The organism is Providencia sp. CIM-Carb-044, assembly GCF_033901115.1.
Classification (GTDB): Bacteria; Pseudomonadota; Gammaproteobacteria; order Enterobacterales; family Enterobacteriaceae; genus Providencia; species Providencia hangzhouensis.
In genome coordinates, this window is sequence record NZ_JAXADV010000008.1 from 57,672 (window position 1) to 173,014 (window position 115,343).

The window sequence follows — 115,343 nt, forward strand, 5'->3', positions numbered from 1 at the left end:
CAGGAATATATTCTTTATCCTCACTGATATAAATAATCGGTCTATTAACAGTAACCACGCCAGCCATATTCATCAGGGCATGCGCTACACCACATGGAATAACTAATTCCACATTAGGCAAAGGAGTGAATGTTATTTCATCTTCAACGAAAATAGTATCCGAACCTTCCCTCATATCAACTAGCTTTAGTGTAATTTGATGTTCGGCTTTACCCAGAAAAGTTAAATGGTCTTCTTGGCCCAAATGTAATCCATAAGAATCAAAATCGTAATGTTCATAACCATGTTCTACAATATACATCGGTGACATTCTTGTCAGTGGGACAATTCCACTGTATTTCCCTGTTTTGACTGATGGAATTTCTTTAAATTCAACACCAATAATTATTGAATTAGGTAGAACCAAAACCTCATCATCATTAATTTTCTCTCTGATACGTACATTTATTTTGCTTCCATCATCTAAGTTAAGCTCTCGAGTTTCAGAATGTTGAAATTTGTGTTTCATTAAATTTTTATGCTGATATTCAGCAATACGATGATAAACAATATCAGCTGCTTCTTCTGTCATTGGAAAGTAGCCAGATACCTCTAAAGGATGAACATTTTCTGGTATATTTATAACATCATTGTCAGGAAACCAAGTAAGGTCAGGTCGCGATAATGTTTCAATATCAGGAAGAAAAAGTGCATAGGAATTAATTGTGAATATATTTTCCAGATTATGAAATGTATGAGCAATGCCAGGTGGAATTACAAGTGTTTTTGCCGAAGATGGAGTAATATTAAATTCCAATGACACTCTGAATGTGGGGGAATTTGCACGGCAATCGATGAATTTTGCAGTTATGATTTGCTCTGTATTTCCGATGAAAGTCAGCGTATCTTGCTGGCCTAAATGAATCCCATACTGACCGTATTTAAATTCATGCTCACCATGATAGATAATATTTATAGGGTAGGTAGTAACGAAAGGAATAACATATGAGTCTGACTTTCCATTATTAACTCTCCATCGTGAGATCCAATGTAACCCTGTAATAGTTATTTTTTGGTTGAGATCATTAATTTCATCCATATAAAACCTCATTTAAGGTGGCAGCCCTAACCTACAGGCCGCCAAGATAATTAAATATTGACCACTTCTATGTCATAACCTGCACTTTCTGCACTTTTTATTAGTTCGCTTAGGCTACTTGTATTAAGTTGATAATATTTATCATCTGCTGGTGCATTTTAGATTCCAGCCAGATAAGCAAGCTTATCTAAAGCAACAATTGCCACAGATTTTGTCTGTAGGATCATGTCAGTAAAACTATTTCCTTCTGCATTTATTACTTCAACACTTTTTGGAGATTTGTATAGGCGGGCTATATTTTGAATTTCGCTCATATGAGCTCCTTACTTTAGATTAAAAAGTATATAGGTATGTTTATGTCATGAAGGTGAAATGAAATATTAAAAAAACATTTCATTAACACTTATAGCATCGACATTTTTATTCTGTCAATAACCAATTAGTTTTTTAATCCAAAAAACACCAAAATTTCGATATTAATATTCATATATATTTAATATGAAATTATATAATAAACATAGTAACAAATATCCATTCAAGAAATAGAACTTACCATTCACTAGATCTTTTATATTCAAGAAATGTCATTGCAGTCTGCGATTGACGATAATTGGCTTTTACATAATCGATTCTCTCGATGGAATTTTCGCCAAGGAAGCCCATCAAATAAAGAATGAAATGAGTAAAGAAAATAGAGAGGATCGCTGCATATGTCACCCCTTTTCAAAGACCTAAGCCAGCGAAAGCTGGCTTAGGTGTTGGCAACGTGCGAAATCAATAAGATATTAGTATTTCAATGAATTACATAACCGTATGCATTTAAACATTCCTATACTTGTTCAATTAAGATCGCACTCAAACTGAACAAATATTATACAATCCATAAAGTTACATAAAGTAACTGTAATTGAGCTAGAGTTTTGCCTTTACGAGTAATTTATACTCACTCACCACGCGTCACAAATTCGAGAGCTTGCTCAACAACGACTAAGTCAGCCCCTTTTTTATGCGCATTTTCACTTAAATGACGACGCCACTGACGTGCGCCGGGGATACCTTGGAAAATCCCTAACATATGGCGGGTCATATGGCCTAAATAAGCGCCTTTCGATAACTCTTTTTCGATGTAAGGGTACATCGCTCTAACAGCGTCAACACCATTAGTGACAGGAAAGTGCTCACCAAACAATTGGTTATCAACCGCCGTTAAAATAGACGGGTTTTGATAGGCTTCGCGCCCCACCATGACGCCATCTAGGTGTTGAAGATGCTCTTTTGCTTCTTCCAGCGTTTTGACTCCACCATTAATCGCCATGGTCAAATGAGGAAAATCACGTTTTAATTGATAAACTCGCGGGTAATCAAGTGGTGGGATTTCGCGATTTTCTTTTGGGCTAAGGCCGGACAACCATGCTTTACGTGCATGGATAATAAACATTTCACAGCCGCCTTTATCAGAAACAGTTTCAATAAAATCACATAAAAACGCGTAGCTGTCTTGCTCATCAATACCAATACGAGTTTTTACGGTTACAGGAATAGAAACCACGTCTTGCATGGCTTTCACACAATCAGCAACAAGCTGCGCATCTCCCATTAAGCAAGCACCAAAACGCCCATTTTGTACACGATCTGATGGGCAACCTACATTTAGGTTAATTTCATCATAACCACGCTCTTGTGCCAATTTGGCACATTGCGCTAATGCGGCAGGATCGCTACCACCAAGCTGTAATGCAACAGGATGCTCTTCCTCACTAAAAGCAAGATAGTCCCCTTTTCCGTAAATAATCGCCCCTGTTGTGACCATTTCGGTATACAGCAAGGTGTTTTTGCTTAATAAGCGATGAAAATAACGGCAATGGCGATCTGTCCAATCGAGCATCGGCGCAACGGAAAATCGGTTTAGGTTGGTGTAGCCTTGTTTTGAGGTATTTTGATGCATGGTGGTCTTGTGTATTGAAATCAAATGGATAGCCCCAAAAAGTAAGGAGCCAAGCAAAAACAGCAGGCTATTATAACATAGAGCGAATTAAGTGCGATGATGACGAAAATGAGCGGCTGAACTCAGTTAATTTAACGAAATAACCCCCGATATGAGCAATGTCATATCGAGGATTTTTAAACCAATTATGTCATTTTAATACTCAGTCACGCACTATTTTTTCGCAGAAAGCAGTGCATAGCTGGTCATTAAGTTACGGTAATCAGGGATATGGTTTGAAAACAAAGTGCCTAACCCTTCCACATCATTACGCCAATCACGGTGTAATTCACAAGCGGCACCAAACCAGCTCATCAATTGAGCACCTGCTTTTGACATTCTATCCCACGCGGCATCACGTGTAATCGGGTTAAATGTACCTGAGGCATCAGTGATCACAAAAACTTCATAGCCTTCTTCCAGTGCAGATAGTGCAGGAAATGCCACGCATACTTCAGTCACAACACCGGCAATAATCAGCTGTTTTTTACCTGTGGCTTTGACAGCTTTAACGAACTCTTCGTTATCCCACGCGTTGATTTGACCAGGGCGAGCAATGAAAGGGGCATCAGGAAATGTTTCTTTTAATTCAGGAACTAACGGGCCATTAGGACCATCTTCAAAAGATGTAGTCAAAATAGTTGGTAAGTTAAAATACTTTGCCAAATCGGCCAGTGCTAACACGCTGTTCTTAAATTTATCTGGGTCTTGATCACGAACTAGCGATAACAAACCCGTTTGATGGTCAACAAGTAATACAGCTGCATTATCTTTATCTAGGCGGTTATATTTGAAACTCATATCAACGACTCCTCAATGATTAGAAAAGTACTCTATGCGGGTTCAGATAAAACAAAAGTGGTATTTAATCTGCTTATCGCGCCTAAAACACCACTTTTTATCAAAAATATTTCAACAAGATGAATTCACACAATTCGTTATTTAGTTTCTGCGCTCATTGTGACAAAATTCCCCATACGAGCACTGGTAATTGTATAGCTATCTGCGCCCGCTGCTTTAGCTTTAGCTGCAATTTTCGCTTCTGTTGAAGCTAGCGTATCACCTGTTGCGGTGATTGTTGCTGCTGATGCACCAAATGCGACGAAAGATAATACAGAAGCTGCCATCAAAGTTTTTAACATGTTCATAGTCTAATTCCTTCATTTTTTATTCGATGAGACAACCCTTGTTGTCTGCGATGAAGGCATCATATCGACAATGTTATTTAGGTTAAAGCTAATAATATAGCTCAATTTATTCAAATTAACTGAACAATGTACTTTATCTGAAACTCACAATGGAATAAAACCGAAAGATATAATCAAGCAGCCTTGTGGTATGCTTTCCCAAAGTTGGTCTACTTCTCGCGCAACCTTTAATAGGAATTGTATATGCCACTCAATAACCGAACACTCCCTACATTTAGGTACCACCCGAACCCTATTGAAACAGAAGCTTTTCTGACGGATAAAACAGTAACCTGTGATTGTTGTAAACAACCTACTGATATTTATTATGAAAGCCCGTTTTATTCTACTGAGGATATTGATGCTTTGTGTCCTTGGTGTATTGCTGATGGTTCTGCCAGTGCAAAATTTGATGGTGAGTTTCAAGACCCTGCCAGTGTTGAAGGTATTGATTGCGAATATGACGAGGACGGCGAGTTTTCACATACTCTAAACCCCTACCCTACTGAACTGTTTGATGAACTAATTAAACGAACACCAGGCTATCAAGGATGGCAACAAGAAATTTGGCTCGCACACTGCCAAGAGCCTTGTGAATTCATAGGCTATGTTTACTGGGATGACATCAAAGATAGACTCGATGAATTTGTTTCCCTTGAAAATGATATCGCTGATTATGGTTTTTCAATTTCAGAGCTCGCGAATATTCTCCATCAAGATAGCTCTGCTCAAGGTTATTTATTCCGTTGTTTACATTGCAAAAAACTACGTTTGCATTTTGATTTTAGCTAATTTATATCAACTAAATCACGTGAAGAGGCTTATCTTCACGCTCTCATCATCAACTATTCATCAGTTCAATAATTTGCTCCGCTAATTCTGGCGTTGCGGCTGATAGCAAGCTTCCCGCAAACATGGCTTGCTTACGCTGTCCATTTAATGCACAAACTTCCCCGCCCGCCTCTCGGATACACGGAATAAGTGCCGCACTATCCCAAGGTTTCATAATGGTATCAATCGCACCATGAATGCGACCGCTGGCAACCATGGCATGCTGATAAGCGTCATTAGCAAAAATGAAGTCCCTTGCTTGGCCCACAACCGCATCCAAATGATAAATTTGCGACCCTTCTCGGGAATTATAATTACTATTATGAATGCCTGATGCGCTTACCACTGCTTCTGATAATGATTTAGGCGATTGGCTTTCGAGTTTAAGCTGTCTTGGAGCCTGACTAGCTGTTTGCACCCAGCACCCTTCCCCTTGTGAGGCAAAGTAGAGTGTGGATATCGCGGGAAAACTAATCACACTAAGTAATGGTTCCCCATTTTCCACATAAGCAATTAACGTACTAAATAACGGCACTCCATAAATAAATGCACGCGTACCATCAATCGGGTCAATTACCCAACCAGAACTGAATTGCTGCTCACCGACAAAGCCAAACTCCTCACCTAAAACAGCGATATTCGGTGTTTTTTGTGCAAAGAATGCCCTAATTTCTTCTTCAACTCGGGTATCCGTTTCCGTAACTACGGAACGATCGGGTTTATAATCAAACTTTCCCGCCCCTTCAAAAGCGTCTACTGTCATGGTTTTGACTAATTTAGCGGCTTCGAGTGCAATATTTAACATGACCAAGCTCCTCATTGAAAAAGAAAATGAGTATAACGGATAGGTTATGGAATAAAGGCGCTAAAATGCCTTATCGACCAGAGATAAAGCACCAATACAACCTAAATTTGTTTAAGAGAAACTTCACCAAATGTCATAAATACCAAAGTGTGCCCCGCAATTCCACGGTACACCCCTTGCTGATTATTGAGTTCGCAAGCCAATGCCGTTAATTGCCATGCGTCATACTCTTCGATTTGACTAATGCGGGCGGTTAATAATGCGTTGTCTTTCCGCTCGCCATAAGCTTTCACCGCGATTGCATCTTGTGTTAAAGCGCTGTCGATAGAACTGTTTGCCCAGCTCCACATCCAACTGCCTTGGCTTTGGTCATAAGTACCAACAATTTGAACGGACGCTGTTGCCATTATATTGTCAGGCGCATGAAAAATAATGGTTCCTTCGTCTTGGTTCACTGACCAATCGGCTTCATCTAATTTCCATGTATCACAATGAAATTGGTTTTTGGCCTGTAACGCATTCATGCTACGTTCAATTAATGCCTCATAAGGCATTTGTTCTATTTCATTATCCATTTATTACCCAATATTTTTTAATGCGTTGATAATCAACTGCCAAAATTTATGATGGTCTAATTTAACAGCAACTTGAGTATGGCAATTTTCAGGCGCAGGATGGCGGAAGTCAGCCACCGTCATGCCTAACGTGTGCGTCCCAGTCAGTTCAATATTTACAGGCACTTTTTGTGTGGTCATTACGTTAGGGTCAATAACATAAGCAACCGCACAAGGGTCGTGTACTGGCGGAGCATCAAAGCCTTGAGCTTGCTTGTACATTTTTCCAAAAAAATCCAGTAGTTCGACGACAAATTGTGAACAATCACTGCCAATCGCAGCAATTTGTTTCACTACATCAGGAGTTGCTAGCGCTTGATGGGTAAGGTCTAAGCCCACCATGGTTAACGGCCATTTTTCATTGAAAACAATATGAGCCGCTTCTGGGTCAATTTTGATGTTAAATTCAGCTACCGCACTCCAATTCCCAACATGATAGCCCCCTCCCATCAGCACCACTTCTTTAACTCGTTCGACAATGCGAGGCTCAAGACGAGCAGCAAGCGCAATATTCGTTAATGCGCCAGTAGGAACTAAAGTTACCGTTTTAGGCGGGTGAGACATAATGGTTTCGATAATCAGTGAAACTGCATGTCTTTCATCAAGCTTCAATGTTGGTGTCGGTAATACAGGCCCATCAAGCCCTGATTCCCCATGAATATCAGGCGCAACTTCAATTTCCCGAACTAAAGGGCGTACCGAGCCTGCGGCAAATGGAATACCGCTAATCTTCGCCATTTCAGCGATAGCTAGTGCATTATGAGTGACTTTTTCGAGGGTTTGATTACCAGCAACGGTTGTTACCGCCAATAACTCAATGTCAGGGTTACCATAAGCCAGTAATAACGCGATAGCATCGTCATGGCCGGGGTCACAATCGAGGATTATTTTTTTGCTCATACCTTACCTTATTAAAATTGGAGTCAGAAATGGCACTGACCCCAATTTAACCAGCTAGCAAGGTAAAATCTATGCTTAATATCTGAATACTTAGAAATTTATTTTAAAACATGCGCATAGACACGTTTTTTCTCACCTTCATTTTTCGAAATATACACACCTTGTAACTCAGGAGCAAAGCCCGGTAATGCATTAATACCCGTTTCTAGTGCTTTGAAATAACGCAGTACTGGCCCCGACCACACTTCCCCAGGTACGACACACAATACGCCCGGTGGGTACGGTAATGCCCCTTCAACGGCAATACGCCCTTCCAATTCATCTAATGGCAATAATTCACAGTTACCACGAATAAACTCTAAATGTGCCTGTTGAGGTGCCATTTTCACTTCTGGGAAGTGAGCTTTACGGAACATCTCTTTTTGCAGCTGTTTAATATTGTCATTAACGCTGAGTTGGTGCATCTCTTGGCATAAACGGCGTAATGTATAGCCCTGATAATGGTCTTGATAACGCTGATAAACCGAAGGCAATACATCTTCTAATAACGCATCTTCATCCAGTAACTGTTCGAAACGGACTAAATGGGATACTAGCAGTTCCAGTTTTTCACGGGTTTCTGCGGGTGTTAACAAAAATAAAATTGAATTTAAGTCACATTTTTCAGGGATCACGCCGTGTTCACGTAAAAAATGCGCCAAAATCGTCGCAGGCACGCCAAAAGCGTCATATTCTCCACTTTCGACATCAATACCTGGCGTCGTTAGCATCAATTTGCAGGGGTCAACGAAGTATTGGTCCTGTGCATAGCCATCAAACGCATGCCAACGTTCTTGCGGTATGAAGTTAAAGAAGCGTTGCTCAGCAGCGATTTGCTCTGTTGGGTATTCGTGCCATAACTTGCCATCAACGATTTCAGGAACAAAAGGCTTAAAATAACGGCAGTGCTGAAGTATCGATTTTCTTACCTCAATCCCCACTTTCACGCAGTCCATCCACATCATTTTGCCTGCATTACCTTGGTGAATACGTGCATTGACATCTAAAGAGGCAAACAAGGGATAAAATGGGCTCGTCGAGGCGTGCATCATAAAAGCATTGTTGAGTTTTTTGTGTGAAACAAAGCGCTCTTGCCCCTTGATGTGGTTATCTTTTTTATGGATTTGTGACGCTTGTGAGAAACCAGCCAGTTGTTTATGAACTGACTGAGTCACCATAATACCGGGGTCATTTTCATTTAATTCCAATAGTAATGGCGAGCACTGGCGCATCATTGGAATAAATTGTTCATACCCCACCCACGCAGAATCAAATAAAATGTAATCACACAAATGGCCAATTTTATCAACCACTTGCCTTGCGTTATACACAGTACCGTCATAAGTTCCAAGTTGGATCACCGCTAAGCGAAATGGCCGTTGGGCTTGTGCTTTTTCAGGCATCACTTCTTGGATAAGCCCACGTAAATAACTTTCATCAAAGCAGTGCGCATCAATACCGCCAATAAAGCCAAAAGGATTACGTGCCGTTTCTAAATAGACCGGTGTTGCCCCCGCCTGTATCAGCGCCCCATGGTGGTTTGATTTATGATTATTACGATCGAACAAAACTAAATCACCCGGTGTTAATAACGCATTTAGCACGACTTTGTTGGATGATGAGGTGCCATTTAAGACAAAATAAGTTTTGTCCGCATTGAAAACTTTCGCGGCAAATTTTTGTGCCTCTTTCGCTGCGCCCTCGTGGATCAATAAATCGCCCATTGCCACATCGGCATTGCATAAATCGGTACGAAACAGGTTTTCACCATAAAATTGATAAAACTGCTCCCCTGTTGGGTGGCGACGGAAAAATTGGCCGCCTTGGTGCCCCGGACAGGCGAAAGTCACATTATGGCCCGCAGCATAATCCATCATTCGAGCAAAAAATGGCGGTAATAACTGCTCAAGGTACTGATTTGCAGCATCGAGCAATTGACGACTATTTTCTTCACGAGCAGCCGGGGCTGGCGGTAATAGCGCCGTTAAATAAGGTGGTAAATTTTCATCGGTTGGCAGCTGTTTATCACTAATGATAAACAGCGGAATACTCAGCTGACTCTCAACAACTCTTTCCCACAGCCCTTGGTTGGCATCTTGTTCAGATAGCACGACAGCGGCAATATTGTTTAACTGTGCATCGCGAATATCTACCCACTGAAATTCATTAGTGAAATAGATTGCGACCCCCTGGCTACATGCCACATTGATTTTGTTCATAGCAGTCTGGCTCTTAGTTAGCTGAGGAAAAGAGGCGGACAATATACTTGATAGATCAGGGAATTGAAATGACTAGCATGGTAAGAAAAGAGGGCAAGATTTGGAAAGTCGAATATATTTTATAAGCCACTGGTTAATAGCATAAAAATTCTATCTCATCACACCCCACTCCCCCATACTTCAGGCCGTCATAAAGATAATAAAAAGATAAATTAACCAATTAACCCTGTGAACACCACAAATTAATCGGTCAATTTATCCGTAATGGGACGTTAGTTGTTTTTTTCCACATACAAAGTCTGTGATGGGAATGCAAAGTCAGCATCGTGGCGTTTAACTATCTCAATGATCTTCAAATACACCGCTTGCTGTGCGGCTAGCCATTCAGCCCAAACCGTTGTTTTGGTAAAGCAATACACCATAATATTTAACGAAGAGTCGGCAAAAGCATCGAAATAAACTAATAAGGTTTGGCTGGTATCGATATTCACATCTTGTTGTAACATCGTGCGGATATCATCGACAATAGCTCCAATTTTGTCTGAATCTTCGTAACGCAAACCAATTTCAGTTTTGATACGTCGGTTAGTCATGCGCCCCGGGTTTTCCACACTAATAGAAGAAAAAACCGAGTTGGGAATGTATAGCGGACGGTGGTCAAACGTAATAATTTTAGTGATCCGCCAGCCGATTTCAACCACCGTGCCTTCAATGTTTCTATCCGGTGAGCTGACCCAATCGCCAATATTGAAGGGCCGGTCAAAGTAGAGCATTAACCCAGAGAAAAAATTACTCAGGATATCTTTACCGGCCATACCGATAGCAATACCGCCAATCCCGCCAAACGCCATCAAACCAGAAAGGCTCATCCCAAAATGCTCGCCAAACAGCAGTACCATAATGACAAATATCGCTGTTTTAAACACGCGGGCAACAATACGTGCCGAAGTGGGGTCACTGCCTTTTTTAATCTGTGCTTTTTCTAGTCGGTTCGCTAGTTGGAACAGTTTTCGCATTAAAATCAATGCAATCAATGAGATGGTAATAAAATTAACCAGAGAAGTGGAAATAAAGGTTAAATCAAAATCTTTTGCGGCCATGTCTACATATTGAGCAATAACAATAACCACGCCACACAGCACAACAGTTTGAATCACATTGATCAAAATACTTTTACGCTTATGTTTATGCTTACGGCGTTTATGTACAATCTCAAAAGCTAAATAGATTGCGAGAAAAGTCGCAATTAAGGTCATACCAATCGCATATTTTTCAAGTAATGCTTCTATCATTTCTAACCGCCCTAAAATTTACCTGATAGATCTTATTTTTATTTGTTTTACTGTGTATTGTTTTTCGTTATCTTGTTATTAAGATAACAATTATAAAGATAATTTTCCCAATAATTATCAGGTACTTTTTAGATTATCCAATAATGAATAACAACCTATTTTCCCCAAATGATAAAGAAATAAAAAATGTCCATGCGCTTAGACCATACCAACAGTATAACTATTTTGTCGGTAAAATCGCTGACTGGGAACAGGTATGGAGCCTCGGTGATGGGAAAAATCTCGTTACCGCATGGAATGATGAAAAATGTCTTTTTCTCCCCCTATGGCCTGCCAAAGCATTTGTTGAGTTGTGTTTAACGGGTGAATGGGCAAATTTTACGCCAATACTATTTACCCTTAAACACCTGATGACAGAAATTCTGCCTGATATGCATGAAGCAAATATTAAGGTTGCATTGATGATGCAGTCTGATGGGGAAAAAACATTAGTTTATGATGCCGCGGCGCTTCTGCGCGATTTAGAAGAAGAATGTCAGCAATATGAGTAAAAGGCAGCAATGTGCTGCCTTTTTAAAGTAAAAAACTACTTTTCAACACCAGTAGTGACAGTAAATTCACGAGTTTGCCCTGCCTCTAACCAAATCAGTGTTTGGTTATTTTTCGCCGCAAGGAAACCTTCTGGACGACAAGTTGCAGGGAGTACAAATGCGCCAACTTTTTGGTCACCATTATACAAAATCCAACGAGTTGCATAATTTAGCTCATTAGATTTAAAACGCGTTACAAACGTATCTCCTGCGGGTGAAACCATTCTAAACTCAGGCGTTGCGGTATATTGGCTAAGATCATCCATAAAAAACACAATTTCAGGGTCACACATTTGTGGCTGATTAAGCTGATTTAATGTGACTTTGCCAGATTTCAACGCTTCATTAAATGCGAGCCATTTTTCAGTTGGCTGTACATGCCCCGGTATTGATTCACGCAATTTAATCGCATTTTCGGGGATATTTTGTGTCAATGTTGCATTCTCCACGTAAGCATAATTCATATGGCACATATATTGGAGAGGCATAGGCACCGATGCTAAATTGGTGACTGACATATGAATATCAAATAATGCACTATCTGAGTTTAATTGCACTGACGGTGTCGCACGATAATGATGACCAAAACCCATCACATACTCATATTCGCCGACGACTTTTAAACTTTCGCCAGTCAGTTCAAGCCAAGCGCTATCCATTGCTGCACAAGGCATTTCCCCATGTAATGGATGTGAATCTTCTGGAGAAGGGCAACCATTACTGATTAAACCTGAATGGAATGCAAAGCAACCGTAGGTTTCAACTACCGTTGGAACCAGTTTTGGCGCTGAAAACATATTTTCCATTTTCAGATTTTGGCCACAAAATTGTGCATCCCAAATCATTTGTCCTAAAAAAGGTAAAATCGTTAAATACCCTTGCTGATTTTCAATTCGTAGCCCTTCCACGCCAGTTTGGTAACGAAATGCAGTGGCAGTAAATTGGTTATTTTTTAAAATAAGCGTCGGGTTTTCCGTAAATAAGCTTTTGTGAAGAGGTATCAATGTATTCATTTTCATACTCACGGTTTAATAAGATAAATGGAATTGGGTAGCTCACACTACCCAATTTGAGCACTATTTTGCAGCTTGTTTGGCTTTAAAGCGGCGTTCACCAACGAAGTAAATACCGACATACACAAAGCACAGCATGGAAACGAGGAATGAAAGTTGTAATGAGTGCAGCATATCTGCGACATAGCCTTGAACGGCAGGAACAACCGCAGCACCGACAATCGCCATCACAATGACCGCCCCAGCCATTTCGGTATGCTCATTATCAACGGTATCCAAAGTACCTGCATAAATGGTTGCCCAGCAAGGTCCAAACAAAATACTCACCATGACCGCTGCATACACCGCAGTGAAACTCGGAATAAACGCAACATAAATCAGGAACAACGCCCCAATCACCGAGTAGATAATTAGGACTTTTTCTGCATTAAAGCGAGTCATTAGAATATTGGCGATAAACTTCCCAATAAAGAAACAGGCAAAGCTATACACCATAAAGTTTGAGGCATCGCGTTCGTTAATATCCCCCATCTCTAATGCGAGACGAATGGTAAATGACCACACAGCCACTTGCATACCGACATATAAAAATTGGGCAATAATTCCTTTTCTAAAGCGGCTATTTTTCGCTAAATATTTTAAGGTTTCTACCGCGGTTGGGCGTTTATGATCTTGAGTTTCTGCCACTTTACATTTAGGAAACTTGGTAATAAGGAATAAAATCATTACCACAACCAATACCATAATCATATAACGGTAAGGTTCGAGGGTATTTTCCAACATGGCTAAACGGAATTCATGAATTTGTTCCGCATTCATTCCTGCCATTTGGTTTTGTAAGCTATCCCCCTCGGAAAATACCAGATACTTACCTAGCAAGATCCCGCCCGCTGCGCCAATTGGGTAGAAAGTTTGGCTAATATTTAAACGCAATGTCGCGTATTGTTTAGGCCCTATCATTGAGCTATATGTATTTGCTGCGGTTTCAAGGAAGCTTAAACCAATCGCAATGGCGAAAATAGCTGCCAAGAACATGGTGTAAGTCGCCATATGAGACGCAGGGAAGAACATACTGCAACCCGCGATGTATAGGATCAGCCCCACCATAATGGCATATTTATAACTGGTTTTTTTGATCACTAACGACGCTGGAATAGCGATTAAGAAATAACCGCCATAGAATGCACTTTGCACTAAAGCAGAGGCGAAGTTACTGAGTTCAAAGACACTTTTAAACTGTGTGATTAAAATATCATTTAATGCTGCAGCACATCCCCATAATGGGAACAGACACGATAGTAGGATAAATTGGAATAGAGGAGTCTTACTCAGGTAGCCATCCGGTAACTGAGTGATGTTCTTAATGTTCATAGTAACCCTTATATTTTTATAATTTATACCCGATGAGTGGCTATGTGGCTCTGATGACCACTTAATTATTCAAAGGGTATATAGCTACGTTGGACTATTATTATTTAGCTATTCATTAGCTGTGTTGATTTGCACAAATTCATTAAATTGCTCAACACTTGGATAAGAAGATTGAGTCCCTTTCCCTGTCACACTGAAGGCCGAAAACATCACTGCTTTTTTCAGTGCTTCTTCAATATTCCCCGTATGGACATAGTAATGAGAGAAACAGCCGATAAAGGCATCCCCTGCACCACTGGTGTCAATGGCATTCACTTTAATTGCGGGTATATGTAACTCACTGTCGCGAGTCATCCATAGCGCCCCTTTATCGCCTAATGTCACAATGACATTTTTTAACCCTTTATCCAGCAAAGACTGTGCGGCGCGACGAATGTTATCCATCGTGTCTACTGGCATATTGGTTAAAATTTCTAATTCCGTTTCATTAGGTACAAAGAAATCACATCGGCAAGCAAAATCGAGATCGAGCGTTCGTTGCGCTGGAGCGGGGTTAAGCAACACAGGGATCCCATGTTTATTGCCGAATGAAATTGCGTGATAAACCGTCTCAAGCTGGACTTCTAATTGCAGGACGATCAATTTACATTTTTTCAGATCTTCCGCTGCGCGATCGATATCTTCAGGTGATAAAAATTTATTCGCCCCTTTGACGATCAAAATGCTATTTGATGAATTTTGATTAACAAAAATAGGCGCGACACCACTTGAGGTACAAGGTACTTTTTCCACATAACGAGTGTTAATACCGTAAGACTCAAGATTGCGGATCGTATTATCTGCAAAAATATCATCGCCGACTTTGGTTAACATGATCACTTTTGAATTTAACTTAGCAGCAGCAACCGCTTGGTTCGCACCTTTACCACCGCAACCAATTTTGAAAGCTGGCGCTTCTAACGTTTCACCTTCTTTTGGCATTTGATCGATATAAGTGATCAAATCAACCATGTTTGAACCAATAACTGCTATATCCATAATGTCCCTCGTGTTAAATAAATCACATAATGATATGATAGTAACATTATCATGTTGCAAAAATATCATTTGTGATTAGGATCTCGAATAACGAATGATCAAGTGTTATATCTACCACATTTCCTCATTCTTTGTTGTCTATCCCACATTTATATAGGAAAGTTGAAAATGCAAGACTTAGCAAAATATATTGATCACACTTTACTTGCTGCGAATGCGACTGTCAGCGATATTACTAAACTGTGTACGGAAGCTGCTGAACACCATTTTGCCTCTGTATGTGTGAACACAGGTTATGTTCCTTTAGCCAGCGAACTTTTAAAAAACAGCGACGTTAAAGTTTGCTGTGTGGTAGGCTTTCCACTAGGGGCATGCTTAACTGAAGCCAAAGCATTTGAAGCCGCAGAAGCTGTCCGCCGTGGCGCTGATGAGGTCGATATGGTTATCAACATTGGCATGCTAAAAAGTGGCGACTTAGACTTTGTCCGTCGTGATATCGAAGCGGTATTTGCAGCTTGCGGCAAAGCAACATTAAAAGTTATTTTAGAAAACTGCCTATTAACTGATGAAGAAATTACACAAGTTTGTGAAATTTGCCGCACAATTAAAGTCGGTTTTGTGAAAACTTCAACAGGTTTCAGTACAATGGGTGCAACAGAGCACCATGTCGCCCTGATGCGTAAAGTGGTTGGTGATGAAGTCGGTGTAAAAGCCTCCGGTGGTGTGCGTGACCGTGAAACCGCAATTAAAATGATTGAAGCTGGCGCAAACCGTGTAGGTGCCAGCGCGAGTGTAGCAATTGTCACAGGAACGGCGACCAAGCCGAGTGACTACTAAGTGATGGGGCGCGGTCTAACCGCGCCAATTTTGTGCATTTAAAAAGGATTGTAGGGTGATAGAAACTAAACAAAAAGAACGCCTTCGCCGTTTAAGTGAATGTTTAAAACGTTCAGGACGCATTCATTTAAAAGAAGCCGCTAGAATACTCGAAGTTTCAGAGATGACTATCCGACGAGATCTCAGCGCAGACACAGAAGGCCCCATTCCTATGTCACTCCTTGGCGGCTATATTGTTTCTGTTACCCAACCAGCCAACTTAGCTACCCAAGAGCCGCAAGCCGATGTTTTTACCCCTGACCAAACCGAAGAATTATATATCCCTAATCTTGCCGCTAGTATGGTGACAGAAGATGATGTGATTTTCTTTGATAATGGCATTGAAATGGCCACCTTGATTTCACTCATCCCCGAAGAGATTAATTTCACTGGCATTTGTTACTCACATAACGTTTTTCTCGCCCTTAGCCAAAAGAAAAATGCCACCGCACTTTTATGTGGTGGGGAGTATCGCCCTAAAAGTGATTCTTTTTACAACCCTTCACTCCCTTCATTACTTGATTCAATCAACCCTAAAAAAGCCTTTATTTCAGCGGCTGGCGTGCACGGAAATTTTGGCGTAACTTGCTATAATCTCGATGATTTACCAATGAAGAAAAAAGCGATGGAAAAATCTATCCGTAAGATTTTACTCGCCCCTTATAACCTGTTCGATGAAGTCGCGACCGCCAATATGGGGGAATTATCACAATTTGATGTGATAGTCACAAATAGGCAGCTTTCTGATGAATATGAAACATATTGCCGTAATGGCTTTGTGAAAGTAATTTATTAAAATCGCCAATAGATTTAGCGGACAATATCTTGCCCGCTAACATTAAATCTTCACGGTTAAATAGTCTTCTGCGATTTCTGTTGCAGGGAACACCGATTGGCACTCTGCAAGCAATCTTGGTATATCTTCGCTCACGTAGCGACCACTAATATGGGTAGCGATAAAACGCTTAACCCCTGCCGCGCGTGCTAGCTCAGCCGCTTGTACCGTAGTCGAGTGGCCACGCTCATTGGCTTTTTGAGCAAATTCAGCCTCTAAGGTGGTTTCATGGATCATCACATCGGCATTTCTCGCAAGCTCCAGTGCTTGTTCTGTTGGTTGAGTATCACCAAAAATCGCAACGACTTTACCGGGAATAGGCTCACCAAGGTAATCAGCCCCATTCACGACTCGCCCATCATCAAGAACAATGGTTTCACCCGCTTTAAGCGCTTGCATCCAAGGGCCGCGAGGAATATTGTCATTGGCTAATTTGACTGCGTCTAATGCACCACTTTTTGGATGTTCTTCAATACGATAGCCGTAGCACTCAACACGGTGGTCAAGAGCATAAGCCGTCACAATTAACTCCCCATCATCAAATAACTGCCCAGCTTCAATTTCAACGATTTCCAACGGGTATGTCATATAAGACACACTCACGGCTAATACCGTTTCAATATAGTGTTTTAACCCTTTTGGACCATAAACAGTCAGTAGGTCTGTTGCCCCACCCATTGAGCGGCTACATAACAAACTGGGGAGACCAAAAATATGGTCGCCATGTAAATGGGTAATAAATATTTTCTCAATTTTTGGCGTTTTAAATGGGCTATTTAAAATGCGATGTTGTGTCCCTTCTCCACAATCAAATAACCAGTAGCTTTTACGGATACCGACTAAATTTAATATCATACTGGTGACATTGCGCTCTTTTGTCGGCACCCCAGCACTGGTTCCTAAAAATGTTAACTCCATAACTTCCTCATCTAATTTGTTGTTTTTATTATGGTAAGATTTTTTCCAATAAAAAAATCATTTATTTTAATCTGTATAGTATTCCGTATTTTTTGATTATCAACCAAAGCCAGTTATTCCAAATATTTCCAATATACAAATCGTATTTCCATATTCATCCGATCAATTCACAAGCACTGATCATTGTCTGCCCTGAAAATAGCAATATTAATGTTGATATCAGGAATATGTTCGATGAATCCCCCTTCGTCAAAATTGAAACCTAAACTACCGAACAGTTTGCTCCTCTCTACGGCAATTTGGTCTACGGCTATTTTGCCAATGGTGCCAAGTTATGCCCAAATCGTCCATTTAGACGATTTACCTACACTCGGTGGTCAGGCCATTCAATTTGAAGGAACCCAACCTGAAGATAGTACTGAACGTTTTTTAGCGGAATATGGACAAAATGCCGCAAACTTTGCTTCTGAAGAAAAAAACACCAAAAATCTGGCAGATATGGCACAAGATTACGCTCGCCATAAAGCCGCAAATAATATGGCGACGGATGAAATAACACATTGGTTATCCAAAGCCGGTAATGCCAGGCTAAATATTAATCTCGATAAAAAATTGTCAATTAAGACATCTCAATTAGATTGGTTAGTACCTTGGTATGAACAACAAGATTTGTTGTTATTTTCTCAGCACAGTATTCACCGTACTGATGGCCGGCTACAGACCAATAACGGTATTGGTTTACGTCATTTCCAACAAAATAGCATGATAGGGGTAAATGCTTTCTTTGATCATGATTTATCCCATTACCATTCGCGCTTAGGGCTTGGTGTGGAATATGCTCAAGATTACGTTCGAATGAGTGCGAATAGCTATTTGGGACTATCGACTTGGCGCAGTGCATCCGAATTAGCCGATGATTATAACGCACGCCCCGCCAACGGCTGGGATATTCAACTTGAAGGTTGGCTACCCACGTATGCGAATTTAGGTGCGAACCTAAAACTGGAACAATATTACGGAGATGACGTCGCTTTATTTGGCAAAAATGAGCGCCAGAAAGACCCAATGGCGGCTACCGTCGGCGTCAATTGGTCTCCATTTCCTCTGCTCGCAATAAATGCAGAACATAAAATAGGCAATAGTGGAACAAATGAGACAAATGCTAAAGTGGCGTTTAATTGGTTGCTAGGAAGGAGCTTAGCGCAACATCTTGATACTTCGGCGGTAGCGGCCACTCGCCATATTTCCACCAATCGCTATGATTTTATTAATCGTAACAACAATATTGTGTTGGAGTACCAAAAGAAAAGCTTAATTTCATTATCATTACCGAAAGTTATTCAGGGTATGACAGGAGAAGAACTTTCTATTATCCGCAATTTAACCACGAAATACCCGCTAGAAAAAATAGTGATAGAATCCCCTGAATTGATAGCCGCTGGGGGGGAAATACACCTTAATGGCAGAGAAAGTTCAGTAAAACTACCGTCTTATAAAATTGCCAATCATTCATTTAAAAACTCACAACTCAATCTTTATCGCTTAACCGTGACGGCTTATGACACTAATGGAAATGTCTCACCACAAGCAGAAACGTTAATTGAAGTTACCAACACAGGCGCTCTCACTATCACCCATAAGAATACCGCAAAAAGAAATAATGCTGTCGCTGATGGTAAAGACACAAATATATTCACTGTAGTAATTAAAGATACTCTTGGCCACCCAGTACCCAATGCGAAAGTCAATTTCACATTGCCTGCAAATCTTAATTCTATTAATCAAAAAAATACGGGATATTATTCATTACTTAATCATTTTATGTGGAAGGCTCAGGCAGAAAAATCAGTTTCTGACCAATCCCATAACATCATCGCTAACAGTAAAGGTGAAGCTTCCATTCAATTTACTAGTTTGGTATCAGGAAGTTATGCAATAAAAGCAAATATTGAGCATGGTACAGAAATTAATGAAATATATAACTTTAAATCCGATATTAGCCAGTCATTTATTGGTAGCGTCGATATCATTCAAAACAATGCAGTGGCAGATGGGATCAGTAAAAACAAAATTAAACTGCATATTGTGAATAATAGCCGACAAAGCATCGCAGGAGCACACGTTCACTTTGAAGCAGCAAATGCCATTATCTCACCAATTAAATTGACTGATGAATATGGAAATACAGAATTAGAAATCAGCAGCTTAGTCGAAGGTTCTATAAATATCATTGCCACCCTGAATGGCGATAGTCGAACAATACAAGTTAACTTTCTAAGGGATGGATCTGCGATAAATATTCAGCCGAGTATTGGGACTCTTTTTAAATCTACAGTAAATGAGAAAAATAGTCCTACACGCACACCGTTAAGTTTGCTAAGGGAGCTATTTCAAAATATGGGATAACACTGCTAACAATAAAATAGACTTAATTTAACTGCTCTTTCAGCGTCACAATTTGCCCCTTAATAGGGGCTTTCTACTATAAATTTTTTCAACCGTTCCCCTTCAACCCATCCCAATCCAACCCAAATTTAGCGAGATACTTTCGCAGCCTATCTGCATCATTGGGCTGTTTTTTATGTTGCCGCGAAACGGCAAACAGCTCACGCCCCGCTTCGGAAAGGGTAGATGAACGGCGACAAACTTCCAGCACTGTTGCCAGCTGTTGCTGGTCGAATAAATCAATTTCACCAATTTGCTTTGGTAATGTATTGGTTGATTTTGACTGCCATTGGGCTTGCAAACGGCCAATTTCTTCTTCGGCCACCGCTTTAGTAATACGCCCGCGTTCGGCAAACGTTGCCATCCGGCTAATGGATGCACCCAACTCACGAAAATTGCCACGCCACAGGGCCTGAGAGGAACAGGCAAACTTCACATACACATTGCGAGCTTCGCTATCAAAACGAATTTGGCTTTGTTGCTCTTGGCAAAATTTGGCTAATTCATAATCAATATTCGGTTCGATGTCTTCACGGCGGTCACGCAAGCCCGGTAACGCAAACGTCCACATATTGATACGGGCAAATAGGTCTTCACGAAATTTGCCCTCCTCCACTTGCTGCGCCAAATTACGGTGAGTCCCTGCAATTAATTGAAAATCACTGTGAATTTCTTCATCTGAACCATAAGGGAAAAAGCTTTTTTCTTCGATGGCTTTCAATAGCATTGCTTGCTCATCTAGCCCAAGTTCCGCAATTTCATCGAGAAATAAAATACCGCCATCCGCTTCTTTCAGTAACCCACGCCTTGGGTTGATTGCCCCTGTGAATGCCCCTTTTACATGGCCAAACAGCGTTGACATAGCGTTATCACCACGCAAGGTAGCGCAGTTTACTTCCACAAAGCGCCCTTTAACTTGGTGGCGACTTTCACGTAGTTGATAAATTCGCCGAGCTAAGAAAGACTTCCCCGCCCCCGTTGGCCCATTGAGTAAAATTGGGGCTTTAGAGCGTAGTGCGACGCGTTCGATTTGCTCAATCATGGTATTAAATGCCGCGTTGCGGGTGGCAATACCCGATTTTAAAAACGAAACCTGCTGTTGCTGCTCTGTTTGGAAACGGCTGGTGATATGGGTATAACGGCTTAAATCAAGGTCAATCACGGTATGAATGCCGATAGGGTCTTTTTCTCGCCCTTTTTGGCTCGGTGAAGTTTGAATTAATTTGGCTGGTAAATAATGAGCTTCCGTTAATAAAAACCAACAGATTTGCACCACATGGGTACCCGTAGTGATATGTACAAGATACTCTTCATTATCAGTATCAAATTGATAATGCGAAGAAAAATCCAGTAATGAGGTATAAACCTCTTCAAAATCCCACGGGTCAGCAATATCCACCTCATGCAGTACCACTTCCGTATTGGGAGAAGCTTGTTCAATATCCTCTTTCACCCGGTGCGCCATGCCATAGTCATTCACCTGATGCAGTAATTCAAAACGACCAATATCCAAATCAGGCTGTTGGCAAAGACCAACCGTTGGCCGCCATTTTGTCCAGCGATTGGCTTTTTTGCCTCTTCTATCGAGTACTGTGCCCAATACACCAATCACAACCTTACGTTTCTTGCTCATAGTATTTATATAAATTTATAAGTTACGATATAAAAAGATAATAAATAGCATAATCCATTTACCACGCCAATGTTACCCACTTTTCTCTTAATATTATTTTTTACTTATTTTTCAATGCAGTAAAATTATTTATTTCATTTTTAAAAAAGTTGGCACGCTTCTGGCAATACTATATTCATCCACTGCCGGAAATTGTATGAACTGCAAGTTCAACCGGTGCAGACATGGTGACTTAGCCACTACATGGTCTGTATGCCGCCGTCAGGAAGATACCTTGGTAATAGCCTAGCTATCAGGTTCGACTCCTGAAAAAAATACAAATCCAACTGTATAAAACTAAGCAGAAGTTAAGCTTAAAACCGCCACTCGAGAGCTTTGCCGAGTGATGAGCAGAAATTTAGACAGCCAATTTTGGCACTCTACTTTTCCCCTCACCACTTCGCTTTTTTCTTCAGTGCCGGATAAATATTGAAAAAGGAAAAATAATGAAAAAAATAAATATCGCTCAAGGACAAATCGCACTAACCTCAAAAAATGGGGATTTTAAACAATTACTGACTGCGGGTGAGCACCATTTAAACGATTGGTTCAATCGATTGACTGTGTCATTGTTCACACTTGATAACGAACCTATTGATGAAAAACTAGCAGACCACTTACGCCAATTTCACCCTGATTGGGTTGATGACCACTGTATTGACATCGCTTTGACTGATGACGAGATTGGTTTTATTTACTTGCACAATAGTTTGACAGAAATATTGCCACCAGCGACCCGTCGGTTGTATTGGAAAAATGGCAATAATTTAAAAGTGGAGCCGCAGTCGCTAGAAAATAGCGTTATTGACTCTGCATTCGTTGCACGTCTGATGGGTAAAAAACGCATTAAAGGCAATGAGTTGGCCTTGATTAGCCAAGTACCTGCATGGCATGTCGGTATGTTAAAAATTGATGGTGAGATACAAGATTTATTACAACCGGGAACTTACGGTTATTGGAAAATCAACCACAAACCGGAAGTTGAGATAATAGACACCCGTTTACAATCATTAGAAATTAGCGGACAAGAGATTTTAACCAAAGACAAAGTCACATTACGCATCAACCTGTGCGCCAACTGGCGCTATCACGATATTTTACTGGCGTTCTCAAAATTGAGTCAGCCTGTAGAGCATTTATATCGTGAATTGCAGTTTTCAATACGAGAAATCGTGGGGACTCGAACCTTAGATGAACTATTAGAAAACAAACAATTAGTCGATGAGCTGATGTTAGCTCAAGTCGCGCAATGCGTGGTTGAATTTGGCCTAGAAATTGACAGTATCGGTGTAAAAGACATCATTTTGCCGGGAGATATGCGCACTATTTTATCCCAAGTCGTTGAAGCCGAAAAATCGGCACAAGCTAACGTGATCCGCCGCCGCGAAGAAACTGCCGCGACTCGTTCACTGTTAAATACCGCAAAAGTAATGGAAAACAACCCGGTTGCATTGCGTTTAAAAGAACTTGAGACCTTAGAAAGTATCGCACATCGAATCGACCAAATTTCCGTTTACGGTGGATTAGATCAAGTATTAAACGGATTGGTAAAAATTAAGGAATAACAATGAATAACAATAAATTTAATCAATTAATTCAAGAAAATGGCGTGCCGGTAAAAATGTGGACCAACGGCGTGCCTGTAGACCCGAAAGCGGTAACACAACTACAAAACACCGCTAAAATGCCGTTTATTTTTAAGCACCTTGCGGTAATGCCTGATGTACACGTTGGGAAAGGTTCGACGATTGGAAGTGTGATACCAACCAAAGGGGCCATTATTCCTGCGGCAGTCGGCGTGGATATTGGTTGTGGAATGATTGCCGTGCGAACGTCCTTAACCGCATCGGATTTGCCGGATAGCTTGCAAAACATCCGTTTTGCTATTGAGTCGGCGGTTCCGCACGGTCGAACTACACATCGACATGGACGTGATAAAGGGGCTTGGCATCGTACACCAGATATTGTCGATACCCACTGGGCACACTTGGATGAAGAGTTCAAACGTATCTGTGATAAGTACCCAAAACTGCGTGGAACCAATCATTACAACCACTTAGGAACATTGGGAACGGGAAACCACTTTATTGAACTGTGTTTGGATGAACAAGACCGCGTGTGGGTAATGCTACATAGCGGGTCACGTGGTGTAGGAAACGCGATTGGTAATCTGTTTATCACATTAGCGCAAAAAGATATGCAACAGCATATCGCCAATTTGCCGGATAGAGACCTCGCGTATTTCGAAGAAGGAAGCGTGCATTTTAATGACTATATGGAAGCGGTAGGTTGGGCGCAGGACTTTGCTCGCCATAACCGTGAAGTGATGATGCACCGCGTTCTGGAAGCACTATCACGCGAAATTCCAAAACCGTTTATCACAGAGCAAGAAGCCGTAAATTGCCATCATAACTATGTGCAAAAAGAGCAGCACTTTGGTGAAGAAGTACTGGTAACCCGAAAAGGTGCCGTGTCGGCTCGAAAAGGCCAAATGGGGATCATTCCAGGGTCTATGGGAGCCAAAAGTTTTATCGTGCGCGGTTTAGGTGACGAAGAAAGTTTTTGCTCCTGTAGCCACGGTGCAGGCCGTGTAATGAGCCGAACAGAGGCCAAAAAACGTTTCTCAGTCAGCGACCAAAAAATGGCGACCGCCCATGTTGAGTGCCGAAAAGATAGTGATGTGATTGACGAAATACCGATGGCGTACAAAGACATCGACGCAGTAATGGCTGCGCAATCATCATTAGTAGAAATTGTTCATACCCTACGCCAAGTGGTGTGTGTGAAGGGTTAAAGATAAAAAGTAACAGGAGAAAGCATGGAAACTGACCATGAAAGTGTATCCGTGCTGATGAAAGAACGGATAGGTAAAACACTCAAAGAAATAGAAGAAACTCATCACGTTAAAATATTATTTGCGTGTGAGTCTGGAAGTCGCGGTTGGGGCTTTGCCTCCCGCGACAGCGACTATGATGTTCGATTTATCTATGTTCACAAACTTGATTGGTACCTAACACTGGATAAAAAACGCGATGTGATAGAAAAACCGATTGATGATGAGCTAGATGTGTCGGGTTGGGAACTGTCCAAGGCATTGAAATTAATGCGTAACTCAAACCCTGCATTAATAGAGTGGTTGCATTCACCCATTGTTTATTTTAAGGATGAGGCATTTTTTACTCAACTGGAGCAACTGGCTGCGCAATTTTATTCACCATTAAAATCACGCTATCACTATTTATCAATAAGTAAGCGTAATTTACATACTGACTTTAAAAGTGAGTGCGTTAAACTGAAAAAATACCTTTATCTGCTGCGTGCGATATTAGCCCTGCGTTGGATAGAAGTAAGCAAGAGTATGCCACCAATGGCATTTTCTGAATTAGTCGCGGCCACAGTTACCGATAACAAGGTACTTGCAGAGATAGATGAATTGCTGGTTATTAAGCACCAAGCGGTTGAAAGTGATTATGGTGCGAGGCGCCCAGCTATTGATAAGCTCGTTCTGGAAGTCATAGCCAATGCAGAACGCATGCAATTTCCTGAGCCCGCTTGCCGTGACAGCCGATTATTAGACGAGTTCTTGCGTACAATTGTGCTAGCAACTAATTGACTATCATGATTAAAAAAAGACCATCAGAACATTTTTGATGGTCTTTTTCTTTAATAATATTAAATAATTAACAATAAAGCTTATTGCCACCTAGATTTTTATAAATGAGAGTTTGGATCCTGTGTATGATGTAATACCGCCAGCACTTCAATGCCTTCAAGCGCTTTTCGATAATAAATAATATGGCTTTCAACAGGGAAGCTAAAGACGCCCAAATACAAATCTTCACTACGATCACGACCAAGGGATGGCTGTCGGGCAAGTATGTCTGTCATTGTTACTCGTAATGAGTTAGCATAAGCTTCGGCAACATTAACTCCCCAACGACGCATAGAATAAAGCTTGATTGAGCGGATATGCTCTCTTGCTTTATGAGTAAACCTAACGCTCATCCTTAAGCCTTATTTTCAAGTTCGTCCATGGTTAGCGGGGCAAATACATCATCAATGCTATGAAATTCACCGCGTTCTGCTTGTGCAATAGACTCCGCCAAAACCGTTTTTAGGCTCTGTAATTTTAATTGCATAAGCTGGTCATATTCGTCCGGAGAAATAACAACAGCAACACGTTTACCGTGCTTGCTTATTTCAACAGGTGCACGTTGAACTTTCATCAATAAATCACCAAATTGATTTTTAGCAACTTGTGCTGAGATAGTTTCCATACATCACCTACAATATAAAGTAGCTTGAATATCCATTATAGCTAAAATGGCTTAAACTAGCAATATTTCAAAAATATCGTTCATCTTGAAACGACCATTTTTTAGACAAAAAAAAAAGACCATCAGAACATTTTTGATGGTCTTTTTTCAAAGGCAATGTCAAACACGAAAGAAAAACGGATTTATCGCCAGTTCGGGTTTTTGATAATGGAATATTTACCCGCACCTAAAAATGCCAATGCAATACCACTCAAGAAGAAATACACGATACTTTCAATCGCCCATGCGCCTGTTTTATCAAGCACGAATGTTTTATCTAGCCCAATCATCAGCCATGCAATCACCATAGTGAAGGCAACTAATAATGCAGATGGGCGAGTTAAAATCCCTAAAATAATGAAAATAGGCGCAACAACTTCACCTAAAATTGTTCCATAAGCGATAAATTCAGGTAAGCCATAAGAAGCTAGCAGCGCTTTAATACCACTCGCCCCTGTCATTAATTTACTCATACCATGAAATAACATGAGCCCACCGACGGAAAGACGCAATAACAACCTGCCAGCATCTTCATGGGACAACAAACGATTTAATAAATTGACCACTTTATACCCCCTATGGATATCCAAAAACATCATTAAGTAGTATGACTTAAAAATGCATTATGGCTTAGAAAGGTAAAGTAAGAATCATTTTAATTTGCATTTCTTATAACTAAATCAATTTTCATTTAATTAAATTTTGTTAACTTTTCACCCATTCAAATATTACGTTTAATTAACCATTAAACAGTCAAATATACTGAACAATATTATATACATGACTTTACAGTAACCAGCGCTAATTCCGTTAATGCGTTATAAAACGGGCTACATGTTGTTCGATTTAATTGCTGAGAAAACTGGGGTAACCAACTCCCAAAATGGTCATTTAGCAATTCTTTTAATGCTGCCTCCCTGACTTGTGAAGCCAAAACTGCCGCTTGAAATAACATTAAACCAACATGGTCAGAAGGCTCTGGATAACGCGTCTGAATTTTTAAACGCTCTCGTTGTAAAAACTCGCTCAGCGCCAGTGTCGAAGAGCCCTGTAATACGCCTTCAGGGTCGAGGTATACCGAGCCCCATGGCGGAGCAGGTAATGCTTCAGGCCCAATAAATAAATTTGTCCACTGAGTATGCAGCGTCGCTATTTCGATGCTTAGCGATGCCGAGATGCGTTCGCTAAGCTGAGTACTGATTTTACAAGGCCACTGAGATGCAAAGTCATTTAGCTTGAAGAAACTTATCGCATAATGGCTTGCATCATCATTTGGAGAAAATAAATAGCAAGTGCCTAAGATATTAAACGCTGCTGCATAGTGTGAAAAATGGATCATGAAAAAGATAATTTCCTAAGCGATAAACTGTTATTTATTTACAGATGAATAGTATAGAAACAGTAACGCAGCATAAATTCAGCAATTATGGCAGCCGCAAAACCCACCACTAAATACCCTTTGCTGCTCGAAGTCATAACCCCACTCGCGGTTTGTCGCATATGGCGAAATAATCCATATCCCAATAAAATCACCGCCAGTATTCCAACTACCCAGCTAGTGATACGCAGCGACCAAATCCTTTGGTAGGCATGAATAGAGTCGATAGGAAATGTAATCGATTCATTATGATAACTCGTGCTAACTAAGTAATTTTCATAGGCAGGTTGATAAGCTAAACGGGCTAATAAGCTAATGCCAATAACCGTCCATAGCACCCATAACCCACGCGTTGAGACTTGAGCCGCTGGCGATCCTGCATGAAAACACAATAACAAATTGATTAATAAATAATACCCAGCAGCTCCCGCAGTTAACATCGTGCCGTAGAACATCAAATAAGTATTATCATTCATCCACGTTAACATTGATGTATAACGATAAATTGAAGCCATGGCATACACATCACATAACCCAGCAATGATAGCCAAACCAAGCAGCAGAAATGACAATTCCTTTTTGAACCATAGCCACAAAAAAGTCAGCCCAAGAAAAGCAAAATAGGTCGCAGTCAAAACCACTTCACGGCTTAGCCACGATGAAAAGATATTCAACAAAGAATTAGGCGCATTCAAAGGAACCCCTAAGTGGGTGATTGAAGACAATAAACCTACCCCCGCAAATACACAGGCAACAAACACGTATTGCTGCAAAAATTGTGTATTCGTTTTATGAGGTAAAGCCGCTGATAATTTTTTTGCGAAAAGCGCTAACATCACACTCAACCCGATGGATGTTTGCATTAAAAATGTGAATAATAACAATGGCCACTCATTCATTTGGCTTCTCCTTGTGAGTTTTGAGTGCGGCCAGCCCCAAGATGTGGGTGGATCACTAAATTGGGATGCGTAATCGATGAGTCCGGTAACCCACGGACATCCGCCAGCTCGCCATAACGTTGTCTGAGTTCATCTATTGGGCCGAACTGAATGGCCCCTAATGGGCATGTGGCGACGCAGACGGGTTGCTCCCCTTTTAGTTGCAGGTCGATGCAAAAATCACATTTCGACATTTGTTTGGTTTCAGGGTTCATTTGCGGTGCGCCATATGGGCAAGACCAAGCGCAAGTTCCACAACCTACGCATTTGTCTGTATTGACCATCACGATGCCATCCCCTTCACGCTTGTGCATCGCCGTTGTCGGGCAGTTTTTCACACACATTGGGTCGGCGCAGTGGTTGCAGGAAATGGATAACGTATAAGCAAAGACGTTATTCACCAGTCCTCCCGTACCATTTTCAATAAACTCACCGCCAGCGACTTCGTATACGCGACGATATTTGCGCCCCACATCAAGATTATTTTTGTCTTTACAGGCAACTTGACAGGCTTTACAACCTGAGCAACGTGCAGAATCAATATAAAAACCAAGCTGTTTGCTGCTTATCGCGGGATAAACGTGAAATTTACTCATGCTTTGCTTACCTCCACCAATAAGGTTTGATGGGCATTTCCATGTGCCATTGCTGTGCTACGGGCTGATGTTAAAACGTTAGCGCAACCACCTTGGTCAACGCCATTTTCATCAGGTTGCCACCATGCTCCTGCTTGTAAAGCCACCACTCCGGGCATAATCCGCTGGGTGATTTTGACGGGCACCATAGTGATACCGCGGTCGTTATTCACTTTGACGCGCTCTCCATCCGTGATATTTCGCCGTTTGGCATCAATTGGGTTGATCCACAACTCTTGGCGCTGCACTTCTTGTAGCCACGGGTTAGCAAATTGCGTTGAATTGGCACGATTACGACCTTTCCAAGTGATTAATTGCAATGGATAGCGGGAAGCTAGTTCATCTTCTGGTCCTTCAATGGCAGGCACATAATGGGATAACGCAGGGATATCCACATCATTGCGTTCATAAAGACGCTGAGAGAAAATCTCAATTTTTCCAGATGGTGTTTCAAACGGGTTATTCTCGATATCGTTAATATTTTTTTCGAAGGCGACATGGCCCACATGCGGTTTGTGTTTTAACAAATGGCGACGCTTAACCAGTAGCTCATCAAAAGTTGGAATGCCATCTTCTGGGCGTTTTTGATGAGCGTCATTGACTAAATACTCAATCCACTGTTTTTCTGTACGCCCTTCACTGAATTTCTCGCCAACGCCGAGTTTTTCAGCGACCTCTCGCAACCACTCATAGTCACTACGGCGCTCAAACTCAGGTTCAATCACTTTTTCCGATAAAATAATGTAGTTGCCCGTTCCCCATGTTCCCCCCACATTCCAGCGTTCTAAGAAGCTGGTTTCAGGCAATAAAATATCGGCATACTTGGCGCTGGGTGTCATGTATAAGTCACTGTAAACGATAAACTCAACTTTACTTTCATCTTCCAGAACTTTAGCAGCATGCAAAATGTCGGGGTTCTGGTTAGTCATATAGTTACCCGCTAACGAAAAAATCATTTTGATTTCCGTATCGAGTTTTTCCGCGTTTTTTAAACCGTTATCTGGCGTAACTAATGCTTTATCTTCACAAGCTTGCACCCAATTGGTGATATTGATTTTCGCTTTAACGGGGTTTTCAAATAGGCTCGGGCCCGCTAACGTTTTACGTAAATCAGGGGTCACTGCCATTCCATAGCCCGCAGCCCAGCCCCCTTTTACGCCTACATTTCCGGTAATTGTGGCTAATAGCGTGGCCCCTCTGGCGGAGCGTTCACCACAGATGTGACGTTGAGGCCCCCAACCTTGCATTAAGGCCGCCGGTTTTGTATTGGCATATTCGCGAGCCAGTTGACGAATGGTATCAGCGGGGACTTTGGTGATAGGTTCTGCCCATTCAGGAGTTTTCACCACACCATCTTTTTTCCCCATTAAATATGCCACTAATGACTCATTTTCAGGGATGCCGTCGGGCATCTGGTGCTCATCAAAACCAATAGTGAATTTGTCGATAAAAGATTGATCATGCAGGCCTTCGCTGATGATCACATACATCATGGCATCCATCATCGCATTATCTGTTGTCGGCAAAATGGGGATCCACTGATCCGCTAATGACGACGCGGTATCCGAGTAACGTGGATCGACAACAATAAATTTAGTGCCATTTTTTTTCATTTTTTGGAAATAATGATTCGTGTGACCAAAAATGGTTTCGTTCGGGTTATGTCCCCACAAGATCACCAATGGCGTATTTTCTAATGTGTCTAGCGTGCTACCACTTGCTGACGTGCCATAGGTATAAGGCGTAACCGCCATGGTATTGCCGTTGCTCACTGAATGGTAATTTTCCAGAAAACCACCCGTGATATTAAACAACCGACGCAACATATTGGCACCGGAGAAAATTCCCCCTGTTACCCCAGTACTGAGGCTAACAAAGCGCGATGCAGGGCCATATTGGGCGTTGATACGCTGCATGTTGTCAGCAATCAAGGTTGTCGCTTCTTCCCAGCTAATTCGCTCAAAGCGCCCTTCCCCTCGTTTGCCCACTCTTTTCATTGGGTATTTCAGGCGATTTGGGTGATAAACGAACTTCCGGTAACTGCGGCCACGCACGCAAGCACGCATGATGGGCATCTCTTCGTCTAAATCGGCATCTGGACGGGTACTAATTCGTGTCACCACGCCTTCTTTAACGTGTACTCGAATATCACATTTGCCACCACAGTCAAAACTACTGCAGGTGGAGACCACTCGCTCGCCTTCATTTTGCAGCGTTGTGGTTGGGATGATATTCGGGTTTTCTGCTGTTGATGCAACAGTGTTTGTCGCAATAAATGGGACAGCCATGAGTGCAGAGCTGCCTTGAATAAACCGACGACGGGTTAGGGGTTCAATCAGACTCTCACTATCCGCCTGATCGTAATAATTTTCCATGATAACTCTACCTCTGGCATACATTAAGTTGCCGCGATAGGGTAAACATTTCCCTGTTTATCAACTTTCGAAAACCTGCCAAACACATTGGAATTTCAGCCAACCACGGAAAACATGTGGTTATATCAATAAAAATTGCCTATATTCAGAAAATAGATAATAACTTTTGAATCTCAGCCAAGAAAAATTCCTATGCGAAATATTCCTCTGAAAACTGTCGATGCAACTCCGCGTGATGTTTTAGCTATCGGAACAGACTATTTACCAAACGTGCTGCTTGATTCTCACGTTCACCGCCGTGCCCAGTTTCTATATGGTGCGACAGGCTTGATTGAAGTGAGTACCGCAGATGGCGAGTGGGTCATACCGCCTGATAGTGGTGTTTGGATCCCCTGTAATACACCTCATGAAACGCGCATGTTGAATGTCAGTACGCGTAGCTTATACATTGAGCCCAAAGCCGCTCCACGTAGGGGAAACAAATGCGAAGTACTCAGGGTTTCCCCCTTACTTCGTCAGCTATTGCTTGAAGCAGTTGATACCCCAATTGAATATGATTTAAATGGTCGTGATGGTGTGATGTACCAATTGATTTTGTATGAAATTGCACAAGCAGAGCCCCTGCCTTTCTACGCCCCCATCCCACGAGATGAACATTTAGCCCAGTTGTGTCGGGAATTCCTAAAAGCGCCACAAATCACCTCATTACCACAGGAGTGGGCGGCAAAACTACATAAAAGTGAGCGCTCATTTAGCCGTTTTTTTGGTGCTCAAACGGGGTTATCTTTCTCTGACTGGCGGCAGCAAGCTTGCTTATTAAGTGCGATTACCCATATTTCTGCAGGTAAATCCATTACTGAGGTCGCATTTGATTTAGGCTACAGCAGCGTTGGGTCTTTTTCGACCATGTTTAAAAAATGGTTAGGGCAAAGTCCATCCAGTTTTATTCAGAGAATTAGTGGATAACACCTAACCATTCAAAAATTCAATTTAGTCAAATGTGGCAATTAACCATGCAGACCCTTGATAACTTCCTGCGTCTGCATTATTTCCTTGAATACGACTACGAATATAAATAGTGCGATTTGAATGAATTCCCACACGAATATCTGTACCTGTCGCGCCGGTTTGTTCATCCACAATGTCTAACTTACTGTAAATCGTTCTATTTGAAGCATCTTTCATTGGCAAGCGCTTTTGTGGGTCGCCATCTGTCACATAGTCTAACCGTAACCTTACCTTCGTTAAGGCAGCAAATTTGCACGTGTATCTGATACTTTCCGTCACCAAGCTATCGTAATGAATACTACTTAATTGACCGTGTCGCAAATTGACTGTGCTAGCCTGCCCAGAGCTCGTTTGCGTGGAGCACATTGCTTTCACATTTAACTGAGAAGCGGCAAGACGCATTGGCACTGTTGAGTCAGATAAAGGCCAGCTATCAAAGGGTGGCACTGCTTTAGGCTCAGTAAAAGCGCGAACATAGCCCGCTAAATCCATTGCAGGAATAACCAGTTTTCCATCAATAATTTGCTCATTAATAAAAAATGTAATAGTAACTGGAAATTGACTGGTAAACTCTTGGGCAGCCCTAACAAGCCCCACATAAGCATATGAGCACATTCCTGCATCAATATTTATCCAATTAATTATCGGAGTTTCCACCGTCATCACTAAATTGTTATTGATCCGGTAGGCTGTTTTTCCATCAATCGTGACTCCCGCAGAAGCCACATACATAAACAAACGATGAAATGCCTGTGATGAATGAATTCTTGTATTGCTGCTCCCCCATCGTCTCCCAACACAATCAACCAAGCCAGACACACTCACTTGAGCACTATTACCATCAATAACAATAGGGTTTCCTACACGATAATAATTTTTGCCATCAGAACCAACTCGTGCAACGGGTTCAATAACACTATTACTATCGATCCGAATTGAATAACCTGAATTGGAATTTTGTATTCGAGATGCATAATCTGCATGAGCATTCATTCCATACAAACTAAGAATGGCCACCAGAAAATACATTAATAAGCTAGATGGTTGTTTAAAGCACTCTCCCCTCAAAAATAAGGGAAATGGTATTTTCACCATAGAGCTGGAAACCGCCTGAAACAGGATTTGAAAATTAGACATAACCGATATTACCGCCTTAATAGTAAGTGACCGAAATCATGGCAATAGCACTAAATTTTCCAGCACGGAGTTGGCTCGCTGGTAGAGTATTGACGAGCTCAGCTTGTAAAATAATTCGCTGTAAAGTGGCATCTATTTGTTCTGGAAATATTTGTTGAATTTGATTAACTTCAAGTGGATGAGCCACACCACCAGTTATATTATTGATATTAATGCCAAGGCCATCAGTACTAGTGGATAAAATACTTTTTCCTTGATAAACCATAGTGTTACTATTTTTGGGGTTAATCATAATACCGAGTGATTTATTCCAATTACAGCCAGTTAAATACAATGGAAATGTATGGGATTGGGAAATATCATCAGAGTTATGCGGTATATTAATCACCCCAAAATTGATTTTTAACGGTGTACTGTTATCTTCGCTACGCAGGTGGCAGGCTGGGTCGACTAACGTTGCGCTCACATCGATTAAAACATCCGACTTAGACATAAATGGGAGGAATAAAAAACACAAAACAAATTTAGATAACCAATTGATTGTATTCATTACTCATACTCCAATGAAAAAGTCGCTGAGCTTGAGAAAACCCCTTTTTTTGCTTCATTCAACGGATTTTTACGCACAAATACACCAAATTCCAATTGCTGACTTCCACCTGTAACCGTAACAGGTGTTACCTCAATCGATTTATCCCAAGTAACAAACTCGCCTTGCTTATCAACTACACCAAGCAGTACACCACTACTTCCATCCGTTCCAAGGTAATTCCCTCCCTCTACAGTGACTTGTTTTGGGCTTTTCCAGGTAATCTTAATCATCTTATTAAGGTCGGCTTGGCTGCATTTTTCAATCGTGATAAAAAATGGTGTGATATCACTAGGAATATTGTCATTAATCGACTTCAAACGTATATTTTCAATTTTTACCCGCTTATTGATGGAATCAGCCGCTAACTGACAGGTTTTATTGACTAAAATACCACTAAATTCCACATCTAGGCTTTCCTTACTCCAACCAAAAATAGGAACCACAAGGCTTAAAAGTAAAATGGCCTTACTCATAAACCACCTCCAACCGTAATAAATTCGATTTATGCATTGAAACAGGTGGGTGAATAAAATTATTACCGTTTAATAAATTCATTTTCTCTATGGCCGTAACATTTCCATTCTGCACATCATAGAAGCGTATTTGTGCGGGCGTTGTTTGCGTTTTATCCGCAGAAAATGCACCGCCTGCGCCACATTGAGTCAACATCACCGCTGAGGTTGATATTTTTAAGTGGCAAGGCGAATTGAATAATCGAGCGCTCACTTCTAACCATCCACTATTTAAATCTTCATAATGTGATTCATTCACCGCAGTATGATTTAAAAGTCCGTTCGCTGAAGCCATCACTCCTATCATGCCACTGATGAAAAATAGACCAATAAGCATATGCTTTATCAATGCATTACTCCTTCTATTATTGATGCTAGGCGTATATCCCCCTCAGCTAACTAATGTTCATCCACCACTGTGCAAACGTCTTGTTGGCAATGAAAAGCCAAAGTCGGTTTTCCGCCATAATCATTGATATAGGTTAAATGAGGTCTTGTTAGTGGCTGGGAAATAAACTCTTGAGTCGATTTAGGCGGCACCATCACCACTTCAAATTGGCTTTGTTCCGACTGTTTTTGGTTATTACCCAAGCCAATAACCGTCAAATTGAAAGGCGTTGAATTATTGAGCTGATACCCTTTATTCGTTTTCATTAATGTGACCTTATGTGCCCAGTTTGTTTCTGACTTGGCTAAAATGGACGGAGGTCGATAAAAAAGCTTCACTCGCGATTGCAAAGCAATTTGTAAGGTATTCGCATCATGAGATTTAGGCGGGACTTCTCGCAAATTAAAATAAAATACGGATTCCCTATCTTGCGGTAACTGACTAAATAAAGGCGTCAGACTCAAGCGAACTAAGCTTTGGCTATTCGGCTCTACGCGTTGTAGTGGCGGCGTAGCCAATAACGCTCCTTTTGTTAGCTTCTTACCTTGTTGGTCTTCAATCCAACTTTGTGCGAGATACGCCTCTTCTGGGTTATCATTAGTTATCTTGATATTAATCGATTTCACATCCCCAGGAAAAATAATCCGAGTTCGATCCAGGGTCACTGCTGCGTAGGTATTAAATGATAATATAGGTATGACAAGCAGTACTCTCACAATCCATTGATAACAAATATCTAACTTCCACATAATTAGCCTCACAATCATTTACTTGATGATGAATAAACTGAACGGACCGCTTTGGCTGAAGAACATGGCAGCAACAACAAATCCGTAAGCTCATTTAATTTTTCAGGTAGAGATAACTCGCACTGTGGCTGGTTATTCCAATACAACGACAACTTTTCTTGAGGTGATACCCCCACTAGCCACGTCACACCGCCTTCACCCACTAGCCCTACTTCTTGGTTATTTTTATTACGTACACTGGCGCCAAAAGGTGGGTGCTTTCCATCTGACAAAGCAAAAACAACAAATAATTTATGCCCCTTCATCACCGATAAGCTGCGATAGCCTATGGCACCTTTGGTTAACGTAATATCTGTCGAGGGATCGAGGCTTTCGATATCATCGGGTAACTGGCTGGTATTAATTGAAGCAGTTGATTTTCGATAACTATTCACATTGGGAATAACAGCCAACCCAAATGCATTGGTTTTAATCACCCCATTATCGAGAGGAATACCGCTCACGTCGGGGGTTTCAACCATAAGTCGTGTATCACCATGCGCTGAGCGGTGCAGTGCCGCCCCTTTCGAGGTTAATGTGAGCCCACCATTGATTGACCCGCCAATGCTGTGGTATTGATCAGGCACATAGCTCGCATTTATAGATGTACTTGCTTGAGAGATATCTCGTGAATAAAAGCCACTCAAACTCACTTGATTATCAATATGTTGGCCGTGGTTATAACCAACATTGATATTGTAATTATCTTGTTCCCCATAACCACTATAGCCAACCTGATGATTAAATTGATTATTACCCGCTGACCGTGAGTAGAGTTCAGAAAATGTGATGCTATGACCGCGGAATAATGGTACTGTGAGATAGAGATTAATTGCATCTTCTTCATTGCCATTGTCCCGTTCAGTACGAGTTGCTGATAATGATAAATTTGCGGCATTCTGGGACAGAAGAGGAAAATTTAAAGGCGCATTAATGTATAAACCGTATTGCGTTTGTGAGTCGTGCTGCCAATAAGTACTATATTGATAATTAAGAGAAATATTAAAATCATCAAAATATTTATTTAAATATAATTGATAATTTTCTTTTGCTGCCTGAGTACCATAACCTATTCTCTCTTCATCCATAAATTGCGTTAGTGTTCGGTACTCTTTGTCGGCAAAACGGTAGCCTGCAAAGGTAATATCTGTGCGTAGCTCATCGAAAGATTTTGCGTAATTAACGCGATAAGAGCGGCCTTGGCGTCTTTTATCTGAAAAATCGGCAAAAGATTGTGTGATATCAAAAGAAACCGCGCCTATTGAAAAAAGATCCCGTCCGATCCCTAATGCTGCACTTTGGTAATAACCATTAAGTTGAGTTCCTCCATATAATGACCATGCATTTGAAACACCATATGATAATTCACCACTTACAACAGGCTCACCTGTCAAATGCCGATTGTCATAACGCGTCTTTCCCATTGCGACTTTATAAATAACGCGTCCGGGACGTGTTAAATAAGGTAACGAAGCTGTACTAAGACTAAACTTGCTCTCCTCCCCATTTTCTTCACGCACAGTCACATCTAATACACCACGGATCCCACTATCAAGTGTTTGAATACGAAATGGTCCAGGAGGCACTGCCGTTTCAGAAATAATGCGTTCTTGGCTGCGAACAATTACAATCGCATTAGTATTTGCAACACCAATAATTTCAGGTGCATACCCCACTAATTTAGGCGGTAGCATGCGGTCATCACTTTCTAAAGAAAAACCAGTATATTGCCAAGATTCAAAGATATCCGAATAAAAATAATTTTCTCCCAACGTAAAGATTGAGGCACTATCTTTCAATGAAGTAAATGCATAAAGACGAGTAAAATCAAAGTTATGTTTTTCTTGAGGATAATCACCCCGTTGCTTCTGATAAGATGTACTGTAATCACCACGTAGGCGCCAAGCCCCCCAATTTACCCCAGTGATTCCATTACTTGATAAATAGATTTGCCGATTACTATTCGTTTCTTTGGTTGCAGAAATATTCGCATTGTAATCAATAAATGCGCCACCTATTCCTTCTTCCCATAAATTAGCAGGAACCCAGTAAGGGTCGCGATATTCCATCCATATTTGCGGAATAGTCATTTTCAGCGATAAGGTGCTGAGCTCTATGGCTGTTTGAACGCCTGATAGCGCAGAAAAATCGAGGCATTTTCCACTATGAGAAAGTGTCACTTTCTCCATCGCAGAACGCTTTAACCCAATTAACTCAAGGATATCAGGAGGAATACAAATAGTTTGTGTCGCTTGGGTTGATTCGCCTGCAATAGGCTTATTTTCATAAACGGAGATATTGCGGGGTGCCCCTAAACGTTGCCCATTAACAAAGAGAGTAAAAACATAATCCCCCGGTAGCGTATACCCTGCTACCGAAAACTGGCTCATATCAATATTTTGCATATCATCTGCATCTAAAACATCTGTATTAAATTCAGTTGCAAATGCTTTCCATCCTATAAAACTCGGTAACAGAAAAGCAATGAGCCAAGCTAGCTTCAATTTTTCGTTAGTTTTGAACACCATGCTCTATACCATCCTAGCTATACCAGATTAAATGCAATAAGAGTTCATCTTCAAAATGAAGCTCATAAAAACATATTCTTCATGCGTGTTATTGGTAATCGATGAAAAAGCGGATCAGCCCGTAATAACGGCCCGCTTGAATCGGCTGTCCGGTTAATTCCAAACGTAAGAAATAGCGAAGGAAAAGGCTGTATCCTGATTTATCTTGATACAACACATTGTCAGATAATGAATAAACCTTATTAGGCTGTAATCGTATTTTTGAATTGTCTAATACCGATACGCCTAGCCCTTCGGAAGCACCTTGTAGCGTAAAAGCATCAATATATTGCGCACGTTGGCCGACAAAGCGTATTTTCCATGTTTTTAGGTCAATGGTTGAATAAGCACTACCACAATCTTGTAGCTCGATAATAAAAGGCTGATCATGCATTTCTCTTTGCAAGCTATTTGACAAAAAAGCGAGAGCCAAAGAAGAAAAATCAATAGTTTGATAGCGATTTTTCAACGTTATTGAACACGGCGCATCGATAACACTGCCTTTAAGTAATGTTCTTGCATTGACGTTGTAGGGCTTAATAATTTTGGGGTCTGCATATGAGTGAATACTAAAAATAAGCATTATCGACAAGACTATTATATTCATAACCCTTTGATAACTAACCATGCCCCCCCCTCTAGCGAATCAATATTTAACCACCAGTCAATTCTGGCGGTTAAACCATTTAGTTATTGATAGGTAATACGAAAGTTTGTTACTGCGCTGAACTTACCTTCCGATACACTTTTCGTTGTATCAACAGCTTTTGCTAACGCTTTGAAAGATAATACGTTATCTCCTTTTTTATTGATGATACGTGAAAGCACATCTTTAGCTTTTCCAAACTCAAATCCATCAATACCAATTCCTACATTGTTGGTATTACCCGCAGAAGTAGAAAGTAAAGTATTTGCTGCATCCGCATAGCTTTGCCCTGTAAACACTAATTCCATTGATTTAACAGCAATAGGTTTTCCAGCTGTATCAATATCAAAGTCAGTGAAATCACACCCAGTAAATTCAATATTAAATTTCACCTCAGCCACGCGACCATTTTCCAATGCTCGACGAGATAATTGTCCAAAATCAATAATTTGCTTTAGTGAGGATTGCGCTATATTACAAGGAGTACTAACAACGACACCTTCGAAATCAACTGTACCTGTGTTGTCGGCAGCAGAATTTGTTGAAAAAATACCAGCTATTAATGCAGTAAAAATAAATAACCGAGATGATTTTGATAAATAGGGTGCAATATTTAATTTGGTAAATTGCATATATTTTTCCTTTCAATTAAAAAATTAAACTACAATAAATACGCCATTAAATATTCAATAGCGTAAATCTAATTTCGATATTTAATTCAATTAAAGAGGACATAAAACTAAGCATCACCATATGAGTGATTTTTTACTCCAACCACATACCCAATTGAAAATTATCTTTTTTTTGATTCCCCATAATAGTAGAAAAGTGATCTTTCGATGAGATTAAAAAATTCATTTTGTATTCTTATATCTGCAATTTCATTCGAATGATTCACTAGGACTTTGAAAAAAAATTCTAGCCAATTTCTTTCTAATACGCCCAAAAGAGTATTTAATACTTCAACATTAATACCGGTTTCCCCTCTCTCATAACGAGAAACCTGTTGTTGACTTATTTTTAGTATTTTAGCTAGTTGGTACCCTGTTAATGATTTATCAATTCTGGCTTGTCTTAAAAATAACCCAACATCCCGACGTAATAACGCATTTGTTTTTATCATATTAATTCCAATGAATAAAACTCCCATTTGAAATTTTAAATGACTCGTTACGAACTTAAGAATCAGTTTGTTTTTACATCTAATAAAAATAGAGAATGATTTAATTTAAATATAGGTTTATTAATTAATTCTGTAAATACGTTTGTATCGATCGAACTTATATAATTTGATAGCTATTTCCTATTAAATTATATAACCCATGTAATATAACTTAGATGAACACACAATAAATATTAAAAATCAAAAGGTTAAAAACAAATAAATCAAGATAATAGCAAGGCGGATTAATTAAATATAAAAATATTAACATGCAGAAAATAACGAAATTAAAAGAATAAATTAAAGCTTCTAATTAAAATAAATCAATCCACTGGATTTACACAAAAATAGAGTTAAGCAATAAAGTCAATACTAAAACTCATAAATAAAATAAAGATAATCATCAATTACTATTTAATTTAATATTATTATATTAAGTTACATCCTCAAACGTTAATATAAGAAAAATTAAAAATAAAATATCCACTTACTGCATTCTTTATGCATTAATAGCATTTATTATTTAAATACCTAACACCTTGTTCAAATATCCGTTAAAGTAATATTAAAAAGGACTCCAAAATGATAGCAAAGTTTTATAGTTACCAACCACAGCAGGGTCACGGGCTACCCCATGACCCTATCCCATCACTCATTGGTCCTAGACCTATTGGTTGGATATCAACCTGTGATAGTAAAGGTAGAGCCAATCTAGCTCCTTATAGTTTTTTCAATATTTTCAATTATTCACCACCTATATTGGCCTTTTCGAGTGTTGGTAAAAAAGATTCAGTAACTAATGCCATCGAAACAGGGGAGTTTGTTTATAACCTTGCCACGCTTTCACTCGGTGAACACGTAAATATGAGTAGTGCCACACTCGCACATGGTGAAAGCGAATTTGCATTAACGGGGCTATCCCCCCTCCCTTCAACACTCGTTTCACCGCCTCGTATCGCTCAAACACCCGTTTCAATGGAATGTGTTGTCACACAATATCAGCAACTTAAACGGGCGGATGGGCAACTATTGGATACTTGGATGGTGATGGGAGAAGTCGTCATGGTGCATATTGATGAATCAGCCTTGAATAATGGCTTATATGATTGTGCTAGCCAGAAACCACTATTGCGTGCTGGAGGGCCAGCTGATTACTATTGGATTGAACAGCAGCAAAACCTCAAAATGTATCGACCTAAGTGACCATAAATCTGAGTAATAAGTCTCCTCCATAAGTTTATTACTCAGGTATGTTACCTTTATGGATAAAATTTACAGATTAACCGCTCGCTACTTGTTGGATAAGAAAAATGTGCCGTAATTAAATCAAACTGCGTTTCAGATGTTTGAAATGGGTTTTCCCCTGCTAAATTACGAGCAGCAAGCCTTGCCTTACACTCATCATTACTTACCTGCAATACATGAAATACATAAGATACATCAGATGATTGCGCCAAAGACATTAACCATTGACGCTGTATTGGTGTGTTGGCGGGAAAATCCATCACGATATTATTCCCAGCCTGTATCAATTGCCTAATATGGCCTTCCAATACCTGTTTTACTAAAGCACTTTTTTCGACATAGTGAGCCAATTCAGTAATTTCATTAGGATAAAGAGCGGCAAGCCATTCATCTTCACAGAGCAAAATAGTACGAGGGAGGTTAGCCAGTTGTTTCGCTAATGTCGATTTCCCAGAGGCAATTTTCCCACAAAGAAAATGCAAACGAGGTTGTTTTTTTAATAATGGAGATGCTTCTGTTAAATTCATAAATAGTTCCTTACTGAATAATTAACCAGATAAGGACAAAAAACCCGCCTTATCTGGCGGGTTTAGGATGTAGCTTATCCCCACCACTATGTGATGGTAATAATAATGCTTAAGCTTGCTACAACCTGTGACATATAAATTTCCTAAATTGAATTGTAACCAACCTATCAGAACTCAATACAAGCCGTCAAATTCAGTTGAATTACAATAACAAAAGACCTGAATAAATTCAGGTCGTTTGTTTTCGCTAATTAATGTTTACCATTTTTATGGTGATTCAGAGTCTCTTCTTTTAAATCAAGTTCATCACGTAAACGGTGATACACCCTTTCATTGATATTTTTACTTTTACGCATTTGATATAACGCGTCGCGTTTCGCTTTTAACGCCGACTTAGACATTTCGCGTTCCATATTAATCATCTTATGTAAATCATAGACATCTGACTCAGTTTCATCCGAATTATCGAGTCGTCTGCCATAAATTTCTAATAGTTGCGCCCCAACTTCAGTACGCATAGCAATTTCATCCATATCATCCGATGGGTGGTTCATTAATTCACGTAAATGTGCCATCGCGGCTTCATTTAAAGCTAAACGCGCTCGAATTTCGTCATTATCATAAGGTAAGTCTTGTACTAACCCTTTCGTTAAAATAGGCAGTGCGATACTGGCAATCAATAATGAGCATAAAATCACCCCCATCGCTAAGAAAATAGCCACGTCACGATTCGGGAATAATGAACCATCTGGCATCAATAAAGGTAACGTTAAAATACCCGCTAACGTGATCGCTCCGCGCACACCTGCTGTCGCCATTACTGCCATCATACGAATATGCATAACATCCGCTTCTTTACCGCGACGGCGTTTATGGAAGACGGTTAAAGTCATCGAGATCCACACCCAGCTAAACCGTAAAACTGCCAATGCCACAGTAATAATTGCCACATAAACAAACAGCATCCAAGGATGGCTCGCACCCGCGGCCTCTGCTACAGCAGGCATATTTGTCCACATACCCGGTAACTGTTCGCCTAACAAAATGAAAATCATCCCGTTCAACGCAGTTTGTACCGTATCCCACACCGCTTTACTTTGCATACGTGTAGCAGCTTGCATGCGACCTGCAATTTTTTCATAGTGCATGGCAATACCGGCAACTACTGCCGCTAAAATACCGGAAACATGCAAATGTTCAGCTAATAAATAAGCCGTAAATGGCATCAGTAAGCTGATCATAATTTGAATTGCAGGTTCTTCCCCAGTACGCTTAACGAGCAGTTGGTTTAACCAGCCAATTGCCCAAGCCACCAGCAAACCAATTAAAATTCCGCCAAATGCCACTAATACAAATTGCCCAGCCGCTGAAGCAAGGGAAAATGTACCTGTTAACGCAGCGACCACTGCAAAACTAAAGCACACCAGACCCGTTGCATCATTCAACAATGACTCCCCTTCCAAAATATGCGCCATTCGAGATGGCAATGGGGAATTGACAGTCATGGCAGACACGGAAACGGGATCCGTTGGCGATAAAATGGCTGCTAACGCAAAGGCAACAGCTAAAGAAATGGCTGGGATTAACCAATGTATAAAGAAGCCCATACCAATCACTGTTACAACCACTAAACCTATGGCTAGCGACATGATCGGTTTAATTTCTTGAAATAAGGCTTCTTTAGGAATACGCCATCCATCAAGGAATAATAAAGGAGGAATAAATAAAAATAGAAATAGATGAGGTTCAAATTCAACTGTAAAACCGTATAAAGACAAGCCAGCCCCTAGTGCTATCTGGATCAGGGGTAATGGAATAATATCTTTGAGCAGTCGTGAAACAAAAACGCTCACAACAACGGCTAATAAAAAAACGAGTACAAGTGTCACTACTGACATTGATTGCTCCATGTTTAGCTAATCATTAATTATCAGTTATGAAGTAAATAGATAAAATGAATCAATGTAAAGTGGCAATTAATCAATCGATACAAAAATAATAAAATTAAGAAATAGCCTATCTATCATCAGGTTGCAAAAATTACCACTGAATTAAATGCCCCATAAGAAACTTATTTATCTATTTGATAAATAAATATTTAAACGCAATATCAATAATAAGTTATGTATTGCCATCAAAAATAGAACTAAACCATCATTAATCGACTATTTTGTTGTTTCTTTAGATAAATTTAGGCTACTTGATTTTTTTCTTTTTAGATTTTTTTCATTATTTTTATCGGAAGTGCTTTTATCTGCAGTATTGGTGTTTTCTATACTATGCCGCTCAATTAATTCTTGTAGCACTTGCTTAAGAATCTTACTTTTACGTAGCCCCAAGGGAGCTAAAACAACTTCTTCGTGTTGCTGAGCTGCAATAAGTAAACCATCAACTAGTGACATTCCACTTGATGTCACACTGACAAGTGTTATGCGCTTATCACTACCATTATGGTTACTGTGGCGAACCACGTGCCCTTGCTGTTCTAGCCGTTGTAGTACGCGAGTAATTGTCGGTTGTTTACTGACTGTTTTTTGTGAGAGCTCTGTAATCCCCATCGAGCCATTACCTGCTAGTGTGGATAACACTCTCCACTCTAATATTGACAAACCTTTTTCTTCAACAATGGCATGAAACTCAGATGAAACCAACATCCAAGCCTGCCCCAATAGGGCAGGCAAATAATTATCAACAAAAACCTTTGAGTTTGCCATTCGCTCCCCTTGATAACATCTTGAATTATTGCATTTGATTACAACCCCTCAAGAGTAGCAGAAGTCGGCGATAATTCAGCTAAAACTTTCCACTTAGCAATGAACCAAACCCATCAACACGAGTTTCTAAACCCAACTTTTTTAACATCATATAGGTCGTCGCCACCGAAGAAGACAGTACAGGTAAACCAACTCAGTCTTCAATTAATTGTATTGAGGGTAGCGAAGGCATTTGCACACATGCAGAAGCCACAATTGCATCTACTTGGGTATTGAGTTTTTTCGTAATTTCCACTGGTGCTAATGGGTTTTGCCGGCCCACATCTAAATTATCTGGAATTTCCAATGAAATACTATCTACCACTTCAATGCCTTCACTTTCGATATAATCAATCACTAACTGCGTCAACGGCTTCATATAAGGCGTTAAAATAGACACTTTTTTAGCGCCCATTACATGTAAGCCGTCAACTAATGCCCCAGCGCTAGTCACTACAGGTGCTGGATGGCCGTTATCTACCGTACGTTGAAACAAACGTTTTTCTGAAATGCGATGATAACCTTTCCCCATGCTCATAATCGCAACTAAACAGGCATATCCCAGCACATCAACCGCAGCATCTGACAATTCAATAGCGCAGCGGTCACTATCGGAGTCCATTTTTGCCAGCTCCTCTTTGGTAACTTTTTGCATACGCATACGGCTTGAATGAAAGGTAAAGCGCTCCGCAAACAGAGCTTCTCTTGCCCGTAATATAGCCGGAATTTCTGTTTCCATCGTGGTATTTGATGACGGGACAATCTGCCCAATACGATATGTACGTGCTAAACTCATATCTCCCTCTCCCCAAATGACTCACCTGATTCTGGAAATACATTTAAAGCTTCATCTTCTTGCCCATTACCGTGAAAACGTGCTGCCGTTAATGGCCGGCGGTTCACCTGTAAATCAAAGATATCAAAACGGTTATAATGCCCTGTAATATCATGCATTTGTCGTGGTTGAATACAGCGATTTAAATCAATTTCACCGTAAACAATCCCTTCTTTGTCAACCAATGGTTCGCCTACAACTCGTCCATCAGGCCCGATAATTCCTGAGAAAGCGCTATTTGGCCGAGCCAGTAACTCACGTGCTTCTGGGTGAGTTGCAGACATTGCATCCATAATCTCTTCTGACACTGTCGAACAGGAAACAATCGTAAAAACTTTGCCTTCGAAACAGTGGGCAGATGCGCGTAAACGAATCGCTTCGGCCATGTCATAGTCTTTTGGTGCAACGGGTAAGGCGATATAGCTCGCAATATGGACTAACTCGCCTTGCGCCAATAGAGCAAAACGCGCCAATGTATTGGTGTTTTCCCCACAGGCCAATGCCCCAAGAGGCCCAATACTGGTTTGATGAACTTTTAGTGAAGAGGCATCTCCATTTGCCCACGTCAGTTTTTCTGCCCATGTTGGGACTAATTTACGATGGCGCCCCAGAATTCTTCCTTCATCAGAAATCGTCACTAATGTATTATATAACGTAGCGATTCCATTAGGGTTCCGCTCATTCACACCAATTACAACATTGATGTGGTGGCATGCGGCAGCTTGAGCAATTTTTTGTATTTCAGGCCCTGGGACTTCAATGGCAGATTTGCACAGTTTTTCAAACCATGGACTGCCATCTATCGGGTTCATCACCCAACTCCAATAAGGGTAACCAGAAATAAAAACCTCTGGAAATGCAACCAATTTCGCTCCGTTATCCGCCGCCTCTTCAATTAAACGACAAACTTTATCTACCGTAGCATTGGTATCGAGAAACACCGGAGCGGCTTGTACCGCAGCGGCTTTAAACGTCTGCAAATTAAGCATACTTCCCCCTTAAACGGCGACAACTGGATGGCGCAATTCACCAATATTCTCAACATATGCTTCAATCACATCCCCCGGCCAGACCCATTCTTGAGGTGTTCTTCCCGCCCCTACCCCTTCAGGAGTGCCTGTTGCAATAATGTCACCTGGTTCTAATGTGATCCCTTGGCTAATATCTTCAATCAATATATTCACATTAAATAGCATGTGGCGTGTATTTGAGGATTGTTTGGTTACACCATTCACCTTCAAGCTTAAATCTAAGGTATGGGGATCTGGAATCTCATCAGCAGTGACAATGCATGGCCCAAATGGTGCATAGGTATCTTGCCCTTTAGAATAAATCCATTGCCCAGCACGGCGGCAATCACGCGCACTCATATCAATCATCAAGCTGTAGCCAAACACATAATTAAGAGCATCTTTTGCCGCGACACTTTTCGCACGAGTACCAATAATCACCGCCAACTCCACTTCCCAGTCTAATTGTTGGGTAATTTTGGCGTTATGTTCAATGGCATCTCCCGGCCCAATCACTGTGGTTGGGGGCTTAGAAAAGATAACGGGTTGTTTTGGAAGGTCTTTTGAGGTGTCCAATGTACGGCTGGATTCCGCCACGTGTTCAACATAGTTTAAGCCAATACCAAAAATATTTTTACGTGGGCGAGGTATCGGCGCCAAAATTTTCACATTTTGTACAGGCCACGCAGTCCCTGCTGGGAATTGCCCTTGATATGTATTCAGAAGTTCTGTACCAACACGCACACCTTGTGGGCCTAAATCGATAAAGTCCAACATATTATCAGGCAAGTACAGCCCTTGCTCTTGTGCCAGAAGGGCTAAATCCACTACTTGTTGATTAACAACTGCTCCTAAACGGGCTGCCGAGGTCACATCAGAACGATAAGTTATTAAGCGCATTTTCTTTCTCCTTGAATGAGGTGATTACCTCACTCACTTCTTCACGTAAATTGGAATAATAAAATTATTTATATTAATCAATAAGAAACATAATACTCACCTAGGTAACGACTTTCTGGTGACCGTCATTTTCTACTAGAGCCTCTTCATAATAGAGCCCCAAAGAGTGCATTACGGGTAAATCATTAAAGCAAAACAGACAAGCATCTTCGGTTTGTGAGGTATTCACATGTTCATGGAACATCCACGATGGTACACAGAAAATATCACGCTCTTTCCAATCAAAGCGTTGCCCATTGATCACGGAATACCCTTGCCCTTTCGCTACTTGATAAATAAAACTTCCCGTATGGCGATGAGCTTTACCAACAAAGCCCGGACGCAGTAATTGCATACTCGCTCCAATGGTTGGCATCACAGGTCCTCCTGTGAGCGGGTTAGTGTAGTGCATCAAAACATCATCAAATACTGAGCCATCCGCTGCCTTCGCTGCACGGCACAACGCCTCGTAGGTTGGCCCCCATTGGTATTTAAATAATGGTGAATAAGGTTTATCCCAGCCGATATCGTGAGGACGTAATGCGGTTCCTCCCCACATACCAACGGGGTAATCGATAGGTCGTGTTTGTGCTTGATGCAAGTCAGGATGCACTTTGTAAAACCCAGCTTCCATGGCATTGACTAACGGGATATCTAATCCATCTTGCCAGATACAAGGTAAACCATCTTCCGCAACGCCGTGTTCATGCCATGTCCCATTCGGCGTCAGTACAAAGTCGTTGGCTTCTAGCATCATTTTTTGCCCTTCGACAATGGTATATGCCCCACGCCCTTCCATAATAAAACGCAATGCTGAGGATGAGTGGGCATGAGCCGAAGCGGCTTCTCCTGGGTGCATGACTTGTAAACCTGAGTACAGCCAACCTACTGCAGCAGCCACTTCTTGGCGGCCGGGATTATTCAGATAGATTACGCGACGCCCCGCTTTTTCTGGTGTCACCAGTTCAACTGAGCGCAACACATGTTCGCGTAAATCACGGTAGCGCCACAACACAGGAACTGAGCTTGATTTGGGTTGCCACGGTTCAATCTTGTTTGCGACCGTCCATAATGCACCTGTCTTCAACGCATCTAGTTCTTGGTAATACGCCACTAGCTCAGGGGTATCTGCCACATCGGCACGCCCTGCCACATTTTCTCGGTATTGGTCATGGGAGTGTGTACTCATGCTATTTTCCTCTTTGTTTGCCAAAGCCTTTAACGCGACTTCCAGGATTGAACGAGTTGCTGACGCCCATATTCATACGGTGCCGGCCAACGAGTTTCCCACCCATAACGCGCACATTCATGTAAGACCCATGCAGGGTCAGAAAGTAATGGCCGAGATAAAGCACATAAATCCGCCCGCCCAGCGGCAATAATGCTGTTGACTTGGTCAGCATCAGTAATAGCACCTACGGCAATAACCGGTATTCCAGCTTCATTACGAATACGGTCTGCCATTGGTGTTTGGTACATCCGACCATAGACCGGTTGCTGTTGCGGTGACACTTCACCTGAAGAGCAGTCAATCATATCTGCGCCCGCTTGCTTCATTGCACGGCCAATTTCCACCGCGTCATCAACCGTAGTCCCGCCATCCACCCAATCCGTCGATGAAATACGTACACTCAAAGGTTTTGACCACACCTGACGCACAGCACTAATGATGGCTAACGGAAAACGTAAGCGATTTTCTAACGTTCCACCGTAGTTATCTGTACGCTGATTAGTTAATGGAGAAATAAAGCTCGACAGCAAATAACCGTGCCCGGCTTGCAGTTCAAGCCAGTCAAAACCAGCCGTTTCTGCTCGTTTTGCTGCAGCAACAAATTGGTCAATCACCGTAGTCATTTGTGCCTCGGATAGCTCTACCGGAGTTTGTGAGATATTCGGTAAATAAGGCAACGCTGAAGCAGAAACTAACGGCCAGTTATCTGCATCCATTGGGTGATTTTCTTTCTCCCACCCTCGCTGAGTTGAACCACGGCGCCCTGCATGGCCTAATTGAATGCCAATTTTGGCATCCGTTTTTTGATGAATAAAATCAGTCACACGTTGCCAAGCAGTAACTTGCTCGTCATTCCAAATACCGACACAGCCTTTTGTCACACAGGCATCGGGGGCTATAGCCGTCATTTCAGTCATCACTAGACCCACACCACCTAATGCGCGGCTTCCCAGATGTACCAAATGAAAATCATCGGGTATACCCTGATTAGCGCAATACAACAATGTTGGTGACGCGACCACGCGGTTATTAAGAGTGATACCTCGTACATGATAAGGTGTCAGCATAGGGGGCACTTTTGCCTTTGAAGTCACACCTGTTTGTTCCGCAAACCACTGCTCATAGTTTTCCAACCATACAGCATCACGCACGCGCAAATTTTCATGAGATATACGCTGTGAACGCGTTAAGAGAGAGTAGGCAAATTGCTCTGGAGCTAAATTTTCATAACGACAGACATTTTCAAACCATTCTGTCGAATTGCGTGCCGCATTCTGAATTTTCAGAACTTCGACACTGCGAACCTTCTGGTAATGCTCAAGCCCTTTACGTAAATCACCCCCTGAAGTTTTCAAGCTTTCACACAGCTCGATAGCATCTTCTAGTGCTAATTTAGTTCCAGAGCCAATAGAGAAATGGGCGGTATGAGCGGCATCTCCCATCAATACTACGGGAACGTCTTTACCTTGTGTGGGCTGCGTCCAATGCACCCAATTTCCACAAATGACCCGAGGGAAGCGGATCCAAATTGCGGCACCACGTAAATGCGCTGCGTTAGCAATCAGTTTTTCACCATCAAGCCACGGCGCAAATAGTTTTTCACAATAAGCGATGCCATCCTCTTGAGACATTTGGTCAATACCGGCTTTAAGCCAAGTTTCTTCCGTCGTCTCCACAATAAAGGTCGATAACCCTTCTTGAAATTGGTAGGCATGAACTTGAAACCATCCATGCTCATTTTTGGCGAATAAGAAGGTAAAGGCGTCAAAAATCTTCTTTGTACCTAGCCAAACAAAACGGCAACGACGTGGGTCAATATCTGGTTTAAATACGTTTTCATAACGCGTACGCACCGTACTATTAATGCCATCAGAGGCGATAAGCAAATCAGCTTGGTACTCGCGAGCAATAGCTTGGTCATCCGTTACTTGGGTTTCGAATACCAGCTCCACCCCCAATTCCACACAACGGTCTTGTAATATATTGAGTAATTTTTTACGCCCAATGCCGATAAACCCATGACCACCGCTGCGGTTACATACACCTTTAAAGTGCACATCGATATCATCCCAGTGACTAAATTCTGCAGAAATCGTTTTGGCAGAAACTGGGTCCGCTTGGCGCAAATTACTGAGCGTGGCATCAGAAAATACCACTCCCCAGCCAAAAGTGTCATAAGGACGATTACGTTCCACCACCACTACACGGTTCTTTGGGTTCTGTAGTTTCATCAGCAACCCGAAATAAAGCCCTGCGGGACCACCGCCAATACACACAATATTCATGGAACTTCTCCTTTACTTACACTGGTTGCTGAGCGGTTAATGCCTGATACAAGGCGTCTGGAATGGGGATGGCTTGATGCGTTTCTAATGACGTCGTGACATAAGTTTGCGTCACTTGCATGCGCAGTACTCCATCAACACCGACACAGCGTTGATGTAACGTCAGAGACTTGCGACCAATACGCTGTACATGTAGCTCTAACATCACGTTATCCCCCATTTTGCTAATGGCCTTGAACTCCGCTTCTAGGTGTACTGTCGGCAAGCCAAAGCGTTGTTCCATGATGTAACCCGCAAAGCCTTGAGGGACTAATTCATCAACCCAACGTTCAAGTAAATTGTTAAACATCACGAAATACTGGGGGTAAAACACAATCCCTGCGGGGTCACACTCCGAAAAATGAATTTTATGTGGCTTAGTAAATGTCAGTAAACTCATGATGTTATCCTTAATTCATCGCTAAACGTTGACGGCATTTTTCCAATTCTTTCCCATGTTCATCAGCCAATGCGGCTTCACGCAGTTCACGTAAATTAATGGGGGTGAGTTTGTTACCTTGCTGCGCAACGATGTCCATTAAGATTTGAAAATTACGCAACCCTCTCGCATGAGTGTCGCTATACCCCTTAACCACGCGTTGACATTCGGTAATTTCGGTTGCAAGTGCAGGGTTAGCTTTCGCTGCTTTAATTACAGCAGCTAACCACTTTTCAATGCGCTGCGTTTCTAGTTGATAACGTAACGTCGAACGTCGGCCTTTTCGCCATGCGGCTAATAGATACAACTGTAAAAAACCTAATAAAGAACTGGTAGTGATCGTGCGCCCCTTTTCGGTCATTTTGCGAAGCGCTTTGTGTAACCAATGTGGACGCATTAACCAACGACCTAAATTTTTGGGAAGCGTTTCGCAAATTTCTTCAATTCTTGGATGCATAAATTCATTGATCTCCAATAATTGATTATCTTTTGCCTGTACTTCATTGCGAACGCGAGAAAAGCGGCTATCACGAATTTTAAGGTCAGCCACTCGGATGGTGTCTTCATAGGACATCCAAAGGGCTAAGTGGCGCGCAAGCGCACGTTGCAAACGCTCATCTTGCCCGCCATCTTGCGCAAAGAGGTTATTGAGGCGATCCAAATATAAAGTGGCATAGGCAGGGTCTTGGTAGTCTATAAGTCGGCGAGTCCCTTCAGTCACGAGATACTGCACATGAGGAGAGAATTCATGTTGGATACGAGCTAATAGTTGCGATACCTGCTTATTTTTTGGTGAATATACGGTGTTCTTTGTGGACTCCGGCCGATATGCATCTTCGGGTTTAGTCGCTTTTTCTGCCCCTAATGTAAAAGCTCGCAAACTTGGTTTTACGCCAACGCCCCCACGTACAATCGTTTCTTCAAATTGTGCGCGGCTAAATGGTAAAACACCGGAACCAAACAGCGCACCAAATAAAACAGCACTAATCACACTGCCACTTTCTTGTGCTGCTTGTGCCATATCAAAGTGAATAAACTGACGCGCAGATGCCGCAGTGTGGCGAATTAATGCTTGGCTATCGACTCGCCCATCACCCATGGCTGATTTTTCCGCGATAGAGTAAACACGGTGTGTTGAACTGATCAATGTTGTGCGCTCTGGGGTAACAAAGCCGCGCTGTACTGCTCTGCCTGCTTCCATTAATTCAGAGGCCAAAACAACATCAACATCACCGGGCATCGGCATAAGCGCTAATACAGGAGAAGGCGTTTGTGGGTTGTCAGCACCTGGGAATAATTCCACATAATAAATTGTGGCCCCCGTGCGCTGCGCCACGCCAGGCACTGAAGTCGTTTGAGCAAAATAACCGTTTTCTTCACCTAGGTTGACAACCCAGTCGGCAAGTACTCCACCGCCTTCGCCGCCCATGGCTAAAATGGCAATTTTAATCGGCTGTAATACGACTTTTGTTGATGGTAATGCAGTTGATAAAGAATTCATGCATCCCCCTTAGAAACTAAATTGTTCACGACGACGTGCGTCACGACGCTGTAAATAGCCAATAAACCAACCGCGTACACGATGACGCAATTTGTCCCAACCATTAGGGTTAGTAATAATTTGAGCTTTAAAAAAAGAAGGGCACAAGACAGCAGCGTGAGAGACTTCACCACATAGCCCACAACCGACACAGCTATCCATCACTGTTGCAACCGGGTCTGTTCTTAATGGGTCTTGGCTTGGTTTAATTGATAAAGACGGGCAACCAGATAAACGAATACAAGAGTGATCCCCGGTACAGGTATCAGGGTCGACACCAAAACGCTCACGTACCACTCGTTTGCCTGCGGCAACATCACTACGCACTTTTTTCTTTTCGCGGCGTTGTTTGTTCAACATACATTCGCTTTGCGCAATCAGAACCTTGGGCCCTTGCTCATCGGTTGTTAAAGCTTCACGTAACGTATTTGTCATGGTTTTTAAGTCATAGGTGTGTTTAATGGTTTTCACCCAATTAACACCCACCCCTTTCACCGCTTTTTCAATTTCATGACCAGTACTACGGGTTGGATTCAACGCTGTCGAAGAGAGAATATCTTGCCCTCCTGTCGCAGAGGTATAGCTGTTATCAACCACAATAGTTAAGTTATCGCTACGGTTAAAAACACTATTGGCAATACCACTGGTTAAACCGTTATGCCAGAACCCCCCATCTCCCATCACTGAAATCGCGCGTTTCCCAGCCTTTGCATTCAAAGCCGCAGCCCCTGCGCCTCCTAGCCCATAGCCCATGGTGGTATTCCCCAAATTAAAGGGCGGTAGAATAGAAAATAAATGACAGCCGATATCCGCACTCACATGATGTTCGCCTAATTCACGCTCTACCAACTTCATCGCAGTGAAAATAGGCCTTTCGGGGCAACCTGTGCAAAACCCTGGTGGGCGCGCATGGACAGATTCATCTAATGTTGGCTCTGCTGCATTCACGTATTCAGGTAAAGATTCTTCAGATTTTTGAGTGGCAATATTAATCGTTGGAATACGAATCTGTTTTGCAGCCGCTTTGACTTGTGGAGCTATCTTTCCATAGCATTCAAAAAACGAACGTAAACCCGCAAGCACTGTTGCAGTATTATATTCCCCCGCCATTGGCAGCATATCCTTACCATGCAGGGCAATATCAATCTTGCGTTGACGCAAAATATTCGCCACATTTTGCTCAACAAAATTTGGCTGGCCTTCTTCCAAAACTAGAATGGCTTTTTTATGACGACAAAAGCGTTCAAATTCATCGTCAATCAATGGATAAGCCACATTCATCACATATAAAGGAATTTGGCTATTACCAAAAACATCCGCTAGCCCTAGCTGATTTAATGCGCGGATCAACGTGTTGTAACAACCGCCTTGTAGCGCAATTCCAACATCATCCGAGTCTTCTGAAAAAAATTCATTTAACTCATGTTGTTGAATAAATTTAATTGCAGCGGGCCAGCGAGCTTCAATTTTTTCTTTTTCATGTAAGAAACTAGCAGGGGGTAATACTATGCGACTGACGTCTCGAGTTGGGTTCTCAAGCGCATCTTTGACGGTAAATTTAGGGCGCTGATTATCTGCGCAAACAAATTGCCCGTGAACGTGACAAGAACGAATACGCATTTGTAACATAACGGGTGTATTACTGGCTTCAGAGAGCTCAAAACCATCTTTCACGGCTTGAACGATAGACGGTAAATTGGGCCGAGGGTCAAGCAACCACATCTGCGATTTCATCGCAAAAGCATGGCTACGCTCTTGCATAATAGAAGAGCCCTCACCATAGTCTTCACCAACAATAATTAAAGCACCACCTAACACACCACCCGAAGCTAAGTTAGCTAAGGCATCAGATGCGACATTCGTCCCCACTGTTGCTTTAAAAGTCACAGCTCCTCGTAGTGGATAATTAACTGAGGCTGCTAAGGTTGCCGCTGCAGTTGCTTCACTTGCGCTATTTTCAAAGCGAATACCATATTCAGATAAAATATCTTGTGCGTCAGCAAGGACATCCATCAAATGGGAGATAGGAGCACCTTGATATCCCGCAACATAAGATACACCCGACTCTAATAGCGCTTTTGTAACAGCAAGGATCCCTTCACCACTGAAGGTTTCACCTTGCCCTTGCCGTAATTTTTGAACTTCTTGTACAAACGATCGCTCAGCCATTTTAACCTCACCAATCAACATCAGAACGTTTTTATCTTTTTTGTGTTTATTATTTGTATATCTTTTGTTAATAACAGGTCAATCCATGATTAATCATGTAAATTAGATTTATGCAGAGAGTGGATAAGGCTTGCAGATAAGGGACAAATAGTGAGTTAAAACAACTAGAAAATTAGTTTTTCCGCCAAATAGCGTAGAAAAAAAAGATCAATAAAATAAATAAAAAATACTGAATAGCATGTTTAAATAGAAAATAGGCCTCACAAAAGCAAACAAATCAGAAAAAAACATCGCCATAAAATAATTAATTAGAGCATTGCATTAATTAAATAAGAAAAAGATAGGTAAACATAAAATTTAATATGAAAAATCATATATATTTTACTGTTATTGAAATAAAAATAACTTTATTTTTTATATTGTTATCGCTATCACAACAACCGCATAGTTTCTATTTTTTTGCAGTTTTAGGATAGTTTCTGCATGTTTTTATCTAGGTAAGAAAATTTGTTTATGTTATGTTCAACTCATGACTAGTTAAAAAATAGTCAATAAAATGTTAACAAAAAGGAAGGCTTCATTTGACTTAAATGGAAAGCATTCCTCCCTAATATAATAAGTCATTGCAAAATATTATAATAAATTGAATTTACTGAGAAAAACACATAACAAGCAATATTAGTCGGGCCCTATTTTGGTTATTCTATAAAGCAGGGCTGGCAAATCATTTTGGAGGAACCTCCGATGTTGAGCAACTCGTGGTCCCATTCATCTGCATCTCAGATTGAAAATCAGCTCTGTTCTTCAGAGCGTTTATTATTTACCTCAGCTGACCCTGAAGAGATTAAATCGATGGTTGGTCGAGTCATGAAGCCACATCAATTTAACTTACTTAATCCACATCAACGCCTTGATGCTCGTATGCACTATATTCCTATGGGGGATATTTCTCTAAGCCGCTTACGCTATGGTGCCGATGTCTCCATTATTCCAGGGCAACTACAGGACTTTTTTTTGGTTCAAATGCCTCTATCAGGTACAGCAGTCATCGAAAGTGGTGGAAAATGTATTGAATCAACTCCTCAGATGGCCTCACTTCTTAGCCCTGAAGAATCAACAATAATGCGTTGGAATAGCGATAACGATCAATTTATGTTACGTATTTCCCGTTCTTTACTCGAAAGATCCTTAGTAGGCCAACTAGGGCATACTTTAGATAAACCGTTAGTTTTTGAGTTGGGTTTTGCTTGGCAATCTTGCATTGCATGGCGCACTTTAATGAATTACCTGATTGAATGCGCAACTCGCGCGCCCGATCTCTTACAACATAAATTGATCACGACTCAAGTTGAACAATTGGTTTCTGTCACTTTACTTTCTACCCAAGGCCATAATTATATCGAAGACTCAGGCATGCGAAGGTCAACAATTCGTCCTCGTCACGTACGCAGAGTGCAAGAATATTTAGAAGCACACGCCCATGAACCTATCACTGTTGAGCAGCTAGCTCATATTGCAGGCGTCAGCTTACGCAGTTTATATGCTGGTTTTAAAGAGTTCTTAGATATCAGCCCAATGCAGTATTTACGTGATTTACGGATGGAACGAGTTCGAGCAGAGCTCCTTTCAGGGGAAGCAACTAGCGTCACTGGGGTAGCTTTACGTTGGGGATTTGCCCATATGGGTCGCTTTAGTGCAGATTACAAACAACGCTATGGTGAAACTCCAAGTCAGAGTATGAAAAAAGCCTAAATTCCCAATCATCACTTTCTTAGAAATACCCCCCATATTGTTATGTAATGCCAATATGGGGTTTTGATATACAAACGTGTTTAAAAAGGTATCGATGCCTTCAAATAAATTTGGGAACCTTCTGGACGGTTTCTGACTTCAAAATCCTTTTCCCATTTAGCAGTAAATAGCCACCCTTGCGGGTTAGCATAGCGAATTGAAGGCCCAATAGAATAGGCTCGAGCTTTTCCTTGAGCTGAATTTGGTCCGCTATCATCTGTCGTTTGCCAAAATGCATAGCCCCCAATACCTGCCACCCAACCATTGCCGACCCCCCAACCTAGTGCATAATCAGCGTGAAATGCTTGCCCTGAACGTGTTTTCGTATCGTTATTGCGGAAGTTAAAGTCATACATCATCTTCAAATCCGCATTTACACCAACAGGTGGAATATAACTGATTGCCCAAACTGGTTGCAGCGCCCAATAATTCTTACCTAAACTTGATGGGTCTGTTTTGCTGTATTTACCTGTTGGAGCATACGCATCTAGCCCAACCACATAATGCAAATCGGCTGATGGATGAAACCCTAATGCGGGGCCAAATGTAATATCACCGAGGCCGCGGCTGGTATCTTTTTGCCCCGCCGCTTTTGCAGTCACATCCAATAGTGGCACAATCGTATGAAAAGCCAGATCACCACCAAAGACTTTTTGGTCAGTTACCCAAATAAGTCGAGGAGCGAGTACGTTCACATTGACGCTAAACCCCGGAACAGGGATCTTATCGCCTTTGTTATCGCGAACACTGTCATAATGTGCATTTCCACCATACACCAGTACATGTACCCCTTGCGGTGGCAGCGCACCTGACATAAAGTTTTCTAGCCCATCGGGGTATACCCCTAAACCGCCACCTTCGGTGGCAATCGCACCAAACGAAAATATGCTGAGACACGAACCTGCTACAAGCTTACCGATTGTTGTTTTTTTCATCATGTTTCCTGCCATAGTGGGTTGCTTACTGTGTGTGCTTTACCTGTTAAGTCACAAATCCTTTGCTGATTTATTATGTCCTGCGTTTGACTGCTAATTTTTGTGCAACAAGGTAACCTGAACCACCACCTAAACCCGGACCGGGGTGGGTTGAGGCGCCAATATGAAAAAGGTTTTTGACTGCGGTTTGATGCGTTTTCGTCTGGCCAGTCGCAGCAAAAGGCCGCAACCAGAAGAACTGATCAGGTGAACAAGTTCCTGAATAAGGGTCACCACCAACAAGGTTACAATTATAATTTTCTAGGTCGGCGGGAGAAATTGCCTTGCGTCCCACTATCAAATTAGAAAAGCCTGGCATTACCAGCTCTAAACGCTGTTGAATTCGATCTGCAACAGCCTCTCGCACTTGCTCATCCCAACCCCCGTCATCCGGTACTGAAATTTCACCAGCAGAGTCCCCCTTTAACACTCGAGGCAACTCTTGCATTTGGATCCATAAAATCCACCCTCCTTCTGGGGCTCGACTGGGATCGAGCGCGGTAGGTTGGCCAATACCAAATGTCGGTTTATCTGGTAAATAACCATTATTTGCCTGTGTCACCGATAAACACACTTGCTCCATGCTTTCAGTGAAATGAACCAGTGGTACATTTAACAGTTCAGGATTACACCAAGGGGGAGGGGCGCTTAAAGCAAAATGAATTTGCATACCCGCACGCCCATAACGGTAACCTCTCGCTTTTTCCCTCACTTGCAGTGAAGTATTTTCGAGTAATGACCCATACAGCTGCGTTGGGGTAACGTTACAAACTACGCTTTCAGACGCAGCAATGATTTGCCCATTCGCCATCACTCCTGTTGCTCGTTGGTTTCTCCCCTCACCTGTAGTGATGATTTTTTCAACATTCATACCCGTTTTTAGCTGGCCACCATGCGCTTCAATAACCTTCGCAAAAGCCTCCACGATACGAGCACTGCCACCTTTCACCACTGGCATACCGCCAGCCACCACCGCCGCAAAGGTTAATTTCCCAATTAATGCAGAACTGGCTTCATCCGGCCCAAGTCCGGTATGTAATACCCATGGCGCCATCAAAGCTCGGCTAAAGTCGTGCTGTAATTCACGTTCTGACCAACGGCGAAAGCTTTCTATTCCTGCTTTTGCAAAATCAAGCAAGCCATCGACTCCACGTTTTCGCCATTCTGAAAATAATAATTTCAGCATATTGGCGCTATATGGGTTTTGCCCTAATAGGCCAAATGTAAGCGCTGCATCTTGCGTAAATAGCTGTTCCGCCATCTTACGAAATGCAAGGCCATCCCCCGGAGCCAACTGGTCGAGTTGCTTAGCCGCTTCAGAAATATCCCGTTTTAACGCAATCGATTGACCATCCGGTTGCACTAACCCCGTTGAATAATCACATTGAGCAAATTCTAATCCATACTGCTTTAAATAGGGTTCGAGCTCTTGGTACCCAGGGCTACCAACAAATAAGGAGTACCAGCAAGAAAGTAAATCATGGGTATAGCCCTCAAACAAATTCTCAGTGCGGATACAGCCCCCTAAGCGGTCATTTCGCTCAAGAACGAGGACTGATTTTCCACGTACTGCCAACAAGGCTGCACACATCAAGGAATTCATTCCACTGCCCACGACTATCACTTGAGGAGTTGAGCTTACTGTCATACCTCACCCCACAAGTGCGAGTACACGTAATGGGCTGCCAGAGCCACCTTCAATTTTAAGTGGCGCAGCAACAATCACGACACCTGTCGCAGGCAGTTTGTCGAGGTTCGTCAAACATTGTAGGCCATATTTATTGTGACCATGCATTAAAGTATGGCAAGGGTAAGGTACTGGCCAACTGTATGATTGCCCTGCATCCGTATTGATGGTTTCAACGCCAAATCCTTTGACATCACGCTGATGAATAAGCCATTCCACCGCTTCTTGCGATGGTCCGGGCGTGTGTGCACCATCTTCACGCATACTTACATAGGCAACCGGGTCATTCGCCTTTTTCGACCAATCCGTTCTGAAAAGTACCCAAGCTGCTTTAGGAATTGTGCCGTGCTTTTCTTCCCATTTTTGCAAAAACTCTACAGTTAACACCCAATCAGGGTTTTGAGCCACTTCCGCACTGGCATCTACCACAACGGCTGGCGCTACAAAGTTTTCCACTGGAATAGTATCAACGGTGTTATTGATTTGGTCTTTGCCACTGATCCAGTGAATTGGTGCATCAAAATGCGTGCCGGTATGTTCTCCGCAACTAAAATTATTCCAATACCATGCAGGGCCGTTATCGTCGTAGCAAGAAATTTGTTCCATGCTAAATGACCAAACTTGCCCAAATTGTTCAGGTAATTGCAGTGCCGGAAATGAAGGCGATAAGGTTTGTGTCAGGTCGATAACTTGGATGTTCCCTTGCTGCAATTGTGTCGCGAATGTCATTAAAATTTGCTGGTTCATAGTCACTCCCTCCTTAAGGCGCTTCATGTAATGCAGTAAAACTACCGCCATGGAACACTAACGGTTTACCCGCTTCACTACCTATACGGCGAACATGCCCCACCATTAATAAGTGGTCACCAATCGTGTCTTGCTTATGGTTTTCGCACACCAATGTGGCAATAGCACCATGCAATGCAGGAACGCCTTCTGGTGTTAGGTGGGTAGCCACATCTGCAAATTTATTTTCGATACGTGGGTTCGCAAAACGCATCGCTAGTTCTTGGTGTCCGTGGCCTAATATATTGATAGTAAAATGAGTACAATCACGAAATACCGCTAGGTTTGGTGAATGATTCACTAAGCTCCATAGCACTAATGGTGGGTCAAGTGATAACGACGCAAATGAGTTGATAGTTAACCCAACATCACGGCCATCTGCAGTTCGGGTGGTAACAATAGCCACGCCTGTTGGGTAACATCCCAACAGATTACGCAATATCTTTGATTCAAATTCGGTATCGCCCCATTCCCTATCACACATGAGTGTATCCTCTGCAATCATAGACATACTGATATCTCCCATTAAGCTCGAGCTTCTTCCATCATTTGCGATTGAATATACGCCTCACAAGCAGCCTCATCTTTCCACCAAGGGAATAATACGGGCGGGTAATTAAAGGCATTCGCGATGGTGTGTGCGAGGGATGGCAGCTGCTGGGCTGCACCCAATAGGTGTAAAATATGCGGCTCAGGTGGGGCGAGTAAGGAATTGGTCCATTCCACAACATGACGACCATACTTCCAGAACTGCTCAAATGTGTCATTCATCCACTTTGCAGTGTAAGGTTTGTCACCATGGGCTAAAATAGCGTCATAATAGACTTTACAAGCCTTGGTAGCGTTATTCGAACCTTGACCCGTTAGTGGGTCATTGGTGACTAACGCATCTCCTAAACCAAACACAATGTTACCTGATGGTAAAGTTAACACCGGTTTTCTCACTGTTGGTGCAAATCTTCCGGCTAAGATGCCATTATCATCAGTTAACTCAACATTATGACAACGTTCTGCTTCCCAAGGTAAATAGGTATTGAGTATTTTTTTACTGTATGCCAAGTGTTCCTGTGGAGTACGAGCTTCATTCCACTGATCCATAGGCCCACCGGGGATCCCTTCAAACACCATAATGTGGCAATCACCACTATTCGTCAGTGATGGGAACACAAAATACTCACCAACACCGGGTATTAAGTTGAAAGAAACTTGTGAATACTCTGGCGTTGGTAACATGCCATGCACATAAGTCAGTGCCAAGGCCCGTTGTGGTTTGTCATAAGGTGAGCGGGAGGCATCGCGCTCAAGCAGTTTAACAATTTCCCCTTTTCCACCCGCTAATACGACTAAATCGTGTGTTTGCGCTAAGCGTTCCAGTTCTGCAATACCAACATCTCCAATGCGTAAATTACCGCCACGCGCTGCAAATAACTCCATCCAGTAAGGCATTTTGATACGTTGGTCGACAGCTTGGGCATAATTATCGAGACGTGAACGCCAAGAAATGACTTTTTCCCCCGCTTTTTCGGGATGAGGAACCGTAAAACCAATTCCTTCAACCGGCGGACACTGTTCTTCCCAAAAATTAATACCTAAATCGCGTTCAAATTGCAGTGAAATATCGAACATGCACTGGCTCGACATCACTCGGCCATTTTTAACGTCATCTGGAGTGCGGTTTGTTGCAACAGTGACTTCATAACCTTTATTGAGTAGACCCAAAGCTAATGGCATACCCGCTTGACCACCACCGACGATAGCAATACGGCGCATAGTATTTTCCTCTACAAAATAGTTAAAATGGTGTCTTATTCAGCAAGACGGGGAATTGCCGGTTTAGCCTGTTCAGGCCCCATAGCGGAGTAACCGCCATCGACAGCGTAATCCGCACCTGTAACAAAGCTGGCCAAATCAGAAAGTAGGAACGCGACAACTTGAGCGACTTCTTCTGGATCACCAACGCGCTTTAATAAGTGGTAATCAGCAGCAACACGGTCTGTTTTTTGGCGGTCTCCCCCTGTGATTTCATCCATAACTCGGGACCAAGTCCACCCGGGGGAAACGGAATTTACACGAATTCCTTCAGCCGCATAATCCATTGCTTGGCTGCGAGTTACCTCTAACATGGTGGCTTTAGATGCAGGGTAGAGCCAACGACCCGTTTGGGCGACAGAAGAAGAAATACTGGTAAAATTGACGATGGCACCTTTACCCGATTTTGCGAAATGTACTTTTGCAAGCTGCGCAGCCATCACTGCACTCACCACATTAATATTCAACGCAGTGAGCCAATCCTGCCTTGTAGATAACTGGCCTTCATCAAGATAAGTGGCGGCCAGATTAACTAAAAAATCGAGTTGCCCATATTTTTGCGCAACACGGTCAATACCTTGTTTAAGTTGTTGGTCGTCAGTGATATCGACAGGAAGAAAATCAATATTGGGCTCACTTTGAGCTACCTTTTCACCATTCAAGGTATCAATGTCAAAAATCGTGACTTTAACGCCGTAATCACTTAATACCTTCGCAACGGTTGCACCAATTTTGGTCGCTCCCCCAGTCACAATGGCAATCTTATTATTCAAGCCTTTCATCTTTGTCACCCTCTTTTTCTCTCATTTAGTTACAAGGAGTTCACAAAAAATTAACATAACGAATAGTTACGCAAATATGCTGGAAAGGGGTAGCCGATGGGCGCAAAAAATATCCATTATGTGCGGTAATTTAAATAGTAAGGTGATGATATAAATCGTTAAATAGCCACTTTCAGCAGTGGCTATCCAAATAATGAAAAGTATGATTAATCGCAGAAATTAATAAAATAACTTATGGACGTTCTAAAATACGGGCACCAGGGCCTTTCCTACCAAGTACATCATCAGGATTACGCAGCGGACAGTCACTGAGTGATAAGCAACCACAACCAATACAGTTATCCAACTCATTACGTAAACGTGTCAGTTGCCGAATACGCTTATCTAAAGATTTACGCCATTGCGTCGACATCTCCTTCCATTGCTCCGAAGTTAGCGCGCTATTTGCAGGAAAACGCCCCAATGCCTCTTGAATTTCATGTAGTGGGATCCCCGTACTTTGTGCAACCTTAATAATGGCGATGTAACGAAGTACAACAGAGTGAAATCGTCGCTGATTCCCTTGAGTTCGTGTACTTTGAATTAGCCCCTTTGATTCATAAAAATGGACTGTAGAAACAGGCACTCCCGAGCGTTTTGCCACTTCGCCCACCGTTAATGCCCGAGTAAAATCAATTTTTTTCCCCTCGTTCTTCTGAGGTTTTATCGTTTTTGTGTCTTTGTCCGCCATTTTAGCTCACCTTTGCTTGACCTCAACTTAACTTAAGGTTTTATAGTGCCACCCTGCTAGTTTGTCAATTGAGGTTATTTTTTAAAAGGGGATAGGTTTATGCCATCGGTGATTACCAAAATGTTAGAAAGCAATAGCTTATGGGTTATTGCTCGCTTACTAGTCTTGGTCTTATTTATTTCATCTGGTTTAGCCAAAGTTTTTGATTATGAAAATAGTCTGGCCGAAATGCGTGCCGCAGGTCTTCACCCAGATTGGTTTTTCAATATTGCTTCTGCTGCTGTCATGTTAATTGGCTCTGTTCTTGTGCTATTTAACCGTCTTTTATGGCTTGGAACTGGCGCGTTAGCCGTGTTTTTGTTCCTCACTATTGTGGTTGTCCACACCTTTTGGAGCTACACGGGAGAACAAGCTCAAATCGCCATGTTTTGGGCAATTGAACATATCGCTGTTATTGGGGGCTTAATCGCTATCGCCATTGCAGGGCATTTTCGAGGTCTTTATTTCGCGTTAAAGACGCAGAAATAGAAGGAAAATTTAATGAATAAAAAAACAATAATGACACTTTGTTCCGTTTTGATCGCTGTTGGGGCGGGTAGCGCGATTTATTCGACCTATGCGCAAAATGAAGAAGACGAACAAGCAGCATACCAATATCCACCCGTAAAAGTGGCATTGGCACCTGTTAGCTTAGATACCGCGCCTCGTACTTTTTACGGTGTAGGTGAGTTAGAAGCTGACAGCCAAGTCTTAGTCGCGGCAGAAACCAATGGCCGTATAACAAAAATTGCATTTGAATCTGGCCAGCAAGTCAAAAAAGGCCAATTATTAGTGCAACTCAATGATGCCGTTGAACAAGCTGATTTATCACGTTACCAAGCACAGTTGCGCAATGCGGCTCGCTTATATGAAAGAACACGTTCATTATCTGCGCAACATTTAGTGGCAGAGGCTCAAGTGGACAGTACACGTGCTGAACGTGATATTGCCCAAGGCCTGATCCGCCAAACCCAAGCATTGATTGCGCAAAAGACAATCCGAGCTCCATTCGACGGTACGATAGGTATTCGCCAAGTCCATGAAGGACAGTATTTAAACCCAGGGGAAGCCATTGCCAGCCTGGTGGATACCAAAACCTTAAAGCTCAACTTTTCCTTAGATGAACAGGCCTCACCGGAACTGCATCAAGGCCAAATTGTTGATATTACAGTTGATGCTTATCCCAATAAAACTTTTCCAGCCCGTATTACGGCCATTGACCCACTCATTGGTAAATCACGTACTATCGCCCTGCAAGCCACATTAGAAAATAGCGATGGCACATTAAAAGCTGGGATGTACGCCAATGTGAATGTGGTACGCCAAGCCAGTAATGAAGTCATTACAATCCCAGAAACCGCTGTTACGTATACCGCCTATGGCGATACCGTATTTATTACGCAAGGTGAAGGGGATGCGATGACCGTCAAGCGGGTGTCCGTAAAAACGGGGCAACGTTGGGATGGCAAAATTGAAATAGAACACGGCTTAAGTGCTAACGATAAAGTCGTCACTTCTGGGCAATTACGCTTAAACGACGGCTCTGCTGTCACCCCTGTTGCCCAAGATACATTGTCTGAACCTGTCACTAATACGGCTCAAGGTTCATAAGGAAGGCGTAATGAAATTTACTGATATTTTTGTTCGCCGACCTGTTCTGGCTCTCGTGGTCAGTGCGCTGATTGTGTTAATTGGTTTATTTGCGTTGAGTAAGTTGCCTATTCGCCAATATCCACAACTTGAAAGCTCGACGATCACCATTACTACGCAATACCCTGGCGCATCAGCTAAATTGATGCAAGGGTTTGTGACACAGCCCATCGCACAAGCGGTTTCCTCTGTGGAAGGCGTAGACTATCTGTCTTCTTCTTCTGTGCAAGGAAGTAGCCTTGTCACCGTACGAATGGAACTTAACCGAGACTCCACTCAAGCCCTTGCACAAGTAATGGCGAAGGTGAACCAAGTTCGTTATAAATTACCGAAAGAAGCTTATGACCCTGTGATTGAACTTTCCTCTGGGGAATCTACTGCGGTTGCTTATATCGGTTTTTCCAGCACCAATTTATCCATTCCTGCCCTGACAGACTATATTTCTCGCGTCATTGAACCAATGTATTCCTCAATTGATGGTGTCGCTAAAGTTCAAGTCTTCGGAGGCCAACAATTAGCAATGCGTTTATGGCTGGATGCCGATAAATTAGCTGGCCGAGGGCTAACCGCTGCGGATGTTGCACAAGCAGTTCGCCAAAACAACTACCAAGCGGCACCCGGTAAAGTCAAAGGCGAGTTCGTGATTTCTAATGTCTATGTTAATACCGACCTCACTAATGTCGATGAGTTTCGTGATCTAGTGATCCGCAACGACGGCAATGGATTAGTACGGTTAAAAGATGTGGGAACCATTGAATTAGGAGCCGCTTCCACAGAAACCAGTGGTTTAATGAATGGTGAGCCTGCTATTTACCTTGGTTTATTTGCCACACCAACGGGTAACCCTTTGGTAATCGTTGACGGCATGAATCAATTAATGCCTGACATCACCAAAACCTTACCACCCGGTGTTAAGGTGGAAATGGCATTTGAAACTTCGCGCTTTATTAAAGCGTCTATTGACCAAGTGATTAGCACATTAGTTGAGGCGCTACTGATTGTTATTGCGGTTATTTACCTGTGTTTAGGGTCAATTCGCAGCGTCATCATCCCAATTTTAGCTATTCCGCTATCTATGTTAGGTGCAGCCGCACTCATGATGGCATTTGGGTTTAGTATTAACTTACTGACGCTACTGGCCATGGTATTAGCAATTGGTCTCGTCGTCGATGATGCTATCGTTGTGGTCGAAAACGTCCATCGCCATATTGAAGAAGGGAAATCACCAGTTTTAGCGGCTTTAATTGGTGCTCGTGAAGTGGCAGGCCCAGTTATCGCGATGACGATCACCTTGGCAGCGGTATATGCTCCAATAGGGCTGATGTCAGGTTTAACGGGAGCTTTGTTTAAAGAATTCGCACTCACGTTGGCCGGGGCGGTGATTGTTTCGGGTATTGTGGCATTAACCCTTTCCCCTGTAATGAGCTCGTTTATGTTGAACTCAAAACAGAATGAAGGGCGTATGGCACGTATGGCAGAAACCTTCTTTTCTACCTTAGCCCATTACTATACCATTGTATTGAATTTCTCTTTGAAAAACCGTTGGTTAACAGGTGTTATTGCCGTTGGTGTATTCATTAGCTTACCACTGCTTTATCAATCAGCTCCTCGTGAATTAGCCCCTGTGGAAGACCAGTCTAGTGTATTAACGGCGATCAAATCTCCGCAACACGCTAACCTCGAGTATGTAGAACGTTTTTCGCGTAAATTACATGATGTTTTCATGGAGTTGCCAGAAACAGAAAGTACTTGGATTATTAACGGAACCGATGGCCCCTCCGCCAGCTTTGGGGGAACTAACTTGACATCATGGGAGCAGCGTGACCGCGCCGCATCTGAGATCCAAGGTGACTTACAAGGGCGCGTCGGTGATGTCGAAGGGAACAGTATTTTCGTTTTCCAGTTACCCGCCTTGCCAGGTTCAACGGGTGGCTTGCCAATCCAAATGGTTCTCAGAAGTCCGCAAGATTATTCGGTACTCTATAAAACCATGGAAGAGATCAAGCAACAAGCACGTGAAAGCGGTCTGTTTATGGTGGTAGATAGTGACCTCGACTACAACAACCCAGTGGTAGAAGTCCGTATTAACCGTTCAAAAGCGAATAGCTTAGGCATTCGTATGCAAGATATCGGGGAATCACTGACCTTATTAGTGGGGGAAAACTATATTAACCGCTTTGGGATGGATGGCCGTTCTTATGATGTGATCCCTCAAAGTATTCGTAGCCAACGCTTAACACCGGAAGCCCTTTCACGCCATTATGTGAAATCGGAAGCGGGAACTATGATCCCACTGTCAACGGTGGTTGATATCAATACCCAAGTTGAACCGAATAAACTCACGCAATTTAATCAGCAAAATGCGGCAATTTTCCAAGCAATACCTGCTCCTGGTGTCACATTAGGCCAAGCTGTTGCTTATTTAGATAATATTGCCAATGAGCTACCAGCAGGTTTTAGCCATGACTGGCAATCCGATTCGCGCCAATATAAACAAGAAGGAAACACCCTCGCCTTTGCCTTTATGGCGGCGCTCATCATTATTTACTTAGTCTTAGCGGCACAATATGAAAGTTTAGTCGACCCATTGATTATCTTGATTACTGTTCCACTTTCAATTTGTGGTGCGTTAATTCCATTGGCACTTGGTTATGCAACATTAAATATTTACACCCAAATCGGCTTAGTCACATTGATTGGCTTAATCAGTAAACACGGAATATTGATGGTTGAGTTTGCCAATGAATTACAAGCCAATGAAGGGTTAGATAGACGACATGCCATTCTCAAAGCAGCACAAATTCGTTTACGCCCAATACTAATGACAACCGCAGCAATGGTGATTGGCTTAGTTCCTCTGCTATTCGCCACTGGAGCAGGAGCAAATAGCCGCTTTGGCTTAGGCTTAGTGATAGTCACTGGTATGTTAGTTGGCACATTATTTACCCTGTTTGTTTTACCAACCATTTATACCTTGCTAGCCCGTAATCACAGTGCAACCGCACTAACACCAAGGCGCTATGAGCTTGCCGAAGCGAATCGCCTAATCAAAGAAACTGAGGAGACGTCCCAATGAGAAATACGTTAACTAGCCGTCATCAACGTAACAGCCGTACAGTCAACGAAGTGGAAGTGAATGCAATGAGTAATAGCATGGCCATGCTATTAATTTATCATGGTCTCCCCGCAGGTCTGGAAAAATCTCATTCAGCGTCAAACTCGAGCACTTTAAATAAGCCTACACGCTAATGTAAATAGCCGCCAAACCTAAATGGTATGGCGGCTATTATCAAATAACATCCCAACGTACTGTCTCTATTGGCCTTCATAAAAAGCTAAAACAAGATTACCTTCCCGAATAATAATTGGGTTGCCGGGTAATGCGTCCAACAATTCACGCTGAGAACTTTCTACGACCACCGCCACATCTTTATAATGATAATTTTTTAATAAATCAGGTAACTGCTTTAAGCTATAAAACCGATTAGCGGCATCTGGGTATTTTAGCCCGTAGCCTAATTCCCCAGTTTGGTGAAGCATCGTAATATCACTGCGTTTAAGTACCCATGCCAATGTGGTGCCTAGCCCGACATTATTGGTTAACAATACAGATTTATCAGCTAACTGGTGATGATACTTCGCAATCACCTCTTGTGGCGTATTATTACTGGCAATACGAGATGGGATCACATGCCCTACCGTTAAGCTAATTGCCACCGTACACACTGCGGCTAAATACCAAAACCGTTGTTTGAAAGAAAGCAACGCAACCAATAACCAAAAAATAAATGCGCCAGCGGCTAACCATAGCTTTCCACTTTCATCGGCCTGATATACATTCAGTTTAGGGTAATAAGCAGAAGCAATAATTCCACCAGCAATAACGCCACCTATCAGTGTGTTAATCAATGCATTCAAACGAATAGTGAGTGTGTTTTTCTCAGTCAGTATTTTTTCAATGTAGGCTGCCATAAGAACCGCGATCGGTGCAATACAAGGCAAAATATAGGTCAGTAATTTTCCTTTAGTAATACTGAAAAAAACAAATGGCACGATAAACCATAATAGAAAATAAATATGTAACCCTTTTTGCTGCCATGCGTGTCGTAGCGCACCAAAAAGGTACCCTAGCCAAGGTAATACCGCAGCGAGCAAGATAGGGATATAAAACCAAAATGGGGATTTGTTTTGCGCGTTATTCGCCATAAAACGTTGAATATGCTCAACCCAGAAGAAATAGTTCCAGAAATCAGGCTCACGGCTGGCAATAACAAAGGCCCAAGGTAAGCACACGACAAAAGCAGTGAACAGCGAAACAAACGAGAAAACAAATACTTCTTTGAATTGCTTAAAGTAAATAGCGGCAACAGAGCAAACAAGCACTGGCAGCACTAAAACGAGAAAACCTTTTGTTAATACCCCTAACCCACAGGCTACTCCCATCATCATAAAAGCGAGTAATTTATGAGAGAAGTATTTTGTCGTTAAACCCCATTGGAAAAAGAAAATCACCATAGTGATAAATGCTGTCACAATCGGGTCAAGAATATTGTAGGTACCGATGGTAAAGACCATCAGCATTGAAAGATAAATAAACACCGCGTTGAAAGCGAGACGTGAGTTTTTCCAAGCCATTTTAGCGCTAAGATAAACAAATAGCCCACTAGCTAATGTACTAAATACCACACCAAGACGAACAGAAATGTTATTTTCACCAAATAACATTTGGAAAACAGCCCCTACCCAATAACCAAAAATAGGTTTCTCAAAATAACGAATATCTAAAAGTTCAGGAACACTCCAGTTATAACTTATAATCAGTTCCCGACTAATTTCTGCATACCGCAGTTCATCCGGTTGCCACAGTAACCTACCATTTAAGGGTAAAAAATAGGTCACTAGGACAAAACCAAATAACAGGCACCATTTAAGGTAGGCAATTCTATTGTTTGCCATAATCATCTCATCTCAACCATTCTTTTTATTGATATTTAATCATTTTATTTATTTCGTTTGAGCAAACACGCTCTTTTATTTAGCTATTATCGTTATGCCAATTAAACCCCATTTAAACAAATCGAACGTTAGTTGGTAGAAAGGTCGCTGTATATAAACAATCAATAAATGAATACTACAATTCATGTACAAAAATAGATAAGAATCAAATAATAAGACTGAGTGTTTAAAGAATAGTTCAGTATTTAAAAATAAGGTGAAAATTTAATTCGTTCTTAATATTAGTCATTAATACAAAAAAGTGTACGGCAGTTTATAAACAAAAACCGGTCAGGGTATTCACCATAACCGGTTGTTATTCATACAAAGTAAAACTATTTGGCAGCAGCTAACGCCTGTTCAAGGTCTGCTAAAATATCATCAATATGTTCTATGCCAATTGATAAGCGGATCATATCCCGAGAAACTCCTGCCTGCGCTAACTCTGCATCATTAAGTTGACGATGTGTCGTTGATGCAGGGTGGCAGGCTAGTGATTTAGCATCACCAATATTTACCAACCGCACAATCAGTTTCAAGGCATCAATAAAGCGTGCCCCTGCTTCTTGGCCACCTTTAATACCAAACGACATAATACTTGCTGGCTTGCCGTTCATATACTTTTGCGCTAAGCCATGTTCAGGGTTACTCGGTAGCCCTGCATATTTCACCCACTCTACTTGTGGATGATTTTCCAGGTAGTTCGCAACTTTTAGCGCATTTTCGGTATGTCTATCCATTCTTAGCGCGAGGGTTTCTAAACCTTGTAAAATCAAGAATGCGTTAAACGGTGATAATGCAGCCCCCGTTCCGCGCAATGGCGCAACACGGCAACGAGCAATAAAGGCCGCTGCACCAAAATGTTCGGTATAACTGACACCATGGTATGCCACATCCGGCTCTATCAATAACGAAAAGCGATTCGGGTATTTTGTCCATGGAAACTTACCTGAATCAATAACTATTCCGCCAAGTGATGTACCGTGACCACCAATATATTTTGTCAATGAATGAACGACGATATCTGCCCCATGTTCAAATGGACGGCATAAATAAGGTGTCGCCACCGTATTATCGACAATCAAAGGAATACCATGGCGGTGTGCAACTTCAGCGAGCGCCGCAATATCAACAATAAAGCCCGCTGGGTTTGAAATTGACTCACAAAAAATAGCCCGCGTCTTATCATCAATAAGCGCATCAAATGCGGCGAGATCGTCATGCTCCGCAAAACGTGTTTCAATTCCTAAACGCGGCAGAGCATGGGCAAATAAGTTATAGGTTCCACCGTATAATTTAGCTACAGAAACAATGTTGTCTCCAGCTTGTGCGATAGTTTGAATCGCATAAGTAATTGCCGCCATACCAGAAGCAACGGCCAAGCCAGCGACACCGCCTTCAAGCGCAGCAACTCGTTGCTCTAAAACATCGTTAGTCGGGTTCATGATACGAGTGTAAATATTACCCGCGACTTTTAAATCGAAGAGGTCAGCACCATGCTGAGTATCGTCAAAAGCATAAGAGGTGGTTTGGTAGATTGGCACGGCAACGGACTTAGTGGTAGGGTCAGGAGAGTAACCGGCGTGAATCGATAATGTTTCTAATTTCATTAGTTATCCTTGTTATGGCACATCAGAAAAATATGGCCAAAGGACGTAATTATTACGTCGTTATATTTTTTCTATGATAACAATAGATATTACCCCAGATCGTATTACAGACAACCCGATCTACTTGAAATTATTTCATGTGATACAGAAAAGAGATAAAGAAGGGATCATGAGTCATAAATCAAACTAGAGCCCCTCTATATTTAATCTAATGAATAGTTTCTATAATAATAAAATTCAAAGTTGACACTAAAAATCTCATTAAATAATATATTATTCCTAATTAATCATGCGAAACCAATCAGTCATTACCTATAACAGAAACGGTATAACATCAAAATAATCCTAATGGATAATTAAATGTTATTCTGTTTTCATTTTCATTTCTTGTGCCATGAGTTTGTCTTAACGTAATATTTTTATAACTCACAGAAAGTTTTTTTAAAGCGCCTGTCTGGAAAGTATAGTATAGTTCTGTTTCACGGACCCACTCGCGACCATTATCCGTAAACTTATTATGAATATTAGTCCCTTTAGTATATCGATTCATTATTTTCAACCCTGGAACACCCACATGAGTGAAATCATATTCATGTCTGATTTGGTAAGAACGTTCCTTCGGCGAATCAAAACTATTACTCAACGAGTCATTGCTTAGAAAGCCACCACCAGCACCATCTAAACGCATCCATTTAGAACTGCCCTCTAAGTGTTGATAACCGAAAATTAATTTATTACCGCCATACTGAGCTGTAAGTGCAGAACTGAATGTTTTATTATCAAGTTTCCCTGCTTTTGAACTGCCTGTATCCTTACCCCACCAATAATTTAAATCTGCCCCCAATCTTACATTGTCTATATTATAGAACTGAGTCAAATTTACATAGTTTTGCTGATAGATATCTTCGAATTTACTACTCCAAAGGGAAAATGATGTATCTTTACTGTATACATACTTACCACCACCATAATAAAAATCACCACCTTTGATTTTATTATATGTTAGTGTTTCCATATCTTCTGAAACTCTCGACTTTCCTTTTTGGAGTACAGAAAATTGTAATTCTAAGCCATCAATTTCTTTACTAGAAAAATCTAGTCCACGAAAAACCTGAGGTAAAGAACGAGTATCTGTCGCAATTACCATCGGGTTTCTAGGTCTTAAGTCTCCATATCTTAATTCTGATTTAGAAAATTTTGATTTCGCAGTAGCTCCAACATAACCATAAGAATGCGGTGAATCATCAGGTAAAAGCCCTGTACCAGTAGTACCTCTACCTCCGTCAAGTTTTACCGATAATAACCCTAGCCCATCAACCCCAAATCCAATGACTCCTGGTGTATAACCTGACTTAATTTCTAATATGAAATTTTGAGTCCATTCTCTAGAATAGTTTTTAACTGCTGAATCACCAACATAATTTTTATTAATGAAATAATTGCGTAATAATAAATTACCTTTAGCTCCGTCAATAAATCCATTTGACTCATTACTAGAAAATGCATTCTGACTCAAAATTAATAATGATAAAATAGGGATAGCAAAACCAATTCTATTATTCACTAAAACCTCCAACTGTATTTTTTATTATTAAAATATTTCATATAAAGCCTAAAAATTAACTAACTCATCGCTATAATTTTATTTACAGTCTCTTAATATTAGTTGAAGAGCATCACAAAAAATAAAATCATAATTTAAATTTCATTAACCACTATCATTATATGTTGGTGTGGGTAAAACTTATTTTATTGAAACAACATAAACTGATAACACCCAAAATGTTATATACTAAATACATTGTCAATGTGACGAAGATCTCATATTTTTCTTTGGAAAAATTTGACTATGACCTTTTGTTCTTTTACTGAGATTTTGAGCATGAAACCTGCTTTTCACCTAATGGCCAAACCAACAAGCTATACTTGTAATATTGATTGTGTCTACTGTTTCTATCAAGGCAAAGATAGTGGGACATTAAGCCAAAAAACGCCTTCTCGATTCATGAGTGATGATGTATTAGAGAACTACATAAAAAAATATATAATACAAAACCCAACTCAATTAGTTGAGTTTGCATGGCAGGGTGGTGAACCTACAATGGCTGGTATCGATTTTTATCAAAAAGCACTTTCACTACAAAAAAAATATGCTAACGGGAAAAAGATAACCAATACACTACAAACTAATGGCATTTTGATTGATGACAATTGGGGAGAATTTCTTTCAAAAAATAATTTTTTAGTGGGTATATCTCTTGATGGTACTAAACACATCCACGACAAATACAGAAAAACTCATGCAGGGAAATCAACTCATGATAAAGTTGTTAATGCAGTGAGAATTTTACAAAAATATAATGTAGAATTTAATGTATTGATCGTAGTAAATGAATATACCGCCAAATACCCGCTTGAAGTCTATAAATATTTAACACAAGAAGTGAAAGCGAATTATCTGCAGTTTATCCCATCTGTAGATCGTCGACCTCAGGGGGTATTTCAAGGTGAACTAATTAGTCCCAATCTTGAAACTCTTGCTTATGTCACTCCATGGTCTGTAACAGGCCCTCTTTACGCTTCATTTATTAATAGTATTTTTGACTATTGGTTCAAAAATGATATTGGCAGTGTTTTTGTACAGATTTTTGAGAACACCTTAGCAGCAGTTATGGGACAGAGTCCTGGCATGTGCGTAATGCGTGCAACATGTGGGTTAAGTTTAGTTATCGAGCAAAATGGTGATATCTATAGTTGCGATCACTTTGTATATCCAGAATATAAACTTGGTAATATATTGACTGATAACCTCACTGACTTAGTTTATAGTAAAAAACAAAAAAATTTTGGAATGAGTAAAAGTGACTTTTCTAAAGTATGTTTAGAATGTGACTACCGATTCGTTTGTCAAGGCGGATGCCCAAAACTAAGAATTAATTCCATAAATGGAAAAGCGCATAATTATTTATGTGAAGGATATAAAAGTATTTTCAAGCATTCAATTCCCCCAATGAAGACCTTAGCTGCGCTATTACAACAAGGTCACTCTATTCAAGAAATCAGACAAATAACACCTTTAATGATCCTATAATAACGAATATGCTTAGAGCAATTTCTGCCCTAAGCATGTTTGAGTTATCATTATTCAATTTGAAATAAAACTCTATTTAACGAAAAACCTTTACGGGATGAGGGTGTTTTCTCGTCACAAATCAGTACTGACTCCATAGCAATTTTGATCATATCATCAAACGTAGTTTGACGTTCTTCAGCTGATAATTTTTCATTAGTTCGTATATGGTCAGAAACCGTACAAATGGTCAATGCTCTAGCTCCATATTCCGCAGCAACAGCATAAATTCCCGCGGCCTCCATTTCGACACCTAAAATACCGTATTTTTCCATAATATCGAACATATCCGGTTCAGGTGTATAAAATAAATCTGCAGAAAATAAATTGCCAACCTGAGTAGAAATTCCATGCTCACTTGCAGCTTGCACAGCACTACAAACCATATTGAAGTCAGCAATTGCAGCATAATCATGCCCTTTGAAACGCATTCTATTAACTTTAGAATCAGTACAAGCACCCAGCCCAATAACTACATCACGTAACTTAACATCTTGCCGCACTGCACCACATGAACCTACACGTATAATTTTCTTAACACCGAAATCGGTGATCAGTTCTTTTGCATAAATAGAGCATGATGGAATACCCATTCCATGCCCCATTACAGAGACTTTCCGTCCGCGATAATTTCCTGTATAAGCAAGCATTCCTCTTACATTATTAACTTCTTTAGCTTCTTCAAGAAATTTAGTTGCTATATATTTAGCTCGCAATGGATCTCCTGGCATGATAACTACATCAGAAAAATCACCGAGTTCCGCATTGATATGAGGCGTTGCCATTATAATCTCCGAATAAAAACTTTTATTAATTTCATTTGAAATACCCCTGCTTATTTCAAAACAAATATAAAAAGACTATTGAAAATAAACATTATAGATAAATCAGAGGTATTTATTAATTACGCGGTAGATAGAAAGTTATTTTAAAATAACTCCATCTCTCCCTGTTTTATTATAAACAATGAACCATATCTTAAATAAATCATCATTATTAGTGTGACTGACTTAAATTTAATACTCTATGTTTAGTAAAGAAACCAAGTAAGAAACAACAAGCAAAAACAGTAAAATATAAAATATTAGCTGTAATTAATGCGGCCTGAACACCAAAGTGCTCAACCACTGGACCAGTTACGACAAAAGTTAACATTGTACCAACTGTTCCACAAGTTAAAATAAAATTAACTAATTTAGGCGATGACACACTCGTTTGTTGTGAACCTAAAGTAATAATAGTTGGATAAATTGCACTAGAAACAAAACCTAATCCAAAAATGATATATTGTAATAGATTGACTTGTTCACTGTGAATAAATATATACATTGCGATAGTCGCTAAAGCCGCAAGAAATACAAGGACTCTTTGTAAATCAAAAAACTTGATAACAAAACTAAACACCCACATACCGATCATATAAGATGTCCAAAAATAACTCACTAGTACGCCAGCTTCACTGATATCCATTCCTAGGTCTTTAGTTGTATACTCAGGTATCCATTGAATAAAAGCCAACTGTCCCAATATATAGCAAACAGCAGCAGCGGAAAGTAATACAACATTCAGTCCCCATTTTTCAGAGGTTACCTTTACTGATACATTACTTCCATTTTTAGACGATTCTTCTGCATTAACTTTTTTACCAATGGCAGGAAAATCAGAGAGCAATGTTAGTGACATTATTCCTAGATAAATTAATGCGATACACCCATATACCCAGTACCAGCCTAAATGGCGAGTCAATATCGTAGCAGCAATAACAGGGAATATCGTTCCTGCCATACTAAAAAACGAATCGGTGAATAATAAACGTGCACCACGCTGTCTACCTTCATATAACTGAGTGATCAAAAATGTCCCAATAGACATCGTGATTCCACTGACGGTACCTAAAATAAACATACAAATAGAAAATATAATTAAGGATTTTCCAAAGAAAAGCCCCGTTATAGATAACAATATTAAAATAGAGCCAAATATTAGTTGTTTTTTAATTGCAAATACTTCCATTAACCAAACATTAAGAAATATAGCAACTAATATACCTGTATTTAGAAATGTAAATGTATTACTCATACTAGTGATTGGCACTCCAAAGTACTGTGCAATATCACCCATTACCATTCCTGTTACTATAATTAATGCACCAGTGAATGAATAAGACAGACAGCTTATAGCAAATAGCCTCTGGACATTTGATTTATTCATATTTCCCTCAGAAGGAATTTATATTTTAAATATATTTAAGTGTTAGATTTAATAATAATGCCGAAGTTAATCGGCATTATTTTATATATATTACTTACTTGCTACATCACTAATACGTAAATCTAATTTTGGATTTTGATTTGGTTGCTTTTTAATAAATTCAATTACCGCATCAGCAGCACTGATACCTGGGATTGTTTTAGTATTTTTACCGTTATTAAATGCTTCAAAACCATCGCCACCTGTTGCTAAGAAAGAATTAACAACAATTGGATAATATTCGTTATCATTAATATCTTTACCATTTAATTTTAATGAAACGACTCGACTGTCTGGATTTTTCTTACTGTCATATTTCATTTCTAAGCCTGAAGAGACTTGTAATACGCCATTTGTCAAGTTTGCGGCATGGTTCATTAATGAACGAAGATCTTTTCCACTGATTTCCATGTAAGTAAGTTCATCAGGGAATGGGAACATACTGATTACATCACCAAGAGTAATATTACCTTTTTCTATTTCGCTTCGAATACCACCGCTATTAACAAAAGCAATTTTCGCGCGTGAATCTGTTTGCAAGAAAGCATCTGTAATTAAGTTACCCAATAAAGATGATTCACCATAAGCACGTGTTAATTCGACGTTCGCATTTCCAATTTTTTCTAGCGTGATTGTTTCTAGCTTTTTAGTCCAATCATCAATTTTCTTTTGAGTTGCAGGGTCTGGCGTATGTTCATCTGCGAACATATTAATTAGTTGCCCTTTATATCCTTTGATCTTATTTGTATTATCATCAACGTCTAACACTAACTTACCTAAGTTAATGCCATAAGAATCTGTTGAAACAATTAAGGTATCATTTACTTTAATGGGCTCTGGTGTCCCTACATGAGCATGGCCTGTAATTAAAACATCGATACCATCAACTTGTTTAGCTAGGTCAATATCTTTTTGTAGCATTCTAGATACATCAGTCGCACCGAAACTTGATTGACGAGCAGGGACGCCTTCATGTACCAGTAATACTGTAATATCAACTTTATCTTTCAGCTCATTAATATATTTTTGTAAATACTCGACTTCGTCTCTAGCTTCTACACCTTCTCTTTTATCTTTATTCACTGTGTCGTAGAAAGCAAATTTTCCGTGTAAGCCAATAACACCTAGTTTAACACCATCTTTTTCTATAATAGTCCACGGTTTATCCCAGACAGGTTTCTCTGAATTCTCATAAAAAACATTTCCTAATAAAACAGGAAATTTAGCCTTATTTAATTGAGTTAACATATTAGGAACACCATGATCAAATTCATGGTTACCAATTGAAACTGCGTCGAATGACATTTCATTCATAATATCAACTACAGCTTCACCATTTGTTAACGTACTAATATATGGCCCTGTAAAATAGTCACCTGCATCAAAGAAAAAAACACCTTTTTCTTTATTTTTAGCATCTTTAACTACACTAGCTATATTAGCAAACCCGCCTACTTGTCTATCTTTACTAATATAAGGAACTTTAAATGGTGAAACATGAGCATGTAAATCATTAGTATGATAGATAGTAATATCTTTTGCATATGAAAGAGTACTACCTAATAGCGAACCTATAATTATGGGTAAAACTAATAACTTTTTATTCATAACAATTGCTCCAGAATAAATATATTGCCATCATTTTTGATGACTGTAGTTAATAATAATCGTACTGGAACATATGTGATTTTAGTCACGTTTAACCACTGATTTCATCATCAACAGAAAAATACTATCAATTTATGTTGGTACATCTCTATATTTTACTCTTCGCTGTCAGAATACAAGTCTACATTCAATATCATACTTAAGTCATACTGTTGTTTTGCCACTCCTATGCGCTGAGCAGCTGTTAGTGTTTCATTTGGAGGAATACAGCAGTAATTATAATATTTACTAAATAAAGAAAGAATTTTAACTAAAATTTTTGGTGATAATGAATTTATTCTTTTACTTGGGAAGAAATACAAGAACGTTTTTATAAATTCTTCAGAATATTTTAATGATGGGTTTAACTTTAGATACTCATACGGTTGATTGTTTTTAGAACTAGTCAAGTTACAAATATATTTATACCCTTCCCCATTAATATCTTTATATTCATGCCAAACATTCTTCCACCATCCAACTTTATAGCTTCCAGTATGTTTATATTGAATGCCATCTCTATTTTCATTAGAAATAACATAGAAAACATCACATTTCTCATTTCTAATTGCATTCCCATAAGCTGTTAATACTGCTCCTCGAATATAAACCTCATGATGAATAAAGTGATGTTTTACATTCGGTGCTAACAATATCTCTAATGTTTTAAAATGACTATGGCCAGCAACAACAGGCTCTATAATGTGTTTTGACACATTATCACTCGTATAGTGGATATGATCAAAGCTATGACGCTTATGAAATGATTCATATTTCTTATATATTTTTTCTATTGTATTTTCTTCTAATAAATTAATAGATTCCGCTGGAATATTTTGTGATTTATAAATACTTTCTAATGATAACTCTTGATCATTCCAATTTGTCGTAATAGACAATACATAACCTGTTTTAGAACAGCAACTAACTATACAGTGTAAATCATTAGATAGTCCCGTTTTATTTTCAACCCTACAATTTAAATTAAATAAATTTGTCTCTATTGATGAAAGTTTATTTTTTATTTTATATTTTTCAACTTTCCTACATAATATATCTAATATTTCATTTATATTTTCTAATCTTCGATAAAAAGATGCCGGTGTAATTTTTAACTCTTTAAAAATAGTACTAACCTTGGTGTTTTTTAATAAACTTTCTATGAGTTTGTTATCAACATCATCAAATTTGTTTAGATTTTTTAATGAATAAACATTATTACAATTCTTACATTGATACCTAACAGTACCAATTGCTGTTGTTCCATATTTTATACTTTCAGTTGAATAGCAGCTTGGACAAGCTTTTTCTATATTTTTCATATAGAAAGACCAATATGGATAAAATATTTTTTTTAAGTCATCGTTATTAATTAGATAACTATTACCACCACATTTAGGACAATATATGGCTCTATAACCAAGTTTGAATGATGGTTTAACGTAATCAGCGCAATCAACTAGTGCAAAATTCTTACAATCCTCTGATTTACATACATTTACATCAATCTTTGGTAACATTTTACCCCCACCAACATATTTTGATAGTTTATATTATTATTGATAGATCATGAACAATAAATGTGAACTATATTACATATTATAATTACAAATTAATTATTTTTACTATACATAATTAACTTGTAATTATATTCATGAATCTATACCAATCTATATCAAATAGAAAGATTATATTTTCTTTATTTATAAGTATATAAATCAAATCAGCAGTATTAATTTACCTTAAGGGATAATGTAAAGTATATGAGGATTGTAAAATGGTAGATGTCACTCGTAGAACACTTTGTGAAGGGTTGATGGCTTTATCTGTACTTGCAATAACGAACACTAATGTTTTTGCAGCTACAGCTAGACCTCGACCAAATATTCTTTTTCTCATCGCAGATGATTGGAGTTGGCAGAATTCCGAAGCCGTTGATAAGCTTGGTTTAAACCTTCCAACTTTTGAACGAATTAAACGCTCCGGAGTTAATTTTCCTAATGCATTCACAGCTGCCCCCACATGCACAGCCTCACGGGGATCTATTTTAACGGGTAAACCTATTTACCAACTAGAACAAGGAGCTAATCTCGCAGGTACATTATCCTCAAAATTATTAACATATACCGATATCTTAAAGGACAATGGTTATTATGTAGGTTTCTCTGGTAAAGGCTGGGCACCTGGTAAAACTGAGCCAGGAGGAAGAAGTCAAAACCCAGCCGGCGCTCGATATAAAAACTTTGATACGTTTATGGCTGAGCGACCAAAAGATACACCATTCTGTTTTTGGTACGGTAGCCCTGAACCTCATCGCCCTTTTACAACGGGAGAAGGAGTTAAAAAAGGAATAAAAGTTAAAGATGATGGTGTTCCTAACTATTTACCAGATAACCAGATAGTACGTGATGACATAGCGGATTATATCGATGCAGCTCAGATATTTGATAAGAATTGTGGTGATATTCTTAATAAACTTGAAAAAGAAGGTCTTTTAGATAATACCGTTGTTGTTATTACTGGTGATAATGGCTGGGCATTCCCAAGGGCGAAAGCAACCCTATATGATGCAGGAACACACGTTCCACTTGCCATTATGTGGAATAATGTCATCAAACCATCACGTACAAATGACTCACTTGTATCCTTAACCGATCTAGCTCCTACCTTTTTAGAAGCAGCAGGAGTTAATCCGCCATCATCAATGGTTGGGAAAAGCCTGCTTCCAACCTTGCAATATGACCAGCCACATCGTGAATCGGTTATTACTGCTATGGAAAGGCACATGGATGGTGGAGAGGTTCCACTAGAAACTTATCCTATTCGTGCATTACGTACTCATCAATATTTATATATCAAAAACTTTGAACCTAACCGCTGGCCAGCAGGAAAACCAGGCAAGGACAACGTTACATTTAAGGAATATGCCAATAAAGTTTATAGCGGCTATGCTAATATTGATGCCAGCCCAACAAAAGCATTCATCATTACCGAAAAAGATAAGAAAGAAATAGAACCTTTTTATACCTTGGCGACAGGTAAACGACCTAATGTTGAGTTATATGATATTCTAAAGGACCCAGATCAGCTCAATAATTTAACTCAGAATAAAGAATATGCAGGCGTTCTTGAACAGCTAGATACTCAATTGATGACAACTTTAAAAGAGCATGGCGATCCAAGAGCAACAGGAAATGGCAATATTTTCGATACCTACCCAACTTATAGCGACCCTGGGTTTGGTCGTCCTGATAACTACTAAATTGATGGCTTTAACATGTTAGTAGTATTCTTTAATAAGATTAATTAAATATACAGTAATTAAACAACAAGGGGCTCTCACTTAACAAATAGAGTGAGAGCCCTTAACGAATCACTTAGTCATTATAAAAATGCACCATAAATAACCGAAGTAATAGACGCTAATCCACAGATAAAAGTAAAGATTTGTGCCAGTTTTGAAGTGCTAAATTTTTTCATTGCAGGAACAATATTCATCGAAACAACAGGTAGAATGAATAGAATAGCGGCAATCATTGGTGCCCCCATCGTTTCAATCATGCCTAAAATACTTGGGTTACGAATAGTCACAATCCAGGTTGTTATCACAATAAATAACATGGATGCCATTTGAATTTTCTTCACAGAGAAAGAAGAGCGAGATTTAATTAACCCAACCAAACCTTCGTGAGCGCCTAAGAAGTGACCAAAGTAACTTGATACAATCGCAGCGAAAGCAACAATAGGCCCTAAATAAGATAGGATTGGCGATGGGTTGATATTCGCAATATGTGATAACACACTGATATTTTGTTCTTTCGCAACGGCAAGCTCTGCTGGGCTTAGTGATAACACCACAGAGAAAACGAAAAACATCACGAAACCAGTCAGCATCAATGCTGCACCACCAGTAATCATATCCGTTTTTACCACTGCATTATCACCAAACTGCTGACGTTGGTCTTTAGTAAATTGGCTGATGATTGGGCTATGGTTAAATGAGAATACGATAAGTGGGATCGCCATCCAAACAATCACAGGCATTGCACTCCAATCAGGAGCCACCTCTAGCATGGACATATTCCACTCAGGGATTAGATACAATGATAAAGCTAACAAAATGAATACCAAAGGATAAACCATTAGGGAGGTGAGCTTTAACATAAGGTCGCGACCAAATACCACACCAGCAGTCATTGCAGCAATCAATACTCCAGACAATAACCATCGTGGTAGTGGGTCTATTCCTAATTGATTTACTAAGAACGAATCAACAGTATTCGTGATACCGACACCGTAAATCAATACGATAGGGTAAATAGCAAAGAAATAGGCAAATGTAATAATATTTGCGCCTACTTTACCAAAATGCTCTTCTACCGTATCGGTAATATCGGCATTTGGATTTTTTGAGGATAAGACAAAGCGAGCTAACCCTTTATGAGCCAACCAAATCATTGGCGTTGCAATTATTGCTAATACTACTAATGGCCAAAACCCCCCAGCACCAGCTTTAATTGGTAGGAATAAAACGCCTGCCCCCACGGCGGTACCAAATAAAGAAAGTACCCAAGTAAAATCCTTATAAGTCCACTTACTAACAGGTTTATCTTCTGTAACTACTGCTTTTTCAATTGTGCTCATCTTGTGTTCTTCATCATTAACGTTATTAAAATAAGATGTGCAGATTTTGCATTAAATGGGCAACAGTACCTAATTTAATTACTCTATTTCTTTCAACTTTTTGGGGTAGATCTCGTTAATAACGTAAAAGAACAAACGCCACGTAATTATTCTGTAAAAAAATAATTTCGCAATCAATTAAAAGAGTAAATTTTAGATATAAAGTATTTAATTTTTAATTCGAGGAATGGCTGAGTTATTCGCTCAGCCATTTTTTTTACCTGAGAAACTGAAATGTTATAGATATATAGGCACTAATATTTCTGTCGCAATTACAACCACAACCAATCCAACTAATACTGGGATTGACGTTCTTTTCACGACTTCGAACGGAGAGATTTTTGCCATACCAGATACGGCCACGACAACCCCTGATACCGGCGATAAAGTCCGCCCTAAGTTAGAGGCTTGTAGCATTGGTATCACTAAGTAAGCAGGATTGACCCCCATTTGTTTTGCTAAATGAGGAATTAGTTCAACAAATGCATAGAACGGTGCATTCCCTGAACCTGTGGTCATCGCAGCTAACATCGTAATCACCACCAGTGCAATCATCATCACAATTGCGCCAGAACCGAATGACTGTGCAAGGTCAATGAGCCCTTTAATAAAGCCAATGGTACTTAAACCTTGAGCAAATACCCCAGCCGCCACTAATAACATAACGACCGTTGCGAATGCTTCTGCCATACCTTTGTAGCAAACTTCTAAGCCACTATAGACATGTTTAGCGCTGAAGCTACGGATGAATTCAATGATTGCAGCCAAAATAATACAGCCAACAATAATGGTAACAATATGCAATTCAGGCGCCCATTTACCATCAAACACTAAAACACCGATAATTGGCGTAAAAGGTAAAATAGCGTAGAAAGCAGGAGCATGGGTTTTAATTTCATTCACATCTAACATTTCAGTCGTGACATTTTCTTTTCTGTCGAGGTAACGCTGCCAAAAGAAGTGAGCGATTGACATTGCCACAATTGCCGCGATAGAAATCGGTAAGGTCGTTTTAAATGCAAAGTCGATTAATGGCATTTCGGCCGCTTTTGCCGCTAAGATAACATCACCAGATGTCGGCGCTAAAATAATTGCCGCTGGCGATGCACAGATTGCTGCTGCTGCACCTCGGCTGATCCCGACATTCACCATTACAGGGAATAATGTCGCCATCAGTAATACACCGAGGCCTGTCGCAGAAGATACCGCCAGTGACATCAAACATGCCACAATATAAGCAGCAACCATCAACAAATAAGGTGAGTTGATCATTTTTAATGGCTTAGAAGCGATTTTCACCACAACATCATTCGCCCCAATGTGAGTCATATAAGATGCAAACCCACATAACACCATGATCATCATACCAAGGTCGCCACCTCGGCTCATTAATAGGAATTTTATGTATTCCAGAATATCTGTTACACGCCACCCCGTCGTTGGAACAGAACCTGGTAAAATACTTTTGCCCATAATAGCGGTAATGATTAGAAGTAAAATCCCTCCTGTCATTAACACACCCGTTGCGGAATACCCTTTTATGATATAACGCCCAACTCCAATGGCGACAATAACGCCGATTAAGAGCTCAATCATTTATTTCTCCTGCCTGTCTTATTTTGTAATTATAAAAAAAATTACTCTGCCTAATCATTAAGCAAAATTCACTGACAATGATCATGTCAGCAGATGATTTTTAATATAGAAATGCGTTAAAACACAAGAGAAATAAATAAAAAATCTTTTTGATAGTTATTTTGCAGCCGATCTTCCTATTTATTAACAACACATAGGAAGAACGGCTTAGCTTAGACTAGAAAAAATATTTGAAGCGAGCACGAACACCATAGCGTTCATCATCATGATGACTAATCAAATTAGGGTTATCTGCATTAATTTTAGAGTAATAAGCACCAAGATAAATTTTGTAATTATCTATAGCTAAAATTTGAGGTAACTCATAAGAAGCATATAAAGTATGAACATCATATTTACCTGGGATGTTATTCAACACTGAATTAGGGTCTGTCGAAATATTTACTGCATTAAAATCTTTAATATTATTATGCGCATAGATATAACCTAGTTGAGCGCGACGCCACAAAGCATAGCCACCTAACGATAAATCTGTTTCTGCTATTGCATCTAGGTATGCAGTACTGAATGTTAGCTGCACGCCATTATCTGAGTCTTTTTCTACGCTATTCCATCCTAAAGTCATACCATATCCATTACGTTTGGACATATCCTTCCAATGACCATCAACGTTATCCCCATAGGCATTGTTGATAACTTGGGATTCCATCGCAATAGCCACTTTAAAATCATTCGGCTGCCAAGCCACCACAGGCCTTAAATAAATAACATTTTTCTTATTATCTAGCTGATAACCATGGTAATTAGAATCATCGAATAAAGCAGTACCATCTTCAACCAATGCGTTAATTTCAAAATACCAATCATCTAATGAATGGGAAAGTTGAACACTACCACCATCACCTGAACGCCCACGCCCTTCTTTCATCATATAAATATAACCGAACCCATCACTGTACAAATCATTCGCCGTATTGCCTGAATACTGTACAAACGTATCTTGTCCTAATGGGAACATATCATAAGCTTCGTAACGGCCGAGCTTTACTTGCCAGCGATCCTTTTGCCCGAAATAAAAAGCGGCATCATCAAGGTTCATTTTTCCTGTCATATCCGCAAGCGGCTGCACAGAAAACCCTGCATAATTTCCATTATCTTTCAAATGATTACCATCTACCCCAATCAAGATCCGTCCATTAATATCCCAATTATCACTCTTATTTGGTTGGTTGTTTTTCCCAAGGGCCGTTCTGACAGATGTAATTTGTCCCTGACGACTCGCCCCATCCATATTGAACTCAACATCGCCATAAAGCTTAAGTTCACCGTAATCATTGTGGTATTGGATCCCAGATGTTGGTTTTTCTTCACTCTCCCTTGGTACATTTGTATTGGAAATAGGCTCCTTAACAACGGTTGATATGGGTTGTTTGGTAGTTTCATGCATATTCATCACTCGTTCGAGCTTCTCTGCTTTCTGTTCAGCAGCTTCGGCACGTCGTTCTGCCAACTCAGCTCTTTTCTCTAACGCCTCCAGCCTTGCCTCAATACGACTTAAATCCGTTTGAGCATCCCCCACCAAAGGGAATAGGATGACAAAAGCCGCTGCAATCGCAGATAACGGTAACATCTTCATATTAATACCTATTTGAATTAAACCAATAAACATCATTGCTAGCGCTTTCTTCTCTTTTTTGATTTATCGTGAAGTGAGCAGCCCAGAACATGAACACAGTATATAATTAAAGATATGTTAACGTTAACATGAAATTGATAAAAGAAAGATCGAACTCACAATTCACTGATTAATCTAAAATAAACAACGTCAAAAACTATGTTCAGATTTTATTTCAACCAGTTGAAAAGTAAGTGATTTTATAAATTAATAATATGGAAACTAACCATTGAATAACTCATAAATCATATCGCCAAAAAAGCCTCGATACTGTAAATATCTAATTTGTTTGCTTTTTTCCTTGAAATCATGAGGAAGGTCATCACCGAATTTTTTACTACGAACCAATGCGGCCTTTTCAAACCAATCTACATCTAGAGTAGCAAAATGCTTTTCCACAACCGTTTCAGTGAAACCTTTCTGCCGCATTTCTTGTTTTATCCGCAATGGTCCATACCCTTTACGGAGATAACCTTGCATTAATAGCCCCGCGACACGGTCGTCATCAAGAAAATGTTGCTCACTTAGCCTTTCAAGCACCAATTCAATTAAAGGCTCATCAATAATACCTTCATTTTTTTCATACATACGCCGTTTCATACGAGCAAATAGCTCTGCTTTCCCATAATCACGGCGGGAAAGCATAAACAAGGCATATTGGTAAAGCTCGGATTCATTCATGGCGTTAAATTTTCATCATTAAATTGGGCGCATTGCGCGCCCAGTCTAACATAAACCTTTGTACTCTAGCTTGAATAAGTATGTGATTCGGCTGGCGGAGCTCAGTCAACACCCATGCGGTTTGAATCGTGACGCGTATATACTCTAAATAATTCAAGTTGCATGTAGGCGACAAACGAAGACAGACCGATGAGCATACATAAGTATGTGATTCGGCTGGCTGAGCGCAGTCAACACCCATGCAGCTTGAAGTATGACGAGTATGACAAGTTAGTGAACTTGAGCGCCACTTAACAATTTATATATCGTATCAGGGGTATAACTGCCGTCTTGGAAATAAATTGTCCAATCCGTAATATCGTCGCGCGTTAATGGATAAACTTCCCCTTCTTGCATATTTTTCACATAAAAAGGATGGTTAATTAAACGCCCTTCAAACTTGTCTCCATTCCAAGAAACAGGTTCAAACCACATATGTTCATGACCATCGAAATCTTCTTCTGCATCATGGTAACCAATACCGCATTTCACTAAAAAGCGCCATTCCGAATCTTCAGCTTCCTCGTTTTTACCGAGGAATTTGGCAAAAAATCCTTTCTTCTGAGCGACCGGTTTTGGCCCGTAGTTATCTAACATATGGGTAAAATATTCCCAACGTAATTTGGCTTTACGGGACATATCAGCGGTTTCTTCATCGGTACGCATAAACATCATCGCGTTTTGATCTTCAAAGCCTTCAAAGAAACTTTCTAATACCGGGTTTTCTTGTGTCACACGAAACAACATCGCGGATGGGTGCTGATGAGATTCGTCTCGATCATGCCAATCCCCCATGAAACGCTCTGATGACGCATCACCAAACTCGAAATTCATCTCTTCAAGTGGCTTCAAATCATCAATTGGCGTTGATTTACCCACATGCAACAGCCCTTCTTCAAACGGTACTGCAACTAAATACTCATAGCCTGCTTGGGTTTGACCAATAAAAATAGGTTCATTAAACACGATTTTTCCGTGAGTAATACTGTTATTCACGAAGCTCCAAAATAGTTCGGGAATACCATAATAAGAAGCAATCGGGTGCGGTATAATAATTTCTGCTTCCGATAAACCACAACGTGCCAAACCGTGAGTATGGAACCAATACATGGTCGGAGCACGCTCTTCTTCCGGCTTGTCTTCGTTGTCTTCTTGATCATAAATAGCATGAACAACATACAAAGAATCAATGCTTGGCATCAAATCATCAATTAGTTGGAAATTAAGCCACTCACGAGTAAACACTTTCCCTGCGGCAGAAATATCCAAGCCTAGTAATAAATCTGGCACTAATATTTGAATAATTTTCAGCTGCTGAAGGTAATTAGCTAATGGCTGCCCTTGAAATAAACATTCAACAATCACTGCTTGAGGAGCAGCACTGGCCTCTGCATACAGCTCAGGGCTGATTGGATCAGTGGCAAAATAAGGATTGATGGTATATTCAGGGTCGCTATCCACTAAAGAGATATAAAAACGTAATTCTTCTTCATCTTTTTTACAGCTAAAGAAAAAGCCGCCATCCTCAGGAATGTAGTCTATTTCACCATCGGTGAAATAAGTTTGCTCTTCTAAACGCTGCTCTAATAATAAAGACGTCAGCTCAGAACCAGGGATAGCAACCATCATTGATGCTTCTTTTTCACCCTCACCTGCTGCGGTATCAAGGTAGTGTTGTTTATTATTCATTTTCAGACCTATTAATAAGTGACTCTGGCGAGGATATCAGCTTATATTCATTAAGAATATTGTGATTATTCTTAACAAACAGAGATTGTGATTTGATCCTTCGTATTGCAACTAAGTTAATAAATAATCATTATTCGACAATCAGTTATTCTACTTTTCATACTGTATTGACTGAGGCACAATAATGCACTTTCTTTAATTTGCTTTAAATTGATAAAGCAAAAGTTCTATTTCAATAAAGGTAATTCAAATATGGCTGATTTAACCAAGGCACAAAAAGAATATGTTGATGAACTGGCGATGCAGCGCGTTTTCGATATGAATAGCGATGAAGTGCTGGTCAACGCCTTAGAACAAAAGATTCACCAAATGGAAGACCATTTAAAAGCCTATTTTCATGAGCGTGTTAAGTTTCATCAACAAAACAAAAAATAGTATTTTCAGCCCTATCGTGCCGATGTTATTTCTTGCATCGGCAGCTATTTTATGTATGAAAAATGATAATCTTAAATAAACAATTAACATACAGGTATCTAGTTTTAGATCTTCATAAAAAAGCATTAAGCGCTATCGATAAAAAAATTATCAATGTTAAAATTCCAACTATTATAGATATACCTAACTACACCTCTCTATTATCTAAAGATTGAGCCAATTTTATGAAACGCATTCAATTCAGTACTGCACTGATTCTTTCTTCTATTATGAGCATGTCTGTGAGCTTTGCCGATAGTGATCGTCCGTTATTTTCGGTCTCTGTAAGTGAGTCTGGAGTCCCACAAAGTAACAGCGAAGGCGGCATTACTCGTTCTTCTACCACAGAGTCACGAGTACTGCCGATTTGGGGCGATGAAGCCCGCGCTCGAGGGTATGATTTACCGGAACCTTTTGGGATCGGCTACGGATATATGAACCTACGTCAAGATATAAAAGTTGACAAAATAGCCTTTAAATCAGAAAAGGGCGTAAATATTCCTTTTGTTAAATTCGATTTAAATGATGACTTAATGATTAAAACAGGACATACACGCAGTAAGAATGAATCACATATGTTAAAACTCGATACTTGGGTCTTTCCATTTATGAACGTATATGGCGTTTATGGAAAAACCAAAGGAACATCAACCACAAATCTTGATAGTGTAAAAGCTCGGGTCAAAATTTTTGGCAAAGAAAATATAATTGATATCGGTAAAAATCTACCTTTTGAATTAGACTATAAAGGAAAAACGTATGGTGGTGGTGTTACCTTCGCTGGTGGGTATAACCAATTCTTTAGTACATTAGATTTTAACTATACCAGAACAAGCCTTGATATCTTAGACGGTGACATTACTGCTTTTGTTGTAACTCCTCGGGTTGGTTATGAATTTATCTTTGAACCTTTAATCCCTGGTCAAGGTAATACAAAGCTACAAATTTGGACTGGAGCCATGTATCAAGATATTACCCAACGATTCAAAGGTGATATTAATAAACTAGATTTACCGCCTGAATTGAGTGGGTTGATGGCATTAGCGCCAGACGATGCAAAATTCGATGTTAAACAGCATCTTGCCCATAAATGGAATAATACTGTCGGTGCCCGTGTCGAACTCACTAGAAACTTTAATGTGTTAACAGAAGTCGGTTTTAATAACCGAAATAGTTTTTATATTTCTGGGGAATTCCGTTTTTAATGTGGCATTCGGCAATTATCCAAAGGCTGGCCTTGCTCAGCCTTTTTATTATTTTTCCCGCTAAAGCTGATTTACTCCCTGATCGCCAGCAAATCGATGGCTGGTTAAACGATCTCGGTGGAAAAAATAGCTTTGATGAAAGTAAAACTGTCGATTGGGGCGTATTACCGGGGCCATTTTATACCCCCGAAATGGGCGTTGGTATTGGTACTGCGCTGGTTGGTTTATATCGAATAGATAAAGAAGATAAACAAACCCAGCCGTCTTCTATTGGCTTAAGCGGTTTTGCGTCGTCTACAGGCGCGTTTGGCTTAAATTTTACCAATTATAATTTTATTGATAACGACCAGTGGCGGTTATTTGTTTCCGGCACCATTAACAATATTCCCACTTATTACTGGGGTAAGGGATATTCTGCAGGGAAAAACGATCACAATAAAGAAAAGTACCATTCCCAAGAATTCCAAATAACCCCAAGAGTCTTATATCAATTAGCCGATTCGACTTATATTGGTCTTGGTTGGAACTTTTCATCAATCAATGCCAGTGATCCTGATAATGGCGCCAAACAGTATTTCTCCAATTCAATTGGGGGTCGTTCGGTGTTAAATTCAGGCGTCAGTGCATACTACAGTTATGACACACGAGATTTTCTGCCCAATGCCTATCATGGGCAAGCTTTTGAGGCCATCTATACTTATTTTGCGCCTACCCTCGGTAGCGATACACGTTTCCAAACCACCCAATTACAATATGCCTATTACCATGCCTTAGCCGAAGAGACTGTTATTGCATTCGACAACTATGCGAGGTTTTCAACCGGAAATGTACCGTGGAACCAGCTATCATTACTCGGTAATGGTAACCGTATGCGCGGGTATTACGAAGGCCGCTATCGTGATAACAATATATTCACCAACCAAATTGAACTTCGCCATAAACTCGATTGGCGTCATGGCGTTGTGGGTTGGCTAGGAACAGGAACCATGAGTGATGCTGCATCTGAATTAGGCCAAGGGCATTGGTTGCCCACTGTTGGCGTAGGCTATCGTTTTGAATTTAAACCAAGAATGAATGTTCGCTTGGATTTCGGTGTTGGCCGCAACAGTACAGGGGTATATTTTCAAGTTGGGGAGGCGTTTTAATGTTCAAATGGGTTCTGGCAATGGGGATTGGGCTTTTATTAGCCGCTTGCCAAAGTCATGACAAACTGGACTTGCCCGTTATTGAGCCTGTCATTACCCCCTATACTTTTGAAGAAGCCTCACAAAATTGGCCTATTATTGCTTCCTTAGCCCCACCACAAGGTTTGCGCGCTTGCTGCGCCTTTGGCTACAACTTGCAAGCTGAGCTATGGGGATTACCTGTCCCGTTTTACACTATCGATAATATCGTTGAAGCAGATAGCCTAGGAGAACATCATTATAATGACAGCTTTTTAGGTGCCTCTGCGGCATTAATGGGGCTCAGTAATGAAAAAATAGGCTTACTCTATACGGATAAAAGCGGGTTTATTGATATTTCCCATGTCAGAGATACTGCAGATTATACTTTTTACTTATTTAGCCAAATTTACCCACGTCTAGGCCAACAATGGTCGTTGTCACTAAGTGAAGAATTAGCGGATAGACAAATACATTTCAGTGCATTTGAACCGCCGAAATCCGCCAAACAGCGCTATACACTAAGCGCCTACTTAGCCGCAAAATTGGCTTTCCAACTCGCGGTATGGCATGAAATTGCACAGTGGTATGGCTATCAATCTGTACCGGGGTTTTCTGAAGGGGTTTCCGCATTTTCCCCTGAAGACCTGTACTCAAATTTACTTGGTTCCCGTCTCGCCTTAACTTTGATACTACAAGGCCGAGCAGGCTCTTTAGCCACTTACTCTCAATCAATGGAAAATATTCTTCCACTGGCCCTTCACCAACTCGGTAGCAAAGATAGAAAAACCACGCGAAAAATATTTGATAGCGTTGATGGTTTATGGTGGAACAGTTACCGTAGAGTACCAGAGAAATTTCTTGTTTTAACAAGAGATTACCAAACAAGTGACCAACGTTATCCTCTGATGCCCCCACAAATTATGCCATCTGAAGGCTTATTTTTAACGTTGCCTGACCGCTATCTCAAATATGATTTGTCATTACTCGCACAACTGCGTTTGCTCCCTACTGGAAATATGAAACAGCTCCCCAAACCGACCTCTTATTGGACGGTGGCAGATTTTCCACAGCTGGCGGAAGATGCGAAGCAACAAGATTTACTGCAACAAATTTTAAAACCTTAAAGGGACTATTTGTGATATCCATATGACTCACCCTATAGGACTTTATCCTGACATTGTTGCGCTTAAAATTTAAGGTAAATGTCACTTTTTACTCATTTGCAGATAATAATCTTATTTCACTTTTGTCGCCTCGATAGGCTTTAATAAAACGATGGAGAACTCATTTAGGTCAAAAAATAGACTACCAACTGCTTATTTTTCAGACAAAATAACCCTATAATAACTAAATGAATTGTGTGTTTTTTGCTCAAATTTAACTTAAGTAAAGCGCGAACGCCACGGGAATAAACAGTTTAACTTATCATTCATCATATGAAAATATACCAAACGAAACCATTAGGTCATTTAAAATCAATACATTCATTTTAATATAAAAAAATTCACAAAATAATACAGAAGTTTCCTTAATATCATCCGGATAAATGTAGCTCGTGAAAAATTAATCTGCTAATATTCGCTCGAATTTTGTTCAGAGATACTTAGGAGAAGCAAATGCCCTCTCGAACGATGAGGACAAACGCCGTCTTCGCTTTCTTATTTTTACTTTTATTTTCGAGCCTGAGTATGGGCTCCACCAGTACCAGCACAATGCTCAATAAAGAGTATACTAATAAAACTGTGCAACAGAATGTAAGTCAGGCTAAAACCTCACTCCCTGACTTGCGTAAATACCCTTCTGGTACGCCTCGAAAGAAAGCATTTTTGAAAACGGTTGTCCCTGTTATTGAAAAAGTGAATAAGCAGATTATGGCTGAACGTACTTGGTTGCTATCAGTACGGGCTAATAAGAAGTGGAGCGCACAAGAGTTGCGCCGTCTTGAACAAATCTGTAATAGCTATGGTATGAAATGTAGTAATCCAAAACGTTTAAATTGGAACAAACTACTGAGTCGTGTCGACATCATGCCAACACACTTAGTTGCCACACAAGCAGCAACAGAGTCTGGTTGGGGTACATCACAACTTGCTCTGCAAAACGGTAATTTATTTGGTATGCGCTGCGGTAGTGGCTGCCAGACCAAACAAGGAAAGATTAAAGGCTATTCTACATATTCTTCTGTAGAAGAGACCGTGACTGCTTATATGAAAAATATGAATACCCATAATGCTTATGAGTCATTACGTACTTCACGAGCAAAACAGCGTCTATCAAAAGATGAGCTAGATACTAAAAAGTTAATCAATGATATGAAAGGGTACTCAGAGTTAGGTTCTACTTATAACCGCTATTTACAAGAGATGTACGCGAGTAATGAAGAATTGATTACACAAGCTCAGCAAAGAGCAGCCACTCGCATTTAATTTTGTATCACCAGGTACAAGACATAAAAAATCCACTTAACTAAGTGGATTTTTTTATCCCTCACAAACCGTATTTAACTTACTTAACTCATTCGACTAATTCATTTTTTATGTTTTTTTAGATTTACTCTATTGCCTTAAATAGTTCGAGTGTTGGCGAGGCGGCAAGAGAAGCTATCTCTCGTTTTTAATCTGATGGTTTAATTGTCTTTTATTGGGTATTTCAGTTTCACCACATTGCTCTAAATAGTTCGAGTGGTGGCGAGGCGGCAAGAGAAGCTATCCCTAGGAGCATACATAAGTATGTGACTAGGGTAGCTGAACGTAGCCAACAAAGTCACCGCTCGAAATATGACGAGCAATACGACAAGCAATATTCTGATTGCATAGAAAAAGAGATCAAATATCATATACCCTAACCTTCTAACAAAATAATTAACATCTTTGAGTCTAATATGAATTTCTTCTCTTTTGAGTTTCTTGGCTCTTTCTTGATTTTTTTTCTTATTTATTGGGGTTGTCAGCCCAGTGCAAAGTTACAAAATGGCTTATTAATCACTGCTAGCTATTTTTTTGTTTATTCATTTAGTCCTGACTTTGCTTATATCTTATTTAGCTACACACTGATTATTTATTTGCTTACCAACGTGGCAACCAATTGGCTCTCTAGTCGATGGATATACGGTATTCTTACCGCTGTCATTGTTGGCTTCTTTACCACCTTTAAATATTACTCATTCTTCCAAGAGACTATTCAGCAAACACTCGATAAATTTGGTTTTAGTGTTGGTCTTCCTATATTGGAAATACTCGCACCACTTGGACTCTCATTTTATGTATTCCATTCGGTAAGCTATACGGTATCAGTTTGTCGCAAAGAAATTCCTAAAGCCGATTTCTTTGATGTAACATTGTATCTTGCATTTTTTCCGAGCATCGTCGCAGGGCCAATCAACCGCGCGAAGAACTTTCTTCCCCAAATACAAGCGGAAAGCCGTGAGATTTTAGATCCTCGAAAAGCGATATTGCTTATTTCATTAGCACTAGTGAAATTGTTTTTATTTAGCTCTTACTTGTCTGAAAATTTTGTAAATCCAGTCTTTGATTCTCCCGTGGGTTACAATGCGGGAGAGATCCTAGTAGCAACCTATGCCTATGCTTGGAATATTTACTTTAACTTCTCAGGTTATACCAATCTGGTGACGGGAATCGCGTTATTATTAGGATTTAGAGTCCCTGTTAACTTTAATGCGCCTTATTTAGCTGCAAATTTAAAAGAGTTTTGGGCCCGTTGGCACATCAGCTTATCTACATTTATTCGCGACTATGTTTATATCCCCCTAGGCGGTAACCGCAAAGGTTTTAGCCGTATGAATACCAATGTATTCCTTGCGATGGTCATTTCAGGGTTATGGCATGGTGCAGCAATGACATTTGTAGTTTGGGGAGCCATTCATGGATTAGGAATTGTGCTACTCAATCTTAAGAGTTTATGCATGGAAAAATTAGGATGGACCCAAGTGATTCCTAATAAAACATTATCCGTTTGGGTGTCACGAATTATTACTTTCCATTTTGTCTGCTTTGCATGGATTTTCTTCCGTAGCCCCTCATTTGATGATGCCCTGTTAATGGCCAATCAAATCATTGCACCTGGTTTTATTGCTTCAATTAATGCAAGCCTAGGCTTACTAATCGCATTTTGGCTACTATTGATTACCTACCCTTATTTTGTACAAGGCTACCATTATGTGGCAAAAAAATACCAAACCATTCCTTGGTATTATTATCCTATTCCGCTCGCGATTATTCTAACTATTATGTTTATGCTTTCTCCTTCAGGTATGCCGGGGTTTATTTATGCTAACTTCTGAGTTTAAAAATACCCTAATCAAAGTTGGGCAGATTTTATTTATTGTCCTAATTGCTGGCCTATTATTAATTTGGTTGAATCAAAGCTCACTAGAACGATTTTGGCAGCAAAAATATCACCAAGATACCCCATGGGCAAAAATGGCAGGGAATCCTATCTGGGATTATGGTGCTTATTTACATGATGGTGCGCTTGAAGCAGGAAGCTTATTCACTTATTACGCATCAGGGCAAAAAGCGCAGGAAGACAAACAAGCCGCAGAGCTTGAACTGGCCAATAAAGATAAAAAACTCAGTTTCCCCAAAGAGTTTCAAATTGGTCTTCATTTCGTAAATGGCTATATTTATCCAGCTGAAAGCTTATCGATTACTTTCCCTGAGCGGCTTAAACGACCACAAGTTAGAGAGAAAAACCAGAAAATTAACTTTGGTGGTTTTACAATCAAAAAAGATCAGCCAATCGTGGCAAAACATATTGCCAATATCGAAAAGGGCCAACAAGTCCTGTTCGCGGGGGACTCCATGATGCAAGGCGTCGCTCCACATGTTAAAAACATGCTCTTGAAAAAATATAATATCGATAGCATTAATCTAAGCAAGCAAAGTACAGGACTGGCGTATCCACGCTTTTTCAATTGGCCCCAAACCATTGCTAAGGCATTGAATGATAACCCCAACATTAAGGTTTTAGTCATTTTTTTAGGACCTAACGACCCTTGGGATATGCCACCACAGACGGGTTATAAATACGTCAAATTTAAAAGTGAAGATTGGGAAAAAGTGTACCGTGAACGAATTGGTGATATAATATCGACCGCTCGCCAGCACAATGTTGATGTTATTTGGGTTGGGCCTCCTAATATGCGTAAAAATACGCTCTCCGATGGCATGAAATTCTTAAGTAGCCTCTACCAATCTGAAGTTGAAGACAACGGTGAAATTTACTTTTCGGTCAATGATGTCTTTAAATATAAAGGCGATACCTATTCTGACTATATCGGTGATGCGAGTAGTACCATTAAATTGCGAAGTGGTGACGGGATCCATTTCAGCGGAAAAGGTCAACAATTGATCGCTGAAAAAGTATTCTCACTCATTCATTTCGAAGAAGAGGAAGAAAAGGAACCTCATGAAACTGAACAAACTGTGTCAAGCTAAGTCCAAAATATTGGCGGGTAGCGTGATTGCGCTTTTGTCGCTGGGCTTATTGTCTTGCCAGAACACATCAGACAAAACTCGCACGACTAGCCTGCCTAAAGGCCAGCCAGTCGTTGCACAAGGGCAGTTGGTCAATAACGCAGAGCCTAATTTGCCGCAGTTGGCAAATAAGTTGCGCCAAGGCAACCAACAAGTTCACATTGTCCAAATTGGTGATTCACATACAGCCGCTGACTTTTTCAGCGGTAATTTAAGAACATTATTTCAGCAACGTTATGGTGACGCGGGCCCAGGCTTCATTCCTCCGATTTCGGTACCTGGGCAACGAACAGCGACCATTAACCGTATGAGCGAAAAGAAAGAGTGGTCACTGGCTTCAAGCCGCAAAGATGAACGCTTTGATTACCCACTTGGTGGGCTAATTGCCGAGCCACAAGCAGCCAACAGTAAAGTAGTGCTCAAGCCTTTACAGCCTGCGCTAGGTGCTTATCAGCTACAAACTCTATACCAAAGCACAAGTGACTCACAAATGCGTGTCGCTCCTGCCGTCTCCCCCAATGTTGCATTGCCAGCCACAGGCAACCAGTGGGTATTTTCGTCCCCTGTAAATACCCAGCTTCCAGCCCAAGTTACTGTTAATAAAGGTGATAGGTTGAAAATTGGTGGGTGGTTAGTGCGTTCGCAAAAACCAGGAGTAATGTTTTCAGCTCTTGGGCTCAATGGTGCAACACTGAGTATGACAGATAAATGGCAACCACAATGGAGCGAAACCTTAGCTCAAATGTCCCCTGATATGGTGATTTTAGCCTATGGAACCAATGAAGCTTTTAACGATACATTAGATTTAGCCGCTTACGAGCAAAATTTACGCGCCAAAATTCGCTTAATTCGCCAACAAATGCCAAATAGCGTTATTTTACTTATCGGCCCGAATGATTCACTTAAATTTAATGATGCGGCGAGTTGCCAAGCTCAGATGCCAGTGAATTTAACGAGTGTGATTCAAATTCAAAAGGCGGTTGCCGCTCAGGAAAATACGCTATTTTGGGACTGGCAAGCCTTCATGGGTGGCCCTTGTTCAATTCGCACATGGGCAGCACAAGATTTAGCACGACCTGACAATGTGCACCTCTCCGTCGAAGGTTATAAGAAGAGCGCACAAGGCCTATATAGTCAGTTAAACCAAATATTGAATTGATTACTGGTCCAACGCACGATAAGGCAGAAGTATATTCAACGTACTCTGCCTTTTTATTTACTCCTACTATTTTTTAATGTTAAGCACCTAATAGTTATCATTTCACTTTGTTTTTTTCTTACTTATCTTTTTTTTACTCTAAAAACATAATTCCAATATTAAAATAAAAATAATTATTTTAAATAAAAACAATGAGTTAAAATAATGACTCTCGGAATATTACTGACTCGTTAAGAATTTATTGTTCTCTCTCAAAAACATAAAAAATCGTGACCAGTAATTAAATCAATATACCCTATATAAAATTAGTATCCCTGCGTTCCTTTTAATAAACCACATCGCTATACACTGAAGTTTATTAAGTCAGGAAGTAATAACAAATCGATCTTTCAGCTTATGCAAGCTCAAGGTTTGTTGTTAAAAATATGGAAGCCGTGAACAATTCTTTGACACAACCAGAATAATTTTACGGTAATAATCGTAGGTAATATTTATTTAGGTTCAAAAATGTCGACTAATTTCTGTATTAAATCGTTTCATACCTATATTGAAACCCTATCAAATAAAATAAAAAATAGCTTTTATCTAACTCACTCTCTACTATTTAAAGTGAGGTCTGGCGAAATTGAAATACGGATAGAAGAAGGCCCATGGCAAATACTAACGGCTGCAGATATCTGTTTTCTCCCCAAAGGATCTTCAATTGAGATAATCAATCTTGATAATCACAATCTGCTGGCTGTAGATGTACTTCCAATGACCACCGATATGTTAAAATCCTTTTACCAACAGCATGCAGCATTATTTATTAATAAGAAAAAGACACACTCAATAAGCCAAATTTGTTGTACTAGCTTACAAGAAAACCCGATTATTGAAGATGTATTTCATTCTGCAATTAAAGAAGCTAACTCACCGACCAGCCATAATGTTATTCATATTCATTTAAACTTTATTCTATCATTTTTTTTACTGGTGAATGAATTTACCTCTACATTATATGCCTCAATGAATATCTCGATAAAAGATAAAGTGTATGACTTAATTTTTCATAGCGCAGGTAAACAATGCCTTACTCTAGATACTATCGCAAAAAAACTCCATATGAGTCCTTCAACCCTTAAACGACGACTAGCCAGTGAACATACAAGTTTTTCCAAAATTAGCTTAATGTCCCGAATGAACAAAGCAATGATATTATCTAGAACAGAAAATATGCCTATGACACGTATCGCCCAAGAAGTCGGCTATGATGATGTCCCTTATTTTTTACTGGCATTTAAAAGTTTTCATGCGCAGCCAAGCTTCCCCCATTCCTTGATTTAGTACTTTATTCACCTTTAAACTTTAGCCTTACCATTTTCATGGTAGGGCTATTATTCAATTAAAAATAGTGTTCCTCGATATCAGATGGAAGCGCTAAGGTATCTATTGGCGGGATATCGACCTGAGTACCGCCTGTATTATCTATTGGCCTTACAGTTGCATCGGGCAAATCGGAATAAATAGTAAGATTACCTTTAACCTGTGCCTGATTTCCTGCCTGATCATATACATTAACTTCATAGTCATGCACACCTTCAGCTAATGGGTTCAATACCGATATTTCCCATTGACCCAGTTTATTCGCTTTTTGTTCATAGGTATGATTATCAATGGTTAAAAATACATGAGTGTCTGGCTCCGTTGTCCCACTGAATTTTGGCGTATTTACATTGGTTATATCATCGCCTTTTTCACCAGAGTCAGTCATAACATCTAAGCCACTAACAAGCTCAGGGGCTTTGGTATCAATAGTCACCTTTCCTGATTGCTGTGCCTGATTACCCGCTTTGTCATATGCATTAATTTCATAGTCATGCACACCTTCAGCTAATGGGTTCAATACCGATATTTCCCATTGACCCAGTTTATTCGCTTTTTGTTCATAGGTATGATTATCAATGGTTAAAAATACCTGAGTGTCTGGCTCCGTTGTCCCACTGAATTTTGGCGTATTAATATTAGTTATATCATCGCCTTTTTCGCCAGAGTCAGTCATAACATCTAAGTGACCAACAAGCTCAGGGGCTTTAGTATCAATCGTCATTTGCCCTGTAAGCGCCTGCCTATTTCCCACGGCATCTTTAACTTCAATACGATAATCATAGGTTTTATCAATCAAGGCATCAGTAACAGATATCGCCCATTTTCCTTTTTCATCCGCCACCCCTTGATAGATTTTACCGTCAATTTCAAGCGCAATAACTGCCTCAGCCTCTGTCACCCCACTAAATTTTGGCTTATTGATATTCGTTATATTATCGCCCTTGTGGCTTGAGTCAGTGGTGTTATTTAGCCCCCCTAAAATTTCTGGCGCTTGAGTATCAACAGTAATTTTTCCGGTTAAATTGTCTGTCCCTAAGTTCCCCGCAATGTCAGTTACCCTTATATGATAATCATGTGTCCCATCGATTAGTGGTTCTGTTAACGTAAAGCTCCACTCCCCTTGTTTATCAACAAGGATATTCGTGTAGATCTCTTGACCAACTGTGATTTCCAAATAAGTGCTAGGCTCTGCAATCCCAGCAAAAGTCGGCCTCGTCATACTGGTTAAAATATTCTGTTTAGTGCTGGAGTCTGTAGGGTCCACCACACCACCAATAAGGTAGTCAGGTGCTAATGTATCAATAACCAATTGCCCAGAAACTTGTCCTTTAATACCTTTAATATTATCAATCGCAAAAATGACATAATCATGAAGACCGTCACCCAATTCAGTATCTACCTGGATCGTCCACTCTCCTTTCTCATTGGCGGTAGTTTCAAAAATTGATGTAACTTTATTATCAAACACTAATCGAATTGTCGCATTTGGTTCGGTAATTCCACTAAATGTAGGCTTATTTACATTGGTGCAGTCATCGCCCTGAATACCTGAGTCTGAATCTTCTTCTAATTCCCCACTCACTGAGGCGACTGTTTTCACAATAAAGTTACCAGAAACTTTGTTCTGGTTTATTTGTCCAAGCACATCCACTGCTTCTATTTCATAGAAATGCACGCCATCAGCAAGTGCTTCATTATCAGGCAATTTAATCTGCCAATTACCATCATAATCAGCGGTAGTACGATATATATTTCCATTGATCGTCAAGCGTACTTCCGAATTAGCTTTGGTTGTTCCATTAAATGTTGGTTGGTTAACATGAATAGTGCCGCCATTTGATGATTGTTCGTCTAATACCGCATTCAATACTGGCGGGGTAATGTCATATACCAAATCAAACTCAAACTGCGTTTCACGATTAGCTAAATCCTTTGCCGTAACCGATAATTGAATTTTTTCACCATCCTTAATACCTACAGGAACAACATCACTAGGTAATTTCAGCTGCCAACTCCCCTGATTATTTGCCTTTGTCGTACCAAGTGTTTTTCCATTTATGTCTTTGATGGTAACTAGGCTTGCGACGCTTGTAGTCCCCGTGAGTGTTAAATCATTTTGGTTGAAAAGTAATTTGCCATCTTTCTCAGAAATTAATTGTTTATCATTCACACCAAATTCAATACTTGGGGCAGTCTTACCGGATTCATCACTGAGCACTTTAATAATTACTTCATGCTCAGTTTTATTACCCGCGATATCAAATGCAGTTATTTTTGCCACATGCTCGCCGTCAGGTAATGCCAGCTCATTAGCAAAAACTGTTTTAGAGCCATTATATTTAGTTTTTAGCTTATTATGTCGAGTCGTTTTTCCATTCACGTTTATCAAGTAATAATCCATATTTCCATTATAAGTGAAAACCAATTTAGGATTGGTTACATTCGCAACTTGTGTACCCGCATGAAGTTGCTCCTCAGCAACCTGAAAATGATTAAATATGGGTGCCTTAGTGAGGATATTAAGTGTTGTTTGCCCAACTGAAACTGTACCATCGTCTTGGATAAAACTAATATGGTAAGCGCCATCCCCTTTAATCGGTACTTCGAAGCGCCACTCTCCCTGATCATTGGCTTGAATAGGATAACTATTACCATTTACTTTGGCTGAGATCGTGCCACCGGCTGTTATTTTGCCTTTATAAACGGGTTTTTTATGATTGGTATAGTGGTTACCGATTTGGCCAGAATCTGTATCTGGGTCAAGGTAAAACTTGAAATCACTGATAAATACAGAAGAAGATACTTCCCTTACCGAACCATAAACATCTTTAAATGTGAGAGTATAGGGGACTTCTCCTAAAGGAAGCTGGACATCGTCGGGGACTTTGAAATTCCATGAGCTTCTGCTTTTACCAAAAGCTATTGAATAAGTTTTTCCACCAATAAAAATGGTCCCTGCAAGCTCATCTCTATCCGACGAACCTACAATCTTTCCCTGTAACTTTGGGGAACGACTTGAGCTTAGTGAGTTATCAACTTCCCCAGTACTACTCGACTCTGCCGCAACTTGAAATGCCACATTTAAAACGCAATCCTTTATTTGAATCCCTTTTTCTTCAATCACCTTTTCTGTCGTCAACCCAGCTGGAGACGTTGCAATTAATACCAAATTATCAAGGTCATAACGGCGATCCACTTTAAGAAAACCTGGCGGTAAGCTAAAAGACCAATTTCCATTTTTATCAATGTCTGAGATGGAGAAAATATGCTCATCCTTCTTACTCAGTCTAAACTTAAATTGTAAACTTGAACCAGGGGTTACTTTTCCTTGAAAAGTCGCCATCAAATCATTAGTCGATTTCTCACCATAAAATTTACCTTTATTCCAAGGTGAAGCCAGAGCAGCATCGGTAATCTCCGGTTTACTCGAATTAATCGTCAGTGTATCTATTTTTTCAAATTGATTATTTGCTGTATCCGTAACAACGATTTTATAATCACCAATAAAATCTTTTGGTAATTCATTGGGTAAAGATAAACTCCAGAAACCGTTGTTATCAACAACTGTCGAAACCGACTCATTATTTAGTTCCAGAGTGATTTCACTCCCCGGCTCACTTTTTCCTGTAAATACAGGTTTACGATGTGCAGTAATAAAGTTTCCTTTGGTTCCAGTATCCGTTTCTGTACTTAGTTCAATTGTGGATACAGGAGCAGTAGTATCTATAAAAATATTCCCAGAAATATCCTTTGTTTGCCCATTTATTGGGTGTTCCGCCGTCACAAGATACTGGCAATTCCCTTCCGCGAGCTCTTTAACTTGGATTTCCCAATTTCCAGTGACTTTATCTGCCAATGTAGAGAAACTTTCATTCCCGATTGTCAGTCTAACTTTAGCCCCCGCCGTGGCGTTCCCTGTAAATTTAGGCACTTTAATATTGGTGATATAATCACCTTGCTTTCCACTATCATACGCAGCATCTAATGTGGCGGTTAGAGTCGGGGGGTGAATGTCTCCAGATCCTACTGATGAGGGCAGGTATGTAAAACTCTGACTAATTGTCTCTTTGTTACCAGCAGGCTCCTCTGCGATGACCTTGTAGTGATTATCCTTGCCTTCATTCGCATCAACATCAAAAATCAGAGACCATTTTCCTTGGCTATCGGCGTAAGCCGTTTTAATTTGTCCTTTAAACTCAGCGGTAATTTTACTTTCGGGGTCAGCTTCTCCACTAATTTGTGGTCGTTTTAAGTAGGTTATCAACGCATTCGAATTGTCTTGGCTCGCAGGGTCTAAGTGTGCAATCAGCGTGATATTGCTATCCACGGTAAACTGCCCGCTGGACATCCCGATATTTCCGACAGTATCGGTCACACTCACTTGATAATCATACTCACCGTCTTGATTGACTGCGGGTAATGCCACTTGCCACTGCCCGTCTTTATCGGCAAGGGTGCTGTACTCCTGCCCCGCAAACTGGATCACCACCGCCGATTGCGGTTTGGTTATCCCTTCCAGGGTGACCGCTTGGTGCTGCGTAAGATTGTCCCCTTTGGCACCGGAGTCGCTGCTTTCGGTGAGCTTCGCAGTCGCAGCCGGTAGCGTCGTGTCGACCCATACCGTCTCGCTGATTTTCTCGCTATTTCCCGCAATATCGGTGACCTGCACCTTGAGCAAGTGGCTTCCCGACGCGAGTGCCGAGGTGACCATAATCGACCAAGCGCCCTGTGCATCGGCCACCGTTGAGTAAATTTCTCCACTCAGTGAAACCTGTATCGTCGCGTGGGGCTCGGATTGCCCGGATAATGTCGGGAGCGGTTGGTTAGTCATCAAATCAGACTGGTTATTGAGTTGTAACGTCGTGGGTTGCAATGTGGTTTTTATCTGCACGGACTCTGTAACCACGGTGCTATTGCCTGCCACATCCGTGGCTTTCACCGTATAATCATAGGTGCCATCCGTGAGTGTTTGCTGGACGACGATAGTCCAATCCCCATCGCTATCCGCTGTCGTGACCACGTGTTGCCCGTCAATCGTCAACTCGACACGGCTTCCCGCTTCCGCCTTGCCTGAAAAATGCGGACGCGACTCTTGAGTGATATGGTCGCCAACCTTGCCACTATCAGACAGTGTATCAAGGTGGACCGATAGGCTATCCACCTGAGTATCAACAATAAACTGCCCGCTGGACATCCCGATATTTCCGACAGTATCGGTCACACTCACTTGATAATCATACTCACCGTCTTGATTGACTGCGGGTAATGCCACTTGCCACTGCCCGTCTTTATCGGCAAGGGTGCTGTACTCCTGCCCGGCAAACTGGATCACCACCGCCGATTGCGGTTTGGTTATCCCTTCCAGTGTGACCGCTTGGTGCTGCGTAAGATTGTCCCCTTTGGCGTCGGAATCGCTGCTTTCGGTGAGCTTCGCAGTCGCAGCCGGTAGCGTCGTGTCGACCCATACCGTCTCGCTGATTTTCTCGCTATTTCCCGCAATATCGGTGACCTGCACCTTGAGCAAGTGGCTTCCCGACGCGAGCGGCGAGGTGACCATAATCGACCAAGCGCCCTGTGCATCGGCCACCGTTGAGTAAATTTCCCCACTCAGTGAAACCTGTATCGTCGCGTGGGGCTCGGATTGCCCGGATAATGTCGGGAGCGGTTGGTTAGTCATCAAATCAGACTGGTTATTGAGTTGTAACGTCGTGGGTTGCAATGTGGTTTTTATCTGCACGGACTCTGTAACCACGGTGCTATTACCTGCCACATCCGTGGCTTTCACCGTATAATCATAGGTGCCATCCGTGAGTGTTTGCTGGACGACGATAGTCCAATCCCCATCGCTATCCGCTGTCGTGACCACGTGTTGCCCGTCAATCGTCAACTCGATACGGCTCCCCGCTTCCGCCTTGCCTGAAAAATGCGGACGCGACTCTTGAGTGATATGGTCGCCAACCTTGCCACTATCAGACAGTGTATCAAGGTGAACCGATAGGCTATCCACCTGAGTATCGACAATAAACTGCCCGCTGGACATCCCGATATTTCCGACAGTATCGGTCACACTCACTTGATAATCATACTCACCGTCTTGATTGACTGCGGGTAATGCCACTTGCCACTGCCCGTCTTTATCGACAAGGGTGCTGTACTCCTGCCCCGCAAACTGGATCACCACCGTCGATTGCGGTTTGGTTATCCCTTCCAGGGTGACCGCTTGGTGCTGCGTAAGATTGTCCCCTTTGGCGCCGGAATCGCTGCTTTCGGTGAGCTTCGCAGTCGCAGCCGGTAGCGTCGTGTCGACTAACAGGCTTTGGATAAAAACCCCCTGATTTCCTACGCTATCTGTTACCTTAACATTTAATATATGTGAGCCATCAGCTAAGTTATCACTGATAGTGAGTGACCAATCACCCTGTTCATTCGCCTTAGTGAAGTACTCTTTTCCAGCTACCTTAACGATGATATTGGAATTCGAATCTGTTTTTCCCGTAAGCGTTGGCTTTACTTTGCTGGTCAAAAAAACCGTTGAGTTATCAAGCAGTACACTAGCATCTGGTTTTGATGTTTTGATAGTAACGCTCTCAGTGATGATTTTTTGGTTACCAGCAGGATCCACGGCAGTGACTTGGAAGTTTGATACTCCATCGGCCAATGGTTTCTCGACTGTTATTCGCCACGTACCTTTATCATCAGCAATTGCCGATAATGTTTGTCCTGCAATCGTTAGCGTTACCGTACTACCAGCTTCAGCTTTCCCTATAAAAGTAGGAACTTGCTTGTTAGTTAGTCTCTCCGCCGACGTTTCGGTATCCGAATGCCCATCAAGGCTAACAGAGAGATTATCAAGCTGAGTGTCGACTTCAAATTGGCCATTCACCGTCACAGGCTTACCTTCACCGGAAAAAGCAACTAATGAATATTCATATACTTTATCTTCTAACGGTTCAGTGATTTTTAATGACCACTTTCCATCTTTATCCGCTGTGATCGAATATTTGTTATCATTAATCGTTAGATAACCCTGACTATCAGGAGAGATAACCCCAGTAAATATTGGTGTATTAATATTCGTAATATTATCCCCCCTTTTCCCTGAGTCGGACTCTTCGCTTAATTTTCCTTGAATAAAAACCTGTGTTATAGGTTTAGCTGTCTGGGAAGGTGCTAATGGTTTATTTGCAGGCTGAGAGGGTGATGAAGAACTTATTGGCATAACAACGGGTGCAGATGGTGAAGGAAAAGTTAAGTTGCTGTCTTCGACTTGTGCTTTCTCTGCTTTATTTTTTTGATTTAGCTGGTTTTTCGCTTCTGTGAGCTTTGTTAATGACGAACTTAGTAATACCTCTTTTTCATCTTTCTCAGAAGACAAGGTCTGAAGCGCCTTTTCTAATTGTTGGTTTTTTTGATTTAACTCCGCCAGTTTTTCACTGAAACTTTGTTCATCGTCTTGTCGGTTATCATATTGCTGTTCCTCACCTTCAATTTGCTCATTATTCTTTTTTGAGGCTTGGCTATCAGTATATTCAATGATGTCACTCGTCAATTGCTCTTTGATATAAATAGCATCAGCACCGACATTTAATGTTATTGATGATAGAATTTCATCTTGTGAAAGAATCTCGCCCTGCTCAGTCAATAATGTCATATTTCCTAAAATAACTTCAGACAGCCCATTTTTAATGTTCTCAATAGAACCATCTGGCTTAGTTACAATTAAATCAAGCCCTTGAACTTTAAACTTTTGGATTTCTATGCTTTTTAATTTATCTGTGATAGTTTTATCTGTCATGTTCTATATCATTATATTAATAAATGGGGTTATCAGCTATATACCCATAAGCTGCCGTTAATGAAACCGATTATATCCATTTAATTAAAAATAAAACGTCATTTAAGATAATGTGGTCTGACAATCTTTTTTTTTGAGCTCCAATTCCAGTGAGTTCATTTCAATAGCGATTATAATATAATCCTGAATTAATAAAATTGTTTCTAAAATAAAAGAATTAGATATGGAAGAAAATGATGATAACTCTGATGAAGAACTAGCCCCAATGGTTGATGGGTTAAGTGGAACACTATGTATAATTATTTTAGTTTCTATGGTGTTTATTTTCAGTGGAATGAAAACTGCAGAAACCCATATTAATTATGGACAATTAAAATTTTAAAAAATACAAATAGATATCCAAAATAAACGTCTTTATTTTAAAGGTGGAATTCATTTATCAAGCAATGAAACCTCTTTAATCAAACAAGAAATAGTTAAAAATAAAAGTAATAAAATTATTATCAGTGGTTACATCAATGATAAAATCAGCCACAGTAAAGAAAAAAACACCTACAACCTTCTTTATATGGCATCACTAATTAAGAGTCTGGGAATTAATAAAGAAATTGTTCTAAAGCAAGGAACAAGTGAATATTGCCCAGGTTGGAACTCATGCATTTATTGGGATTACAAATAACATGTATTATCTTGGATTATTTTTTTATGCCGCAACGTTTCTCGCTTGTTTTTTATTACAATCGGTACGTGAAATGGTTCAGCAATGTCTATTACTTGCCCCTGAAATCAGCTACACCATGATTGGGATTTATATTTATCCTTTAGTTATATTTTTATTTCATCGATTATTTAATAAAAATAAAAAAAGCAACTATACATTACTCTCAAACCAAACGAAATTATCTGCATCCGTTACTGTGTCATTAGGATTAATAGGAACATTTATTGGATTAACAGGGATGATCACCGCAATATCAGCATCACTTGGAGGAGAAGGTGATGTCTCAGAAAAAATGAACGCCATGATCTCATCTATCTCAATGGCACTTAATTCAATGTCCTTTGCATTCTTAACCTCTATTCTTGGGGTTTCTATTTCAGTTTTACTGTTAGTGAGTTTGAATTTCTTTCATTTCTTTTACCAAAAAGAAAATAAAAAAACTCAACAACAATCTGCAAACTACTCAGAAGAACTTAATCATATTCAAGAAACCCTGAACACATTACAGAAAGTGAATATCAATATAGCGCAAAAAATGATTTCCGTGACCGAAAGCAATGAGCTAGCAACTGATATTTCCTCACATCTTCTGGCTTTATCCTCCACAGCACAAGAACACTTAGAGGTTTTACAATCAATAAAAGAAGCTGACGATGACTGGAAAAGAAAATTAGCCGTCTACTTATTAGAAGAAAAAATAAACAAAAACAATCAGAATGAAAAAATTTCAGAAGAAATATTAAAAATAGATCAAACTACACAATGGCTAAAAGAAAATACCATTGAGAGCAGAAAAAAACTATTAACTTTATTATCAATGGAGTAAGCACATGCGTCCCATCACCTTAGGTTTATTATTAACATTATCACTACCAACTTGTAGCTTAGCCAATCAAGATGTAGAAAACTTCCAAACATTTATTGGCCGAGTATTAAAAAACTCCAATCCAGTTCAAATAAAAGCGTTAGAATTAGAAGCTGAAAACCTCAGAGCAAAACAAACAGATTATTATTATCTACCAAAAATATCCGCTTCAGGAAAAATAAAAAGCCATGATGGCAGCACTAACAGTAATATTACTGCCAGTTCATTGATCTATGACACTACGTTAAGTCACCGGTTTAATGAAAAAAATTTAAAATTAAAAATATCAGCACTTTCACTAAACAAGGAAAAAGAAGAACTTTACACCTCGACAACTAACAACTTAATTGGTATTTATTATCTCAATGAGCTAACAAAAACAACAGCTGATTTAAATAGCAATGCTAAAAGTATTTTCAAACTTATTACTCATCGCTATAAAAGTGGCATAGCAAAATACAGTGATGTTGAACAAGCTTCTTTATTGATGCAGAGGATTGAAACAGAGCTACAAAATATAGAAAAAGAGATTGAGCAATATAAGTCTAATATTGAGCTTTTATCAGGCATTACCTTTCCTTCTAAAGGTGTAACGGTTCCAAAAAATCTATTAAAAAAATTACAAGAAACTATTATTGATAGTGAAAATGCACAACAGAATAGCGAATATAACTTGCTACGTATGCAAGCTGATGCAATGAAAGAAAATGCTTATCAACAAAATCCCTTCTTAAATATTAATCTTATCGCCGAAGAACGATTTATTGATCAAGTTAGAAGTCGTAACGAGTCTTATATGGGAATGGAGGTTAAATTAAATATCTTTGACCTTGATAAAGTTCTGAATGAAAAATCTCAACTGAAACTGTATGAAGCAACAAAAGGAAAAGCTGATTATAAATATAAAGAATCCACAGCTAAAATTAAAAATTTAAAATTAATCGCTAATTCAAATTCGACTGAACTTACAGGGCTACATGAACAACGTAAGACCATGCGCTCAATAATTAAAAGCCAACAAAGGGAATATGAAATATCACAATCTTCTTTCTATGAAATGGTGAACACACTATTTGATATGTTAACAATGGAAAGGCGCATTGCTGAATTAATGATTGCTGATATGAAAAACAAAATGGAATATATCCAATTAACAGGGAAGTTAGCTGAAATTGAAACGTTATCTAAATAAACTGAACCGGGCACCTAAAAAATTAAAAATATTTCTAGGTATCACGTCATTATTTATCGGTTATATTATATTAGCTAAAATAGAAATATCCTCTCCAGGAGAGGGGATTATCTCAGGAGTCTCCAATCGACTAGAAATAGTGAGCCCGGCTTCTGGATTTATTAATCAGTTCGCTATTAAAACTGGTGATAAGGTAGAAAAAGACCAAGTTTTATTTTCCTATACTAATTTAGATGTCTTTCATCAAGAAAAAACCTTATCCGGCCTCGTTACTTTTGCTAATGAACGCATCAATGAATTAGAAGAAAACAAAAAACTGTTAAATAAAATCCTTGATGGAAGCATAAATACGGAATCTGAATATTTTTTCTTTGCAAAGGGCTTACAAAGTAAAACTTTAAGTGCCTATAGAGAACTCTATGGTCATATTCTCTTACGCATGGAGATAAGTAATTTACGAGATAAATATATCTCACAAATTAAAGAGTCTAGCGAACTAGAAAATCAAATTAACATACTGAAAAAGAAGGACTTATTATTAAAAAACGCAAGAGCTCCTGAAATTGAAAAACTCAATAATAATGCTGAAATCAGCCGCACCACCGCGCTAATAGCATCAGGTGAATTAAATGCTCAAGGGTTATTGCGAGAAATCTCACTGCAAGAAAAGAAGTATACCGCACGACTTATCGGGGAAATACAAGAAAATGAAACTTTACTTAATCGACTAAAAAAAGAGAAATTAGAAAACAGTGGTCAGATGGAATTACTGCGCAATAAAATAAGAGCGAATAGTGTGTTATCACCAGCAGACGGGATTGTATTAAGTATCGAAAAAGATTTAGAGAAAGGTTCGTATGTTGAAGCCTCAAATTTAGTGATGGTGATTAAAAAACAGCAAAGTACGCGGGTTATTGAAGGTAAAATATTAGCGAAGTATCGCCCTTTTATAGCGCCACAGCTACCAGCCAAAATTGTGGTGAACTCCCCTGGGTTTAAAAAAATCATTAACGGGAAAGTTACAAAAATCAGCGCTGATTCCTTTAGTGATAGGGAGCGGAACAGTCAAGAACGCTATTATTCAGTACAAATTACACCAGAACAAAATACGGAGCTCCTTCCAGAACATGACGGTTTGCCAGTGATGCTCTATATCTCTAGTAAAGAGATTTCAGTACTTCATTATTTAACCGCATTAATTAGCGATAACATTATATTTAACGTTTGGTGACTTATGCTAGGTTTTATTTCTGCATTATCTGCTGCTGTTGCAACTATGACATTACTTATGGCTGTGCTCTTAGCTAATGTGTTATCAAGCACAATGGCTGCTGAAAAAAATAAAGACAAGGCGGCATTGATAGGAATTGATAACCACAATACTGAAGCGTCTTCATCTATAAATACCGATAGTAATAATGACAATAAAAATGGCAATGGCAATAACATCATGACATCGTTAATGTTTAGCCATGACACCTTAAAACTAATTGATCATAAAAAGGTTAAATCTATTGATGTTTATTGCAGTTATGGAAATAACATATCTTTTGACGCAGCAATGACCTATACCATCTATAACACGGTATTAATTAAAAAAAACACGCCTAATGTACACATTAAAGCCTTAAAACCTATTAAGGATAATCAAGGGGTTAACGCTTGCTTCCTAAAGAGTGAAGAAAATGAAAGAAAGTAGTTTCCATGATGTTATTAATCAATACTTTAAGATATTAGGAGAACCATTTTCCTCTCCAGCACTCTCTTATGATAATAAATATATCTTAAATAATATAAATGAATTTATTAATAATGATTTTTTCACTTATCAATACACTTCTATTTCAGATTTTAATGAAAAAAAGCTACCAGCTCTCTTTATTATGGAGATAGCAGATGGGAAATATATTATCATCAAAAATCATAGAGGCCAGCTAACTAATCTAACAACCGACATAGCAATAACACAACAACTAATTGAAAATAAACATTTGTTTTCATTTTCTGCAAGTGAAAACACACTCAATGAAGAGAGCATATATAAATCACTGATTAAGTTAACACCAAAATCTAGCTTATTGTCATTACCTTTAATTGTATTCGCACTATTATTACCTTTATATTCAAATCTTTTTAACTCCCGCTTAGTTTATAGTGAATCTATAAGCTCACTTTTATATATTAGTTTTATTTTCATTGTCGTTATTGGCTTAGAGTTTTTTATTAAACACATTATTCATGAACAGAACACAAAAAAAATAAAGCTTAACATCAGTACTTTTAATCGCTATTTTATTAATTTATTAAAACAATCTAGTTGTAAAAGTGCCTCAATTAAAGTGAGAACAGCAGAAGCATCAATCTTACAAGTTTGGGAAATTAAGCCTCAAATTATTTATGATGTCGGGTTAGCCATTTTATTTTCATTTTGCATTTTTGGTATGTTAGGTTTTTATTCATTATTGCTATTGAGCTATTACGCTGGGCTTATCTTTTTATGCCTACACATCCGCTTTCTTTCCTATAAAAACATGCTCCGAGCGAATACCTTAAACTATGAAAAATCAGCCATGTACTACTCATTGGAACAAAAAAAACATGAGCTTTGTTTTGCCAGAGATAACCATTTTAAACAGTACATCAGTATAAAAACTAATGAAGATGAAAAAATAAAATTAAAACTAAATGAGGCCAATCACCATTGGATGGAAATTATCAAAGTAAATACGTTTTTATCTATGATAGTAATGTACGTAGCTAGCTATTTGGCTATTGGTGAAGGCAGTCTAAGCTTGGCTTCTGTTATCGCCGTGATGATCATTAATAGTCGACTTTCTGGTGCAATTACAAGTGCCATTAATCGCTTATTTATGGTGAAAACACATCTATTTCATATCAAATCCAGTATTGATCAGTTAAAAAACAACCCACTTATCCATTTCAAAGCAGATGGTATAACAACAGATTCAATAAAACATTTTAGTGCAAAAAATCTTAGCGTTAGCATTAATGGTAAAACCATTATTAATCAGCTTGATGTTGAAGCCAAACCCGGCGATGTTATTGGTATTACTGGTATTTCAGGCGTAGGAAAGACATCACTAATGAAAGCATTATGTGGGATTTCAGAATACTCATCAGGGGATATTACAATCAATGGTATTGGTATCGATGAAATTTCCCAATGCTTTTTAACAGAAAAAATTGCCTACCATAATGGTATTTCAACATTTATTCATGGCAGCATTCGTGATAATTTTAATTTCTACGGTGTATTCGATAACAATACAATTGTTCACCTTACCAAATTATGTTGCCCATCCTTACTGATTAGTAAGGAAACCTTAGACGATACACTCATCACCGATATCGCCGCATCTACAGGGGAAAAACAAAAGTTACAGCTCGCTCTGACTCTGATAAAACAACCTGAAATGATATTCTTAGACGAATCGACATCATTTATGGCGACCTCTGATGCACTCTCATTCTTACAATTAATGAGGCAAGAGTTTGAATTAGATAAATCAATTATTTTCTTTTCTACTCACGACTTAGGACTAACCTCATTTTTTACGAAGCATATTGCATTATCACCGGGTCATGCTAAACACATTAATTCGCCACAACACCATAATAAAATTATCATCCCTAAAATTAGCCTAAGCTAAATAAGCAAAACGCCCACTTAATAGCGGGCGTTTTAATTCAATACATTTAGCTCTGATGTATTTTCATAAAATACATTACAAGAACATGAAGAACACCATACCGACAATTGCCCCTGTCGTACCAAGGATAGTTTCCATTACCGTCCATGTTTTTAGCGTTTGCGCTTCTGTCGCACCAGTGAATTTTCCATATAACCAGAAACCAGAGTCATTCACGTGGCTTAAGATCAATGAACCGCCAGAAATACAGATAGCTAATGCTGCCAGCTGTGCTCCTGAGTAACCTAACTCACTGATAACAGGTAGCACTAAACCTACCGCTGTTAAACATGCAACCGTTGCAGAACCTTGAATGACACGCACTGCACCCGCTAATACAAAGCAAGCAACAGCAATTGGTAAACCAGCACCAATTAAAGAGTCACCTAGTGCAGGGCCTACACCTGAATCCACTAAAATTTGTTTGAATACGCCACCAGCACCCGTCACAAGTAAAATGATCCCAGCAGGTTGAATCGCTGCGGAACAAATCGCCATGACTTTTTCTTTATCCATACCATAACGGAAACCTAGGCCATAAATCGCCAGTAAACACGCTAACAGTAATGCGGTGAAAGGGTGACCGATAAACTCTAACCAATGCTCAAGGGGGGTTCCTTTTTCAACTAAATGCGTTCCGATTGTTTTTAAACCCACTAATACCAACGGGAAAAGCACTAAACACAAGCTAAATCCAAAGCTTGGCATTTTGCCATGTTCTGTATTTGGCGCTTGATAATCTGCTGGAATATCAATATGAACAAAGTTACTGATAAACTTACCAAATAA

Annotated in this window: 94 protein-coding genes and 1 pseudogene (2 of these 95 cut by a window edge); 32 read left to right on the plus strand and 63 right to left on the minus strand. The window is 40.1% G+C overall.

Annotated elements, in window-relative coordinates; genetic code table 11:
• The 5 genes from SJ312_RS15750 to SJ312_RS15770 form a co-directional block, all read right to left on the minus strand.
• A protein-coding gene (locus tag SJ312_RS15750; RefSeq protein ID WP_232062761.1) for a dTDP-4-dehydrorhamnose 3,5-epimerase family protein crosses the window boundary here: on the minus strand, positions 1-1,078 show its 5' portion. It extends 215 nt beyond the left edge of the window; the window shows 1,078 of its 1,293 coding nt (coding positions 1-1,078); it begins with the start codon at positions 1,076-1,078; its stop codon lies beyond the left edge, outside the window.
• 158 nt (positions 1,079-1,236) lie between these two features.
• Positions 1,237-1,392 (minus strand): hypothetical protein, encoded by a 156-nt coding sequence (locus SJ312_RS15755; protein ID WP_231136011.1) that lies wholly within the window; start codon positions 1,390-1,392, stop codon positions 1,237-1,239.
• Between the two features lie 629 nt (positions 1,393-2,021).
• Positions 2,022-3,023, minus strand: coding sequence for a tRNA dihydrouridine(20/20a) synthase DusA (dusA, locus tag SJ312_RS15760; RefSeq protein ID WP_109912593.1), 1,002 nt, complete (start codon positions 3,021-3,023; stop codon positions 2,022-2,024).
• A gap of 213 nt (positions 3,024-3,236) precedes the next feature.
• Positions 3,237-3,863: an isochorismate family cysteine hydrolase YcaC gene (ycaC, locus tag SJ312_RS15765; protein WP_004260919.1), complete on the minus strand. Its 627-nt coding sequence runs from the start codon at positions 3,861-3,863 to the stop codon at positions 3,237-3,239.
• 137 nt (positions 3,864-4,000) lie between these two features.
• Positions 4,001-4,210 carry a YdgH/BhsA/McbA-like domain containing protein gene (locus SJ312_RS15770; RefSeq protein WP_004260921.1) on the minus strand — a complete coding sequence of 70 codons (210 nt, stop codon included), beginning with the start codon at positions 4,208-4,210 and terminating at the stop codon, positions 4,001-4,003.
• A gap of 243 nt (positions 4,211-4,453) precedes the next feature.
• Between SJ312_RS15770 and cbrC the strand changes: the two genes are divergently transcribed.
• Positions 4,454-5,041 carry a PF03691 family colicin E2 tolerance protein CbrC gene (gene cbrC / locus SJ312_RS15775; RefSeq protein WP_187710613.1) on the plus strand — a complete coding sequence of 196 codons (588 nt, stop codon included), beginning with the start codon at positions 4,454-4,456 and terminating at the stop codon, positions 5,039-5,041.
• A 49-nt stretch (positions 5,042-5,090) separates the two neighbouring features.
• Here the strand turns inward: cbrC and SJ312_RS15780 are convergent, their stop codons facing one another.
• The 5 genes from SJ312_RS15780 to SJ312_RS15800 form a co-directional block, all read right to left on the minus strand.
• Entirely contained in the window at positions 5,091-5,885 is a 795-nt protein-coding gene (locus tag SJ312_RS15780; RefSeq protein ID WP_094961407.1) for an inositol monophosphatase family protein, read from the minus strand.
• Positions 5,886-5,986: 101 nt separating this feature from the next.
• The gene (locus SJ312_RS15785) at positions 5,987-6,460 is read right to left on the minus strand and encodes a DUF6882 domain-containing protein (protein ID WP_165880083.1); all 474 of its coding nucleotides are present in this window, start codon (positions 6,458-6,460) and stop codon (positions 5,987-5,989) included.
• 3 nt (positions 6,461-6,463) lie between these two features.
• Positions 6,464-7,399 (minus strand): nucleoside hydrolase, encoded by a 936-nt coding sequence (locus SJ312_RS15790; protein ID WP_096864600.1) that lies wholly within the window; start codon positions 7,397-7,399, stop codon positions 6,464-6,466.
• Between the two features lie 98 nt (positions 7,400-7,497).
• On the minus strand, positions 7,498-9,657 hold the full coding sequence (locus SJ312_RS15795) for an ornithine decarboxylase (protein ID WP_110592481.1): 2,160 nt from the start codon (positions 9,655-9,657) through the stop codon (positions 7,498-7,500).
• Positions 9,658-9,929: 272 nt separating this feature from the next.
• Positions 9,930-10,949 (minus strand): mechanosensitive ion channel family protein, encoded by a 1,020-nt coding sequence (locus SJ312_RS15800; protein WP_004260937.1) that lies wholly within the window; start codon positions 10,947-10,949, stop codon positions 9,930-9,932.
• A 143-nt stretch (positions 10,950-11,092) separates the two neighbouring features.
• Between SJ312_RS15800 and SJ312_RS15805 the strand changes: the two genes are divergently transcribed.
• Positions 11,093-11,500 (plus strand): DUF2750 domain-containing protein, encoded by a 408-nt coding sequence (locus SJ312_RS15805; protein ID WP_112307936.1) that lies wholly within the window; start codon positions 11,093-11,095, stop codon positions 11,498-11,500.
• 35 nt (positions 11,501-11,535) lie between these two features.
• Here SJ312_RS15805 and SJ312_RS15810 read toward each other — a convergent pair whose 3' ends face one another.
• From SJ312_RS15810 to rbsK, 3 genes are all read right to left on the minus strand, one after another.
• Complete coding sequence (locus SJ312_RS15810; protein ID WP_165119642.1) at positions 11,536-12,552, minus strand: aldose 1-epimerase family protein; 1,017 nt, start codon at positions 12,550-12,552, stop codon at positions 11,536-11,538.
• A gap of 63 nt (positions 12,553-12,615) precedes the next feature.
• Entirely contained in the window at positions 12,616-13,923 is a 1,308-nt protein-coding gene (fucP, locus tag SJ312_RS15815) for an L-fucose:H+ symporter permease (RefSeq protein WP_004260949.1), read from the minus strand.
• Positions 13,924-14,031: 108 nt separating this feature from the next.
• Positions 14,032-14,961: a ribokinase gene (gene rbsK / locus SJ312_RS15820; RefSeq protein WP_094961414.1), complete on the minus strand. Its 930-nt coding sequence runs from the start codon at positions 14,959-14,961 to the stop codon at positions 14,032-14,034.
• A gap of 168 nt (positions 14,962-15,129) precedes the next feature.
• Between rbsK and deoC the strand changes: the two genes are divergently transcribed.
• Together deoC and deoR are read left to right on the plus strand one after the other, a co-directional pair.
• A complete protein-coding gene (gene deoC, locus SJ312_RS15825; RefSeq protein ID WP_096864595.1) occupies positions 15,130-15,798 on the plus strand; it encodes a deoxyribose-phosphate aldolase in 669 nt (222 codons plus the stop codon).
• 55 nt (positions 15,799-15,853) lie between these two features.
• Positions 15,854-16,633: a DNA-binding transcriptional repressor DeoR gene (gene deoR, locus SJ312_RS15830; RefSeq protein WP_004260957.1), complete on the plus strand. Its 780-nt coding sequence runs from the start codon at positions 15,854-15,856 to the stop codon at positions 16,631-16,633.
• A gap of 42 nt (positions 16,634-16,675) precedes the next feature.
• On the opposite strand, the gene rnz is transcribed toward deoR, so the two are convergent.
• The gene (gene rnz / locus SJ312_RS15835; protein WP_319868073.1) at positions 16,676-17,590 is read right to left on the minus strand and encodes a ribonuclease Z; all 915 of its coding nucleotides are present in this window, start codon (positions 17,588-17,590) and stop codon (positions 16,676-16,678) included.
• 234 nt (positions 17,591-17,824) lie between these two features.
• On the opposite strand from rnz, the gene SJ312_RS15840 reads away from it, so the two are divergent.
• Positions 17,825-19,996 carry an inverse autotransporter beta domain-containing protein gene (locus SJ312_RS15840; protein WP_319868074.1) on the plus strand — a complete coding sequence of 724 codons (2,172 nt, stop codon included), beginning with the start codon at positions 17,825-17,827 and terminating at the stop codon, positions 19,994-19,996.
• A gap of 88 nt (positions 19,997-20,084) precedes the next feature.
• Here the strand turns inward: SJ312_RS15840 and rtcR are convergent, their stop codons facing one another.
• A complete protein-coding gene (gene rtcR / locus SJ312_RS15845) occupies positions 20,085-21,668 on the minus strand; it encodes an RNA repair transcriptional activator RtcR (protein ID WP_164564484.1) in 1,584 nt (527 codons plus the stop codon).
• Between the two features lie 485 nt (positions 21,669-22,153).
• On the opposite strand from rtcR, the gene SJ312_RS15850 reads away from it, so the two are divergent.
• Genes SJ312_RS15850 through SJ312_RS15860 form a run of 3 tightly spaced genes read left to right on the plus strand, consistent with a single transcriptional unit; the run spans position 22,154 to position 25,320 of the window.
• Positions 22,154-23,272 (plus strand): slipin family protein, encoded by a 1,119-nt coding sequence (locus SJ312_RS15850; RefSeq protein WP_110592487.1) that lies wholly within the window; start codon positions 22,154-22,156, stop codon positions 23,270-23,272.
• Between the two features lie 2 nt (positions 23,273-23,274).
• Positions 23,275-24,501, plus strand: coding sequence for an RtcB family protein (locus tag SJ312_RS15855; protein ID WP_110592488.1), 1,227 nt, complete (start codon positions 23,275-23,277; stop codon positions 24,499-24,501).
• A gap of 24 nt (positions 24,502-24,525) precedes the next feature.
• A complete protein-coding gene (locus SJ312_RS15860; RefSeq protein ID WP_110592489.1) occupies positions 24,526-25,320 on the plus strand; it encodes a nucleotidyltransferase domain-containing protein in 795 nt (264 codons plus the stop codon).
• A 98-nt stretch (positions 25,321-25,418) separates the two neighbouring features.
• On the opposite strand, the gene SJ312_RS15865 is transcribed toward SJ312_RS15860, so the two are convergent.
• From SJ312_RS15865 to SJ312_RS15895, 7 genes are all read right to left on the minus strand, one after another.
• Positions 25,419-25,712, minus strand: coding sequence for a type II toxin-antitoxin system RelE/ParE family toxin (locus SJ312_RS15865; protein WP_110592490.1), 294 nt, complete (start codon positions 25,710-25,712; stop codon positions 25,419-25,421).
• 2 nt (positions 25,713-25,714) lie between these two features.
• Positions 25,715-25,984 (minus strand): type II toxin-antitoxin system Phd/YefM family antitoxin, encoded by a 270-nt coding sequence (locus SJ312_RS15870; protein WP_110592491.1) that lies wholly within the window; start codon positions 25,982-25,984, stop codon positions 25,715-25,717.
• A gap of 182 nt (positions 25,985-26,166) precedes the next feature.
• A complete protein-coding gene (locus SJ312_RS15875; RefSeq protein ID WP_004260983.1) occupies positions 26,167-26,622 on the minus strand; it encodes a DoxX family protein in 456 nt (151 codons plus the stop codon).
• Between the two features lie 173 nt (positions 26,623-26,795).
• The gene (locus tag SJ312_RS15880) at positions 26,796-27,362 is read right to left on the minus strand and encodes a molecular chaperone TorD family protein (RefSeq protein WP_004260986.1); all 567 of its coding nucleotides are present in this window, start codon (positions 27,360-27,362) and stop codon (positions 26,796-26,798) included.
• Between the two features lie 38 nt (positions 27,363-27,400).
• On the minus strand, positions 27,401-28,300 hold the full coding sequence (locus SJ312_RS15885; protein ID WP_110592492.1) for a dimethyl sulfoxide reductase anchor subunit family protein: 900 nt from the start codon (positions 28,298-28,300) through the stop codon (positions 27,401-27,403).
• A complete protein-coding gene (locus SJ312_RS15890) occupies positions 28,297-28,935 on the minus strand; it encodes a DMSO/selenate family reductase complex B subunit (protein WP_110592493.1) in 639 nt (212 codons plus the stop codon). The genes SJ312_RS15885 and SJ312_RS15890 overlap by 4 nt, the downstream gene beginning before the upstream one ends.
• Entirely contained in the window at positions 28,932-31,349 is a 2,418-nt protein-coding gene (locus tag SJ312_RS15895; protein ID WP_319868075.1) for a DMSO/selenate family reductase complex A subunit, read from the minus strand. The genes SJ312_RS15890 and SJ312_RS15895 overlap by 4 nt, the downstream gene beginning before the upstream one ends.
• Positions 31,350-31,541: 192 nt before the next feature.
• On the opposite strand from SJ312_RS15895, the gene SJ312_RS15900 reads away from it, so the two are divergent.
• Positions 31,542-32,315: an AraC family transcriptional regulator gene (locus tag SJ312_RS15900; protein WP_094961426.1), complete on the plus strand. Its 774-nt coding sequence runs from the start codon at positions 31,542-31,544 to the stop codon at positions 32,313-32,315.
• Between the two features lie 24 nt (positions 32,316-32,339).
• Here SJ312_RS15900 and SJ312_RS15905 read toward each other — a convergent pair whose 3' ends face one another.
• From SJ312_RS15905 to SJ312_RS15945, 9 genes are all read right to left on the minus strand, one after another.
• On the minus strand, positions 32,340-33,494 hold the full coding sequence (locus SJ312_RS15905; protein ID WP_187710618.1) for an adhesin: 1,155 nt from the start codon (positions 33,492-33,494) through the stop codon (positions 32,340-32,342).
• 16 nt (positions 33,495-33,510) lie between these two features.
• On the minus strand, positions 33,511-34,044 hold the full coding sequence (locus SJ312_RS15910) for a fimbrial protein (protein WP_004261024.1): 534 nt from the start codon (positions 34,042-34,044) through the stop codon (positions 33,511-33,513).
• Positions 34,044-34,559, minus strand: a complete 516-nt coding sequence (locus SJ312_RS15915) for a fimbrial protein (RefSeq protein WP_004261028.1) — start codon at positions 34,557-34,559, stop codon at positions 34,044-34,046. Before SJ312_RS15915 ends, SJ312_RS15910 begins: the two co-directional genes overlap by 1 nt.
• On the minus strand, positions 34,552-34,947 hold the full coding sequence (locus SJ312_RS15920; RefSeq protein ID WP_136134395.1) for a fimbrial protein: 396 nt from the start codon (positions 34,945-34,947) through the stop codon (positions 34,552-34,554). Before SJ312_RS15920 ends, SJ312_RS15915 begins: the two co-directional genes overlap by 8 nt.
• A 50-nt stretch (positions 34,948-34,997) precedes the next feature.
• Positions 34,998-35,735, minus strand: coding sequence for a molecular chaperone (locus SJ312_RS15925; protein ID WP_226617120.1), 738 nt, complete (start codon positions 35,733-35,735; stop codon positions 34,998-35,000).
• A 14-nt stretch (positions 35,736-35,749) separates the two neighbouring features.
• Complete coding sequence (locus SJ312_RS15930) at positions 35,750-38,302, minus strand: fimbria/pilus outer membrane usher protein (protein ID WP_140172613.1); 2,553 nt, start codon at positions 38,300-38,302, stop codon at positions 35,750-35,752.
• 88 nt (positions 38,303-38,390) lie between these two features.
• Entirely contained in the window at positions 38,391-38,969 is a 579-nt protein-coding gene (locus SJ312_RS15935) for a fimbrial protein (RefSeq protein ID WP_096864581.1), read from the minus strand.
• 62 nt (positions 38,970-39,031) lie between these two features.
• The gene (locus SJ312_RS15940) at positions 39,032-39,619 is read right to left on the minus strand and encodes a fimbrial protein (protein WP_153673210.1); all 588 of its coding nucleotides are present in this window, start codon (positions 39,617-39,619) and stop codon (positions 39,032-39,034) included.
• A gap of 161 nt (positions 39,620-39,780) precedes the next feature.
• Positions 39,781-40,110 carry a helix-turn-helix domain-containing protein gene (locus SJ312_RS15945; protein WP_036958338.1) on the minus strand — a complete coding sequence of 110 codons (330 nt, stop codon included), beginning with the start codon at positions 40,108-40,110 and terminating at the stop codon, positions 39,781-39,783.
• Between the two features lie 621 nt (positions 40,111-40,731).
• Between SJ312_RS15945 and SJ312_RS15950 the strand changes: the two genes are divergently transcribed.
• Positions 40,732-41,352: a flavin reductase family protein gene (locus SJ312_RS15950; RefSeq protein ID WP_094961435.1), complete on the plus strand. Its 621-nt coding sequence runs from the start codon at positions 40,732-40,734 to the stop codon at positions 41,350-41,352.
• A gap of 56 nt (positions 41,353-41,408) precedes the next feature.
• On the opposite strand, the gene SJ312_RS15955 is transcribed toward SJ312_RS15950, so the two are convergent.
• The 11 genes and pseudogenes from SJ312_RS15955 to SJ312_RS16005 all read right to left on the minus strand — a co-directional run bounded on the left by SJ312_RS15955 (position 41,409) and on the right by SJ312_RS16005 (position 55,161).
• Complete coding sequence (locus SJ312_RS15955; protein ID WP_096864579.1) at positions 41,409-41,921, minus strand: AAA family ATPase; 513 nt, start codon at positions 41,919-41,921, stop codon at positions 41,409-41,411.
• A gap of 251 nt (positions 41,922-42,172) precedes the next feature.
• Complete coding sequence (locus tag SJ312_RS15960; RefSeq protein WP_036958339.1) at positions 42,173-43,819, minus strand: Na+/H+ antiporter; 1,647 nt, start codon at positions 43,817-43,819, stop codon at positions 42,173-42,175.
• Positions 43,820-44,086: 267 nt separating this feature from the next.
• Positions 44,087-44,635, minus strand: coding sequence for a MarR family winged helix-turn-helix transcriptional regulator (locus tag SJ312_RS15965; RefSeq protein WP_153673213.1), 549 nt, complete (start codon positions 44,633-44,635; stop codon positions 44,087-44,089).
• Positions 44,636-44,714: 79 nt separating this feature from the next.
• A pseudogene (locus tag SJ312_RS15970) lies at positions 44,715-45,470 on the minus strand (Asp/Glu racemase).
• Positions 45,467-46,498, minus strand: coding sequence for a carbon-nitrogen hydrolase family protein (locus SJ312_RS15975; protein ID WP_319868076.1), 1,032 nt, complete (start codon positions 46,496-46,498; stop codon positions 45,467-45,469). Before SJ312_RS15975 ends, SJ312_RS15970 begins: the two are co-directional and overlap by 4 nt.
• Before the next feature lie 9 nt (positions 46,499-46,507).
• A complete protein-coding gene (locus SJ312_RS15980; RefSeq protein WP_110592499.1) occupies positions 46,508-47,419 on the minus strand; it encodes a fumarylacetoacetate hydrolase family protein in 912 nt (303 codons plus the stop codon).
• Between the two features lie 100 nt (positions 47,420-47,519).
• The gene (locus tag SJ312_RS15985; RefSeq protein ID WP_110592500.1) at positions 47,520-48,647 is read right to left on the minus strand and encodes a cupin domain-containing protein; all 1,128 of its coding nucleotides are present in this window, start codon (positions 48,645-48,647) and stop codon (positions 47,520-47,522) included.
• Between the two features lie 29 nt (positions 48,648-48,676).
• Positions 48,677-50,974, minus strand: a complete 2,298-nt coding sequence (locus SJ312_RS15990; RefSeq protein ID WP_153673214.1) for a bifunctional salicylyl-CoA 5-hydroxylase/oxidoreductase — start codon at positions 50,972-50,974, stop codon at positions 48,677-48,679.
• 16 nt (positions 50,975-50,990) lie between these two features.
• Positions 50,991-51,413 carry an acyl-CoA thioesterase gene (locus tag SJ312_RS15995; RefSeq protein ID WP_102139150.1) on the minus strand — a complete coding sequence of 141 codons (423 nt, stop codon included), beginning with the start codon at positions 51,411-51,413 and terminating at the stop codon, positions 50,991-50,993.
• 10 nt (positions 51,414-51,423) lie between these two features.
• On the minus strand, positions 51,424-52,953 hold the full coding sequence (locus SJ312_RS16000) for an indolepyruvate oxidoreductase subunit beta family protein (protein ID WP_272574929.1): 1,530 nt from the start codon (positions 52,951-52,953) through the stop codon (positions 51,424-51,426).
• A 9-nt stretch (positions 52,954-52,962) separates the two neighbouring features.
• Positions 52,963-55,161: an indolepyruvate ferredoxin oxidoreductase subunit alpha gene (locus tag SJ312_RS16005; protein WP_094961459.1), complete on the minus strand. Its 2,199-nt coding sequence runs from the start codon at positions 55,159-55,161 to the stop codon at positions 52,963-52,965.
• A gap of 744 nt (positions 55,162-55,905) precedes the next feature.
• Between SJ312_RS16005 and SJ312_RS16010 the strand changes: the two genes are divergently transcribed.
• Positions 55,906-56,913, plus strand: coding sequence for an AraC family transcriptional regulator (locus SJ312_RS16010; RefSeq protein WP_036958341.1), 1,008 nt, complete (start codon positions 55,906-55,908; stop codon positions 56,911-56,913).
• A gap of 80 nt (positions 56,914-56,993) precedes the next feature.
• On the opposite strand, the gene SJ312_RS16015 is transcribed toward SJ312_RS16010, so the two are convergent.
• The 7 genes from SJ312_RS16015 to soxR form a co-directional block, all read right to left on the minus strand.
• Positions 56,994-57,887 carry a transporter gene (locus SJ312_RS16015; protein WP_319868077.1) on the minus strand — a complete coding sequence of 298 codons (894 nt, stop codon included), beginning with the start codon at positions 57,885-57,887 and terminating at the stop codon, positions 56,994-56,996.
• A gap of 73 nt (positions 57,888-57,960) precedes the next feature.
• Entirely contained in the window at positions 57,961-59,574 is a 1,614-nt protein-coding gene (locus SJ312_RS16020; protein ID WP_319868078.1) for an NAD(P)/FAD-dependent oxidoreductase, read from the minus strand.
• A 3-nt stretch (positions 59,575-59,577) separates the two neighbouring features.
• Positions 59,578-60,360 carry a cyclase family protein gene (locus SJ312_RS16025; protein WP_153673215.1) on the minus strand — a complete coding sequence of 261 codons (783 nt, stop codon included), beginning with the start codon at positions 60,358-60,360 and terminating at the stop codon, positions 59,578-59,580.
• Between the two features lie 13 nt (positions 60,361-60,373).
• Positions 60,374-60,910: a flavin reductase family protein gene (locus SJ312_RS16030; RefSeq protein WP_226617123.1), complete on the minus strand. Its 537-nt coding sequence runs from the start codon at positions 60,908-60,910 to the stop codon at positions 60,374-60,376.
• Positions 60,911-60,924: 14 nt separating this feature from the next.
• Positions 60,925-62,169, minus strand: a complete 1,245-nt coding sequence (locus SJ312_RS16035) for a styrene monooxygenase/indole monooxygenase family protein (protein ID WP_153673216.1) — start codon at positions 62,167-62,169, stop codon at positions 60,925-60,927.
• Between the two features lie 35 nt (positions 62,170-62,204).
• The gene (locus SJ312_RS16040; protein WP_004261123.1) at positions 62,205-62,990 is read right to left on the minus strand and encodes an SDR family oxidoreductase; all 786 of its coding nucleotides are present in this window, start codon (positions 62,988-62,990) and stop codon (positions 62,205-62,207) included.
• A 232-nt stretch (positions 62,991-63,222) separates the two neighbouring features.
• Positions 63,223-63,720, minus strand: coding sequence for a redox-sensitive transcriptional activator SoxR (soxR, locus tag SJ312_RS16045; protein ID WP_004261125.1), 498 nt, complete (start codon positions 63,718-63,720; stop codon positions 63,223-63,225).
• Positions 63,721-63,819: 99 nt separating this feature from the next.
• Between soxR and SJ312_RS16050 the strand changes: the two genes are divergently transcribed.
• The 4 genes from SJ312_RS16050 to SJ312_RS16065 are packed head-to-tail and all read left to right on the plus strand — an operon-like array spanning position 63,820 to position 68,658.
• Positions 63,820-64,248 (plus strand): DoxX family protein, encoded by a 429-nt coding sequence (locus SJ312_RS16050; protein WP_004261127.1) that lies wholly within the window; start codon positions 63,820-63,822, stop codon positions 64,246-64,248.
• 12 nt (positions 64,249-64,260) lie between these two features.
• The gene (locus SJ312_RS16055; RefSeq protein WP_319868079.1) at positions 64,261-65,370 is read left to right on the plus strand and encodes an efflux RND transporter periplasmic adaptor subunit; all 1,110 of its coding nucleotides are present in this window, start codon (positions 64,261-64,263) and stop codon (positions 65,368-65,370) included.
• A 10-nt stretch (positions 65,371-65,380) separates the two neighbouring features.
• Positions 65,381-68,485: a MexW/MexI family multidrug efflux RND transporter permease subunit gene (locus tag SJ312_RS16060; RefSeq protein WP_004261131.1), complete on the plus strand. Its 3,105-nt coding sequence runs from the start codon at positions 65,381-65,383 to the stop codon at positions 68,483-68,485.
• Entirely contained in the window at positions 68,482-68,658 is a 177-nt protein-coding gene (locus SJ312_RS16065; RefSeq protein ID WP_004261134.1) for a hypothetical protein, read from the plus strand. The genes SJ312_RS16060 and SJ312_RS16065 overlap by 4 nt, the downstream gene beginning before the upstream one ends.
• Positions 68,659-68,724: 66 nt before the next feature.
• On the opposite strand, the gene arnT is transcribed toward SJ312_RS16065, so the two are convergent.
• The 3 genes from arnT to SJ312_RS16080 form a co-directional block, all read right to left on the minus strand.
• Entirely contained in the window at positions 68,725-70,371 is a 1,647-nt protein-coding gene (gene arnT, locus SJ312_RS16070) for a lipid IV(A) 4-amino-4-deoxy-L-arabinosyltransferase (RefSeq protein ID WP_110592507.1), read from the minus strand.
• Positions 70,372-70,739: 368 nt separating this feature from the next.
• Positions 70,740-72,014: a bifunctional O-acetylhomoserine aminocarboxypropyltransferase/cysteine synthase gene (locus SJ312_RS16075; protein WP_319868080.1), complete on the minus strand. Its 1,275-nt coding sequence runs from the start codon at positions 72,012-72,014 to the stop codon at positions 70,740-70,742.
• Positions 72,015-72,348: 334 nt separating this feature from the next.
• On the minus strand, positions 72,349-73,578 hold the full coding sequence (locus tag SJ312_RS16080) for an OprD family outer membrane porin (RefSeq protein WP_004261143.1): 1,230 nt from the start codon (positions 73,576-73,578) through the stop codon (positions 72,349-72,351).
• A gap of 318 nt (positions 73,579-73,896) precedes the next feature.
• Between SJ312_RS16080 and SJ312_RS16085 the strand changes: the two genes are divergently transcribed.
• Positions 73,897-75,105 carry an anaerobic sulfatase maturase gene (locus SJ312_RS16085; protein WP_136134385.1) on the plus strand — a complete coding sequence of 403 codons (1,209 nt, stop codon included), beginning with the start codon at positions 73,897-73,899 and terminating at the stop codon, positions 75,103-75,105.
• 50 nt (positions 75,106-75,155) lie between these two features.
• Here SJ312_RS16085 and deoD read toward each other — a convergent pair whose 3' ends face one another.
• From deoD to SJ312_RS16105, 4 genes are all read right to left on the minus strand, one after another.
• A complete protein-coding gene (gene deoD, locus SJ312_RS16090; protein WP_110592508.1) occupies positions 75,156-75,929 on the minus strand; it encodes a purine-nucleoside phosphorylase in 774 nt (257 codons plus the stop codon).
• Between the two features lie 211 nt (positions 75,930-76,140).
• On the minus strand, positions 76,141-77,355 hold the full coding sequence (gene tsgA, locus SJ312_RS16095; RefSeq protein ID WP_110592509.1) for an MFS transporter TsgA: 1,215 nt from the start codon (positions 77,353-77,355) through the stop codon (positions 76,141-76,143).
• A 90-nt stretch (positions 77,356-77,445) separates the two neighbouring features.
• Entirely contained in the window at positions 77,446-79,002 is a 1,557-nt protein-coding gene (locus SJ312_RS16100; protein ID WP_165880668.1) for a bifunctional metallophosphatase/5'-nucleotidase, read from the minus strand.
• Between the two features lie 155 nt (positions 79,003-79,157).
• Positions 79,158-80,561, minus strand: coding sequence for an IS1 family transposase (locus SJ312_RS16105; protein WP_187710619.1), 1,404 nt, complete (start codon positions 80,559-80,561; stop codon positions 79,158-79,160).
• A 257-nt stretch (positions 80,562-80,818) separates the two neighbouring features.
• Between SJ312_RS16105 and SJ312_RS16110 the strand changes: the two genes are divergently transcribed.
• On the plus strand, positions 80,819-82,303 hold the full coding sequence (locus tag SJ312_RS16110) for a sulfatase (protein WP_319868081.1): 1,485 nt from the start codon (positions 80,819-80,821) through the stop codon (positions 82,301-82,303).
• Between the two features lie 122 nt (positions 82,304-82,425).
• Here the strand turns inward: SJ312_RS16110 and SJ312_RS16115 are convergent, their stop codons facing one another.
• From SJ312_RS16115 to SJ312_RS16135, 5 genes are all read right to left on the minus strand, one after another.
• The gene (locus SJ312_RS16115) at positions 82,426-83,685 is read right to left on the minus strand and encodes an aromatic amino acid transport family protein (protein WP_094961452.1); all 1,260 of its coding nucleotides are present in this window, start codon (positions 83,683-83,685) and stop codon (positions 82,426-82,428) included.
• Positions 83,686-83,961: 276 nt separating this feature from the next.
• Positions 83,962-85,320, minus strand: coding sequence for an anaerobic C4-dicarboxylate transporter DcuC (dcuC, locus tag SJ312_RS16120; RefSeq protein WP_004261170.1), 1,359 nt, complete (start codon positions 85,318-85,320; stop codon positions 83,962-83,964).
• 217 nt (positions 85,321-85,537) lie between these two features.
• On the minus strand, positions 85,538-86,956 hold the full coding sequence (locus SJ312_RS16125) for a carbohydrate porin (protein ID WP_165880939.1): 1,419 nt from the start codon (positions 86,954-86,956) through the stop codon (positions 85,538-85,540).
• Positions 86,957-87,217: 261 nt separating this feature from the next.
• On the minus strand, positions 87,218-87,676 hold the full coding sequence (locus SJ312_RS16130; protein WP_004261175.1) for a regulatory protein RecX: 459 nt from the start codon (positions 87,674-87,676) through the stop codon (positions 87,218-87,220).
• Between the two features lie 270 nt (positions 87,677-87,946).
• Complete coding sequence (locus tag SJ312_RS16135; RefSeq protein WP_094961453.1) at positions 87,947-89,404, minus strand: DUF4026 domain-containing protein; 1,458 nt, start codon at positions 89,402-89,404, stop codon at positions 87,947-87,949.
• Positions 89,405-89,656: 252 nt separating this feature from the next.
• On the opposite strand from SJ312_RS16135, the gene SJ312_RS16140 reads away from it, so the two are divergent.
• From SJ312_RS16140 to SJ312_RS16180, 9 genes are all read left to right on the plus strand, one after another.
• On the plus strand, positions 89,657-89,839 hold the full coding sequence (locus tag SJ312_RS16140) for a hypothetical protein (RefSeq protein WP_004261179.1): 183 nt from the start codon (positions 89,657-89,659) through the stop codon (positions 89,837-89,839).
• Positions 89,840-90,063: 224 nt separating this feature from the next.
• Positions 90,064-91,083, plus strand: coding sequence for a hypothetical protein (locus SJ312_RS16145; RefSeq protein ID WP_110592514.1), 1,020 nt, complete (start codon positions 90,064-90,066; stop codon positions 91,081-91,083).
• Positions 91,083-92,228: a BamA/TamA family outer membrane protein gene (locus SJ312_RS16150; protein ID WP_319868082.1), complete on the plus strand. Its 1,146-nt coding sequence runs from the start codon at positions 91,083-91,085 to the stop codon at positions 92,226-92,228. The genes SJ312_RS16145 and SJ312_RS16150 overlap by 1 nt, the downstream gene beginning before the upstream one ends.
• Positions 92,228-93,373 (plus strand): DUF4056 domain-containing protein, encoded by a 1,146-nt coding sequence (locus SJ312_RS16155; RefSeq protein WP_110592516.1) that lies wholly within the window; start codon positions 92,228-92,230, stop codon positions 93,371-93,373. The genes SJ312_RS16150 and SJ312_RS16155 overlap by 1 nt, the downstream gene beginning before the upstream one ends.
• Positions 93,374-93,865: 492 nt before the next feature.
• A complete protein-coding gene (locus SJ312_RS16160) occupies positions 93,866-94,675 on the plus strand; it encodes a protein bax (RefSeq protein WP_036958345.1) in 810 nt (269 codons plus the stop codon).
• Positions 94,676-95,130: 455 nt separating this feature from the next.
• A complete protein-coding gene (locus SJ312_RS16165) occupies positions 95,131-96,549 on the plus strand; it encodes an MBOAT family O-acyltransferase (protein WP_110592630.1) in 1,419 nt (472 codons plus the stop codon).
• On the plus strand, positions 96,536-97,705 hold the full coding sequence (locus SJ312_RS16170; RefSeq protein ID WP_094961456.1) for a DUF459 domain-containing protein: 1,170 nt from the start codon (positions 96,536-96,538) through the stop codon (positions 97,703-97,705). The genes SJ312_RS16165 and SJ312_RS16170 overlap by 14 nt, the downstream gene beginning before the upstream one ends.
• Positions 97,677-98,903, plus strand: coding sequence for an SGNH/GDSL hydrolase family protein (locus SJ312_RS16175; RefSeq protein ID WP_319868083.1), 1,227 nt, complete (start codon positions 97,677-97,679; stop codon positions 98,901-98,903). The genes SJ312_RS16170 and SJ312_RS16175 overlap by 29 nt, the downstream gene beginning before the upstream one ends.
• 507 nt (positions 98,904-99,410) lie before the next feature.
• Positions 99,411-100,229 carry a helix-turn-helix domain-containing protein gene (locus tag SJ312_RS16180; protein WP_153673226.1) on the plus strand — a complete coding sequence of 273 codons (819 nt, stop codon included), beginning with the start codon at positions 99,411-99,413 and terminating at the stop codon, positions 100,227-100,229.
• A gap of 58 nt (positions 100,230-100,287) precedes the next feature.
• On the opposite strand, the gene SJ312_RS16185 is transcribed toward SJ312_RS16180, so the two are convergent.
• Positions 100,288-108,066 carry an Ig-like domain-containing protein gene (locus SJ312_RS16185; RefSeq protein WP_319868084.1) on the minus strand — a complete coding sequence of 2,593 codons (7,779 nt, stop codon included), beginning with the start codon at positions 108,064-108,066 and terminating at the stop codon, positions 100,288-100,290.
• 223 nt (positions 108,067-108,289) lie between these two features.
• On the opposite strand from SJ312_RS16185, the gene SJ312_RS16190 reads away from it, so the two are divergent.
• The 6 genes from SJ312_RS16190 (at position 108,290) to SJ312_RS16215 (ending at position 114,515) form a co-directional block, all read left to right on the plus strand.
• Positions 108,290-108,448, plus strand: coding sequence for a hypothetical protein (locus tag SJ312_RS16190; protein ID WP_319868085.1), 159 nt, complete (start codon positions 108,290-108,292; stop codon positions 108,446-108,448).
• A gap of 247 nt (positions 108,449-108,695) precedes the next feature.
• Positions 108,696-109,613, plus strand: a complete 918-nt coding sequence (locus SJ312_RS16195; protein WP_262411012.1) for a hypothetical protein — start codon at positions 108,696-108,698, stop codon at positions 109,611-109,613.
• Positions 109,614-109,617: 4 nt separating this feature from the next.
• Positions 109,618-110,844: a TolC family protein gene (locus SJ312_RS16200; RefSeq protein ID WP_319868086.1), complete on the plus strand. Its 1,227-nt coding sequence runs from the start codon at positions 109,618-109,620 to the stop codon at positions 110,842-110,844.
• Positions 110,825-112,075 (plus strand): HlyD family efflux transporter periplasmic adaptor subunit, encoded by a 1,251-nt coding sequence (locus SJ312_RS16205; RefSeq protein WP_110592521.1) that lies wholly within the window; start codon positions 110,825-110,827, stop codon positions 112,073-112,075. Before SJ312_RS16200 ends, SJ312_RS16205 begins: the two co-directional genes overlap by 20 nt.
• Before the next feature lie 3 nt (positions 112,076-112,078).
• Complete coding sequence (locus SJ312_RS16210; protein ID WP_319868087.1) at positions 112,079-112,543, plus strand: hypothetical protein; 465 nt, start codon at positions 112,079-112,081, stop codon at positions 112,541-112,543.
• Positions 112,530-114,515: an ATP-binding cassette domain-containing protein gene (locus tag SJ312_RS16215; protein ID WP_319868088.1), complete on the plus strand. Its 1,986-nt coding sequence runs from the start codon at positions 112,530-112,532 to the stop codon at positions 114,513-114,515. The genes SJ312_RS16210 and SJ312_RS16215 overlap by 14 nt, the downstream gene beginning before the upstream one ends.
• Before the next feature lie 75 nt (positions 114,516-114,590).
• On the opposite strand, the gene gntU is transcribed toward SJ312_RS16215, so the two are convergent.
• Positions 114,591-115,343 carry the 3' portion of a gluconate transporter gene (gntU, locus tag SJ312_RS16220; RefSeq protein WP_004261235.1) on the minus strand. Its footprint extends 603 nt past the window's final position, so 753 of the gene's 1,356 nt are visible here — the last part of the coding sequence; its start codon lies beyond the right edge, outside the window — the gene reads right to left on this strand; the stop codon is at positions 114,591-114,593.

Bases quoted from the DNA above. Each gene is read 5' to 3' on its own strand.
- SJ312_RS15755 (WP_231136011.1), bottom strand. From the start codon at position 1,392: ATGAGCGAAATTCAAAATATAGCCCGCCTATACAAATCTCCAAAAAGT.
- dusA (WP_109912593.1), bottom strand. From the start codon at position 3,023: ATGCATCAAAATACCTCAAAACAAGGCTACACCAACCTAAACCGATTT.
- ycaC (WP_004260919.1), bottom strand. From the start codon at position 3,863: ATGAGTTTCAAATATAACCGCCTAGATAAAGATAATGCAGCTGTATTA.
- SJ312_RS15770 (WP_004260921.1), bottom strand. From the start codon at position 4,210: ATGAACATGTTAAAAACTTTGATGGCAGCTTCTGTATTATCTTTCGTC.
- cbrC (WP_187710613.1), top strand. From the start codon at position 4,454: ATGCCACTCAATAACCGAACACTCCCTACATTTAGGTACCACCCGAAC.
- SJ312_RS15780 (WP_094961407.1), bottom strand. From the start codon at position 5,885: ATGTTAAATATTGCACTCGAAGCCGCTAAATTAGTCAAAACCATGACA.
- SJ312_RS15785 (WP_165880083.1), bottom strand. From the start codon at position 6,460: ATGGATAATGAAATAGAACAAATGCCTTATGAGGCATTAATTGAACGT.
- SJ312_RS15790 (WP_096864600.1), bottom strand. From the start codon at position 7,399: ATGAGCAAAAAAATAATCCTCGATTGTGACCCCGGCCATGACGATGCT.
- SJ312_RS15795 (WP_110592481.1), bottom strand. From the start codon at position 9,657: ATGAACAAAATCAATGTGGCATGTAGCCAGGGGGTCGCAATCTATTTC.
- SJ312_RS15800 (WP_004260937.1), bottom strand. From the start codon at position 10,949: ATGATAGAAGCATTACTTGAAAAATATGCGATTGGTATGACCTTAATT.
- SJ312_RS15805 (WP_112307936.1), top strand. From the start codon at position 11,093: ATGAATAACAACCTATTTTCCCCAAATGATAAAGAAATAAAAAATGTC.
- SJ312_RS15810 (WP_165119642.1), bottom strand. From the start codon at position 12,552: ATGAATACATTGATACCTCTTCACAAAAGCTTATTTACGGAAAACCCG.
- fucP (WP_004260949.1), bottom strand. From the start codon at position 13,923: ATGAACATTAAGAACATCACTCAGTTACCGGATGGCTACCTGAGTAAG.
- rbsK (WP_094961414.1), bottom strand. From the start codon at position 14,961: ATGGATATAGCAGTTATTGGTTCAAACATGGTTGATTTGATCACTTAT.
- deoC (WP_096864595.1), top strand. From the start codon at position 15,130: ATGCAAGACTTAGCAAAATATATTGATCACACTTTACTTGCTGCGAAT.
- rnz (WP_319868073.1), bottom strand. From the start codon at position 17,590: ATGGAGTTAACATTTTTAGGAACCAGTGCTGGGGTGCCGACAAAAGAG.
- SJ312_RS15840 (WP_319868074.1), top strand. From the start codon at position 17,825: ATGAATCCCCCTTCGTCAAAATTGAAACCTAAACTACCGAACAGTTTG.
- rtcR (WP_164564484.1), bottom strand. From the start codon at position 21,668: ATGAGCAAGAAACGTAAGGTTGTGATTGGTGTATTGGGCACAGTACTC.
- SJ312_RS15850 (WP_110592487.1), top strand. From the start codon at position 22,154: ATGAAAAAAATAAATATCGCTCAAGGACAAATCGCACTAACCTCAAAA.
- SJ312_RS15855 (WP_110592488.1), top strand. From the start codon at position 23,275: ATGAATAACAATAAATTTAATCAATTAATTCAAGAAAATGGCGTGCCG.
- SJ312_RS15860 (WP_110592489.1), top strand. From the start codon at position 24,526: ATGGAAACTGACCATGAAAGTGTATCCGTGCTGATGAAAGAACGGATA.
- SJ312_RS15865 (WP_110592490.1), bottom strand. From the start codon at position 25,712: ATGAGCGTTAGGTTTACTCATAAAGCAAGAGAGCATATCCGCTCAATC.
- SJ312_RS15870 (WP_110592491.1), bottom strand. From the start codon at position 25,984: ATGGAAACTATCTCAGCACAAGTTGCTAAAAATCAATTTGGTGATTTA.
- SJ312_RS15875 (WP_004260983.1), bottom strand. From the start codon at position 26,622: ATGATGTTTTTGGATATCCATAGGGGGTATAAAGTGGTCAATTTATTA.
- SJ312_RS15880 (WP_004260986.1), bottom strand. From the start codon at position 27,362: ATGATCCATTTTTCACACTATGCAGCAGCGTTTAATATCTTAGGCACT.
- SJ312_RS15885 (WP_110592492.1), bottom strand. From the start codon at position 28,300: ATGAATGAGTGGCCATTGTTATTATTCACATTTTTAATGCAAACATCC.
- SJ312_RS15890 (WP_110592493.1), bottom strand. From the start codon at position 28,935: ATGAGTAAATTTCACGTTTATCCCGCGATAAGCAGCAAACAGCTTGGT.
- SJ312_RS15895 (WP_319868075.1), bottom strand. From the start codon at position 31,349: ATGGAAAATTATTACGATCAGGCGGATAGTGAGAGTCTGATTGAACCC.
- SJ312_RS15900 (WP_094961426.1), top strand. From the start codon at position 31,542: ATGCGAAATATTCCTCTGAAAACTGTCGATGCAACTCCGCGTGATGTT.
- SJ312_RS15905 (WP_187710618.1), bottom strand. From the start codon at position 33,494: ATGTCTAATTTTCAAATCCTGTTTCAGGCGGTTTCCAGCTCTATGGTG.
- SJ312_RS15910 (WP_004261024.1), bottom strand. From the start codon at position 34,044: ATGAATACAATCAATTGGTTATCTAAATTTGTTTTGTGTTTTTTATTC.
- SJ312_RS15915 (WP_004261028.1), bottom strand. From the start codon at position 34,559: ATGAGTAAGGCCATTTTACTTTTAAGCCTTGTGGTTCCTATTTTTGGT.
- SJ312_RS15925 (WP_226617120.1), bottom strand. From the start codon at position 35,735: ATGTGGAAGTTAGATATTTGTTATCAATGGATTGTGAGAGTACTGCTT.
- SJ312_RS15930 (WP_140172613.1), bottom strand. From the start codon at position 38,302: ATGGTGTTCAAAACTAACGAAAAATTGAAGCTAGCTTGGCTCATTGCT.
- SJ312_RS15935 (WP_096864581.1), bottom strand. From the start codon at position 38,969: ATGGTTAGTTATCAAAGGGTTATGAATATAATAGTCTTGTCGATAATG.
- SJ312_RS15940 (WP_153673210.1), bottom strand. From the start codon at position 39,619: ATGCAATTTACCAAATTAAATATTGCACCCTATTTATCAAAATCATCT.
- SJ312_RS15945 (WP_036958338.1), bottom strand. From the start codon at position 40,110: ATGATAAAAACAAATGCGTTATTACGTCGGGATGTTGGGTTATTTTTA.
- SJ312_RS15950 (WP_094961435.1), top strand. From the start codon at position 40,732: ATGATAGCAAAGTTTTATAGTTACCAACCACAGCAGGGTCACGGGCTA.
- SJ312_RS15955 (WP_096864579.1), bottom strand. From the start codon at position 41,921: ATGAATTTAACAGAAGCATCTCCATTATTAAAAAAACAACCTCGTTTG.
- SJ312_RS15960 (WP_036958339.1), bottom strand. From the start codon at position 43,819: ATGTCAGTAGTGACACTTGTACTCGTTTTTTTATTAGCCGTTGTTGTG.
- SJ312_RS15965 (WP_153673213.1), bottom strand. From the start codon at position 44,635: ATGGCAAACTCAAAGGTTTTTGTTGATAATTATTTGCCTGCCCTATTG.
- SJ312_RS15975 (WP_319868076.1), bottom strand. From the start codon at position 46,498: ATGCTTAATTTGCAGACGTTTAAAGCCGCTGCGGTACAAGCCGCTCCG.
- SJ312_RS15980 (WP_110592499.1), bottom strand. From the start codon at position 47,419: ATGCGCTTAATAACTTATCGTTCTGATGTGACCTCGGCAGCCCGTTTA.
- SJ312_RS15985 (WP_110592500.1), bottom strand. From the start codon at position 48,647: ATGAGTACACACTCCCATGACCAATACCGAGAAAATGTGGCAGGGCGT.
- SJ312_RS15990 (WP_153673214.1), bottom strand. From the start codon at position 50,974: ATGAATATTGTGTGTATTGGCGGTGGTCCCGCAGGGCTTTATTTCGGG.
- SJ312_RS15995 (WP_102139150.1), bottom strand. From the start codon at position 51,413: ATGAGTTTACTGACATTTACTAAGCCACATAAAATTCATTTTTCGGAG.
- SJ312_RS16000 (WP_272574929.1), bottom strand. From the start codon at position 52,953: ATGAATTCTTTATCAACTGCATTACCATCAACAAAAGTCGTATTACAG.
- SJ312_RS16005 (WP_094961459.1), bottom strand. From the start codon at position 55,161: ATGGCTGAGCGATCGTTTGTACAAGAAGTTCAAAAATTACGGCAAGGG.
- SJ312_RS16010 (WP_036958341.1), top strand. From the start codon at position 55,906: ATGTTGAGCAACTCGTGGTCCCATTCATCTGCATCTCAGATTGAAAAT.
- SJ312_RS16015 (WP_319868077.1), bottom strand. From the start codon at position 57,887: ATGAAAAAAACAACAATCGGTAAGCTTGTAGCAGGTTCGTGTCTCAGC.
- SJ312_RS16020 (WP_319868078.1), bottom strand. From the start codon at position 59,574: ATGACAGTAAGCTCAACTCCTCAAGTGATAGTCGTGGGCAGTGGAATG.
- SJ312_RS16025 (WP_153673215.1), bottom strand. From the start codon at position 60,360: ATGAACCAGCAAATTTTAATGACATTCGCGACACAATTGCAGCAAGGG.
- SJ312_RS16030 (WP_226617123.1), bottom strand. From the start codon at position 60,910: ATGTCTATGATTGCAGAGGATACACTCATGTGTGATAGGGAATGGGGC.
- SJ312_RS16035 (WP_153673216.1), bottom strand. From the start codon at position 62,169: ATGCGCCGTATTGCTATCGTCGGTGGTGGTCAAGCGGGTATGCCATTA.
- SJ312_RS16040 (WP_004261123.1), bottom strand. From the start codon at position 62,990: ATGAAAGGCTTGAATAATAAGATTGCCATTGTGACTGGGGGAGCGACC.
- soxR (WP_004261125.1), bottom strand. From the start codon at position 63,720: ATGGCGGACAAAGACACAAAAACGATAAAACCTCAGAAGAACGAGGGG.
- SJ312_RS16050 (WP_004261127.1), top strand. From the start codon at position 63,820: ATGCCATCGGTGATTACCAAAATGTTAGAAAGCAATAGCTTATGGGTT.
- SJ312_RS16055 (WP_319868079.1), top strand. From the start codon at position 64,261: ATGAATAAAAAAACAATAATGACACTTTGTTCCGTTTTGATCGCTGTT.
- SJ312_RS16060 (WP_004261131.1), top strand. From the start codon at position 65,381: ATGAAATTTACTGATATTTTTGTTCGCCGACCTGTTCTGGCTCTCGTG.
- SJ312_RS16065 (WP_004261134.1), top strand. From the start codon at position 68,482: ATGAGAAATACGTTAACTAGCCGTCATCAACGTAACAGCCGTACAGTC.
- arnT (WP_110592507.1), bottom strand. From the start codon at position 70,371: ATGATTATGGCAAACAATAGAATTGCCTACCTTAAATGGTGCCTGTTA.
- SJ312_RS16075 (WP_319868080.1), bottom strand. From the start codon at position 72,014: ATGAAATTAGAAACATTATCGATTCACGCCGGTTACTCTCCTGACCCT.
- SJ312_RS16085 (WP_136134385.1), top strand. From the start codon at position 73,897: ATGAAACCTGCTTTTCACCTAATGGCCAAACCAACAAGCTATACTTGT.
- deoD (WP_110592508.1), bottom strand. From the start codon at position 75,929: ATGGCAACGCCTCATATCAATGCGGAACTCGGTGATTTTTCTGATGTA.
- tsgA (WP_110592509.1), bottom strand. From the start codon at position 77,355: ATGAATAAATCAAATGTCCAGAGGCTATTTGCTATAAGCTGTCTGTCT.
- SJ312_RS16100 (WP_165880668.1), bottom strand. From the start codon at position 79,002: ATGAATAAAAAGTTATTAGTTTTACCCATAATTATAGGTTCGCTATTA.
- SJ312_RS16105 (WP_187710619.1), bottom strand. From the start codon at position 80,561: ATGTTACCAAAGATTGATGTAAATGTATGTAAATCAGAGGATTGTAAG.
- SJ312_RS16110 (WP_319868081.1), top strand. From the start codon at position 80,819: ATGGTAGATGTCACTCGTAGAACACTTTGTGAAGGGTTGATGGCTTTA.
- SJ312_RS16115 (WP_094961452.1), bottom strand. From the start codon at position 83,685: ATGAGCACAATTGAAAAAGCAGTAGTTACAGAAGATAAACCTGTTAGT.
- dcuC (WP_004261170.1), bottom strand. From the start codon at position 85,320: ATGATTGAGCTCTTAATCGGCGTTATTGTCGCCATTGGAGTTGGGCGT.
- SJ312_RS16125 (WP_165880939.1), bottom strand. From the start codon at position 86,956: ATGAAGATGTTACCGTTATCTGCGATTGCAGCGGCTTTTGTCATCCTA.
- SJ312_RS16130 (WP_004261175.1), bottom strand. From the start codon at position 87,676: ATGAATGAATCCGAGCTTTACCAATATGCCTTGTTTATGCTTTCCCGC.
- SJ312_RS16135 (WP_094961453.1), bottom strand. From the start codon at position 89,404: ATGAATAATAAACAACACTACCTTGATACCGCAGCAGGTGAGGGTGAA.
- SJ312_RS16140 (WP_004261179.1), top strand. From the start codon at position 89,657: ATGGCTGATTTAACCAAGGCACAAAAAGAATATGTTGATGAACTGGCG.
- SJ312_RS16145 (WP_110592514.1), top strand. From the start codon at position 90,064: ATGAAACGCATTCAATTCAGTACTGCACTGATTCTTTCTTCTATTATG.
- SJ312_RS16150 (WP_319868082.1), top strand. From the start codon at position 91,083: ATGTGGCATTCGGCAATTATCCAAAGGCTGGCCTTGCTCAGCCTTTTT.
- SJ312_RS16155 (WP_110592516.1), top strand. From the start codon at position 92,228: ATGTTCAAATGGGTTCTGGCAATGGGGATTGGGCTTTTATTAGCCGCT.
- SJ312_RS16160 (WP_036958345.1), top strand. From the start codon at position 93,866: ATGCCCTCTCGAACGATGAGGACAAACGCCGTCTTCGCTTTCTTATTT.
- SJ312_RS16165 (WP_110592630.1), top strand. From the start codon at position 95,131: ATGAATTTCTTCTCTTTTGAGTTTCTTGGCTCTTTCTTGATTTTTTTT.
- SJ312_RS16170 (WP_094961456.1), top strand. From the start codon at position 96,536: ATGCTAACTTCTGAGTTTAAAAATACCCTAATCAAAGTTGGGCAGATT.
- SJ312_RS16175 (WP_319868083.1), top strand. From the start codon at position 97,677: ATGAAACTGAACAAACTGTGTCAAGCTAAGTCCAAAATATTGGCGGGT.
- SJ312_RS16180 (WP_153673226.1), top strand. From the start codon at position 99,411: ATGTCGACTAATTTCTGTATTAAATCGTTTCATACCTATATTGAAACC.
- SJ312_RS16185 (WP_319868084.1), bottom strand. From the start codon at position 108,066: ATGACAGATAAAACTATCACAGATAAATTAAAAAGCATAGAAATCCAA.
- SJ312_RS16190 (WP_319868085.1), top strand. From the start codon at position 108,290: ATGGAAGAAAATGATGATAACTCTGATGAAGAACTAGCCCCAATGGTT.
- SJ312_RS16200 (WP_319868086.1), top strand. From the start codon at position 109,618: ATGCGTCCCATCACCTTAGGTTTATTATTAACATTATCACTACCAACT.
- SJ312_RS16210 (WP_319868087.1), top strand. From the start codon at position 112,079: ATGCTAGGTTTTATTTCTGCATTATCTGCTGCTGTTGCAACTATGACA.
- SJ312_RS16215 (WP_319868088.1), top strand. From the start codon at position 112,530: ATGAAAGAAAGTAGTTTCCATGATGTTATTAATCAATACTTTAAGATA.